The organism is Spongiactinospora sp. TRM90649, from assembly GCF_029382225.1.
Taxonomy (GTDB): domain Bacteria; phylum Actinomycetota; class Actinomycetes; order Streptosporangiales; family Streptosporangiaceae; genus Spongiactinospora.
This window is the reverse complement of record NZ_JARLTC010000007.1, coordinates 279,298-363,775: the sequence shown is the minus strand read 5'-3', so window position 1 is coordinate 363,775 and position 84,478 is coordinate 279,298. Positions and strand designations below refer to the sequence as shown.

The following is an 84,478-nucleotide window of genomic DNA, read 5'->3' as shown; positions in this document are numbered from 1 at the left end:
AACTACTCCGGGACAAGGCTGGCGTGCTCACCCACCAACGATCAATGACCTAGCAAGGTTCGGTGACGCGGCACTAGTCATCCGCTGCACACCGATCGGCACCTGGCTGAACGGACGCAAACACCCCTGGAAAAGGCCAAACGAGGGGCATGAACACCGCTTGGCCGCCGGAGTCATCTGCTCGTGCCAGTTGAACGGGCAGGGTGGGCGTGATGAGCCTGGGAGAGCTCAGTCAGTGCCGCCTTCCAACGATTCGTCGCCGCCGTGAGCCCTTTCTGCCATGCCTCGGCGTCCCTGCTCCGCTGCGCCAGCGCGTCGGCGGCGCGCGTCAGGTGCGTGCCGAGTTCCGGGTCGGCATCGGCCAGTCTGCGCATGTGCCTCCCGATCAGGGCCTTGCGGAGGTCGGCGCGTGTCGCGGTGGCCAGCCGGGTGCGGCGCGCCGATTCGGTGACCAGCCGGGGCAGGGCCCGGGTCAGATCGTCAATCCTGGACATGGTCTCTCCTTGGGCGTGCTAAGCGATCGGGTTGAGGAGGGCCCAGGGCTTCCCGGTGTTCTCCACCGTGACTCCCTGGATCCGGATACCACCGGTGGTGATGTTCCCCTGCACCGAGGCGGCGGTCGGCGCGACGTCCAGTGTCATCGACGGGCTGCCCCCGACCAGACGGTTTCCTTGCACGATGGCCAGGTCCGCGTTGAGGTGGGCCACCGGCACCTGGCTCCCGTCCGGCTGCGTGCACCGGTTGGCGCTCATCACCACCTCGCCGGGGACCAGCACCGAAACCGCGTTCACCACACCGCCGCCGTGCAGCGTGTTCCCGGTGAGCTCCACATTTCCGAGCAGCCCGCCCATTCGGTACACGTGGTCACCGGCGAGCAGCCACGCTTCGGCCGACGATCCGGTAAGGCGCATTTCGGCGAAGGTCGACTTGTCGCTGATGATCGCGGCGAGCGCGGTCCAGCCGGGCTGCGTGCCGGGTCGCGAACCGGACCCGCAGCGAACGATGTTGTCCACCACGGATATCGTGTCCCGCCATCCGACCGTGGCGATGCCGTAGCTGCTGACCATCAGGTCCGCCGTCCCGACCTGCGAGATCGTGTTGGCCGAGATCCGCCCCTCCTGACAGGCCAGCACGCCGATGCCCAGGCAGGTGAGTTGCCGGGCGACATCCTGCGACTCGGCGCCCACCCCATCGATCGTGTTGTCCGCGACCGAGGCCAGATCCGCCCCCATGACGAGGACGCCGACCGTGAACTCAAGCCGTCGCGGGCGTGCCAGTGCCGCGAACGCCACCCGCGGGCCCGCGTCACGGCCGCCGTTCGAGGAGGACCGCAGGTCGGTTATCTGGTTGTCGTGGACGGAAACCACCCCGCCGCCGTCCGCGGGCTGCACCACGACGCCCGCGCCGGTGCGCCGGATCGTGTTGTGCTGTATGAGCAGGCTCCGCGCCGACGCGGTGACGGCGATGCCGCTCTCCATGAAGCCCGTGATGGTGTTGCCGGTCACCGTCACCACCCCGTCGGCGGTGTCCGGCGGCAGTGCCAGGACCGCGATGCCGTTCGCACCCTCCTGGCGGTCGCGGCTGATGACCGTGTTGTCGCGGATGTTCGCGTGCCGACCGGTCATGATGCCCGTGCCTTCCACTTGCACGTTGTTGGCACTGATGTCGAGATCACCGTCAAGGCCGACGACGTCCTGGGGTGAAAGCCCGGTCATGACGATGCCCGCCTCCTCGCACCCGAGCACGGTGTTGCCGCGGATCGAGGTACGGCCGCTGTGCTCGGCTGTCACCCGCCGCATGACATCGATGTCTATCCCCCGCGCCTGGCAGGGGAACAGCGTGTTCGCGACAGACAGTCCATCGGTGAGCAGTGCGGCCGCCCCCCCTTCGTCCAGGTTCCAGGCGGTGATCCCGAGAAGACCGGACAGGACGCATGCGTCGATGCTGAGGTCTGTCTGCACGCCTCCGAGTCCGAGCGCCGGGCCCTCGGACTGCTCGACCGACAGTCGCTTCAGCACGATCACCTCGTTGCCGTCGGTGAGCACGATGCCCGGGTTCTCGTGGCCCTTGCACACGATGCGGAAATCCGCCAGTTCGATGTCCAAGCAGTTGCGCATGATGACGGCCGTTTCCGAGGCTTCCAGCAGGCTGCTGGTTCCGCTGCCGCGCAGCCGGATCGAACTCACCCCGTTGAGATCGAGACGATCGTCCAGAAAATACGTTCCCGGGCAGAGGGTGATGGTGCCGCCGCCCGCCTTCTGCAGCATGTTCACCGCGTCCTGGATCGTGAACCCGAGGTCGTTGTGCTGCTCCGGCGTGACGCAGATCTCGCAGGGGCAGCCGTCGCCGGAGCCGACCGGCCACTCGGGACGGCAGTCGAGGGCCGAGTCCGGAGTGGTGATCAACGCGAGCCGGGCGTAGTGGTGGTGGATGCCTCGCGGGGGCGCGTCGACCAGCTTCTCCAGCGACTGCCCTGAAGTGGGGGCGGTCGCCCGGGCCGCGAAGACCCAATGATCGCCGGGGCGCGGCGCGCCGGGGCCCGTGGAGCTGAACGCGATCGTGATGCCGTGCTCCAGCGAGACCGGCGAGCCGTCGGCGGGAACGGTGATCAACGGCGAGTCCCACTTGCGTACGCGCAGGTGGTGGTCCAGGCTGGTCAGCCCGGCTGGCAGCGCTGGGGAGAAGGTGATCGTCGAGGTGGCCACGTCCACGGTCACCTGGCGCATCTCGCCCGCAGCCTGGGCGAGTTCACGTGCGTCGTCGGTGATCTCGACCCAGTCGCCGTCCTTGATGGACACGTCGTCGCGGCCTAGCGAGTGCAGGCGCAGCGAGGTGGCCGAGACCACCTCGGCCACGGCGCTGCCGACGGTGGCGTTCTCACGCGACCAGGTGAACTGCGTCGGGGAGTGCATCTCGACCCGGTACAACTGGTTCTCCGGCCCGCGGTAGCCGGTGCCGGGCGGGATCTCGCACGGATCGGTGACAGGATCGACCGCTTCGGTCGCAGTGGTGAGCCGGAGCGGCGAGGGTGCGACCAACTCGTCCCAGTCCTCGATGGCCTGGCCACAGGTGGCGCCGGAGCCGATATCGGGAAGGACCCGGACCTGCCAGACGATCTGGGTGCGCGTCGTGGTGTCCACGCCGATGGCGCTGTCCACCAGGTCCGGGGTGTTGAGGTGGGTGCGTTCCCGCTCCCACACGTCGAGGTAGACCAGGTGCGGGCCGCCGTCCGGCAGGTCGGCCGGTACGGGCCAGTACGGCTGCTTGCCGTACTCCACCTCGTCCGTGCCGTTGGGCTCGGCCAGCACGGGGTCGAAGGCCACCGTGTCGCCGTGGTTCTCGGCCACGAGGCCGTCCACGTACATCCGCCCGGCGCCGATCGACATCTTCCCGCCGGACAAGCTGATCCGGAACCCGTCGGGAGTCCGGCGGGACACCGCAACCCGGCCCGGGGTGAGGTCGACCGCCTGCGCCCGCAACCGGCGATCGGTGATGGCCACCTGCTCGTTGAAGTCGGCGTCGAGCCACACCCGGCCCTGCTGACTGCCGACGCTGCTGAAGTCGCGCAGCGCGTCGAACCGGACTCTACTCAGATCAGCACTCATGTGGCACCTCAGGTCGCGTGAAAGATGCCGGCCTCAAGGCCGAAGCGGAGATATTCGTCGAGGCGCAGGCGGAGATTCGCCTCGCGCTGTGGGGCGAACAGATGGTTGCCGGCACCCATCTCGCTCTCGTTGTCAGCCCCGCGTCGCACCTCGTCCGGCGTAAACGAGCGGAGTTGCGCGTAGCCGGGATCACCGAAACGGACGGAGGTGAAAGCCGGCGGGACGGTGGTGCAACGGTGACGTGACGGCGTGAGCGAGCTTTCGGCCACGCGGCTGAACCGCAGGCAGCCCTCCTGGCGCCGCCGCGCCGTCACCGCGCCGAGCACGATCGAGTTGGAGATGTCGATTCGCGTCGCCGTGACCGTGCCCAGCACCGTGCTCTCCGCGAGCGTCAGCGAGCCGCCCCGGTAGGAGTCAAGCACGCTGTCGCGGATGGACACCTCCACCCCGTCGGCCACCTCGACCGGTCCGAGCACACAGCGGTCGATGATCACCTGTGCCGGCTGCTGCGAGACGACGAGGCTCGGGGCGACCGGATGGGTCGGCTCGTTGCCGGCGGTGCGGGTGAGCCCGGGCACGAGCGTGCAGTGACGTAGGACCAGGGTGCGCGTCTCAAGGTCGCCGCCGTCCTCGAACGTCAGCCGGTCGCCGCTGATCAGCAGGCCGTCGAGTACGACCGTGCCGCCGGGACCGGGCCGGATCGCCACCGGCCCGGCCGCGGCCAGGTGCGGCCGCCGCCGGTGCGCACCCCGCAGCAGCACGGTACGGCCGGCAGCCGTGGCGAAGGCAGGCGTCTCCCCGTACAGCCAGCTGTCCGCGATGTGGACCGTGCCGCCGGAGGTCACACTGTCAAGGTGGGGCTGGATCGCGGCCCCGCCGGACACCTGCCGGACCTGGCCGGGGGTCGTCGACGCCTCCCGGTCATAGCCACCGCCGCCGACGCGCATCGCGTACCCTTGATGGAACGTTCCGACGGGGATCACGCCTGCGGGCACCGCCTCGGGGAAGTACACCCGGCCCAGCACCGGGTCGACGGCGAGCACGTCCGAACCGGGCTGCGGCGCGTGCGCCCAGTCGTCGGCCACGTCGGACAGGTCGCAGACACGGACCTTTGACGGCGTCGCCGCGCCTACCAGCTCCACCAGCAGGCTGCGGCCGTGCCCGTAGTAGACGTCGCGATGGTCCGCAAGGAACCGCCTGGTCAGCGGCAGCGGGACGTCAAAGGGCTCGGCCAGGTGGGTGATCCCCTCCTCGGTCCGCGGCTTGCCGAACAGCCGCTGGTCGATGCCCAGCGGGTGGAAGCGGAAGCGGCGCCGCGAGCCCGCGTCGGGGACCAGCGGCGAGCGGAACACCTCGACGGCGTCCAGGCGCCACAGGAAGAGGCCGATGTTGTGGATGTTGTAGCGGCCCGCGCCTGTCGAGACGCGCCGGACCTCGGCCAGGTGAGCACGTTCGTCGAAGGCGCCGGGCAGCGTGCGCCGCCGCACGTCGGGGGTGCCGCCCCGGTCTGGGCGGGGATGGTTCATGTGCTGCGTGGTCGCGAGCCGCTCGAAGAACTCGACCGCCCGCGCCCGCCAGCCCGTGACGTCGAAGGCCAGTTGCTCCAGCATGGCCGCGGTACCCTTGCGGCGGCGGTAGGCGATGGTGTTGGCCACCTCGGCGCGCGGCGAGCCCACGGTGGGCGGCCCGCCGTACAGCGGGCGGTGACCGACAAGGTCGCCGATGTACGGCACGGCCCAGTCAGCGGCGGTCTCCACGAACAGGTCGTCGTAGAACTGGTCGAGGCTCTCCTCCAGCACGCCGAGCTGCTCGCCGATGACCTCCAGCAGCAGGCGTAGCCGTCCGTCGCCCAGTTCGTCCCGGAGCCGATGCACCCGGGGCAGCAGCTCGTACAGGTCCGTCATGGCATCTCCGTGAGCCACCGCCGGGGATCGGCGGTCAGCAGCAGCGTCTCCGCCCCCCGCACCTGTGATCCCCCCGTCGCCGAAGGCCCGGCGGCGAGCAGGCGCTGCCTGCCGGCGGAGGGCAAACCCCGGAAGAGCGCGTCGAGGTCGACCGCGACGACTCCCGGGGCGTGGTGGGCCGCGGCGATCACCTCGGAGGCGTGCACCGGCTCGGCGAACTCCCGTACCCGGAAACCGAAGGCCCCGGCCAGCGCGGCCGCAGCCGCCGTGAGCACCGTCCCGGCCTCGTGATCGGGATGCCGGTGCACCTTCATACGGAACTGGAACGGCACAGGCCGGTACGGCACGACGACGACCGGCACAAGCGGATCCCCGTGCCCGCGCAGCGCGGTGACCAGCCGCGCGCACGCCTCCGGCGGTACGGCGGCGCCGCCCTCGCCCGCCACGGTCACCACGATCGTGCGCACGTTGCGCAGCGGGAGCACGGCCACGTGCGCCTTGGCGATCCCGGCGTACGTACGGGCGAAGTCCGCGTAGTCCGGAAGCGACACGGCGCGTCCCAGCGTGCGCGTCGACTGCGGGATCCCCTCGCGGGCGTGCTCGACCGAGTCGGGGTCCGCGCCACCCGCCGCCGGTGCCGGGTTGGTAACCCCGGTGACGCCCAGCGGCGGGGATGCGAGCTGGGTCAGCGCGCCGGCGGGCAGGTTGCCCGCAGTGCCGATCCCCTTGCGGTAGACGGCGCGTATGTTGTGCTGCCCGGTCGCCGGCCGTGCACCGCGCAACCCGTCGCCGGTGCGCACCTCGACGGCACCCGACGGGCCGTCCCGGATGACGAACACGTGATCGTCCGGGGGGGCGCGGTGAAGCGAGGGGACCTCGTGCCAGGTCATGTCGTTGACGCGCACCTCCAGCGTGGAGGCCGAGCCTGTGGGGGTGGGCGACGGCACGTGGGTCAGCGGGGCGTGTTTCAGCTCGAAGCGCTGGAACGGCCGGGCGGCGTCGCCGTCGCCCAGTATCTGGTGAACGGTCTGGCCGTGGGTGGCGGCCACGACGTTCCCGAAGATCTGGACGGCCTCCGGCTCGTACTCCGCGGTCAGGTTTCCGGTCAGGGTGAGCAACGTGGCCACCCCGTCGGACTCCGCCGACTTCAGCGTCACCGTCTCGGCCGTGTCGCCGGCCACGATCAGCAGCGTGCGTCCCTCGGGCAGATTCCGCACGTCGCCCGCGACGACGATGCTGTCCCCTCCGACCGGGAAGGGGTCGGGCTCTGGTGCGAGCGGCAGCGCCTCGCTGACGGCGTGAACCGTGGTGCCGCGCACGTCTCGGTCGAACCTGGTGTATTCGGCCGGGGAGCCGCCCAGCCTGACCCGGGTCGCCTTACCGGATACGGCGAACTCCGACCGCGACAGCTCCGTGACCGCTTCTGCGGTGAACAGCGCCATGTCGGCGCCGGAGGCGAAGACGAGCATGCCGCCTGTCGCGATGTCCGGGTGGGAACCGTCCATGTCGGAGGTCATGGCCAGCGGTGAGCTCAGGTACGCGGGCCAGTCGGAGCAGCCGGTCGGGCAACCGTAGTCGGTCTTGAACTCCTTGGACATCGTCTGCCAACGGGGCGCGTTGTGGCCGAAGAAGCTCAGCCGCTTGCGCATGACATAGGGAGTCAACGGGCCTGGCTTGGTCAGGGCGTCACGCCAGGTGACCAGCGTGCGTTCAAGATGGGCCTGCGGGGTGACGGTCCGCGCCGGGCGCACCTCCCACGACTGCTGGTTCGCGTGGAACAGCAGCAGATCGCCCGGCTTGAGGTTGGCGGTGGTCCCGCTGACATACATGCTCTGCCTGCCCGTGTCGAGCACGGCGGGCTTCGTCGTCACGGGTCGCATGAGGTTCCACGCCGGGCGCGCCCGCAGGGCTTCGGCGGTCTCAAAAACCTCCGACTGCTCGCCCTGCCCCGGCACGCTGCGGACCTGCACCCCGGCCGGAATCGTCACGACGACCGGCATGCGCGCCCGCTGGAACGGCGTGGTCGCCGTCTCCACCGCGGCCGCCGGGGGCGGCTGGACGTGGAAGGCCAGGTGCGTTCCGGCGGACACGCCCGGACGAAGCCGGTAACCGACCAGCTTGCCCAGCTCCGCCAGGGACGGACGGTGCAGCGCCGTGCGCAGGTACGACTCGTTGACCAGCCGCTCGGTGTAGAACGTCAGCACCTCGGCCACGCAGGCGGTCGCGTCCAGCAACGCCACGCTGAAGTCCTCGTCGTCACGGGTGGACAGCCCGGCCAGGACCGGTCGGCGCGCGGAGGTCAGCGCCGCGTGCATGCTCTCGCGGAACTCGGCGTACCCGCCGGGCCGGTAGCGCACCTGTGGCAGCGCGGGCCGGTTGTCGATCGGCCGCGGCGTGCTACCGGTGATACCCGCGCAGCAGCCGCATTCGCATTCTCGGTTCACCGTCCGCCCCCGATGGTCAAGGTGAGCTTCCCGCGTTCGGGGAAGTTCGGGTTGTTGTCCAGCCGTGCGATCTCCAGCCGGCCCATCCGCAGCACGCCGGCGGCGAGGCCACCGCCCCCCGGGGAGTGCAGGCGCCGGAACAGGTACGCGTGGACCGAGGAGACCCCGGGGACCGCCTGTGCCGTGGCGTAGACCGGGCTCAGGTAGACCGGCTGGGCGAAGGTCAGCCGGTCAGGGTGGAACAGGCCGGTCAGCGCGTTCAGCACTTCACGGCGCACCGCCGTACGCAGGTGTCCCTCCGCGACGCACACGTGCAACCCGATCTCCAGCGGCACGTACCGGGGCCCGTTGATCTCCAGGTCGTAACCGGCCAGCCGGTAGCGTTCCAGCCCGGCGCGCAACTCCCGCTCGAACACGTCGTCCACGTCGGCCCCGCCCACGCGATCGACGGTGAGGAAGACCGTGTGCCAGCTCCCGGTCCAGCGCCACGTGGCGGTCGCCCGCTGCACGTCCGGGTGGCGGGTGGCCACCTCCTCCCAGTCCGCCGGGGTGACGGCGCGCTCCTGCACCAGGTACGCGGCGGGTGCGTCGCGGCGGATCTCGTCGCCGGTCTCCGGCTCGTGCCCGCCTGCGGCCGGCATGGGGTTGGTGACCGTCACCACACCGGCGGTGGAGGCCATGTGGACCAGGGTGTTCGCGCCCACGTTGCCGGACACCCCGTTGCCGGTGCGGTAGCGGGCGGTGAAGGCCGTGCCCGGGACGGGCCGGTTGAGCCGGAGGCAGGTCGAGCCGTCGTGTTCGGACTCCACGGCGAACTCGGCCGCCGCCGCGTCACTGGCCAGCAGGTCCCATCGAGGGTGCCAGGTGTTGGTTCCGTCCGTCAGTTCGATGCGGGGAGAGGCCCGCCGGGGCGTCGCTGCGGTGACATGGGCCGCCGGGATCGGCCGCGCCAGCACGGTCACCTCGTCGGCGGATCCCGCCCGGATCCGTACCACGGTCTCGCCGTCACTGACCGACCATTCGTCATGGGCTCCCCGTACGACCAGCGGCGCATGCCGGAACTCCACGCCGTGCCCGGCCAGCCAGTCGCGCACCCGGCTACTGGGATTGCGGGCGGCCAGGTCGGCCATGACGCCGGCGTCCCGCTCGGTCGTGGCCAGCACCGGGGGATTCACCTCCACCGCACGGGTCAGCGGCCCGAACCGCAGCCTCGGCCGGTATCGTGCGGGCACCGCGCGTGGTGGCGTCACACCCGCGTACGACAGGTGCGGCTGTGGCACCGTGCCGAGCGGTTCGTCGGGCATGGTGCGCCCGTGGTCGGCCACGATGACGTTGCCCCAGGCCACGCTGACCGGCCGGCCACCGGCGGCGGGAGCGCTGACGCACACGGGGAACGGGGGCCGGTCGGCGGCGTCCCAGGCGATCCGCGTGACCGCGACGGCACCGGCGGTCGGCGGGTTGAGGAAGCGGCCTCCCGAGGGATCCTGCGCGGGCACCACGTGCGTGAGCCGTACCGGCCACAGGTGGCGCGGGTCGGCGTCGGCGGGGTCGCCGGTGGCCGGCCCGAGCACCTCGGCGAAGATCAGGATGTCGCCCGCCCTGAGGTTGGGATGGTTGCCGCGCAGGGTCGCCTCCGTCGCACCGGCGGGCAGGCAGCACTCGTCGTCGCCCCAGGTGTAGAAGCAGAGGACGGCGTGGCTCTGGTACAGCACCGCACGGTCGGTGGTCTCGAAGACGGTGGCTCCCGCGGCCAACGCGACGTTCTGCCGCTCCGGCGTCAGCAGCCCCGGCAGGCCCTCCACGCGGCTGTAGACCCTGGTGCCGGCCGGGACCTCGACCCCGTTGCCGGTCACCTCGCAGCGCAACAGCACGCGGGAGGCGGAGCCGTCGTGAATCCGGTAGTCGACCAGCCGGGCGTGGCGTCGCAGCGAGATCCGGCTGCGCGCCGTGTCGAGATAGGACTCGGTCGCGATGGCGTCCTGACGGTATGAGAGCCGGTCGCCCGCGTAGGCCAGCATTTCGAGCAGGGTCACGCCGAGGTCGGCCGGGGTCCGCTCGCGCCAGCGGGGAGAGATCAGGCTCACCCGGTCCAGCAGCATCCGCCGCAGGCTGGCGTAATCCTTGGCCAGGTAGTCGAGGTCCGGGACCGCCGCCGTCCGCGGGACGCACGCGTGTTCGTCCCTGCAGTCGAATCCGGTGTCGCAGGCCACCTTGAACGAGAAGTCCACCTCGCGCAGCAGCGGGTCGAACGCCGATGAGTCGATGCGCAGCGTGTAGTAGGAGAAATCGCCCGCCTGATCCGTGCGCACGACCAGGACGTGATCGAGATCCGCGAGCCCGGCCACCAGCGCCGGGTCCTCGCCCGCAGGCAGCGCGTCGGCCGGCGCCACCCACTGCACTCCGACGACGGGGATGCGTTCCCCGCCGTCGATGCTCACTTGGTCGACCGCGACGCCCGCGGCCGGTTTGAGCAGCCGCGCCAGCAGCGTGCGCTGCACGGGCCCGGCCGTGGCCACTTCGAGGTACTCGATGCCGTTGAGCACCCCCGCTTCCTTCACGGCGGGCAGACGGCGCTGGTTGCGGCACACGTATCTCATGCGAACACTCCCGGCGTCGCGAACTCGTCCACCACGCGCTGCTGGGTGCGCAGCACCACATATCGCACCAGCACCCGCAACACGCCGTCCGATCCGGTCACCTCCACCGCCTCGACCGCGATGAGGTGGCCCAGCCATCGCTGGAGCGCGCCCTGCACCAGGAACTGCGTCGTCGCGGCGAGCTCCGGGCTGTTCGGCTCGAAGGTGAGCGCGAGCAGGCCGGAGCCGAAGTCGGGGCGCATCACCCGTTCGCCAGGCACGGTGAAGAGCACCTGCGTGATCAGGTCGCGCAGGTGCGTCTCGTCGTCCGCGGTCGCGGTACGGCCGGTGGCGTCGAAGCCGTACGGGAACCCCACGTTCACGTCGCCACCACCCTGGGCTGCACGGTGATCGGCAGGAACGGCGATCCCGTCGCCACGCAGACGGAGGAGCCGGTCTGCACCGCCACGGGCATGCCCGTGACGAGCACCCGCGCCGCTCCGGTGACCCACTGCCCGCTCCCGCAGAACACGCCGCTGGGCGTCAGCGAGCAGCCCGTGACCGCGTACGGCGTGGCGACGGTCACCACGGGCTGCCCGCTGACCAGTGCCCGGGGGTTGGGTGCGAGCGGCGTGGCGGGGCCGCCGTGTGAACAGGTGACGACGGCTCCCAGGTGGATGATCGGATCGGGCATCTCACACCACCGTCAGTCCGCCGGCGTTGACGTCGACCGGCTGCCCCACGATGCTCACCGCGGTGCCGACCATGCTGATCATCGCGCCCTTGCCGTTCGTGATACTGATCCCGGTGTCGGTCACCGAGATCATGGGGATGCCACGGCAGTAGACGGTCACCCCGCCCACGCCTGGAGTGTCGTTGACGACCACCGCGTTGAGCGCTGTCGTCTGCATCGTCATGCCCGGCACGCCTGGCGGGATGGTGTGCGACAGCGCAGGGCGTTCGGCCGGCGACCCCCAGTAGCCGCCCACCCAGATGGGATGGTCGGGGTCGCCCTGTTCGAACTCGACCCACACCCCGGCGCCCATGGTCGGCACGGTGAAGACGCCGGTGTTGGCGCCCGAGACCGGCAGGCACGGCATCGCCCAGCTCGTCGGCACCACCGACGACACGTCCGGCACGATCACCTGGATCCGACCGATTTGCAGTGGATCGACGTTATTGACGACTGTCGCCCGATACTTTCCGTAGTACCTCTTTATGTCCTCGATTGGACGGCTCATACCGGCACCTCCGACAGCGTGGACAGGAGGCCGTTGCGGGCCAGGGTGAAGGACTGTTTGTACTCTCCGCGCCTGATGGAGTGGGTCACCGAGGAGACGTAGTACAGCCCGTCGAACGCCTCACCGGCCCCGCGCACGCCGACCAGGCCGCGTGAGCGCAGCACCCGCCCGTACCTGACGACGTCCAGCGTGCCCTGGCCGAAGACCACGTCGGAGTGGGCGACCGCGTAGGAGATGCCGCGAGCCAGCGCCACCCGCGGTTTGTGCTTCGCGGAGTCGTTGAGAAACGTGAGCTTGGGCGGCAGCGGCGGCACCGCGCCCAGCGGCGGATTGAGGGGAGTGACGTCGGGGATGGGAATCGGGATCGGCGCCTTGGAGTACTGCTCCTGGATCCACACCACCGGCATCTCCTTACGCTCCTTGTCGAAGGAGAACGACAGGGAATCGACGTTGCGGCGCGGAGGGTCGAGATCGAGGTTGAGCGAGGGCTGGGCGGGGCCGACCCGGATCTCCGGGCCCCAGTAGCCGCAGCTGGTTCCCGGCACCGGCCCGGGGTCGAGATAGAACACGTAACCGGCGTCGCGGGCGAGCATCTTCAGATAGCCGTAGTCGGTCCCCTGATGCCGGGGGATCGACTCCACCGGGATGGGCAGGTCCTCGATGATGCCCGGGATGGTGACCGGGATGACCCCGAAGGCCGCGTACTTCGCCAGTACAGCCAGCGCCCGCGCCACCGGAGGCATCGCCGGGTACGGGAAACCGTCGAAGGCGAACCAGTCCATGACCGCCGACAGGTCCTTGCCCTTGACGACGAGGGTGGGCTCGCCCGCGCCGTCACGCACCTCGTGGTGGAGCATCACCCCGTCCATGAGCACTTCCGCCCTGCCACGGATGGTCACGGCGATGACGACCCGCATGACGGGGATGGCCACGCCACCAGTGAGCAGGAACAGCGTGTGCAGCGGGGAGCGTCGGGACAGCCGGAAAACGATCTCGAATCCGCTCTGCGTGTCGCCCGCCGCCGCCACGACGCTGATCGACTCGACGGCCTCGATCACCTGCCTGCCGACGGGAATCGGCACGGCCGGCCCGATCAGCAGCGACAGCCTGACGTCACCGTTAAGCATCCGGCACCCCCGGCAATCCCTCGGGCGCGGTCAGCCGAAGCCTCCGGCCCGGGCTCGCGGTCAGCTCGTCGGGATGTGCCGCCACGTTGGCGTCGGCGATGCGCCACCACAGCTCGGGATCTCCCAGGTGGTGGCCGGCCAGCAGATCCAGCCGGTCTCCCTCGACCACCGTGTGCTCGCCCATCGTGGACAGCCGCTCGGGGTGTGGCACCACCCGCCGGGCGAGGTAGGCGACCAGCCGCCGGCCATCCCCCGGGTCGTAGGTCAGGACCGGCGTGGCCGCGTACCGGCTGGTGGCCGGGAATCCGCCGGGGGGCACGGCGCCGGCCGCGATGAGTGTCTGCAACGGATCCGTCATGACGGCAAACCCTCCAGCCCGAGCTCCGACAGCACGCCGGGAGCCGCCCTGCCGGCCAGCGACTCCTTGGCCCGCAGGTAGTTCATGAACAGCACCCCGCCGCGGTGTTCGAAGCCCACGTCGTCCACAGACAGGACACGCAGGCCGAGGCTCACCTTGGCCCGGATCGGGTTGAGCGCCGGGTCGAACGCCTCCTCCGTGACGGAGAGCTCGGTCAGCCGTACCGGGACGATGCGGCTGCGCGACCAGACGAACAGCGCCAGCGGCGCCTCGACGGGCAGCACCTCCAGCGCGCCGGAGGCGGCCAGGCGGTCGTTGGCCAGCAGCGCGGCCGAGGACGGATGCGCCATCGCCTCCAGCGTCGCGAGCTGTGGATGAATACCGAACCGCACGGCGTGCTGATTGCGGTCGGGATACTCCAGCCGGTCGGTGGCGTCCAGGACGGCCTCAAGCCTGATCGTCTCAACCGGGCTGCCCTTGAGCCGCAGCGCCTGTGACCGGTCGCCGCCGTCGCCGACCGCCTTCACCTGGACCGTACGGCTCAGGCTCTCCGGGTTGTACTGCAACGAGATCACCCGGCGCAGCGCGCCGCCGACCGGATCCACCAGCACGATCCCACCCTTGACCAGCCTCGGCGAACCCGGAAACGCACTCATGGAACCCCACCTCCCGCCGCCTCACCCAGCGCCTCGAAGTACAACTTCACGCACTCACGGATGTAGGTGACGAAGAAGTCTCTGTCCGCCGTCGCCGCCTGCCGTGCGCTGGTCAGAGCGATATGGGCCGAGCCCAGTGCGTTGTCGATCTCTCCCAGGTCCTGGTAGGCGCCGAAGGCGGTCGCGCCGAGAGCGCCGAGGCCGAGCGCACCCTTTTCGAGCAGGCCCTCCGCCGCCTGCTTCCGCGCCTGGGCCCCCTGCCGGGTCCTCTCCACACGGGTCATCCGGGTGTCGAGATCCGCGATGAACGACTCCAGTTCGCCCAGCGTCCGCAACGCGTCGGATGCCGCGGCTCTCATCCGCTCGGCGTTGCGGCCGAGCAGCTTGAGCAGTTGCCACTTCCAGACGCCGAGGTTCCGGTGGTATTCGCTGTACTCCTTCAGCATGGTGTCCGTCTCATCCCGCAGCCTCTTGGCCCGCCTGACCTCGTCGTGCAGGATGAACGCGCCTCCCGCGAGCTTGCTCTGCGCCATGTTCACCATGGACAGCGCGTCGTCCAGTTCCCCGATGATCTGCAGCACCAGCAGTCCGGCTTTGACGACCTTGGTGATGACCACCATCCGTTTGATCGCCCGTTGTTCCCCGCTCAGGTGCGCGGCCAGCGATGATGTCCCGGCGCCGGGGACGGGGACGGGGGCGATCGTCTGGAGGTCGCGGAAGACGACGCCGCGCCGCGCCAAGCCCTCTGTCACCCCGGTTGACGCGCCTCCGGCGTTGGTGACGATCAAACGTACCGTGGCGGGCATCGGCGCGCCCGGGGCCAGCAGCGAGGCGCGTGCCGCGCCTAGCGCGTCGCGCACCAGTTTGAGCTGGTTGGGGGGCAACGCGTTGTAGCCGGGGGCGGAGACCTTGGTGATCAACGTGTCGAGGTTGGTGATCAGGTTCTTGGTCAGCGCCGTGGCGCTCGAAACGTTGCCGCCACGTGCCAGCGACTTGTTGTCCATCAGGTGGATCTCGACCGTGTTCTTCGGGAATCGGACCGCGACACCGTCGAAACCTCTGTGACTGGGCCCATGTCCAGCCACACCGCTCGGGCCCTCCAGGAACGCCCAGCCCTCTTCTGCCGGGTATCCCGCGAAGCCCATCTGCTGCTCGCCCGCGTAGCCCCGGTCCAGCCTGGGCGTCTGGCGCATCAGCGTCCCCGCGGGCACGCCGGCCGGGCGCACCCGCGCCGCCTGTCCGCGTACGACGGCGTCGGCCGCCGCGTCGGCGGCCCTCTCGCTCGCGTCGCCCGGTGCTGTCAGCAGCGGTGGACCGGGTTCCGCCCCGGCCTGCTGAACCACGTGGGCCAGCTCATGGGCGAGCACATGCCGATCGGCCCGGACACCCAGCGCGATGTGATGCCCACAAGTGAACGCGGCGGCGTCGATCCGGCGAGCCGCCCGTACCGCCGCCTCGCCGGAGTGCACGCGGACCCGGCTGAAGTCGAAGCCGAACCGGGTCTCCATCTCCACCCGGGTGCCGCCGTCCAGCGCCTCGCCCGGTGACTCCACGACGGCCGTCACGGCCCGCAATGCCTCCCTGTCCGGCGGGCGAACCTGGTGTTCCCTGTGAACGTTCATGACGCGGCTCCCGGTACGGCCGGGCGGACGATGCCGTGCCACACGGATCGCGCGACGGCGGCGCCGTCGGCCGGGAGCGTGACCGGCTGTCCTTCGAGGCGGGCGGCGTGCCCGTTCGGGTAAGGCCCGTCGTGGCCGTGGGCGAGTGCGCGCAGCTCGTCCTCCAGCGCCGCCCGAAGGGCTTCGGGATCGGATTGGGCCATGCCGTACAGCACGACCTCGCCGATGTGGATGTGGATCTCCCGCATCAGACCCACCCCCCGGTTTCCGCGTCGGTGAGCGGGCGCTCCAGCTTCGCGTACTCGCGCCGGGCGGCGGCGAGCACGTGCGCCATGGTCACCGGCGTGTCCTCCGACGCGGCGAGGAACGCCGCCCCGAGGGCGATGGTGCGGATATGACCGCCGGGCAGTTGCAACCGGGACAGCCGTGCCCAGTCCAGATCCGCGCACGGCACCTTCGGCGGGAACATGAGCCGCCAGATCCGTTCCCGGGTGGCCGCGTCGGGGAACGGGAAGTTCAGCACGAATTGCAGCCGCCGCAGGAATGCCCGGTCCAGCGCGGCCTTCAGGTTGGTGGTCAGGATGGCCAGGCCCCGGTAGGCGTCCATCCGCTGCAGCAGGTAGGAGATCTCCAGATTGGCGTACCGGTCGTGGCTGTCGCGCACTTCGCCGCGCCGCCCGAAGAGCGCGTCGGCCTCGTCGAACAGCAGCACTGCGCCGCCGGCATCGGCGATGTCGAAGATCCGCTTGAGATTCTTCTCGGTCTCGCCGATGTACTTGCTCACCACGGCGGCCAGGTCGATGCGGTACAGGTCGAGGTCCAGGTCCACCGCGAGGGCTTCGGCGGCCAGGGTCTTGCCGGTGCCGGACTCTCCGGTGAAAAGCGCAGTCACCCCGAGTCCGCGTGGTGAGGATCCGGCCATGCCCCAGTCCTCGTGGACCCGCGCCCGGTTGCGTATCCGACGGGCGATGTCACGCAACGTCTCCACCGCGGGGGCGGGCAGCACAAGATCGTCCCAGCTTGCGCAAGGCTCCACCCGCTCGGCCAGGCCGCCCAGCGCGCTTCGCGCGTGGAGTCGGCAGGCGTGGTGCAGTCCATGCCCCGCCACGTCCCGGGCGACGGTTTCGATATCGCCCACCTCGAACCGGAACGACACGGCGGCCCGCGCCGCCTCTTCCTCCTCTCCCAGCAGTCGCCGCCACAGTTCACGCTGGTCGGCGACGCCGGGGCTGGGCACCGTACACCGGATGGCGCCGCGGAACGCCTGCGGCGCAGATGGGGTCACGCCGACCAGCACCGGGCACCCGAGCTCCCCAACGAACGATTCGGCCCCCTGGCTCGCTTCGCAGACCGCCACGAAGGGAAGCGCCCCAACCAGCGCAACCTCACGCTCGGCCAGTCGGGCCAGTGCCACGCTCCCCGTGCCGGAAAGCGGAAGACGGTCAGCCGAAATCACCGCCGGTATCCGCCCCAACGCCGACGCGACGTGCGCGGCCACGCGTTCCCGGGTCTCGCCGTCCGCTCCGTCCAGCAGCACGATCGGCCCCCGCCCGGTGCGGGCCAGCACGCCGGCGACGTGGGCGGCCACCCCGGCCTGCGCCGGGGTCACCGTACCGGCCGCGTCGGCCCCGATTCGCAGCACACCGTCGAGCCGGGGGTCGACGCTGGTCACACCGATGAGGTGGTGGAGGATACGTTCGTCGATCCGCAGCGGGCGGTCGATGAGCCCCGGCCCCGGTGCGAGCTCGATCAGCCGCCAGTGGCGCAGCGGAGCGTCGGGGGCGAGCGCGTCCCAGTGGCCTCCGTCCAGCGCCGACAGCGCATGGCCGAAGGTGGGCGGTGAGAACCGGCTGTCCAGCTCGCTGCCGGCACACCAGATCAGCAGCTCGCGCTCGAATGTCGAGAGCCGGAAAACCGCCTGGAACCGCGCCAGCCGGGTGTCCCCCGGCTCGTCATCGTCGCGGTCCGGGGCGGGGCCGGCACCCGCGGTGACGCGAGCGTGCAGGCGCTCCAGCTCCGCTTTGAGCAGCCGCTGGTCGCGGTCCGCCCGCATCTCCCGCTCCGACGCGATCATGGAACGGTCACCTTCCGGTCGGTGCGGAAGACCGGAACGGGTCCGCTGTCGTCGATCAGCCGGCTCCGCACACCGTCCACCCTCAGGCGCAGCCAGGCGTCACCGGCCGGGATGGTGGCGAATTCCGCTTCCACCTGCCCGGCCGGCGTGTCACGCGGGCTGACCGTCGCCTCGACTGAGTTCAAGGCCACGGTGACCGGCTGCTCGGGACGGATCCGCGGCGTGACACCGAAGGTGATCTTCAGCCGGCCACTCGCCGGGTCGCGCGTGACCGTCGCGGCCCCGGTGTCGGGGTCGGGCGCGAGCATGAGCGCGGCGGTGTTGGTCGTGCGGGGTGAAGCACCGCCGACGGGTGTCAACGTGACCGTGAGACGCCAGACACCGGCCGGCCAGACCTGCCCCGAGGGTTCTCCCGCCGGCAACGTGAACGACAGGCGGCCGGGGTCTGAGCTGGACCCGATGGCGATCTCGTGCGGGACCGGGAGCAGGCGGTGAGCGAGCCTGACGGTCACGCCGGTGCCAGCCAGCCGGTGGCCGTGCACGGTCACGGTCTCCCCGAGCTCGGCGGTGCTGGTGCCGTCGGGTGCGACGACGGATTCGATCGCCGGGTACGGCAGGCCCGGTGACGGTGTGACGGTGAGGCCGCGGGTCAGCACGGGCAGCGGATCGGCGGCCGGCTGGACCGCCTCGATGAGCACCACGCTCACCTCGTACGCGGCGCTGGGCCGGTAGTGGGTCTGTACCGCGGACCACAGCTTGGACATCCCGTCCACATCCAGCGGCTCCGGAGTGATCTTGAGAGTCTCGAACTGCTCGGCGAGGCCGGCGTTCGGCGGATCCCGGAACGCCTCCGGCAGCATGTTCGGGTTCAGCGGTACCAACGAGAGCGCTTTGCGGATGGCGGCCCGGTCCAGGAAGGGCCGCTCGTGCAGGAGTTGCATGCCGTACCCGAGCAGGATCTCCGCGTGCAGGTCCTCGCGCCCGTACGCGGTCAGCAGGTAGTGCAGGTTCAGCGCCAGCGGCGGGTTGGTGATCCGGTCCCCACGCGTGTCACGCGACGGCAGGTCCATGTTCCGCCAGGCGGGGTTGGGGCTCACCCGATGCAGGAAGAGGTTGAGCTGCGGCGCGGCCTGGGGGTCGTCGAGCTTGATCAGGTCAGGTGCCTTGACCGACACCCTGACCGAGCCCTGGAGCGCCGAACCCGCATCGATGAGGCCGTTGTCCAGCACGTTGCGCAGCACCGCGCTGACCGCGCCGAGCGCCAGTCCCGTACTCATGCGACCGCCTCCCTGCCGCCGCTCATCGTGGCCCGCCGTCGTCGCCGCGCAGGTAGTCGGCGAGGCTCACACCGGATGCCGCCGGTGCCTGCGGCTCCGGGGCGGGCGCGGGCACGGCCGGGGCCGGCACCGCGCGCACTTCGATGCGCCCGATGCCGATGTGGACCGCGGGCTCCGCCGGTACGGTCGGCGCGCCCGGGGCCGGGATCCCCCGGGGCGGGAGGGCGATGTACGGCGCAGGCGGAATCGGGCGTACCCGATGTGGATCGTCGGGACGGTCGCTTCGCGGCTCCACCCGAGCCGGGGGACGCACGCCTTGCGGTGGCGCGGGCGCGCGCACGCGCTCGTCCGCGGCACGGAGACGCCTCGCTGGAATCGTCGGCACGCCACCGGCCTCCGGTCGGCGGGTCGACGCCGGAGAAGACGGGCGCGGGGTGGGCGTCAGCGATGAGTGCGCCGCCGATGGCGACGGCGGAGCCTGTGGGCCCGCCACACCGTGCGTCCTGCCTCCGCCGGAGTTCCCGGAGACGTCGTCGGGCGCACCCGCGGCGACCGCGTAGCCGGCACCAAGGTGGCCGGCGGGGTCGGCGGCGGCGTCCATGAAGGTCGCGGTGGGTTCGAATCGGGCGGGCGGCTTCGCATGGCACCCTGCCGCCTCGCCGAGCGCCCGGCGTACGAGCCGGGTGAACACGTCAGCCATGGCGCACCAGTTCCAGGTAGGAGTCGCGCCGTGCCTGCGGCAGCGCGAGAATCTGCCGCTCGGACCAGCCGTACGCGCGCGCCAGTTCGTCCACCTCGCCCAGCAGGCGGCGCGCTCGCGCCACGAGCCGCGCCCAGGCGAACTCGGCCGGGTCGAGCGCCGCCTCCCAGACCTGCGCGCAGCAGGGGCAGGTGAGCGCGAACGTGATGTCGGCGAACGGGTCGGCGGCGGCCACGAGCGCCGCGAGCGCGGCCCGCTCGGTCGCGTCGAGAGTCCGCGCGTCGCCGGAGACGCACCGCGACAGCAGCACGAGCGCGCCCCGTTCGGCGGAGCCGGTCCGCGCCGCGGCGGCCAGGTCGTCGTCGTCGGGGAGCCGCCAGCGCAGGGTGCGACCGCCGACGTCCACGGGTTCGACGGCCCGCGCCGGCGGCATGCCCGCGGTCAGTTCCGCGACCGGCACGCTCAGCTCGACCTCCGTGCCGCAGCCCGGACAGCGGGCGAGGCCCTCCAGCAGCGGCCCGAAGTTCTCGGCGAAACCTTCGAGCAGCGCCGCGTCCCGCCGTCCCACCGAGTCCTGCCGCGGCATGCCGAAGGCACGCAGCAACTCGGCCGGCCGCTGTACCGGCGGCAGATCCCGCATACGTTCCCAGGCCGCGAGCAGTGCGGTGGGGGCGAGGACGACCATGGCGGATCAGACGGAGGGCTCGGTGAAACTAGGCTCGGACGGCTCGACCACCTCGTAGTCGCGCTCCCAGCCCTCGTGTTCGAGGGTGAGGGTCTGGATCGCGACCGCGTTGGCGTTGGCGTCGAGCTCGGGGAGCGCCTGGTACGCGGAGACCCACGCCCGGTAGATTTTGTAGGCCAACGCCAGCTGCCCGGCCTCGTTGTACACCTCGATCGTGATGTCCTTGCGGAAGTTCTTCAGGGACGTCTCCATGCCGAGGCCGGAGCCGTAGTTCCACACCCGGCCCGCCCACTTCTCGAACTCGGTGTCGTGGGTGACGCCACGTTCCAAAGTGATCGGCTCGTACTTGGTACGGCCGGGCGACTTCCGAGCCGCCGACGGGTCGCCACCCTCGCGATGCTCGACCACCTCGGTGGTGCGCTTGAGGGCACCGACCTTGCTGACCCCGGCCACGTAACGGCCGTCCCAGCGGACCCGGAACTTGAAGTTCTTGTACGGATCGAAGCGCTGCGGGTTCACCATGAACTGCGCCATCTTCCTGTCACCCCTCTATACGGCGATCTGGCCGGCGAGCTGCTGCACTTTGATCACGACGAACTCGGCCGGCTTGAGGGGCGCGAACCCGACGACGATGTTGACCACGCCGTTGTTGACGTCGCTCTGGGTCGTGGTCTCCTTGTCGCACTTGACGAAGTACGCCTCCCGGGGGGTTACCCCCTGGAACGCGCCCTGCCGGAACAGGTCGTGCAGGAACGCGCCGACGTTGAGCCTGATCTGCGCCCACAGCGGCTCGTCATTGGGCTCGAAGACCACCCAGTGGAGACCCCGGTAGAGGCTCTCTTCGAGGAACAGCGCCGTTCGCCGTACCGGGAGATACTTCCACTCGGAGGCCAGCCGATCGGCGCCCTCCATGGTGCGGGCCCCCCACACCACCGGGCCGGCGGCGGGCAGGATGCGCAGGCAGTTGACGCCCAGCGGGTTGAGCTCGCCGTTCTCGGCGTCGGTGAGCGGTACCTCCAGGCCGGAAATGCCGGCGAGCCCGGCCTCCAGGCCAGCCGGCGCCTTCCATACGCCGCGCTGCGCGTCGGTGCGCGCGATCACCCCGGCGACCGCTCCGCAGGGCGCGAACGGCTCGATCTGGTTGTCCCGCAACGGGTTGACCTGCCTGATCCGCGGGAAGAACAGCACGGCGTTCTTGCTCCGGGTGCCGGCGCTGGTCGCGAAGTCGCCTGCAGCGGTGAGGACGTCGGCCTTGGCCTTCCACCTCGGATCGACGATGAGGACGGCCCGTCGTTGCTCGCAGTACGCGGCGGCGGCGGTGATGACGCTCGTGTCCACCGCCCCGGTCACACCGCCGTCCGGGTCCAGCTTGTACGGCGGAAGGCACAACAGGTTGAACAGGTCGGCTCGCTCCAGCGTCCGGATGCCCCGCTTGTCCGCGGCCGTGTACTCGGCGGCCGTGAGCACCTCGCCGTCGTGCGGGACCTCGCCGGCCGTTTCCACCTTGGTGTTGGTCGAGTTGTCCCCCCACAGCGGTTTCGCCGCGTCGGGCGCGTCATGCGCCTTGGGCCGCTTCGCCCCGCCGGCCAGAGACGTCCCTTCGACGAGACTGGACTCGTTCTCCAGCACCCGGTCCACGCGGCGGGAGTTGTCGAGGTCCACCGAGACGTTACGGAACTCCTCGACGACTCCCGTCCCGCCGTCACGGACCAAGAGGTTGAACGAATTGGGCCCGCTGTCCCTGGTGTCGTAGCCCACTCGTGCCCGCAGCCGATTGCCCCACGTGCCCGGGTATCGCGCGGTCAGCAGGTAGTTGCCCTTCCCCGTCTCCAGGGGGAGCCCCAGCTGGGCAGCCGTGCGGTCGGAGCCCTTGGGCCTGAACAACCGGACCACGATCGCCTGTGCGCCCCCGTTGAGGAAGAAGTCACGCACCGCATACGACATCGGGCTGTGCTCCCAGAGCCCGCCGAAGATCCGCTCAAAATCGGCCCACCCGTTGACCGTCACCGGACCATCCTCATCGGTCGGTCCGCGCCGGGCCCGGCCAACGAACGCAGTGATCGAGGTGGCGACGCCGGTGATGGACCGGACACCGCTCGGAATCTCCTCAACATAAACGCCGGGATAGGACAGTGGGACCGGCATCACGACCTCCGCTTGATCCGATTCGCCGGCATACCCCCGGTCGGCCATATGTCATCCGAGGCGGGATGAGTGCTTCCGTGCGAGTGAATGCCATCGTGGTGGTGCCCGACGTGAGCACCTCGACAATGACGTTACCGACATGGCCGCCCCGAACTCGGTCGGAAACTCCTCCCACGGCGACAAAACCCGAACAAAGATCTTCAGGATTACGGAACCGGGACATGCCTCATCTACCTTTTCAATGGGAGGTATGTTCGTAATGTCAATATTCGTCGCCAATGTCGCGCCAAGGTGTTTGAGGGAGCGTTCTGTGCGTCTCTGGATGAGGTCGTCAAAGCTGTTCTCGACAAGCAGTTGACGATTGGGCAGGCGGCGAAGGATTTTGAAGTTTCCCGCGAGACCATACGGAACTGGGTAGGCAAAGAGAAGCGCCGCCGGTCCGGGAACACCGAACAGGCCCGAGACGCCGCGGAGCGGGCACGGGTCCGCGAAATGGAACGGCGGATCGCCGAACTCGAGCAAGAGAACGCCTTCCTGAAAAAATGCGCAGCCGTGCGCCACGTGCGCGTCGGCTGGCTGAGCGTGCGCAGATCATCTTGGCCTGCGCGGATGGTGCCTCCAGTTCGGCCGCGCCCTGCGCCGCCACCGTGAACGCGCCGGAATCGGCGTGCGCGACCTCGCCGTCTCGGCGCATGTCCAGCGCGCTGATCCTTGACCTGACGGCCGACATCGCAACGATCGGCCGCCTGCTCAAACAGGGAAACCCGCCACTCGTCCAAGCCGGCCTCCTCCGGGTCGGGTCGCGACTGTCCGGCCTTCTCGCCACCGACCTGCACGACTCCGGCGACCCGCGAACGGCGCGCGAGGTCTGGCGGGCCGCACGCCGCGCCGCCGACGCCTCCGGCGACCGGCTTCTCGCGGTCTACTCCCGCGCGAAGGAGGCCGACGACCTCTGGTGGGCCGGGTCGGCGCCCGCCCTGGTCAAGGAGCTGGCCGACGAGGCCATCGAACTCGCCGGGAACACCCCGAGCTACGGGCTCATGCGCGCCCACGCGACCCGGGCCCGCCTGGCGGCCGACGGCCACGAAGGCGGCGGTCCCGCCGACGCGCGCGCCGCGCTGCGCGAGTTCCGCCACACCTTCGAGCGCCTTCCACCGGCCGCCGACCACGGCCAGCCGGAGTCGGGCCTCGGCGAAGCCTGGGTGCGCTGGCACGAGGCCCATCTGCTCACCATGATCGGCGACAGCGGCACCGAGGACGCGTTCAGCGACGCGCTCGGCCTCTACCCCCGACGACACCCCCGGCACCGTCTCACTGCTGCGCCTCATCCAATGCCTCGACCGGGTCCGGCGCCGCGATGTCGGCGAAGGACTCGGCGACGCGGTCACCCTCCTGCGGACGGGTGAGATGAGCACGGCCCGCCGTCTCGTCGGCACGAGGATCATCTCGGCGTTGCCGGAGGAGGCACGCCTGCTTCCGGCGGCCCGTGACCTACGTGAGCTGGTCGGCCGGGCGTGAGGCCGGGTGGTGGTCGGCGGCGGGTGGGCGGCGCATGGCGGGGATCCGCACGGCGGGCGCGGGGGTGGGCTCGTTGTGGACGTCGGGGTCGTGCGGGATGCCCTCGATGCACTCCGCGCAGGTGATGGCCGCGATATCCATGGCGTCCTCTCCTAACGGTTACGAGCGATCACCATTGACCCTGCCCCGAATCCGGCCGGGAACGCCTCACCCGTTTCGGGTCGGCTTCGCCGTCAGGCGACTCCGAGCAGCAAGTCGGGGCCGAAGACCTCGTAGTGGACGTCCTTGGGACGCACTCCCGCGCGGATGAGCTGGGCGCGGGCCGAGCGCATGAACTCAAGGGGGCCGCACAGGTAGACGACCGCGCCCTTGGGCACGTCCACTCCTTCCAGGTCCATCCTGCCGTCGCGGCCCTGGCCCTCGCCGTCCTTCTCGTACCAGAAGATGCGCTTTCCGGCGGGGAGGGCATCGGCCAGTCGTTCCATGTCGCCGCGCAGCGCGTGGGCGGCCCTGGAGCGGTCGGCGTGCAGCAGGAGCACCCGGCGGGTGTCCTTGGTGCGCGCCAGGTGGTGCAGCATCGCGGTGATGGGGGTGCAGCCGATGCCCGCCGAGGCGAGCACGATGGGAGCGTCCCCCTCGCCGAGCGCCACATCGCCGAACGGGGCGGACAGCGTCAGCTCGTCGCCCTCGGCGACGGTGGCGTGCAGCAGGCCGGACACCTCGCCCTCGTCGGCCCGCTTGACGGTGATCCGGCGCAGGCCGTCGGCGCCGTCCCAGGACAGGGTGTACTGGCGCAACTGGTGCACGCCGTCCGGCATCCGCACCCGCACGCTGACGTACTGGCCGGGGCGCGCGGGGGGCACGGGCTCGTCGCCGCGGGGCCGCAGCACGAGCGACACGACCTCCTCGGTCTCCTCGCGCCGCTCGACCACCTGCCACCGCCGCCAGGTCGCGCCGTCACGCGCCCCGGCCTCGGCGTACAGGCGGGCCTCCATCGCGATCAGCGTGCCGGCCATCAGCCAGTAGACCTCGTCCCAGGCCGCGGCGATCTCGGGGGTGATCGCGTCGCCGAGCACCTCGGCGATGGCGCCGAACAGGTACTTGTGCACGATCACGTACTGGTCGTCGGTCACCCCCACGGCGACATGCTTGTGCGCGATGCGGCTCAGCAGCGCGTCCGGGCGCACATCGGGGCGGGCGACCAGCGCGCCCGCGAACGCGGCGACCGCTCCGGCCAGTGCCCGGCGCTGGTCGCCGTTGCGCTGGTTGCCCCGGTTGAACAGGCCGTCGAGCAGTTCGGGACGGTCGGCGAACATCGAGGCGTAGAACGTCTCTGTGATGGTGTCGAGGTTCGCGCCGACGACGGGCAGCGTGGCGCGGACGATCACCGCGCTCTGAGCGGACAGCATTGGTACCTCCCAGATCGACCAGCTTTAATTTGCATCTGAGATGCATATTAAAGGCCGCGAAAGCCGCCCCATGATCCGGGGGTGCCCCTCAGGAAGAGTGCGCCGGTGGCGCCAGCGACAGCAGGACCGGCCCGGTCGGCGCGTCCACCAGCGACGCCACGCTGACCTCGTCGAGCGAGGCGTAGAACGACTCCTGTGCCCGGCGCAGCGCCGTCCGCAACCGGCAGGCCGCGCGCAGCGGGCACGGCGGGGCGTCGTCGCACCCCACCACGTCGGCGGTCTGCTCCAGGGCGCGGACGATCGCGCCGACCGTGGAACCCCGCCCCTTCGCGCTGAGCTGCAGCCCGCCGCCCCGGCCCCGCCTGGCCTCCACCACGCCCAGCTCGCTCAGCTTGGCCACCGCCTTGGCGGTGTGCGTGTACGGCGTCGCCAGCATGCCCGCCACGGCGCGGGTGGTCAGCAGTTCGTCCGACCGCGCCACGGCCAGCCGCATCACGATGCGCAGCGAGATGTCGGTGAAGGCGGTCAGCCGCATGTCACCACGTTAGGCGCTGCCGCGACCTCTGGGAACGCGGGGTGTCAGCGCCGCTCCCACTCCCGGATCTCCGGGTTCCAGCGGACCGCGCCGCCGGGGCCTTCGAGATCGGCCGTGCGCAACGCGGACAGGGCCTCGTCGGTGGCGTCGGTCCGCATGTGCAGGCGCAGGTGCGAGTGCGGGTCGTGGACCACGATGAGCGTGCTCTCGGCGGTCTCGTGGCCCCTGGCGAGCTTGCGGGCCAGTTCGCGCAGCCGGTGGCGCACGCCGTCGTAGGCGCCCTCGGCCAGGCGGCCCACCAGGCCCTCCACGAAGGGGATCAGCGCGACGGTCGTCACGACCGTGGCGACCGTCGTGACCCAGTCCGCCTCGGCGGCGGGCACCTCACGCTCCCGCCGCAACCGCTCCCTGATCGCGGCGGCCTCGGCCGGATCGCCGTTGCGCTCCAGGAAATCGGCCAGCCGGTCGCTGTCGCCGCCGGCCTCGTGCAGCTCGCGGGCCTCGGCGACGCGGCCCCGCCGTTCCAGGAACCCGGCCAGCGCGTGATCGGCCCCGGCCTCGCGGAAGAGGCGCTCGGCGGCGACCAGGTCGCCCGCGCGCTCGCGCTCCTCGCCGAAGCGCACGATGGCGCCGCCCAGCCCGAAGTCGTAGGCCTCCTTCATCCAGCGGGCAGCGTCCCGCTCGTTCCCCTCCTCGGCCAGCGCCTCCGACAGGCTGTAGAAGCCCACGGCCGCCGCCAGGCCGTGGAAATCGCCGCCGGGATCGTCGTCGGCGCGCAGGCACAGCTCCCACACCTCGTCGTCGGCCCCGCGCCGGGCCAGCAGGAGGGCCAGCCGCTCGCCGACCGGCCACCCGGCCCCCAGGTCGGCCGCGCGGCGCAGCCACTCCTCGGCCTCCGGCCACCGCTCCGCCTCGTAGTACAGGTCGGCGAGGGTCGCCGCCGAGGTGCGGTCACCGGCGCCCGCCGCCAGCAGGAGCAGCCGCTCCCGCTCGGCCGGATCGGTACGGCCCAGCCACGCGGCGAGCATCCGCGCGCCACGGATCGAACCAGCCTCGACGGCCCGCCGTACGAAGACCTCCCCTTCGCCGGCCGTCGCCCCGTGCCGCAGCGCCAGCCAGAGATCGACCATCGCCTCGGCGTCACCGGCCTGGGCACGCGCCCGCAACGTCTCCTCATCGTCCCGATCCATGGCGTCCATCTTGCTCCGCCGGCCCGCCCCGGGTGACCGAAACCGGATTCAGTGCCGGATGGACGAGGCGGGGACGAACCCGGCCTCTCCGCTGTCGGCGTTCGCAGTGCCGCACACCAGGTACCACCGGCCGCCGGGGAGCACCCCGGCGACTTGGAGAGAGACCGCCCGCAGGTCTTCGATCGGCCGGGCCCCGGCCTGCGGCCGTTGCACGGGCGACGCGTCCGGGGCGACGGCGAAGCCGTCCTGGTACCGGAGATCCTGGATGAACGTCGGCTCGCATCTCTCGAAGAAGAGGCCGTCGCAGAACTCGTAGCCCCGCAGCTCGTACTTCTCGCCGTGCAGCGTGTAGACGGAGTACAGCGGCTCCCGGTCGACGGTCATCTGGGTGACGACGATCTCCTTGCGGCCGTCGCGCCCGGTGCGGACCCTCGGGGTGGTGTCGCCGAGCAGGGACAGCACACTGACGTATCTTCCGGGGCTCTTGGTGAGGTAGACGTCCATCCCGCATCCGCCGGACCCGCAGAAGCCCAGGGCCCCGTTGTCCATGATGTAGTCGAGCAGGCCGTCGTCGTTGAGGTCGTCGATGCGGGAGATCCGCACCTGCGGGTCGGTCGGGCTGACGCCGTGGTCCCGGGCGTACCAGTCGCGGAAGATCGCGGTCTGCCGGTCCGGGGAGCGTTCCTGGGCCAGGTCGCGCTGCCAGAGTGCGACGCCGACCACGCCGGCGACGGTGAGGGCCAGCGCCGTCCAGCCCGCGAGGAGCTTCCGGCGGCGGCGCCGGTGACGGCCCCAGAGGAGGTCGAAGTCCACGCCGAGCACGGCGGCGGCGATCCGGACCAAAGCCCGCCGTCCCACCCCGCGGTCGTCGCGGCAGTCGATCCACAGCGGCTCCCCGGTGAGGCCGCGCACCGACTCGGGCAGCGGCGGGCGCGACCGCCCGCCTTCGCCGATCGCCACGATGACCAGCCGGTCGGTGCCTCTGGTCGCGACGAACCGCCGGACCTCCTGATCGACGTAGCGCGACCGCGCGGAGTCGGGTGAGGCCAGCAGCACCAGGGCCGCCGAGTCGTCCACGGCGGCGCACAGCCGCTCATCGAGCACGCCCGAGGCCGCCATCTCCTCTTCGTCCCGGAAGACCGGGCGCAGGCGGCGGCTGAGCGGGCCGCCCGGCCGCAGCGGGCGGCGGACCCGGCGCGGGACGGCGAACCGCTCCAGCCGCCGGTGCAGCGCCCGTGCCCGCCGTTTGTCGGCCCAGCTATAGGAGAGAAACGCCCAGTAACGAAATCCGTCGTGCGATGGGTCCTGCGATGAACCGGGAGGGATGACTCTCACCACCTCGCGCTCGGCCTGGTTCAGCGGGTGCGGTCCGTGTGATGGCCGCCCTGCTCGACGAGGGACCTCAGCGTGGTGATGGCGGTCATCGCGTTCGGCCACCCAGCGTAGAACGCCAGGTGGATGATCGCCTCGATCAGTTCGTCTTTGGTCAGGCCGTTTCCGAGCGCGATCCGCAGGTGGGCTTCGAGCTGGCCGGTGCGGTAGAGCGCGACCAGCGCGGCGACCGTGACGAGGCTGCGGTCGCGGGGTGAGAGGCCGGGGCGTTCCCAGATGTCGCCGAACAGCACCCCGTCGGTGAGTTCCACCAGTTTGGGGGCGAAGCCGCCGATCACTTGCTGGGCGGCGGTGGGTTCGCCGGGCATGGCCGTCCTCCTTGCACGCCTTATGGCGGGATATGTCGTGAGACATACCCACGCCCGGTCGGCGTCTCCTGACGGCCTCGCCCGCTCCGGGTCCGGACTTGGCAAACCGACCCGCTGATCAGCGCAGGTCGAGCACCCTCCGGAACCAGGAAAGGCGCGACGCCAGCGCGGCCTTCGTCACCTCGTGCTCCGGCGCGAAGATGTCGAACCCGTGGAACGCGCCGCCCCAGATGTGCAGCTCCGCCTGGCCGCCCGTCGCCCAGATGCGGGAGGCGTACGCCACGTTCTCGTCGCGGAACAGCTCGGCGCTGCCCGCCTCGATGAACGCGGGCGGCAGCCCGGACAGATCCTTCGCCCGCGCGGGCGCGGCGTACGACGACACGTCGGCCGACGGGTCTCCCGCCGAATCGCCCAGCAGCGCCCGCCAGCCCAGCAGGTTCATCGCGCGCGGCCACGTGCCGAGCCCGTCGTACTGGTGGCTGGAGACGGTCTCGTTGCCGTCGTCGAGCATCGGGCACAGCAGCAGTTGCCCGGCCAGGTACGGCCCGCCCCGGTCGCGGGCGAGCAGCGCGACCCCGGCGGACAGGCCGCCACCCGCGCTGCCGCCCATGACGACCACCCGGCGGGGGTCCACGCCGAGTTCCTCGGCGTGGTCCGCCATCCATCGCAGGCCCGCGTAGCAGTCCTCGACGGGAGCCGGGTCGGGGTGCTCGGGGGCCAGCCGGTACTCCACGTTGACCGCGACGACGCCCAGTTCGGCGACGAGGTCGGCCAGCCGGGGCGTGTCCATGGAGCGGTGGCCACTGATCATGCCGCCGCCGTGGATGTTGTAGAGCCCGGGGACGGCGGCGGTCAGGCCGCGCGGGCGCAGCACGGTGATCTCCAGGTCGGGGGCGCCGTCCGGTCCCGGGACCATCAGCTCCTCGGCGTCGATCGCGCGGTCGCCGATCACCTCGGCCACGGACGGCATCGCCATGAACGCACCGGCCGCGCGCCACTGCGGGATGGTCTCGACCGTCGGCGCGGGGCCGTCCGGCCGGGGCATCGCCGCGAGCACGGGCTCAAGGCTGGGGTCGAACGGGACCGGCGCGCTCGCCGTCCCGGCCGTCATCGGGGCTCCTCGAAGGCCAGCGCCCGAGCCGGGTTCTCCACCATGATCACTTGCAGAGCCTCCTCGCTCACCCCGAGTCGGCGCAGGCCGGGTAGGAAGTACCGGGGGATGTAGTCGTAGCCCTTGCCGCCGTACCGCTTGAGCTGGATCTTCTGGCAGACGTCGTGCCCGAGCACGATCTGCCCGGCGTATCCGCGCTCGATCAGGTCGGCCACGCCCCGGGCGACCTTATGGTCGCCGGTCAGGAACAGGTGGCCCCACGGGCTGCCCGGCGAGGCCAGGAAGTCGAACTCGACGAACACGCCGCGCGCCAGCAGGCGATCGGCGAACGCCGGATTGGTCAGGATCTCCCCGGCGTGCCCGAAGACGATGTTGCCGGGGGCGACGCCCTCCTCCTCCAGGGTGTCGAGCACCCGGAACTTGTCCTCGCCGACGCCGCCGACGTGGAGACTGACCGGCGCGCCGGTGATCCGGCTCGCGCGCCCGCTGGCCCGCACGCTCTTGAACTCGTCGTCGGTCAGCGGCGCGGTCTCCGCGCCGACCTCGCCGATGACCCCCGAGCGGACGGCGGTGCCGTCGGCCCCGGTCACGATGTCGCGCACGATGGTGTCGGTGAGGTCGTCCACATCGCGCTCGCCGATGTCGGCCGGGTGGAAGGTCGGGGTGTAGAACCCACCGCCCATGACCACGTTGAGCCCGGTCGCGCGGGACAGCCGCAGCAGCGCCTCCGGGTCCCGGCCCAGGCCGATGGAGGTGACCTCGACGATCGTCCGGCCACCGGCCTGCGCGAAGGCGAGCACCTCGGGGACCATCTCGTCGAAGTCGGCCATCAGGTCGTTGTCGGCGTTCGGGGTACCGTGCCGCACCCGCGCCAGGTTGGCCAGGGTGAGCGGCTCGGCGGCCTCCGGGGCGTCCTCGCCGGGACGGCGGAAGCGCGTCGGCCGCCGCAGGTCCACGAAGATGTGCTCGTGCATGACCGTCATGCCGAGCGCGGACGGCTCTACCGGGCCCGTGACGGTGAGGACCTTGCCGGCGAGGTTCGGGATCTCGAAGGGATAGCGGCTCACGAATCCGCCTTCGGGGTCGGGACGGTGAGGAACCGCCGGGGGTTCGCCACGGTGACGGTCTCGACGAGGGCGTCGTCGGCGCCGACCATCCGCAGGTACGGCACGAACTGCCGCAGCACGAAGCCGTAGCCGGCACCGCCGTAGGCGAGGAGCTGCGACTTGGCCCGGACGCCCTGCGACAGCAGGATCCGCCCGCTGTGACCCCGGCGGGCGAGTTCGACCACGGCCGCCGCCACATCCTGGTCGTCGGCCACGCTCAGCACCGAGGGCAACCGGCCCAGCCCGTCGAAGCGGACGAACACCCCGCGAGCCAGCAACGGCTCCAGGTCGTCGGGGCGCGGGGAGAGCGGGTCGCAGTCGCCGACCGCGACGCGCGTGAGGTCCGCGCCCTCGGCGGCGAGCAGGTCGAGCACCCGTTCCTGGACGGCGGGGTCGGCGGAGCGCGCGACGGAGATCGGGGCGCCGGTGGCCGCCGAGGCGCGGGCGGCGGCGACGAGCAGGACGCTCTGGGCGGGGTCGCCGGGGTCGAGTGCGGCGAGTTCGCCGATGACGCCCGCGCGCACGCCGTCCACGCCCTCGGTGAGGTCGCGGACGATCTCGGCGGCGAGGCTCGCGGCGTCGCGCCCGGCCAGGCCCTCGGTCCGCGCCGGGTGGTACCAGCCCGCGCCCATGACGATGTTGAGGCCGGTGGCCTCGGCGATCCGGCGCAGCGCGGCCGGGTCGCGCCCGAGGCCGATCGAGGTGCCGTCCACCAGGGTGCCGCCGCCCGCGTCCCGGAGGTCGGCGGCCTCGCGGACGGCCAGCGCCTCGTCGTCGAGCGACTGGTCGTCCCGGTTGGCGACGCCCATCGCGACCTCGCCGAGCAGGCCGGCGGTGAGCGGGAGTTGGTAGGCGCGCAGCCGGGTCGCCGTGGTCGGCCGGACGTGCCCGACGGCCCCCCAGGACTCCGGGGTGTCGGCGGGGGGAGCGAAATCGCTCAGGAGATGCTCGTGCGGGAGCACCACGCCGAGCGTGCTTGGGGCGACCTCGCCGGTCACGGTGACGACCGTTTCCCGAGTGGTCGAGTCGGTGGGGGACACGCGCGTCAACTTAACATAGAATATCGTATATGATCTAGTGGGAAATCTGATTTTCAGTGGTTTTGTCGCAGCTCCACGGTTGAATGCCCTCATGTTCACCGCACAGGAGACCTTCCGGGCGATGCTCCGCGACGGGATCGCCCCGGCCCTGCGTGACCTCGGTCTCACCGGGTCCGGCCAGGTTTACCGCCTGCCCGACGAGCGGCACTGGGCACAGCTCGGCTTCCAGCGGTCGTCGCACAACACGAGCACGCAGGTCCGCTTCACGATCAACCTCAGCGTGATGTCCGTGGAGCAGTGGGAGCTGTACCGGGCCAAGTGGTCACGGCCGCTGCCCGACCGGCCATCCGCTTCGTCCTACTACGGGTCGTGGGCGTGGTTCACCCGGATCGGTAGCCTGATGCCCGGCCGTCGCGACCTCTGGTGGGAGGTCGGCACGGTGCCCGACCCGGCGCTGCCCGCCGAGGTGGTCCGCAGCGTGCGCGACTACGCGCTCCCCGAACTGCGGGCACGGCTCGGCCACGACGACTGATCGGAGACCTCGATGTCGGAACCGACCTCACTCGAAGATGTGCGGCGGCGCATCGACGAACTGGACACCCGGCTAACCGGCCTGCTGGCCGAACGGCAGGGGCTGGTCCGCGCGGCGGCCGGGTTCAAGCGGGACGAGCAGGCCGTGCGCGCGCCCGACCGGGTCGAACGCGTGGTCACCGCCGCCCGCGACCGCGCCGTCCGCGAGGGCCTGTCCCCCGACGTCGCCGAGGCCGTCTGGCGTGCCATGATCGGCGCCTTCATCGAGTACGAGCTGACCGAGCACCGTAGCTCCTGAGAGCTCCTGAGAGCTCCTGACTCGTCTCACTGCGGCAGCAGTGCCCGCTCCCGGCTCCTGTGATGATCACCGCTTTGCCATTAAGGCGATCCATATTCACTCCCCCGAGAAGACCGGAATCGGGCTCTCTGCCATCCTGCGGCCTCATCCGATTTCAGGCAAGAAAACGATCGCGCATCATCGGCGGCGCAGACCCCCCATCGTCCCCGCCGGTCGGCCGATAATCGCTGCGTGCTGGACCCGCGCAATCATCAGGGAAAGTTCGCCGAGGACTACGTCCGGGCGCTCGCCTCCGCCGCGGGTCTTCTCGTGTACCAGGACGACCTCGACCACGACGGCATCGACCTCGGCTTCCGTTATCCGGGAAGGACCGGGTACATCTCCTCCCCCGCCATCGAAGTGCAGGTCAAGTCCTGGTCGGCGCCGATATGCAAAGGGCCCGAGCTGGTTTTCCCCAGGTTGACCGAAACGCAGTACAACAAACTCGCCGCGGGTCCGTTCCTCGTTCCGCGTTACCTGTTCGTGGTGGTGGTCCCACCGGAAATTGACCGTTATGCCCGGGTTGAAACCGACGGGCTGATACTCAGCCGGCTCTGCTACTACCGGGGATTCGACGGCGAGCCGCCCATTCCCGCGCCCAGCAAGACGCGAACCCGCCCGGTCCAGTTGCCATTGGGCAACGTGCTGACCGTGCGCGCGCTGCGCGAACTCGTGGGAGCGCCCACGGGACAGCCCGCGTGACCGCGAGACTCACGGTCGCCGACATCCGCGACTACCTCGCCTCGACCGGCTGGGCCCTGCAGCCGGACGGCTGGCGGGGCGGCACCATCTGGGTCCACGCGGGCGACCACGAGATCCTGGTGCCGGGCTCCGACGACCTCGGCGACGGCCCCCGCCGCGTCCGGGACATCCTGGTGCTGCTGGCGAGGCTGGAAGGCCGGGCGCGCGAGCACATCGCCGCCGACATCGGCGCGCCCATGGCCGACGTGCAGTGGTACCGCGCGCCCATCGTCCCCAGCGGCGAAGGGCTCGGGCTGATCGACGCGGTCACCGCGTTCACCAGCGCCAGGGACGCGCTGAGCGCCGTGGCGCGCGCCGCGCTGCACGGCCCCCGTCCGGCCTTCGGCGGAGCCGCGCCCAGGGAGGTGCGCGACCTGCTCGACCGCACGGTGATCGGGCCGATCGTGCCGTCCGACGACGTCCTGACGGTTCGCGTTCCATTGGATCGTGACAAAACGGGGGGCGACCCGCTGGCCCGCCGTACCCTGCTGCTCTTCCAGCGCACGGCGGCGCTGCTGTGGGAGACCGCCGCCGAGGCGGAGCGCACCGGCGACATCGGCGTCTTCGACGGCGTCGTGCGCGAGGGCGTGTCGGCCGAGCTGTGCGCGGCGCTCGCGCAGTTCGCCGGGCCCGGCGACGGGGGCCGTTTCGAGATCGGCTTCCGCTGGGCGCGGGGCCTGCCCGCCGAGATCCCCGCGAGCAACGTGGTCTTCGACGGCTCCGCCGGACGCCTCTTACGCCGGGTGGCCCACCGGCTGCGACGCCTGCACCGCGACACCGCCTCCGTCACCGGCCTGATCACCTCGCTCTTCGACAACGGCGACGTGGACCGGTTCCGGGTCCATGTCAAGGGCGAGGTGCTGGCCGAGAACGGCGAGCCGCGCGGCTCGATCTGGGTCCGGCTCCCCGACGAGCCGGCCTACGACCTCGCCGTGGACGCGCACCGGAACCGGTCCGTCGTCCGCGCCCACGGCACGCTCATGGAAGTCCACGGCCGCCTCGAACTGCGGGCGACCGGCTTCGAAAGATCATCCGAGGAGACCTGAACATGGAGAACACAGACTTCGGCACCCGGGAGCGCGCCCTGCTCCTCGGCCTGATGGCGCTCGGCGGATCGGCGTCCAACCTGGAGCTGCGAGATCGTTTCGGGGACACGCTGAACGGCAAGATCCGGGTCCGGCTGAACGCGCAGGCCCTCGTCGAGAGCGAGAAGGCCGGCCGGACCTTCCACCACACGCTCACCGACGACGGCTGGGCCTGGTGCGCGGCAGAACTCGCGAACACCGCCCCGGCGCGCGGCGGCGCGGTCTGGCGCACCCTCTACGGCGTCCTCGGCCTGCTGCGGGGATACCTCGACGCCAAGGACCTGAGCCTCGCCGAGTTCGTCGTCACCGCCCGCCGCGAGAAGGCTCCCAGGACCGACCTGAGCGAGGTCATCCGGGACGCCTACTGGCGGCTGGCCCGCGAACCGCAGGACTGGGTGCTCCTGACCCGGTTACGCCCGCTGCTCGGCGACGCCTCCCGCGACGACGTGGACGACGCGCTGCGCCGCATGGAACGCCTCCCCGACGTCCACCTCGCGCCCGAGGCCGACCAGAAAACCTTGACCGACGACGACCGGAAGGCCGCCGTGCCGGTGAGCGGAGTCCACAAGCACCTGCTGGCGATCGAGGCGTGATGAACGACGCCGAAGAGCGGGCGCTGCGGGCCGTCGGCCGCGTGCTCGACTGGGCGGCCACCGCCGAGCACGCCTGGAACCCGCCGCCCTTCCACGTGGACGGCATGCACCTCAGGGCCGAGCGGCTGATCCTGGACGGCATCCACGAGGCCGCCACCGCCCAGAAGACCAGCCCGCTCGGTGTGACGCTCCAGGGCGAAGGCGGCGTGGGCAAGACCCACCTGCTCGGCTGGGTCAGGGAGCGGATCGCCGAGGCGGGCGGCTACTTCTTCCTCGTGGACTTCAGCGCGGGCGACGACTTCTGGCGGCAGACCACCGGGGCCATGGTCGGCGACCTGGGCCGCCCCGCCACCGGCCCGGACGACCCGATCCAGGCCATGGTGGCGCTCCGGGCGCTGGCCGACCTCGCCGGAGCCGGTGAGCGGTTCGAGGCCGCCGGGCGCGGCGTCACCCGCGACGACCTCGACGCCCTGGTGGACGGCCTGCTGGCCAAGGACCGCGGCCTGCTGGCCTGCCGCGACACCATCCGCGCGCTCGCGCTCTACGCCACCGCGTCCGGCCACGCCCTCGACGTCGCCCACGATCACCTGATGTCGGCGCAGGAGGCCGAGGACGGCGACCGCCGGGCCTGGGGCATGAGCAGGGGTGTCCGGCAGCCGCATGACATCGCGATCGAACTGTCCATGATCCTCGCGATGACCGGTCCCAGTGTCATCGCGGTGGACCAGATCGACGCGATGCTCGAACACGCCCCGCCGGTCCTCCCGGCGGAGGCCGGGGTCGAACCACGCAAGGACCTGGTCGGTGAGATCGCGAGCGGCATCATGGGCCTGCGGCACGCCACCCGGCGGACGCTCTGCCTGGTGGCCTGCCTTCCGACGTCGTGGGCGCGGATCCAGGACCGGGGCGTCCAGACGGCACGGGACCGGTTCCGGCCCTCGCTGATCCTCAACACGATCACCAGTGCGGAGGTCGCCCGGAGCCTGGTGGAACGACGGCTCGCCGTCGCCCACGCCAACGCGGGGTTCACCCCGCCCGGCCCGGCCTGGCCGATCTCCCCGGCAGCCTTCGAGACGGCGCCGGGGCTGACCCCACGGGTGCTACTCCGGCGCATCAGCGAGCATGTCGAGGCGTGCCGAGCCAATGGCGCGGTGAGCATTCTGGAACGTTTCGATACCGCCGGGCCGGCTCGTGTCGGCAGGCCGGACCACGTCGAGGAGCCACCGCCCGCCGTCCCGGAGACGGATCTCGCCAGGCTCGACGCGCGCTTCGCCGGCCTGTGCGAGCGGGCGGACACCACCGGCGTGTTCGAACCCGACAACGAGGACGAGCTCATTCCCCCGCTGCTCGCCGCCGGTCTCCACGCCTGGATCACCGAACAGGGCGAGGCGGGCCGGGGCTTCTCCGTAGATCCGCCGCCGGGCCGCCGCCCGCGCCTGCACGCCCGGCTGCGGGAGCCGCTCGACCCCGAGTCGGAGCGGCAGCGGCACTGGACGTTCCGGATGATCGGCGCACCGCACCACCTGGCGGCGCTCAAACGGCTCTCCGAGGGCATGGAGGCGTCGGGCGTCGGCCCGGACGTGCCCGACCGGTGCTTCGTCGTGCTGCGCAACCAGGCGTGGGCCGCCGGGCCGAAGACCCAGGAGAGCCTGGCCCGTCTCAAGGAGTACGGCGGGCGGTCGGTCCCCCTGCACGCCGACGACGTGCGCGTCTTCGAGGCGCTGCGCCTGATGGCCGAAGACCGCGACCCCGAGTTCGACACCTGGTTGCGGGCCCGCCGTCCGGCGAGCGGCACCGACCTGTTCGGCGACCTGTTCGGGGCACCGCCCCGGCCCGCTCCCGCGCCGCCGCCGCCACCGGCCCCCGTCCTCGCCGGGCCCGCCGGCACGATCCCGGTCGGGCGACGGCTGGACAACGGCACCGACCTGGAGCTGAGAATCCCGGTGCTGGCCCGGCACACCGCCGTCTTCGCCGGCTCCGGATCGGGCAAGACCGTGTTCCTGCGCCGCCTCGTGGAGGAGTGCGCGCTGCACGGGGTGTCCTCGATCGTGCTCGACCCGAACAACGACCTCGCCCGGCTGGGCGACCCATGGCCCGCCCCGCCGCCGCACTGGAACCCCGGCGACGAGGACAAGGCCGCCCGCTACCTCGCCGGGACCGAGGTCGTGGTCTGGACCCCTGGGCGCTCGCGCGGGCGTCCGCTGAGCTTCCAGCCGCTGCCGGACTTCGCCGCCGTCCTTTCCGACCGCGACGAGCTGAACGCCGCGCTCGACCTGGCCGCCGAGGCGCTCGCGCCCCGGGCGAAGGTCAACGGGCCGAGCGCCAAGGCGAGCAAGGGCAAGGCCGTGCTCCGCCAGGCGCTGGAGCACTTCGCCCGCTCGGGCGGCGGCGACTTCACCGCGTTCCTCGGCATGCTCGCCACCCTGCCGCTGGAGGCCAGCCAGATCGACCGGGCCGACCTGATCGCGGCCGAGATGGGGCAGCTCCTGACGGCGGCCACGATCAACGATCCGCTCTTCGCGGGCAACGGCGAACCGGTGGACCCGGCCCGGCTGCTCACGCCGTCGGACGGCAAGCGGGCCCGCGTCTCGGTGATCAGCTTCATCGGCCTCGCCGACACCGCCAGGCCGGGCTTCGTCAACCGGCTCCAGATGGCGCTGTTCTCCTGGATCAAACGCAACCCGGCCCGTGACAAGCCGCTCAACGGCCTGTACGTGATGGACGAGGCGCAGTCGCTCGTGCCAGCCACCCCCAGGACCGAGGCGCTGGCCAGCACGCTGACCCTGGCGTCGCAGGCCCGCAAGTACGGCCTCGGGCTCGTCTTCGCCACCCAGGCCCCGCGCGGCCTGCACAACCAGATCGCGGGCAACGCGACCACCCAGTTCATCGGCCGCCTGAACAGCCCCACGCAGATCTCCGTCGCCCAGGAACTGGCCCGCTCCCGGGGCGGCCGGGCCGACCGCGTCGGCCGCCTGGACACCGGCCACTTCTACACGGCGAGCGAGGGCGTCGGCGAGGTGCTGATCCGCACACCGCAGTGCCTGACCCACCACCCCGCCGACCCGCTCACCGAGGAGGAGATCATGGACCGCGCATCCGCGGGGCGCTGACGGCGGGCTAGGTCGACGCCGCCGCCTCCGGCCGCCCGCTCGGCGTCCTGGGCGTGGTAGAACGCGTGACCAGGTCCGCTTCACCAAGATGCTCCACGCCGGCACCACCCTCCACATCCGCCTCACCTCCGGCGACTCCCACACCACCTCCACCGGCAAGACCATCCGGCACTACCTCTGGTCCGCCCACGACGCCACCGGCGACCAGATCCTCCAAGCCACCGCCGTGATGCTGCGCGCATGACCTCACAGCCATTTATGTGATTTATGTGATTTCGCCTACCTTCTGACCGATCGGACAGTGCCTGTCCGATCGGTCAGTTACGTTGGCGCCATGACCTCGATGCGGGCGGAGATCCTGGAGTCGGCGGGCCGCCTGTTCGCCGCCCACGGCTTCCGGGGCACCTCTCTTCAGGACATCGCGTCGGACGTCGGCTGTTCCAAGGCGTCGCTGCTCTACCATTTCACCAGCAAAGACGTGATCTTGAGCGAGCTGTTCGTGCCGGTCGGACAGGACCTCACGGCCCTTCAGGAGAGGCTCACCCCGCTCGACGGGGAGCGGGCCGCGCGGGAGGCCGTCGCCGGGGTGGTGGAACTCGCGCTGCGTTTCCGCCGTCAGGTGAAGATCCTGCTCATGGACGTCGAGGCCCTGCTCGGCCGTCCGGAACTGCCCGACATCGACGGCGCCACGGAAAGCCTGGTGGACGCCCTGGTGGGCCGTGCCCCCGAGCCGGAACGCCGGGTGGTGGGCTGGATGGCGCTGGTCGGCGTCTGCCTGACCTGCACCCGCGAAGTCGATGTCCCCGACGAGGTCATGCGTGTGGAACTGACCCGAGGCGCGCTGCGCGCCCTCGGCCGCGATTGATCACTGGGAGATACCCCTACTCATGGCGACCCTGCTATACCGGCTCGGCCGGTCCTCCTTTCGCAACCGGGGGCGAGTCGCCGCCGTCTGGTTGACGCTGCTCGTCCTCCTGGGCGTGGCCGCCGCCCTGTTCCTCGGCCCGTCCGGTGACCGGTTCTCCATGCCGGGCACCGAGTCGCAGCGTGCCCTCGACTCGCTCGCGCGGGAGTTCCCGCAGGCCAGCGGTGCCGTCGGTACCATCGTCGTCGCCGCCCCCGAAGGCGGGAAACTGGACCCGGCGGTCGTCGCACCGGTGGTGAGGGAGGCAGCCGCCGTGCCCGGCGTGCTGGCCGCGATCGACCCCTTCCAGGCCCGCGCGCTCTCACCCGACGGCCGGTACGCGCTGGTCCAGGTCCAATTCAAGGACGGCATCGACGACATCACCGACGCCCAGCGCGAGGCTTACCTGAAGGCCGGGGCCTCGGCCACCGGCGTCCAGGTGGAGCACGGCGGTGAGGTGCTGCGGGCCGCGCCGGAGGTCGGCGGGTCCGAGGCGATCGGTGTGCTGATCGCCGCGGTCGTGCTGATCATCACCTTCGGATCGCTGGTCGCGGCCGGGATGACGCTGCTCAACGCGCTGGTCGGCGTCGGGGTCGGCATGGCAGGCCTGTACGCGCTGAGCGGCGCCGTCGAGCTGACCTCGGTGACCCCGGTGCTCGCGCTGATGCTCGGCCTGGCCGTGGGCATCGACTACTCGCTGTTCATCACCTCGCGCTACCGCCAGTTCCTGGCCGACGGGCTGGAGCGGGAGGAGGCCGCCGGCCGTGCCACCGGCACCGCCGGGTCCGCCGTCGTGTTCGCCGGGGCGACCGTGGTGATCGCGCTGGCCGGGCTGTTCGTCGCCGGCATCCCCTTCCTGACCGTCATGGGCCTGGCCGCCGCCGGAACCGTCGCCGTCGCGGTGCTCGTGGCGCTGACGCTGCTGCCCGCGATCCTCGCCTACGCCGGGCCGCGCGTCCTTCCGCGCAAGCGGCGCGAGGGGCGGGCCGTCGCCGAGGGAGGCTTCGGTTACACCTGGGGACGGCTGGTCAGCCGGCTGCGGGTGCCGATCCTGCTGGTCGGCGTCGTCGGCCTCGGGGTGCTCACGCTGCCCGCGCAAGAACTGCGGCTGGCGCTGCCCGACGCCGGCACCGCCGCGCCCGGCACCCCGGAACGCGCCGCCTACGACCTCACCAGCAAGGGTTTCGGCGAGGGCTTCAACGCCCGGCTGATCGCCGTCGTCTCGGCCGAGAACGCCGCCGACGTGACCGCCGCCGCCGGGCAGGCGGCCGGGCTGATCCAGCAGGTGCCGGGCGTGCTGGCGGTCACGCCGCCGCAGCCCAACGCCACCGGCACGACCGCGCTGCTGGCGATCATCCCCAAGGAGGGGCCGACCGCCGCCTCGACCGAGGCCGCGGTGCACGCCATCCGGGACAAGGTCGCCACCATCGACGGCGCGGAGATCTCCGTCACCGGCGCGACCGCCGTCGGCATCGACGTGTCGAACAAGCTGGCCGAGGCGATGCCCGTCTACCTGCTGCTCGTCGTCGGGCTGTCGGTGCTGCTGCTGATGCTGGTCTTCCGGTCGATCCTGGTGCCGCTGAAGGCGGCTCTCGGCTTCCTGCTGACCATCGGATCGACCTTCGGCATCACCGTGGCGATCTTCCAGCAGGGACACCTGGCCGGACTGTTCGGCGTCGAAGTGCCGGGACCGCTGGTCAGCTTCCTGCCGATCCTGCTCATCGGCATCCTGTTCGGCCTGGCCATGGACTACGAGGTGTTCCTCGTCTCGCGCATGCGCGAGGACTTCGTGCACGGCGACACCGCCCGCCAGGCCACGATCAACGGCATGGGCCACAACGCCCGCGTGGTCACCGCCGCCGCGCTCATCATGACCTCGGTGTTCGGCGGCTTCGTCTTCATGGACGACCCGATCATCAAGTCCATGGGCTTCGCCCTGGCGCTCGGCGTGCTGATCGACGCGTTCGTGGTGCGCATGACCCTGGTCCCGGCCGTCATGGCGATGCTCGGCAAAGCAGCCTGGTGGCTACCAAAGGCCCTGAACCGGGCACTACCCGACCTCGACATCGAGGGCGAACGGCTCAACACCCACCTCGCCACCTCGGCCACCCCCACCCCGGAACGCGTCGGCTAGGAGAGACGGCGGCGGCAGTCGGCGAGGCGGGTGCGGAGGTCGCGGCGGGTGGCGCGGTCGAGGGTGGGGTGGGCGAGGGCGGCCGGGACGTCGTCGCGGTCGAAGCGAACGGCGGCGCGGTTGGTCCAGGCCTCGACCAGTTCGGGGTCTCCGGCGAGGGCGCGGGTGAGCAGTTCGTCGGCTTCGGCCAGGGCGCCGCGCTCGGAGCGGATCAGGCCGAGGGTGCACAGCAGCGCGGGGTCGTGCGGGGCCAGTGCCAGTCCGGCGCGGGCCTGGGACTCGGCCGCGTCGAGGTCGCCGCGTTCCATCTGGAGGTTGACCAGGGCGATCCGGGCGTCGAGGTGCCCCGGTTCGACGGCGAGCGCCCGCGTGAGGTCGTCCCGTGCCCGCTCGGCGCGCCCTCGTTCCTGCTGGAGGACGGCCCGGTTGTAGTACGCCTCGGGCAGGTGGGGTCCCAGGCGGACGGCGATGCCGTAGTCCTTGATCGCCGCCTGGGTGCGGCCCGCCGCGCGGTGCAGGGCGGCGCGGTCCACATAGTACTCGCAGTTGCCGGGGTCGTGGGCGATGACGGTGTCGAGGTCGGCCAGGGCCCGCGCCGGGTCGCCCAGGGCGAGGTGGACCTGGGCCCGGTTGTGGCGGAGGCGGGCGAGGTCCTGCGGGCGCTCGCCAGGGGCGAGCACCGCCTCCAGCCGGGCCAGGCCGTCGTCGATCAGCCGTAGCGCGCGGGCGGGTTCGCCCGCCTTGGCGTCCAGCAGGGCGATGCCCTGTTCGTAGAAGACGCTGGACACCACACGCCGCCGTGGGTCGTCCAGGCCGGCGGCGAGGCGGAGCGCCTGGTCCAGCCAGTGCCGGGCCGTCGCCGGGTCCTGTTCGGCGGCCGGGAGGTGCCTGGCGTAGAGCATGGCGGTCGAATACGCGGCCGAGGTGGTGATCTTCGGGTCGTCGGTGACGGCGCGGGCCTCGTCGTAGAGGGCGAGCGCCTCGGCCGCCTGCTCCAGCGCGGCCAGGGCGGTGGCCAGGCCGGTGGTGAACGCCCACCAGTGCCGCAGGTCGCCGTCCGGGGTGACGGCGGCGCGTCCGCGCCGGGCGGTCCGGGCGGCGTGGTGGTAGAAGCCCCGGGCCAGGCTCTCGCCGAGGGTCGTGCGCAGCGCGGCGGGCAGGGGGCTCGCCTCCGGCTCGCGGGCGGGTCCGCCGGCGTGGACGTCGAGGGTCAGCCGGGAGGACGGCGGGAGCCGGCGGCCCAGCACGTCGAGCAGTTCACGGGTGGTCTCGTCGGCGGCGCCGGCGTGGTCGAACCGTACGGTGACCGGCCGCCGGAGGGTGCCCGCCCAGGTCGCGGTGAACTCCGCCGCGCCGTAGGCCAGGCACGCGGTGCGCCGGGCCGGGTGGAAGCGGATCGGCTCCTCCTCGGCGGCGGGGCGGGCCCGGCGGTCGAGCCGGGGCGCGATGGCGTGCAGTTCCACCTGGTGGCCGGAGGCGAGGCGGGGGTGGCCGGTGGCGATTCTGGCGAGGAAGTCCGCGACCCCGGCATAGGGGCCGTCATCACGGTGACAGTCGTACGCCTCGGTGGTCACGGCCGTGCCGTCCGGGGCAGGGGCGGGCGCCCAGGGGCGCCCGCCGTACCGGCTGTTACCAGCACCACTCGAACCAGAGCCGGCGAGCGCCGGACAGCAGGCGCACCGCGCCCTTACGGCGGATGGTCATCTTCTTCATGAGCACCTCCGTGTGATCCACTTCTGGATTTCCCAGAGCATAATCCCGGACGGGGGAAATATGTAGGTTGCTCATGATTTGACCGGTGCGACCGGGTTCAGCGTGCCGTCAGGCGATCACCGGCGCCGCCGTACGGGCGCGCAGGTCTTCCACGCTCACCCCCGGCGCAGTCTCCACCAGCACCAGCCCCTTGTCGGTGATGTCGAGGACGCCGAGGTCGGTGATCACCTGGTGCACGCAGCCCCGCCCGGTGAGCGGCAGGGAGCACTCCTCGACGATCTTCGGCGAGCCGTCCTTGGCCACGTGGTCCGTGATCACGATGACCCGGCGGGCGCCGTGGACCAGGTCCATCGCGCCGCCCATGCCCTTGACCAGCTTGCCGGGGACCATCCAGTTGGCCAGGTCGCCTCCGGCCGAGACCTGCATCGCGCCGAGCACCGCGACGTCGATGTGACCGCCCCGGATCATGCCGAACGACAGCGAGGAGTCGAAGAAGGACGCCCCCGGCCGGACCGTCACCGTCTCCTTGCCCGCGTTGATCAGGTCGGGATCGACCTCGGCCTCGGTCGGGTAGGGGCCGACGCCGAGGATGCCGTTCTCCGAGTGGAGCACCACGTTCACCTCGGGCGGCAGGAACGACGGGATGCGCGTGGGCAGCCCGATGCCGAGGTTGACGTGGTCACCGTCACGCAGCTCGGCCGCGGCCCTGGCGACCATCTCGTCCCGCGACCAAGTCATGACCGGACCGTCCTCTTCTCGATGCCCTTGTCGGCCGCCTGCTCGGGGGTGAGCACGACCACGCGCTGCACGAAGACGCCGGGCAGGTGCACCTCGTCCGGGTCCAGCTCGGTGAGCTCCTCCACCTCGGCGACCGTGACGCGCCCCGCCATCGCCGCCAGCGGGTTGAAGTTCCGGCTCGCCCTGTTGAACACCAGGTTCCCGTGCCGGTCGCCGCGCGCGGCCCTGACCAGCGCGAAGTCCGTGGTGATGCCGCGCTCCAGGACGTACTCGACGCCGTCGAACTCGCGCACCTCCTTGGGCCGCGAGGCCACCGCGATCGAGCCGTCTTTGGCGTGGCGCAGCGGCAGGCCGCCGTCGGCGACCGGGGTGCCGACGCCCGCCGGGGTGTAGAAGGCGGGGATGCCGCAGCCGCCCGCGCGCAGCCGTTCGGCCAGACTGCCCTGCGGGGTCAGCTCGACCTCCAGCTCGCCGGTGAGGAACTGGCGGGCGAACTCCTTGTTCTCGCCGATGTAGGAGGCCGTCACGCGGGAGATGCGCCCGGCCGCCAGCAGGACGCCGAGGCCGCCGCCGTCCACGCCGCAGTTGTTGGACACCACGCCGAGGCCGGTCACGCCCTTGTCATAGAGGGCCCGGATCAGCACGTTCGGGATGCCGCTGAGCCCGAAGCCGCCGACCGCGAAGGACGCGCCGTCGTGGACGTCGGCCAGTGCCTCGGCGGCGGTGGCGACCACCTTGTTCATCCCCACAGCACTCCAAGTGTTCGCATAGTGAACTTTAGTTCACTAATGTAGTAACGAGTATGCGCAGCCGGATTTGTCCCTGTCAAAGTACGTGTGCGAAGGAGATCGAATGGCCCTGGCCGGAACCCTCGAACGCGGCCTGGCCGTGCTGCGCGCCGTCTCCGCCGCCCCGGAGCGGCCGGTGCGGGCCACCGACCTGACCCGCGTGACCGGCCTGGCCAGGTCGACCGTGGACCGCGTGGTGGCGACCCTCGCCCACCTCGGACACCTGCGGGTCGAGGGACGCGAGGTGCGCCTCGCCCCTCCCCTGATGGCGCTGGGCGAGGCGTATCTGGCCTGCGACGGCCTGGCCGGGCTGCTCGGCCCGCGCGCGGACCGGCTCGCGCGGGAGCTGGACGAATCGGTGTCACTGGCCGTCCTGGACGGCGACGGCCTGCGCCTGGTCGGCCGGTTCACCCGCCGCCGCACGATGTCCATCGCCTTCCGCGCCGGGGAACTGCTACCCGCCGACCGATGCGCCGCCGGTCTGGCGCTGCTCGACCCCGCCGCCCCCTGGGCCGAGGACGACCAGCTCCTGGAACCGGGACTGGTCGCGGTGGCCATGCCGGTGCGCGACGCCACCGGCCGCGCGGTCTGCGCGCTGAGCGTGGCCAGCCACACCAGCAGGCACACCGTCGCCGGGCTGCGCGACCACGCCCTGCCGTACCTGCGCGAGGCCGTCGCCGAGATGGAGGCGGCACTGGCCGCGCCGGTTCCGCCCCCGGCGCCGCCGGCCGCCACGGACACCTCGCGCGCCGCCAAGGAGGAGATGGGCGCGGAGTACCTGCAGTCGCTGGCGCGCGGGCTGGCCGTACTGGTCGCCCTCGGTTCGGCGCGCGGCGGCCTGACGCTCAGCGCCGCCGCCAGGGCCACCGGCCTGCCCAGGGTCACCGTACGGCGGGCGCTCCTCGGCCTTACCCGCCTCGGCTACGCGGCCCAGGAGGACGCCCGCTTCGTGCTCCTGCCCAGGGTCCTCGAACTCGGCTACGCCCACCTGTCCGCACGGACGCTCGAAGAGATCATCCGCCCGCACCTGCTGGACCTGGTGGCCCGGGTCCGCGAGTCGGCGTCCGTCGCGATGCTGTCCGGCGACGAGGTCGTCTACGTGGCGCGCGTGCCCGTGATGAGCATCATGAGCGTGGACATCACCGTCGGCACCCGCTTCCCCGCCTACGCGACCTCGATGGGCCGGGTGCTGCTGGCGGACCTGCCGGACGACCGGCTGCCCGCCATCGCCCCCCGGCCGCTGACCAGCCGTACCGTCACCTCGCCCGGCGAACTGACGGCCGCGCTACGGCAGGTCAGGACCGACGGATACGCCCTCGTCGATCAGGAACTGGAGGACGGCGTGCGCTCCATCGCCGTCCCCCTGCACGACCGCGACGGCCGTGTCGTGGCCGCGATGAACGTCGCCACCCACGTCAGCCGCGCCACCGCCACCGACCTCCTGCGCGACGTCCTCCCCACCCTCAGAGAGACCGCCGCCCGAATCACGACCGACCTGACCCACGTCCGCCGGGACCTGCTCCACCCCTGACGACGGCCTGCGGGACGGCCCTGACCAGCGCGTGGTTGTCGCCGATCTCCCCGGCGGCCAGCAGGACCAGCGGCGGGAAGTCCTTCGTCATCTGCTCATGGGTGACCTCGGCGGAGATGGCGCTCAGGTTGACGGCGGCGACGACGACGGCGTCGCCGTCGCGGACGGGCGCGGCGATCGACCGGACGCCGGGCGTCATCTCCTCGTTCGTGGCGGCCCACCCACGGGCGCGGATCTCCCGCAGCTCGGCGTGCAGGTTCTCCAGCGGCTGCTCCCGGAAGGGGCGCGTCACCGAGGCCGACGGGATGGCCAGCACCTCGGCGAGCCGGTCGGCGTCGAGCGCGGACAGGAGCACCTTGCCCAGCGCGGTGCTGCGCGCGGGCAGCCGCATGCCCACGGTGATGTTGGCCGACACCACCTTCGGCACGGCGGCGCGGGCGACGTAGATGATGTCCGAGCCGTCGAGCACGGCGACCGAGGCCGCCTGGTTCGTCGCGCGCACCAGATCGTGCAGGTACGGCAGCGCGATGTCCCACATGCCCGCCGACAGCGTGTAGGCCACGCCGAGCTCCAGGACCCGGGGGGTCAGCGTGAAGCCGGCGTCGCCGGACCGCACGTAGCCGAGTTGCTCCAGCGTGAGCAGGATTCGCCGGGCGGTCGGGCGAGCCAGCGCCGCCCCGCTCGCGATCTCGCTGAGCGACATCGGCCGGTGGTGGTCGCCGAAGGACCTGATCACGTCGAGGCCGCGCGCGAGCGCCTCGATGAAGTCGGGGCCGGTGTTCTCCCGGGCCATGGTCACCGTCCTAGTTGCCCCTTTGATGGGGCGATCATCCGTACAACGGACAAGTGTACGCGCAGCCTCGACCCGCTGTTGTACAGGTATTTAACCCAGACTTCAGAGCATTGACGGAGGGTGGGGGCTCACTTATGCTCAGCCGCACCGCCGAAAAGCGGACAACTGTCCGCAGGACGGACAGGCAGCAAGAAGCGAGGCAGGAAATGCGAAGAGCTGACGCGGACGTCATCGTCATCGGTGGAGGACCCTCCGGGGCGACCGTCGCGGCCGAGGCCGCCCGGGTCGGGGCGCGTGTGATCGTTCTGGAGAAACGGCAGGGCGACAGCCCGTCGAGGGCCGGCGTCATCCAGCCGCGCGTACTCGAACTCCTCGACGCACGGGGGCTGATGGGCCGGTTCCGCGAGGCCGCGCAGCACTGGCGGCCCGACTTCGAGATCCCCCGCTACATCTACGCGGGGCTCACGGGCCTGCGCTACGACCTGCTGGACAGCGCGCACCCGTACGCGCTGATCCTCCCGCAGACCACCACCGAGCACCTGCTGCGCGCCTGGGCCGCCGAGTCCGGCGCCGAGGTGCGGCGCGGGGTGACCTACGTCGAGCACACCGAGGACGCCGATGGCGTCACCGTGACCGCGCTCGACGCGGACGGCGCGACCGTCCGGCTCGACGCCCGGTTCCTGGTCGGCGCCGACGGCGCCCGCAGCGAGGTACGCCGCCGCGCCGGCTTCCCGTTCGAGGGCCGGGAGGCGGCGATGACCGCCGTGTCGGTCGACGCCGACCTGACCTTCCCCTGGGCGGCGTCCATGCAGATGCGGCGCAACGAGAACGGCTGGGTGCTGGCCTATCCGTTCGGCCACAAGACGACCCGCTTCATCATCGTCGCGGAGGCCCGCCGTACCACGCCGCGCGACGAGCCGGTGACGATCGACGAGGTCCGCGAGAGCCTGCGCGCCATCTTCGGCGAGGACTTCGACATCACCTCCGCCAAGTGGATGTCCCGGTACGGAGACACCCACAAGATGACGCCCTACCTGCGGCGGGGCCGGATCTCGCTGGTCGGCGAGGCCACCCGGGTGCACTACCCGGCCAGCGGCATCGGGATGAACTACTGCATCCAGGACGCCTTCAACCTGGGCTGGAAACTCGGCCTGGTCGCCGCCGGAGACGCCCCCGAGTCGCTGCTCCAGACCTACGACGACGAACGCCACCCGGTGCTCCGCGACCTCATGGACGACGTCGCCACCCAGTGCGCCCTGCACTTCGACTTCAGCCCGGGCGGGCTGGCGCTCAAGCGGTTCGTGGAGACCGAGCTGATCCCCGTCCCCGAGGTGAACGCCATCCTGCGCGACCGGCTGAGCGGGTTCAAGACCACCTACCACCGCGGGGGCGACCCGCACCCGGCGGACGGCACCCGCGTCGGCGACTTCCGGCTCGGCGACCGCCGCTACACCGAGGTCGCGGCGGGCAGCGCGTTCGTGTTCGCCGAACGCGCCGCCGGGGCCCCCGCCGCCCGCGCCCTGCCGCCCCGGGTCACCTGGGTCCTGGATGACGATCCCGGCTTCACCCGCGAACTGGCGGGCGCGTCGGCGGCCCTCATCCGCCCCGACGCCTACGTGGCGCGGGCCTGGACGGCCACGCCGTCCGGCTCCGAACTGGACACGGCCTACGCCGAGGCGGTGGGCCGCGGCGCCCGCACCGGGCTGACGTCAGCCGGTCACTGAGCGGAAGGACGCGACCGATGAACCACCCCATCAACCACACCGCCGCCACCCTGCTGATCACGGGCGGAACCGTCGTCAGCGGCGACCCCACGACCGGCACCGTCACCGTCACCGATGTCCTGGTGCGCGACGGCGCGATCGCCGAGATCGGCCCCGGACTCGCCGCGCCCGGCGCCGACGTGATCGACGCGTCCGGCATGCTCGTGCTGCCCGGCCTCGTCGACTCCCACAAGCACACCTGGCAGTCCGCCGTGCGCCACCGGTGCACCGGCATGGACCTGATGACCTACTTCGGGGAGATGTTCGGCAGGCTGGGCCCGCGCTACCGGCCCGAGGACGTCTACATCGGCAACCTGCTCGGCGCGCTCGCCGCCCTCGACGCGGGCACCACGACGATCATGGACTGGTCGCACGTGCAGAACTCGCCCGACCACGCCGACGCGGCGATCCGCGGGCTGCGCGAGGCGGGCGTGCGCGCGGTGTTCGGCCACGGCTGGCCGCTGGTGGACCTGCCCGAGTGGATCATGAACAGTGGCCGCGACCACACCGGCGACCTGCGCCGGATCCGCCACGAGCTGCTGTCCGACGACGACGCCCTGGTCACCCTGGCGCTGGCCGGGCGCGGACCGGAGCTGTCCACCATGGACGTGACCCGCAACGACCTGGCGATGGCCCGCGACCTGGGCATCCGCACGTCCATCCACATGGGCTGCGGCGAGGCGTTCGGCGCGATGGCGGCGATCTCCCGGCTCAACGACGCGGGCCTGCTCGGCCCCGACCTGACGTTCGTGCACTGCAGCGAGAACAGCGACGACGAACTGCGGATGATGGCCGACCACGGCGTCTCCGCCTCGGTCGCCCCGCAGCACGAGCAGGGCTTCCCCGGCATCGGGCACACCCCGATCGACCGGCTGCGCGGCCTGGGCGTCACGACCGGGCTCAGCAGCGACACCGAGGCGTTCGGCGCGGCGGACCTGTTCACCCAGATGAAGGTGGCGCTGGCCGCCACCCGCAGCCGGGTGAACACCGGCGGCTCGCGGTTCGAGGACCCGCCGAGCGCGTTCTCCGCCGCCGACGCCTTCCACCTGGCCACCCAGGGCGCCGCCGACACGCTCGGCCTGGGCGACCGGGTGGGCGGCCTGACGCCCGGCAAGGCAGCCGACATCGTGCTGATCAGGGCGACCGACCTCAACCTCTACCCGGTGACCGACCCGGTGGCGGCCGTGGTCAACGCGGCGCACCCCGGCAACGTGGACACGGTCGTCGTCGGCGGGGTGGTCCGCAAGCGCGGCGGCGTGCTCCTCGGCGTCGACCAGGACCGGCTGCGCGACCTCGCCGAGCGCTCCCGCCGCCACGTCCTCGCCCCCTGACCCCACTCAGAGAAGAGAAGGAACCATGACCCTCGACAGCGGATTCGCCGGCTTCCTCGGCATGCTCCGCTCCATCGGAGCGCCGGGATCGTTCGACGGTGCGCCGGACGAGATGCGAGCCCGGATGACCCACGCCATCGAGAGCGGCTGGGACCCCGCCGCCTTCGCGCCGGTCGCCTCGGCGGAGGACGTCACCGCCGGAAGCCTGCCCCTGAAGGTGTTCCGGCCGAAGGCCGACGGGCCCGTCCCGACGGTGCTGTACTTCCACCCGGGCGGCTTCACCATGGGCAGCGCCCACCTCACCCAGGACGTCGCCCGGCGGCTGTGCCACGAGCTGTCCGCCGTCGTGGTGTCGGTGGACCACCGGCTCGCCCCCGAGCACCCGTTCCCGGCCGCCGTCGAGGACGGCACGGCAGCCCTCGACTGGGTGCGGAGCGAGATCGGCCGCCTCGGCGACGACCCGGGCCGGATCGGCCTGGCCGGGGAGAGCTCCGGCGCCAACCTGGCCGCCGTCACGGCACTGCTCGCCGCCCGCGGCGGCGACCCGGTGCGGGCCCTGCTGCTCGCCTCGCCCGTCACGGACTTCACCGTGTCGTACCCCTCGATGGCCGAGAACGCCACGGGCTACTTCTTCCAGGCCGCCGACCGCGACGTGGTCGGCGACCTGTACTTCGGCGGCGACCCCGAGACGGCGCGGGACCCTCGGGTGTCTCCCGCGCTCGCCGGCGACCTCGGCGCGCTGCCCCCCACCGTGGTGGCCGTCGCCGGTTTCGACCCGCTCCGCGATGACGGCGTCGTCTTCGCGGCCCGGCTGCTCCAGGCCGGCGTGCCCACCACGCTGCGGGTCTACGCCGATCTCATCCACCCCTTCTTCGGAATGCCCGCCGTCTCGCCCGGCGCCGACCGGGCCGTCACCGAGCTGACCGCGCTGTTCGCGGCGGCACTTGGCTGACAGGAGGTACCACGTTGTCCAGCAAGACCTGGCGGCGCAGCCCGCTCGCCCTGCTCTGCGCGGGGATCCTCACCCTCGGCGCCTGCTCGCCCGGCACGACCGCCACCACGAACACCGGCACGAACACCGGCACGACGGACGGCGGGAGCAAGGCCCTCGACGAACTCATCAAGGGAACCTCCTACGGAACTCCGCCGACCTCCGCTCCCGCCGCCCCCAAGGGCAAGAAGGTGTGGATCGTCTCCTGCGGCCAGAGCGCGATCGGCTGCCAGACCGGCGCCGAGGCGGCCAAGGAGGCGGCCGAGGCCGTCGGCTGGCAGGCCCAGATCTGCGACGGCAAGCTGAACGCCGGAGGCGCCTTCGCCCAGTGCGTACGCCAGGGCGTCGCCGCCCGCCAGGACGCGATCATCACAGAGGCCATCGGCTGCTCCGACGTCCAGCAGCCGCTCAGCGAGGCCAAGGCCGCCGGCGTGCTCACCGTCGACTTCTGGGGCTTCGACTGCGACACCGGCGCGGGCGGGGAGAAGCTGTTCACCGCCTCGGTCGTTCCATCGGAGGATCACCCCACCAACACCGCCTACCAGGAGGCCATCGGCCGGGCGCGGGCCGAGTGGATCGCGGCGCGGTCGGGCGGCAAGGCGTCGATCGTGGAGCTGGTCTTCCGTGGCACGACCATCGGCGAGACGCTGCACCGGGGGTTCACCGACGGCATCGCCGGGTGCTCCGGCTGCCGCGTCCACACCGTGGACGTGACGCACAACACGTTCGGCGACGTGCGCCAGATCATCGAGTCGGCGCTGCTCAAACACCCCGACGCCACCTGGGTGTCGGTCCCGCTGGACTCGCTGGTACTGGCCGGGGCCGCGCAGGCCGTCGCCGGATCGCCCCGCGAGGACGAGCTGCGCCTGATCGGCGGCGAGGGCCTGCCGCCCAACCTCGACCTCGTGCGCGGCGACCGGGGCCAGCACGCCGCGGTCGGCCAGCCCATCGACTGGTACGGCTGGGCCGCCGTGGACACCCTGATCAGGGCCTTCGCCGGGGAGAAGCCCGCCCCCGCCGGGCTCGGCTTCCAGATCATCGACGCCAAGGCCAACCTGCCCGGGTCGGGCGCCTACGCCACACCCGTGGACTTCCGCTCCGCGTACCGCAAGGCGTGGGGGCGATGACCGCCTCTGACCCGCACGACGTCGTCCTCCGGGTCGAGGACGTGCGGAAGTCCTACGGCGATGTCCCGGTGCTCAAGGGCGTCTCGATGACCCTGCGCTCCGGCCGGATCCACGCCCTCGCCGGGGGCAACGGGTCGGGCAAGTCCACCTTCATCAAGGTGCTGGCCGGTATCGAGCCCGCGAACTCGGGCGTCCTGCGCGGGCCGGGCCGTCCCGACACCGGCCTCGCGGGTTTCACGGCGGCGGCGGCCGAGCGCGCCGGGCTGCGATTCGTGCATCAGGACCTCGGCCTGCTCCTCGACATGACCGTGGCGGAGAACTTCGCCCTGTCCCTCGGATACCCGGCCAGGTTCGGGGCCGTGTCGTGGTCGCGGCTGCGCCGGGACACGGCCGCCAGGCTGGAGCGGTTCGGCCTCCCGATCGCCCCGGAGGCGAAGGTGGGCGGCCTGCGCCCGGCGGACCGCACCATGGTGGCCATCGCCCGCGCGCTCGCCGACGACGAACCGGACCAGGTCCTGGTGCTCGACGAGCCGACCGCAAGCCTGCCCCACCACGAGGTGGACGTCCTGCTTGAGGCGCTGGCCCGGCGGGCCGACGCCGGGCAGGCCATCCTCTACGTCAGCCACCGGTCGGCCGAGGTGCTGTCGCTGGCCCACGAGGTGACGGCGTTGCGGGACGGCGTGGTCGCCGCCTGCCGTCCCACGGCGGACCTCGACGGGCTCGGCCTGGCCGAGCTGATCGCGGGCCGGCCCGTGGAGGCCCTCTATCCGGAGCGCGCCACGGCCGGGCCCGCCACGCCGCAGGAACCACCGGTGGTCCAGGTCCGGGGCCTTTGTGCCGGACCGCTGCGCGAGGTCGGCCTGGAGGCGCACGCCGGGGAGATCCTGGGCGTGGCCGGGCTGCTCGGCTCGGGGCGCTCGACCCTGCTGCGCAGCCTGTTCGGCGCGGTCAGGCCGCGATCCGGCTCGATCTCGATCGGCGGACGGCCGCTGCCGCCGTCCGTGCCCGCCGCCATGCGGGCCGGGGTCGCGCTGGTCCCCGAGGACCGCCACGGCGACGCGTTGTTCGGCGACTTCTCGATCGCGCGCAACACCACGATCGCCACCCTGGAGCGGCATGTGCGCTGGTCGTGGCTGCGGCCCTCCAGCGAGCGGGCCGCGACCCGGACCGCGATCGACGACTTCAGGATCAAGGCGTCGGCCCCCGGCCAGACGATCACCCGGCTGTCGGGCGGCAACCAGCAGAAGGTCGTGGTCGCCCGCTGGCTGCAACGCGCGCCCCGCGTCCTGCTGCTCGACGAGCCCACCCAGGGGGTGGACGTGCTGGCCAGGGCCGACATCTACCGGCGGCTGCGGACGGTCGCCGCGCGGGGCGCCGCCGTCGTGGTCGCCTCCTCCGACGTCGAGGAACTGGCCCACCTCTGCGACCGGGTCGTGGTGCTGCGCGCCGGTCGCGTGACCGCGCGGCTGTCCGGCCCCGAGGTCACCGTCACCTCCATCGTCCGGCACTCCTACACCGACCGGGAGGCGTCATGAGCGCCACCGCCGTGCCGGGCACGGCGCCCGGGCCTGCGCGGTCCGCCGCGCTGCGGCGGCTCGGCGAGCGCTACGGCCTGGTCCTGCTGCTCGGCGCGGTGTTCGTCTTCTTCAGCGTGCTGCCCGCCAGCTCGGCGGCCTTCCCCACGCCGGCGAACCTGCAGGCGGTGCTGGGCAACATCGCCGTGGTGTCGGTGCTCGGCATCGCGGCGATCTTCCCGCTGGTCGCCGGGCACTTCGACTTCTCCGTAGCGGCGACCTCGCTGGTGTCGTCGATCACCTGCGCGGCGCTGCTGTCCGACTTCCGGGCCCCGCTCGCGGTGGGCGTGGCCGGCGGCCTGCTGGCCGGGCTCGCCGTCGGGCTGGTCAACGCGACCCTGGTGGCGGTGCTCCGGCTCAACGCGTTCATCGTCACGATCGGCACCGCCACGCTTCTGCCCGGCGTCGTGCAGTGGTACACAGGCGGGGTGGGCATCACCCGCGACATCGCACAGCCGCTGCGCGATCTCGGATCGGGGGTCTGGCTCGGGCTGCCCCAGGTGATCTGGCCGGTGGCGGCCGTCATCGCGGCCTGCTGGTTCGTGCTCGGCCGCACCGCCGCCGGACGCCGGTTGCAGGCCGTCGGCGGCAACCCGGCCGCCGCCCGCCTGGTCGGCATCTCGGTCACCCGGATGTCGTTCCTGGCCTTCGTGATCTCCGGCGGGCTCGCCGGGATCGCCGGCGTGCTGCTCACCGCGCGCAACGGCGGTGGCCTGGTGAACAGCGGGGTGGACCTGCTGTTCCCGGCGCTGGCCGCGGTCTTCCTCGGCGGCACCGCGATCGACCCCGGCCGCTACAACGTGCTCGGCACCGTGGTCGGCGCGCTGTTCGTCGCGGTGTCGGTGAGCGGGCTCACCCTGGCGGGCGCCGCCGACTGGGTGCCCGACGTGTTCAACGGCGCGGCCCTCGTCGTCGCGGTGGCGATCTCCACCTTGCTGGCCAGGCGACGCGGGCGAACCGGAAAGGCAAGGGACTAATGACGGACGGCTCTGTTCACGAAGGCGGCTCTGTTCACGAAGGCGGCTTCGTCTACGAGGCCCTGCCGATGCGGGTCGTGTTCGGCCGGGGAAGCCTGGCGCGGCTCCCCGAGGAGGCCGAACGGACCGGGGCGCGGCGAATACTGGTGCTGTCCACCCCGCAGCAGCGGGACCTCGCCGCGCGGGTGGCCGGCCTGCTCGGCCCGCGCGCCGTGGGCGTGTTCGACCAGGCGAGGATGCACGTGCCGGTCGAGACCGTGGCCGCCGCCGAGGCCGTCGCGGACGGCCTGGCCGCCGACGGCTGCGTCGCCGCGGGCGGCGGCTCCACGATCGGCCTGAGCAAGGCGCTCGCGCTGCGGCGGGGCCTGCCCGTGGTGGCGGTGCCCACGACCTACGCGGGTTCGGAGATGACCCCCATCTGGGGCCTCACCGAGAACGGCCGCAAGACGACCGGACGCGACCCGGTCGTGCTGCCGCGCGGCGTCGTCTACGACCCCGACCTGACCATGACGCTCCCCGCCGCCGTCTCGGTGACCAGCGGGGTCAACGCGATCGCGCACGCCGTCGAGGCCCTGTACGCGCCGGACGGCTCGCCGGTGGTGGCGGCGATGGCCGAACAGGGGGTCCGCGACCTCGCCGCCGCGCTGCCGTCGCTCGCCGCCGACACGGGCGACACGAGCGACACGGGCGACACGGCAGGACGGGAGGCGGCGCTGCGCGGGGCCTGGCTGTGCGGCGCCTGCCTGGGCGCCACCACGATGAGCCTGCACCACAAGCTGTGTCACGTGCTGGGCGGCATGCTGAACCTGCCGCACGCCGAGACGCACGCCGTCATGCTGCCGCACGTCGCCGCCTACAACCTGCCCGCCGCCCCGGGCGCCGATGCCGCGCTGCGCAGGGCGCTCGGCGCGTACGACGCCGCCGCCGCGCTCGCGGCCCTGGCGACCGGGCCGGGCGTTCCCGGCGGTCTCAGGGAACTGGGGGTCGCCGAGGCCGACCTCGACCGGGTGGCCGACGAGGTGCTGGCCGCCCCCTACGCCAACCCACGACCCGTGAACCGGCCGGAGCTGGCCGCGCTCCTGCGCGCCGCCTGGACCGGATCCACCCCGGGAGGAACATCGTGACCACCCCATCAGACGAACGGGAACGCCGCGAGGCCGTCCTGCTGGACCGGGTGCTGCGGTCGTTCGACGACTGCGCCGACCCCCGGCTCCGGGAGGTGATGCTCTCGCTGGTCCGTCACCTGCACGGCTTCCTGCGCGAGGTGCGGCTCACCGAGAAGGAATGGGCCGCCGGGATCGCCTTCCTCACCGCGGCCGGTGACATCACCGGCCCCAAGCGGCAGGAGTTCATCCTGCTCTCCGACGTGCTCGGCGCCTCGATGCAGACCATCACCATCAACGACGAGGCCCACGGCGACGCGACCGAGGCCACCGTCTTCGGGCCGTTCTTCGTCGAGGACAGCCCGCGGGTGCCGATCGGCGGCGACATCGCCTTCGGCGCCCCCGGTGAGCCCTGCCTGGTCGAGGGGACGGTCACCGACACGGCGGGCCGTCCGGTGCCGGGGGCCAGGATCGAGGTCTGGGAGGCCGACGAGGACGGCCGGTACGACGTGCAGTACGACGACGACCGCACCGCCGGACGCGCCCACCTGATCAGCGGCGACGACGGCCGCTACGCGTTCTGGGGGATCACCCCGACGCCTTACCCGATCCCGCACGACGGCCCGGTCGGCGAACTGCTCGCCGCCACCGGACGCTCCCCGATGCGCGCCTCCCACCTGCACTTCATGGTCACCGCCGCCGGGTGCCGCCGGCTGGTGACGCACATCTTCGTCCGGGGCGACGAACTGCTCGACCGCGACAGCGTCTTCGGCGTCAAGGACTCCCTGGTCAAGGACTTCGAGCGCCACCCGGCCGGTACGCCCGCACCGGACGGCCGGGCCGTCGGCGGCACCTGGTCCCAGGCGCGGTTCGACATCGTGCTCACCCCGGAGGGGAAATGAGCGGGCTTACGCGCCACGGGAGATGCCGCGGCCGGCCATCAGGACGGCGGGCACCAGCCGGTGGATCGCCGGATCCGGCCCGACCACGGAAAGCCCGGCGATCACCCGCCCCTTGGCGTCGGTGATCGGCGCCGCCACCGAGTAGGCGCCCGCGCTCATCTCCTCACGCACCACGGCGACGCCCGTCCGGCGGCATTCGGCCAGTGCCACCCGCAGCGCCGCCGGGTCGGTGACGGTCGCCGTGGTGAAGCGGGCCAGGCCGTCCCCGGTCACCTCGGCGAACAGGCCGTCGTCGGCGTGCGCGAGCAGCACCTTGCCCACGGCCGATGCGTGCAGCGGCAGGCGCCCGCCCACCTGGGAGACGACGGGCACCGCCCCGGCCGCCGAGATGCGCTCGACGACGAGGGCCGCGCCGCCGTCCAGGACGGCGAGCTGCACGTGCTGCCGAGTGGCGGCGTGCAGGTCCTCCATGAACGGCATCGCCCGGACCCGCAGCGGCAGCCCGCGCGGGTTGAGCGTGCCCAGCTCCCACAGCCGGAGCCCGACCACGTACGCGCCGCTCGGGACGCGTTCCAGCGCGCCCCAGCCGACCAGTTCGCGGACCAGCCGATGCGCGGTGGCGTGGCGAAGGCCCGTGATCCGGCAGATCTGGGCCAGCGTCAGCTCCGGCCGTGCCGGGGTGAAGGCTCCCAGGACGGCGAGGACCCGAGAGGTGACCGTACGGCCACGATCGGTGCTGTTGGCCATGTCGATCACCTGCTTCGTCCCGGCGGCGCCGGTGTCATTCTGCGGTTCGCCCGGCGGCCCGGACCAGGAAGGAGTCCGTTCAGCGGACAACGTGCTGCGGTGCGGCGCACCCGCCACGGATCGTAGGGGCAAGCCCGCCGGCCGAGTCTACGGCCAGGTGGCCGGCACTTCCGCCGCCTCCCTCACGGGATCTTCGCGCTCGCACACCGGAACGCCCGCGCCACTCGCGCCGTCCGCATCCCGCTTCCCCCCTCAGAAGGAGTTCACGAATGGGCATCAGCGACCGGCCGTCCCCCCGGATCGCCGTCGTCGGCGGGGGGATCGGCGGCCTGGCGACAGCGGCGTTCCTGCACCGTGCCGGACTCGACGTGACCGTGTACGAGCAGGCCAGGGAACTGACCGAGGTCGGAGCGGGGCTCGTGGTGTCCCCCAACGCGGTACGGCTGCTGCGCCGGCTCGGCCAGTTCGAACGGCTGAGCGCACGCGCGGTCGCGCTGGAAATCGGCTGGGAGTTCCGGCGCTGGGCCGACGGCCGGGTGCTGTTCTCCCAGCGGCTCGGCGACGAATGTGAGCGCCGCTACGGCGAGCAGTGCTATGTCGCCCACCGCGCCGACCTTCTCGACGTGGTCCGGGCCGCGTTCCCCGCGTCGGCGCTCCGGCTGAACAGCCGCGTCGCCCAGGTGAAGCGGCGTGCCGACGACGTCGAGATCACCTTCGCCGACGGGGCGCGGGTGAACGCGGACGTCGTCATCGGTGCCGATGGCGTGCACACCACCGTCGGGCGGTTCGTGGCCCGCACCGGCGCGCCGAGGTTCTCCGGGATGTGCGCCTACCGCTGTCTGGTGCCCGCGCACCGCGCGCCGTCGTTCGCGCTGCGCCCGGTGCAGACGCTCTGGCTGGGCCCCGGCCGGCACCTGGTGCACTACCCGATCTCCGGGGGCGCGCAGGTCAACATCGTCGCCTTCGGACCGGCGCACGACTGGACGACCGAGTCCTGGTCGGCCGAAGGCCGGGCCGAGGACCTTCGGGCGGAGTTCGCCGGCTGGGCGCCGGAGCTGACCGCGCTGCTCGCGGCGGCCGACCGTACCGGCCAGTGGGCGCTCCTGGATCGCGACCCGCTGCCCCGCTGGACCAACGGCCCGATCGCGCTGGTCGGCGACGCGGCGCACCCGATGTTCCCGTTCTACGCCCAAGGGGCCGCGCAGGCCATCGAGGACGCGGCGGTGCTCGCCCGCTGCCTCGCCGACCAGCCCACCGACCCGTCGGCCGCGCTCGAACGCTACGAGCGAATCCGCCGCCCTCGTGCCACCCGGGTCCAGCAGGCGAGCCGGGACCGGGCCGAGACCAACCACCTGCCCGACGGCCCTGCACAACAGGTCCGGGACGAGTCGTTCGCAAAAGAGGACCCGTTGACGCACAACGGATGGATCTACGGCCACGACCCGGAGCTCGGGCTCACCACGAACGACCTCGAACTGAAGGGCTCGAAGAAATGACCGATCACATCTCTGGCCGTGCACGGCGGGCGACGGCGGCAGCGGCGGGGGCCGTGCTGCTCCTGGGGCTCACCGGCTGCTCCGGCCAGGCGTCCGAGCAGGGCGCGAAGGTGAGCGAAAGCCCGGCGCCGACGGCCGGCGGCACGTCCGGGCTGCCGGACCTGGGCGTTGCGCAGAGCACCTTGAGCACCTACGTCGGCGGCACCGCGAAGGCCGCCGACACCAGCAAGCCTCCGGTGCACCTCGGCTTCATCACCCAGCAGGGCGGCATCCCCAGCTTCCCCGAGGCGCTGGTCGCGGCGGAGGCGGGCGTCAAGTTCGTCAACGAGAAGCTGGGCGGCATCGACGGCCGTCCGCTCGAACTGGTGCCCTGCGTGGTCGTCTCCGCGCAGGAGGAGGCGCTGAACTGCGCGCAGAAGATGGCGGGCGACGACCGTGTGAAGGTCGTCCAGCTCAGCCTGCTGACGGTCGGCACCGCGTCCGTCTACGACACCCTGCGCGGACGCAAGGCGGTCGTCGGGCAGACCCCGGCCTCCCCCACCGACGTCGCCGCGAAGGACGTCTACCAGCCGTGGCCCGGCTCCTACGGGATCCAGGGCGGCATCGCCAAGTACGTCGCCGACGTGCTGAAGGCCGAGCGCGTCGCCGTGGTCTACGACGGCGACGACCCCGGCTCGTCGTTCGGCGCCAAGTCGGTCGCCACCGCGTTCAAGCACCTCGGCGTCACGTTCAAGCAGGTCGCCACCCAGACCGGTTCCGCCGACGTCGCCTCCGCGCTGGTCTCGGCGGGCGCGCTGGACGCCGACGCGGTGGTGCGCATCGCGAGCACGCCGAGCTGCGTGCCTACCGCGCGTGCCGTCCAGCAGCTCGGCGTCAAGGCGCCGGTCATCGCGCTCGACTTCTGCACCGACGACTCGGTGCGCAAGGCCAACGGCGGCGACCTGCCGAAGTGGACGTACGTCGGCCAGTCCCGCAACGTGCTGTCCCCCGGGACGGACCAGCAGGCCGCGATCTACCGCAGCGTCATGCAGACCTATGCCCCGAACGCCAAGGCCGGCGGGCTCGCCCCCTACGCCTGGAATTCGATCATCCTGAATGCCAAGATGCTGAACCGGCTGGGCGCCGAGCCCGAGCCCACCAAGGTCGCCGAGTGGTGGCGGGGCTTCACCGGCCCGCTGTTCCTCGGGCCGGAGCGCATCGACTGCGGCTTCCTCGCGGACAAGGGCCTGCCGTCGCTCTGCTCGACCACCGTCTTCCTGGCCGAATACCAGGGCGGCGACCGCTGGAAGCCGTCCGTCGAGGTGAACGCCGAGAGCATCGGTATCGCGCAGTGAACCATCCGCACACGTATCGGCTCGGGGCGCGATGATGGGCCTCGAGCAGATCCTCGCCTTCATGCTGCTGGGGCTCGGGTACGGCGCGCTGATCGCCGGGCTCGCCACCGGCATGGTGGTGACCTTCCGTTCCTCGGGCGTCATCAACATCGCCGCCGGAGCCACCGCCGCCTACTCCGCCTACACCTACTCCGAGCTGCGCACGACCGGCGTCCTGGCGCTGCCGATCCCGATTCCCCTGACGGCCGACCGGCAGCCGCTCGACACCCTGCCCGCGCTGCTGGTCGGCCTGGTCCTGGCGGCGGTCCTCGGCCTGGCCCAGTACCTGCTGGTCTACCGGCCGCTGGCCTCGGCGGGCCCGCTCGCCAAGATCGTCGCCTCATCGGGGGTGCTGCTGACGGTGCAGGCGGTGATCGTCCTGCGCTGGGGGGCCGACCCGGTCGCCGCCCCCGCCGTCCTGCCGCAGGAATCGGTCGCGCTGCTCGGTGTGACGATCCCGGCGGACCGGCTGCTCCTGGCCGGTCTGGTGATCGCGGTGACGGCCCTGTTGTGGGCCCTCTACCGGCACACCCGGTTCGGAATCGCCACCCGCGCGGCGGCCGACAACATGAAGGGGTCGGTGCTCCTCGGCCTGTCCACCACGCGCCTGGAGGCCGCCAACTGGGTGATCGCCGGGGTGCTCGGCGGACTGTTCGGCATGCTCGCCGCGCCCACCACGCAACTCCAGCCGGTGGCCTTCACCCTGCTGGTCGTGCCGGTGCTGACGGCCGCCCTGCTCGGCGGCTTCTCCTCGCTCGGCGTCACCGTCGCCACGGCGTTCGGGCTCGGCATGGTGAACTCGCTGATCGCCCTCTTCCAGGGGCAGCCGTGGTTTCCCCAGGCCGAGGGCGGACCGCTGCCCGGCTTGACCGAGCTGGTGCCGTTCCTGGTGCTGGCCGTGGTCCTCTACCTGCGCGGGCGCACGCTGCCCGACCGGCTGACCGCACTCGCGCCGTCGATGCCGCGCGCGCCACGGCCCCGGCATGCCGGGCCCGCCGCCGTCATCGGGACCGTGGTCGTGGTCGCGGCGCTGGCCGGGCTGCCCTTCGACTGGCGACAGGCGCTGATCAATTCCATGCTCGGCGCGCTGCTGTGCCTGTCGGTCGTCGTCACGACCGGTTTCGTGGGCCAGATCTCCTTCGCCCAGATGGCCGTGGCCGGGGCCGCCGGGTACATCACCGCCGCCGCCGGCACCGACGCGGGGCTGCCGTTCCCGTTGCCGCCGATCGCCGGGATCGCGGCGGCCGTGATCACCAGCCTGGTGTTCTCGGTGCCCGCCCGCCGGGTACGCGGCCTCCAACTCGCGGTGCTCACCCTGGCCGGAGGCGTGGCCGCCCAGCGCTTCTGGTTCGGCAACCCGCAGTGGGGCAGCGGGCTGCGGCCCGCGAACGTCGAGCCGATCGCGGTGTTCGGCATGGAGATCTCGCCGTCCCGCTCGTTCTGGGGGATGGAGCCGCCCACCAGCGGGTTCGGCCTCGTCGTCTTCGCCGTCCTGCTGCTGTGCGCGCTGCTCGTGGTGTGGATCCGGCGCTCTGCGCTCGGCGCGCGGATGCTCGCCGTACGCTCCAGCGAGGCCGCCGCCGCGGCGGCGGGCGTCAACGTCGGGGGTGTCAAGACCGCCGCGTTCGCGATCGGCGGCCTCCTCGCGGGCGCCGCCGGCGTCCTGTACGGCTACAACTTCGCCGGGGTGAGCGCGGACCGCTTCGGGCCGCTGACCTCCATCGCGTTCTTCGGTGTCGCCGTGCTCGGCGGGGTCGGGACGGTCAGCGGCGCGCTCGTCGGCGGCCTGCTGGTCGCCCAGGGACTGCTGTTCCACGCCGTGACCACCTGGTTCGGGATCGCCCCCGACTACCAGCCGTTGTTCGCCGGGCTCGCGGTGATCCTGACCGTGATCGGATCGCCGAACGGCGTCGCCGTCAGCCTCGCCGACGCCGCACGCACGCTGCGCGGCGCGACCCGGCGACGAAGAACGCCGCGCCGCGCGGCGGCGATGGGAGAGTCGTGATGTCCGCGATACCGCTGCTGCGCGCCGAGGCGGTGTGCGTCCACTACGGCGGCGTCCGCGCCCTGGACCAGGTCGGCGCCGAGATCCGGCCGGGCGAACTGGTCGGCGTGATCGGGCCGAATGGTGCGGGCAAGAGCACACTGCTCGACGCGATCACCGGTTTCGCCCGGATCACCGGTGGCGTGCTCACGTTGGACGGATACGACCTCCGGCACCGGCGGCCGTCGGAGCGGGCGCGCATGGGCGTCGCCAGGACGTGGCAGACACTCCAGCTCTTCGAGGACCTGACCGTCGCCGAGAACGTGCTGCTCGCCGTCCGGGGCCGGGACGGTGAGCCCGCGGACGTCCTGGCACGGCTGGGCATCGAAGGGCTGGCCGGCCGGATGCCGGGCGAACTGTCCCACGGCCAGCGGGTCCTGGTCGGCGTCGCCCGCGCGCTGGCCGGTGCGCCCAAGCTGCTGCTGATGGACGAACCCGCCGCCGGGCTCGACGCCCGCGAACGCGCCCTGCTGGGCGCGATCCTGCGGGACGTCGTCGCCTCTGGCACGTCGGTCGTCCTCGTCGATCACGACATGCCGCTCGTGCTGGGCGTCTGCGACCGGGTGTACGTGCTCGACCTGGGCACGGTCATCGCCTGTGGCACCCCCCGCGAAGTGCGCAACGACCCCCGGGTCATCGCGGCCTACCTGGGCACCGAGGAGGAGTCACCGTGAGCCTGCTCGAAGTCTCCGGTCTCAGCGCCGGATACACGGCCGTCCCCGTCGTCCGCGATGTCGGACTGAGGGTGGATCGAGGGGAACTGGTCGCCCTGCTCGGCGCCAACGGCGCCGGGAAGACCACGACCCTGCTGGCGATCTCCGGCCTGGTCGGCACGTACGCGGGCGAGATCCGGCTGGACGGCCGGTCGATCACCGGGCTGCCGCCCACACGCCGCGCACGGGCCGGCATCCAGCACGTCCCCGAGGACCGGTCGCTGTTCCCGTCCCTGACCGTGGACGAGACCCTCCGGCTCGCCTGCCGTACCCGCGATTCGGCGGAGACGGTGCTGGAGTACTTCCCGGCGCTGCGGGAACTGGGCGGCCGTAAGGTCGCCGCACTGTCCGGCGGGGAAGCGCAGATGCTCGCGCTCGCCCGGGCCCTGTGCCGCGATCCCGCCCTGCTGATCGTGGACGAGATGAGCCTCGGGCTCGCGCCCCTCATCGTCAACGCGTTCTTCCCGGTGCTCCGCCGCATCGCGACCGAGCGGGAATGCGGAGTCCTCATCGTCGAACAACACGTGCACGTGGCGTTGCGGTGGGTCGACCGTGTCCACGTCATGGCAGGTGGGACGGTGGTCGCGGCGGGCACCACGACGGAGATGCGCTCAAGGATCGACGACTTGGCCGGGGCCTACCTCGGCGACCAAGAACATTCGCAAGGGAGACAACGATGAAGGTGTTCGACGTACGGGACATCACCGAAGGTGTCGATGCCGCGCTCGCGGTCGTCGAGAACCCCGCGCACCGGCACATGCTGAAGAACTACCGCAGGCACGCGCTGCTGGAGGTGTCCGGCCACTGGGAGGACATCCTCATTCCCGCCATGACGGCGGACCACCCGGTCTACCGCATCACCGAACGGGGCCGGACCCTGGTGCTGGACGGCATGGCCGAGGTCCGCGCCTTCTACTCGGGCATCGTCTCCGAGGGCGCCAACGTGTTCGGCGCGCTGGAGGAGAACGTGGCCGTCTCCGACCACGGCATCTTCATCGAGGCCGTGTTCGCCCAGGTGGTACGCGGCACCGACCCGGCACTCGCCGGAGAGGACGTCGAGCCCGGGGGTGTCTACCAGGTCTCGCACAACTTCGCGGCGTGCTGGCCGTACCGCGAGGGGCGGCTCGCGGGCGAGTACATCTACGACGACAGCGGGAGCTGGCGGGTGGACGAGGTGGATCCGGCGGCCCTGATCTCCCCGGCGGAGGCGCGAGCACTGCTGGCGCCGAGCCTCGCCCGGAGCCCGCTCTCGGAGATCGAGAAAGGTCTGGCGCTGTTCACCCGATGAACGACGACCTACGACATGGGGATATATGGATGTTCACGCCCATTTCTCCCTGCCGAGCACGAAAGACGAACGCACCCGCGCGTGGCAGGCCATGCTCGGCAGAGGGATCTACTTCCCCGAACCCTACGAATGGTCCCTGGAACGGACGCTCGCCTACATGGACTCGTCCGGAACGGCCATGCAGTTGCTGAGCAACGTCCCCGGCACGGTGCCCGCCGTCCGCGCCTCCAACGACTACGGGGCACGCCTCGTGGCCGGCCACCCGTCGAGGTTCGGCCTCCTCGCCGCGCTTCCCACCGACGACCCGCCGGCCGCGCTGGAGGAGGCGAAGCGGGCACGCGCACACCTGGACCCCGACGGGTTCGCGGTCACCGCCCATCGAGGCGGCGTGCACCTGGGAGACGAATCGCTCGACCCGCTGTGGGCGCTGCTCGACGACTGGGGGGCCGTGGTCTTCGTTCACCCGGACGCCCGCCGTCCGGCCGTCCTGGGCCACCCGGCGCCGCTGTACGAAGTGGCCTTCGAAACCGCCAGGACCGTCTTCGACATGCTGTTCCGCAGGACGTTCACCCGGTACCCGGACATCACCTTCATCATCGCGCACTGTGGAGGCGCCTTCCCGGCCCTGACCGGACGCCTCCGCCTGCTCGGCGGCGAAGCATGGGTACCACACGGCATCTCACCGATCGAGATCGACGAGCAGGTCGCCCGGCTGTACGTGGACACGGCCGCGACCGCCACAGCGGAATCCCTGCTCCCGGCCCTCGCCACCGTCGGCCCCGACCACATCGTCTACGGCAGCGACTGGGGCGCCCCCTGCACCACCGAGGCCTCCGCCACCGCCAACCTCCACGCGCTGACCCACTCCACCGCCCTCTCCCCCGCCCAATCCACCTCCATCCTCCACCGCGCCGCCGCCCTCTTCCCCAAAGCCACCCAACGCCTCACCCCCACCCCATAACCCTCATCCCCCGCGATCGGGCGCGCCCCCACCCATCTCCCCGTCCCTGACGGAGGGTGCGCACGAACGCCCTCCCACCCACTCGCCCCGTCGCCCTGCACGTACACACCACCGCACCCCCCGCCCGCGGGACGGCCGGAAGGAAGGACGACGGCGTGCGGCTCATCCTGCTCGGAGAGGCGCTGGCCGACGGCCTCTCCCAGCCGCACGGCAGTGGCCCTGACCAGCGCCGACTCCAACTCGCCGTAGAGATCGGCGGCCCTCTGGCCGATGTCGTCGAGGAGGTCTCGGCCGACGATGACAGGTACGCTCACAGGCGTCCTGTCGTACGATTTCCGGCATGCCGATCATGAGGGTCATCGCCGTTTTCGTCGCCGCCCAGATGGTCGTCGTCGGCATGGTGGTCGCGCTGCTCGCGCTGGCGAAGCATTACGGAGAGAGTCCGTATGTAGTCGGGCCGTATAAGACCGCGGGCTATGTCGCGCTGGCTCTGAGTTTCGTTCTCGATGGTGTCCTGGCGGTCTGGATGATCCACCGGCAGCGCAGGCGCTCGCAAGCGTCCGCCAACGGGTGAACTCCGCGCGCGACAGGGCGCGTCAGGCTGTGGGGTCGTGCTGTCCTGCCTGTTCGAGGCACTGGGCGGGTCACGCTCAGGGATGTCGCAGTCTGGTCGGGGAATCCAGGCGGCCGAGGCGGCGCGAGCGCCGGGCGGAGCCCGGCCCGAGAAAGGGTCCGAGTGAAGCGAGGGCGATTGGGTGCGCGTCAGCGCGCTCCCTGGGAGTACAAGAGCGGGGCGGCAGGGGCTGGCGGATCCTCCGAATGGGGGATGGGGGGATCGTTCGTCTGCTGGTGAAGGGCGCACTGTCGCACGATTCGGGGGCCTTGCCCGGTCTCGCACACTCGGGGGAGACGTCGAGCCGAGGAGGGAACGTGGTAGTCGCCCTGGGGTTGCGGCCGGTTGGGGAGGGGGAGCGGCAGCTTGCGCCCGACCTGGCCAGAGGGGTCATGCTGGCGCTGATCGCCGTGGCCAACTCCGCCATCTACCTGTACGGCCGGCCGTACGGCGTCCGGCAGCACATCATCGAGCACGGTCTCCTCGACCGGGTCACGGCCGCGCTGAACATGACGTTCGTCGACGGCCGGGCCTACCCGATGTTCGCCGCGCTGCTCGGCTACGGCGTGGCGCGGATCTGGGCGCGGCGGCGTGACGACGACGAGGGGCGGCGGGTGCTGCGGCGGCGGAGCGCGTGGCTGATCGCGTTCGGGGCGGTGCACGCCACGCTGCTGTTCTCCGGGGACGTGCTCGGCGTCTACGGGCTGCTCGGCCTCGTGCTGTGCCGGTTGCTACGGGTGCGCGACCGGACCCTGCTGATCATCGCCGGGGCCTGGCTGGTGCCCGTCGCCCTGGCGTCCACGCTGGCCTACAGCACGCCGTACGGCACGAACGAGCGGACGTACTTCTGGTCGTTCGCCGTCGAGGACCCGGTGACCGCGTTGCTGCTGCGGCCGATGGAGTGGCTGATGACGCCGGTCGGGATGCTGGGCGTGGGCAGTGCCGCGCTGGTCGGCATGTGGGCGGGACGGCGGGACCTGCCGGCCGTCCCGGATCGGCTGCTGCGGCGGGCCGCCCTGTGGGGTCCGCTCGTCGCCGTGCTCGGCGGGCTCCCGGTGGGGCTGAACGCGGGCGGGTTCGTCCACACGGACGCCGCCGCCGCGATGGCTGCGTTCAACGCCCTCCACATCGTGTCCGGCATCGCCGGTGGCCTCGGCTACGCGGCCCTGATCGCGCTGATCGCCCAGCGGATCGAAACACGGGCCGGGACGGCGCGGCGCGGCCCGCTGGTGACCGCGCTGGCGGCCTGCGGGCAGCGTTCGATGACGTGCTACCTCATGCAATCCGTGATCTTCGTGGCCCTGCTGGCCCCCTATACGCTGGGGCTCGGCGGCCGGCTGGGGTCCGCCGCCACGGTCGCGTTGGCGATCGGCACGTGGGGTGCGACAGTGGTCGCGGCGGAGTTCATGCGCAGGGGCGGTGTGCGTGGGCCTGCGGAGACGTTGCTGCGGCGCCTGACGTACCCCCGCCGTCGATAGCAAGGGGGAACGGCGTGGCGCGATACCAAGACGGCGAGCGGGCCTGGCGTCTCGTGCCGCTGTACCTGCTCGCGCCGGCGACGGTGATCGCGCTGGCCGACCCGTCCGTGCCGCTGCCCGATCGGGCCGTCACGCTCGGGGTGTCCGTGCTCGTCGCGCTGTGGCACTGGTGGATGATGCTGGCGCACCCCGACTGGCCGGAGCGGGCGCTGCTGCCGATGGCGGGCTACTTCGCCGGGCTGCTCGCGCTGACGTGGGTGCTGTCCTCGCGGCACCTGGCGTACGCGCTGCTGGTGTTCGCCTGCTTCCCGGCGGCGTTCGTGGCACTGCCGGGCCGTTACGCCTACGTGGGGGTGGCGGCCACGGCGCTCGTCGCGGTGGGCGGTCCGTACGCACTGCTCAACGCGGAGAGCCCGTGGCAGGGGGTTCAGGTGTTCGTCGGCGCGGTGGTGGCCGCGTTCGTCGGCTGGAGCATCAGGGTTCTGGAGGCCGAGGTCAAGCGACGGCAGGCGGCCAACCGGGCGCTGGAGGGCGCCAACGCCCGGCTGGCCCGGCTCGGGGAGGAGAACGCCGAGTTGCAGGGAAGGCTGCTGGCGGCGGCCCGCCGTACCGGGGTGGCCGGTGAGCGGGGCAGGCTGGCGCGGGAGATCCACGACACCATGGCCCAGGGGCTGGCGGGCATCGTCACGCAGTTGGAGGCGGCCGAGGAGGTCGCGAACGACGCCGACGCGGTACGGCGGCGCCTGGCCGTCGCCCGTGGCCTCGCCAGGGAGAGCCTGACGGAGGTCCGCAGGTCCCTGGACGGCCTGCGCCCGGGGCCGCTGGCGGAGACCCGCCTGCCGGAGGCGCTGTCGGAGTTGGTCTCCCGCTGGAGCGCCACGCACGAACTGCCCGCCACGCTAACCGTGACCGGCACCGCGCGGCTGCTGCATCCCGAGGTGGAGGTGACCTTGTACCGGGCTGTACAGGAGGCGCTGGCCAATGTGGCCAGGCACGCCGAAGCGGACAAGACCGGTGTCACCCTGTCTTACATGGAGGACGTGGTGGTGGCCGATATCCGGGACGACGGGAAGGGCTTCGACCCGGCCGAACTGGAAGGCGGGGGCTTCGGGCTCACGGCCATGCGGCAGCGGGTGGTGCGGCTCGCCGGGAACGCCGAGGTGGAGTCCGCGCCCGGTCAGGGCACGGCGGTCAGCGTGACGATCCCCGCGATCCCCGCGATCCCCGCCGACGCGGAACGGGAGGCGCCGTGAGCGCGCGGCCGGTACGGCTGGTCATCGTGGACGACCACCCCGTGGTCCGGGACGGCCTGCGCGGCATGTTCGTCGAACAGGCCGACCTGGAGGTCGTCGGCGAGGCCGAGGACGGCGAGCGCGGGCTGGCCATCGCCGTCCGGGAACGCCCCGACGTCGTGCTGACCGACCTGCGCATGCCGGGCCTGGGCGGCGCGCGGTTCATCGAGCTGCTGGCCGAACGGGTGCCCTCGGCCCGCGTCCTCGTGCTGACCACCTACGACGGCGACGACGACGTGCTCCCGGCGCTGACGGCGGGCGCGATCGGCTACCTGCTGAAGGACTCCCCGCGCGAGGAGGTCTTCCGCGCGATCCGCGCGGCGGCGGCGGGCGAGACGGTGCTGTCCCCGGCGGTGGCGGCCCGCGTCCTCGACCGCGTCCGCACCCCGGCCCCGGCCGGCCTGAGCGAACGCGAACGGACCGTCCTCGCCCTGGTCGCCCGTGGCTCCACCAACAAGGAGGCCGCCGCCGCCCTCTTCATCAGCGAGACCACGGTGAAGACCCACCTGGCCCACATCTACACGAAACTCGGCGTCTCCGACCGAGCCTCCGCCGTGGCCACCGCTTACGACCGCGGCCTGCTCCCCTGACGCTGACACCGTGCCACTAGCCGGGCCCTTCACTGGGCCCTTCACTGGGCCCTTCACCGGGCGCTGAGGCGGATCACCGGGTATTGGCGAGTGGATTTGGCCTGGTATTTGGCGATGCGGGGCTGGGCGGCCGCGATGACCTGCCAGGCCTGCTCGCGTTCGGAGCCGTCGAGGCGGTGCGGGGTGACCGGGAGGGTGCCCCGGCCGGCGACCTCGATCGTGACCTGGCCGGGGTTGGCCATCAGGTTGGCGTGCCAGTCGGGGTGCAGGCTTCCGCCGCCCGAGGCCACGATCAGCCAGGAGTCCTCGCCACCGGAGGCGGCGACGTCGGGGAAGAAGGCCACCGGGGTCTCGCGCGGCTGCCCGCTGAGGCGGCCCACCGTGTTGAGGATCAGGACGTCCATGCCCATGAACGTGGCCTTGCCCCGCCGGATCTTGCGGTTCATTCGGGCGTTCGCCCGATGCTGCGTCCACCGGGAGAACGCCCCGGGTGTGCCCTGCTTACGCTGCGGTTTCGTGTCCATGCCGGTCACACTAGGTGCGCTCCGGGCGCGGACGCTTCTCGAATCCTGACCGGTCTTCCGGAGCGCCGGCCGACGGCTGGGCGGCCCACTCGGCGTCGGTCATCCGGATCATGTGCAGCCCGATCACGCCCGCTCCCGCCAGGTAGAGCAGTCCTCCGGCCACCGTGCCGATCCAGAAGATCGGCACGGTGAAGATCCCGGCGATGACGGCGAACGGGGCCCACCACGGCGCGTGGCCGCCGTAGGCGAGGACCAGTCCGAGCACGAACAGCCCGGCGAGTCCGATGAAGCCGGGGAGCTGGAAGCCGAACATCGCCCCCGGATCGGCGAGGGCCTGATCAGCCAGCGCGTCGCCGGTGGCCGGGGGCAGCTCGCGCTCCAGCCGGGCGTAGAAGAAGTCGCCGAGCATGAGGGCGGAGAAGTTCACCACGCCGAGCAGCGCGACGGCGCCCGCGACGTTGCCGAGCAGCACGGCGCGCCGACGTACCAGATGGATCATGCCGAGCAGCCCCGGCACGAGCAGCACCCAGCTCCAGTGCAGGACGGTCGCGCTCACCGACACCTGCTCCAGGTACCGGCCGTAGAGGCCGACCGTGTCGGTGGGGCCGCCCAGTCGCAGCGCGGGATCGGCGGCGATCCCGGCGACGTACAGGACCGGCGCGGCGATGAGACACACCCCGGCTGCCAAGCGGCGGAAACGAACCGGATCTGACAACACCAGCATCCTGGCACCCTCCTTACGACGAACCATCGGAGAGGACGCTAAGGCGGGGCATACCCCCTGGTCGTCCGCCTGCCGGGCGACCGGGGCTCCGCCGTCCTGCGGGCCTGCGGACCCCGGCTGATTCGCTCGGGTTCGCTCGGGTTCGCTCAGGCGAGCGGGAACCTGGCGTGCACGCGGTACCCGCGACCGCCCGGCGACGGCCCCGCCGACAGCTCGCCGCCGTACAACGCCACCCGCTCGCGCATCCCGATCAGCCCGTGCCCACCCGTTCCGGCGGTCCCGCCGAGGCCGTCATCGATCACCTCCAGGATCAGCGCGCCTGGCGCGTGGGTGACGGTGACATCGATACGGCCCGCGCGGGCGTGTTTGAGCGCGTTGGTCAGCGCCTCCTGGACCACCCGGTACGCCGACAGGTCGAGCCCCGGCGGCAGCGGCCGGGGCCGTCCGCGCACCTCCGCGCCGACCGTCACGCCCGTGTCCTTGACCTGCGCGATCAGCGCGTCCAGGCCGTCGAGCCCCGCGGCCACCCGGATCGCCTCGACCAGATGCTCGGGCGGCGAGGTCTTCAGCAGGAATCCGTTGACGCCCGCGCGCAGGGCCTGGTCCAGGTTCTCGTCGCCGCCGAACGTGGTCAGCATCACGATCTTGGGCGGCTCGGGGTCGGCGAGCAGCGTGCGGGCGGCCTGCAGGCCGTCCATGACGGGCATCATGAGATCCAGCAGCAGCACGTCGGGGCGTTCGGCCCGGGTGACGGCGAGTGCCTGCCGTCCGTCGGCCGCCTCGCCGACCACCTCGATGCCGCCCGCGTTCTCCGCGACCAGCCGCAGGCCCGCCCGGATCATGACATGGTCGTCGGCGATGACCAGCCTGATCCTCATGGGTCTCATGGATTGTTCCGGGCTGGTGATCATAGGGCGTTTCGGGCTGGTTGCCATGGGGCGTTTCGGGCGTCCGCGAGCACGCCCCGACCATATCCGCCCTGCGTACACGCCCACCACGGCCGGGCAGCCGAGCCGTACGCGCCCGGTCTCCGCCATCGCGCGGAGCCGCCCTCCGCCGTACGGCGGAGCCTCGACGGCCTCGGCCGGCGGCATGGCGAATTCGCTCTCCTCCTGACCGGAGGGCGGCGCCGGCTGCACAAGAACCAGCCGGCGAAGCGGGCCCCGGCGCATCTGAACGGCCGAGGCCCGCCCCGGTGTTCATCAGTCGCCGTTCTCCCAGATGAAGCTCACGTGGACGGTCGGCGTGTAGGCCATGATCCCCCGGCTGTCGGTGACCAGGCACCGCCACTCGGAGCTCCATTCGCCGCTACGGCTGCGCGGCGGAATCGGCCGCGACCAGCCGGTACTGCTCCCGGTGGGGTTGGCCGCGCTGGTGATGTAGTCCCCGCTGATCTTCTGCCAGGCGTAGGAGTACGGCGGCACGCCACCGGTGACGCTCACCGCCACCGGCTGGCTCACGTACGGCGGATTCGAGAAGGCTCGAATGTAGTACCAGCTCGTGGAGCTCACGGTCGGCGGGTCCAGCGACACCGCCGTGCTTGCCGTACCGGCCTGTGCGCTGGGCGCGACGACGGCGCCCGCCGTCACCAGCAGCAGAGCGGCACCGACCAGGGCGCCGAGCGTTCGATGGATGCGCATGGGTTTCCTTTCGAGTCCAGTCGTGCACGTACGGTCGGAATTTCCTCCATAGGCGGACGGGTCGATCAGTCAGCGCATTGTCCATTCGTCGCCGGCGACCTCCCGGGACACGGCCAAAGATTGCCTCAGGTTCGGGATATGACCACGGAGACATCATCGAGTCATGTCAGACGCTCGGGGGGCGTTGCGACGCCGCACCGCCCCCCCAAGTGGTGCTCGCTACCTGTTGACGTGCTTGTACCGGCAGTCGGTCCGCTCCTTGAGCTGGACGGACTGCTCTTGGCGAGGCGAGACCGCTCAGCGGTGGGCGATGGCCTGCTTCAGCGTGGTGCCGCCGTGGACCTTGGCGGAGCCGTTGTGGACGCCGTGGGCGCAGTTGAACCAGGCGGCCAGCAGTTCACGGTCGAGCAGCGCCTTGGCCGCCTTGCTCGTGGCGGCGAGGATCTTGTACGCCTTGCCGAGCGAACGGGCGTCGTTGACCTCGGGGAAGACCTTGCTGCCGTTCTGCGCGATCGTCAGGTAGCACAGGAGGGTCCGATCGGACAGCTTGTCCACCATGCACTGCGCGGTCTTCACGTCCGCCGCACCGTCGCCGGACTGGCTGGTCGTGCCGGTGGGGCACAACGAGACGGCCTGGAGTTCCGGGTCGGAGTCGGTGGTGGAGAAGCACGCCTCGCCCACGATCCGCCCGGCGAAGAACGGGTGATCCCGGTCGACGCCGTTGTCGATGATCGCGATGGTGGAGCCCTGGCCGGTCCAGCCCGCCTGGTTGGCCTTGTCCGAACCGATCAGCTTGGTGCTGACGTCGAGCGCCGGCTTGCCGAGTTCGTCCTTGTAGACGGCCTTCACACGCTCGTCGGTCTTGAGCGCGGCCAGCGTGGCCTTGTCGACGGTGGCGACGATGCGAGCACAACGACGCTCGCCGATAGAGACCGTGGTCTCACTGATACTCCGAGGGGTGGCGACTACCTGAGTCCTGAAAAATCCTCATGTATGGAAATTCGAAGATCAGCGTAGCCAGTGGCCACTGAGGCTGACGAGAAAAGAGGTAGTGCCGTTGTCGGATCTTTCGGCCATCCCTTGGATCGCTCCACGACGCCACGGCCTGGGGCGGCCCCCACGAACCGCCGCCACGCCCCCGAGGATCGCCCGGCCGTCTGCCCATGGCCCTTCGCCCGCTCTTACCGTCGCCCGCCGAACTCCCAGTCGTGCACCTCGATGTCGGCGTACCGATCCACCGTCAGGACGGTCCGTGCGGCTTCCGGATCCGTCGCGCGGATCAGCAGCGCCGTCCCCAGCCAGCGTGTGCCGTCGTCCGAGAGCAGCGGGCCGTACGCGATCAGCCCGTCACGACCTTCATGACCTTCACGACCTTCATGACCTTCATGACCTTCATGACCGGGTGGCGGGACAAGGTCCACGGCCGGTCCGGACCCGAGCCCGAGCACCAGATACCGGTTCCCGCCTTCCCGCCCGCCGGGAAAGTCCCACATGGTGCGGCCGAGCACGTTGCGCCAGCGCCGCAACAGCACATCCCGGTAGATCCCGGCCTGGTAGTTGGGCTCGTCGAAGACGAACGCCCGAGCCGTGGCGAGATCAGGCAGGTCGACGATGTGCACACTGCCGCTCGCCGTCTCGGTCCCCCGGACGAAGGTCGGCCCCCGCGCGATCAGCTCCGCCGCGTATCTGTCCATATAGGACCAGTGCTCCTCAATCAGCTCATCACGCAACGCCGCCGAATCCACCCGATCGCGGTGATAACAGAAGAACTCCATGCCGAGAATTTCTATCATTCCGGATGCTAGGCATGCATCTGCTCAAAACTTCCCATCACCTGACATTTAGCAGCGAAGGCCATCTGACACGCTCATGAAGTAATCCAGAGGTCCACGCCACGCGTCTCCCACGCGCCGCTCAAATTCCTGGAGAACTCGTGACGTATCCCCCACAGGGCCCACAGCACCCCCCTTACGGCCAGCACCCGCAGCCCTATGGCCACTTACCGCCAGGACACGGCCCCCAGCCGGGCTTCGGCTACCCCGCGCCTCCGCCGCCGCCGCGACGCAGCAACACCGGCCTGATCGTCATGCTCGCCATCGGCATCCCGATCCTGATACTCGGCGGATGCGTCGCGACCATCGCCGCCATCGGCAGTTCCTCCACCGGCACCACCGACGAGCGCGTCCGCCTGATCCCCGACAAGGCGAACCCGGCGACATTGGCACCACCGCCATCGGCGGAACCGCCCGCGACACAGCCACCTGCGACACAGCCACCTGCGGAAGAAGACGAAGAGAACCGGGTCGCCAAGGTCGGCGAGACCCTCATCGTCAAGGGATTTCGCCGCGATGCCGTGGTGGCCGTCACCGTCAATCGCATCATCGACGCCGCGACCCCGAACAACCGGTTTCTCCAGCCCAAGGACGGAGCCCGGTACGTCGCCGTCGAACTCACGCTCAAGAACGTCGGCCAGGAGGTATACACCGGCTCCCCGTTCATCAGCACCGAACTGATCGACACCGAAGGTCAGCAGCACACCCCGACGTTCGCCGACGTCGAAGAGGGCGTCTCCTTCGGGGGATCGGTCACGATCTCCAAAGGCGACTTCCGTAAGGGCATCGTCGTGTTCGATGTCCCCCGCGAATCAAAGCCCGGGAAACTCCAGTTCGGCATGACGTTCGGAGACCAGAAAGGCGAATGGCGGCTCGACTAGCGACAGCACGGACATTCCGAAGCGCGGCCCCGCGATGACGGCGATGAACTCGTAGCCCGGCGTCGCCCTCCTCGTCAGGAGCGGCTCCGGGCCGGGCGCGGGCGCCGCGTGTCGCGGGCGACCCGCCAGCGGATGAACCATCCGCCGGTCAGCCCGGCGAAGACGAGCGCGATCAGCCCGTAGATGTAGACCCCAGACGGGCCGGTTTCCGCAGCCGACCCTTCGATGTCATTCCGCTCCGAAGGCAGCTCGTCCGATCGCTCCAGCCGGTTGAGATACTCCGACAGTTCCCTCCGCTCCTCCCGGTCCAGCCGGTTCAACCTGTCCCGCAGCTCCGGGAGCAACCTCGGCGTCGCGGCTGGGCTCGCGTACACCGTCCGCGTCACCGTGACGGTAGCGACCGCCCGGCCGCTCGCCACCCCCTGAGCCTGCTCATCAGAGCCGCCGCGGTCCAGTCGTTCACCGTTCTCCTGGATCACGATGGTGGGCCCCGCCAATGGATCCGCTCCATTGGCCGCGTGGACGGCCAGCAGCGCGAAAACCCCCGTGATCAATGCGCTGACGACGGTCGCCACGGCGGGAATCACGATGTGCGAATTGGACACCGCCGCCGAAGTGCTCTCCGCCACCTCGCCGGCCGAGGGAACAGACTGGGACACCGGTCGGAGCATCCGTTTCCGCCTGGCCATGCCTGCAATGTAGGTGCCGTCCCACGGCGTAATCACCAGCGCGGTGGAACGTAACAAATCTGGTATCAGCCCCCGCACCGAGCAGGCCGAACCCGAACCCGTTCCGCCGTCTCAGTGCACGTAGTCCTCGAACTCCCATTCCCCGATCCGGCCGATCTTCCCTGCCAGCTCATCCCACGTCGGAGCCTCCAGTACGGCGATGCGATCGCTCAACCACGCGGTCACCTTGTCGGGATGAAGCTCGGCGACGAATAGCCAGTGCCGGCCGATGAGAAAGGAGTGCGGGCTGAGCTGTTCCGCGAGCGCCGACGGGGTGCAGACGGAGAGCTGAAAACGCTCGACACCCGCCTCGCCCTGGAGGCCGATGTACATCTCCAGGAGTTCATTGGCATGGGCCGGATCGTGGGCCTTCCGCCCGTCCTCAAGATCGACCCAGCGGAAGGAGTCTATGCGCGCTCTCACCGCCCCATGATCGCGTGAACGGCCGGGGGCCGCGTCAGGGGACAAGATCCCCACCATTGGGATAGTTGTACGCCGTCCCCCGCCACGTATCGTCCCCACCAGTGATCCCGGCCGTACAAGAAGGGGAGAGTATGACCGACGATGCGGTGCGTCACGTCTTCCGGTCGGTGGACTCGTTCGACGCTGACGAGTTCGCGCGGTTACTGGCCGAGGACGCCAGGCTGGTGTTCGGCAACGCCGAGCCGCTGGCAGGACGTGCGGCCATCGCCGCCGGGATACGGGCGTTCTTCTCCACCATCGGCGGCCTGCGGCACCGAGTCGTCAGGAACTGGCAGGTGGGCGCCGACACCATCGCCGAGACCGAGGTGACCTACCGGCGGCTCGACGGCAAGGACGTCAGCGTCGTGGCCGTGTCGATCTGGCGCACCCGCGACGACGGCCTGATCTCCGACTACCGGATATTCGTCGACCTCGCCCCCGTCTACGCGGTATAGGACTGGCGGCGCCTATCCGAGATCTGGCATGTCCCTCGCCGTCCCCAACGTCATCCCGCGGCCTGTCCGAACTCGCCCCACCCGACCGGCGTGGCCGCGTCCTCAGCGGACTCACCGCCGGCATCTTCCTCGGCCAGTTCCTCTCGCCCCTGGCCGTCCAATCACTGAGCCCTTTTCATCCTCGGCTGGAAGCTTGCAGGTCACAGCATGATCGCGAGGCGGTCGTTCGCCTGACCGCATAGAGAAACCCCTGGTAGACGGGTTGATCACCACAATCCATCCGCCGACACCAGGGGCCTCGAATGCTGTTCTACCGTGCTGCGGTCGATTTGTCGCGCTCAACGCTGACCTACCTGGCCGGGATCATCCGGCGACACCGCAAGACGATCGGCTCGATCTGGCGGCGCCTCAACCCCGGCCGCCAAGCCCTGCTCGTCCTGGCCCACCTACGCAAAGGCGAGACGTTCGCCGAGCTGAGCGCCGGGTTCGGGATATCGGTGGCCACAGCCTGGCGATACGTACAAGAGACCGTCACCCTGCTGAAGGCTCGCGCACCCAGGCTCGGCCATGCATTACGCAAGGCAGGGCAGGCGGGACTGCACTACCTGGTGCTGGACGGCATGCTCATCCACACCGACCGGGTCAGGGCAGACCGGCCGTTCTTCTCCGGCAAGCACCGGGTGCACGGCATGAACATCCAGGTCATCGCCTCCCCGGACGGCACGATCATCTGGACTTCCGGGAGTTTGCCCGGCAGGAGCCACGACCTGACCGCCGCCCGCATCTGGGGGATCCAGCGAGCGCTGGAGCGAGCCGGCATCCTCACCCTGGCCGACAAGGGCTACCAGGGCGCCGAGGAGCCGATCGTCACGCCGTACAAGGGCAAGAACAAGCCCGAGTCGCAAAAGCAGGCCAATCGTGCTCACGCCCGTCTACGCGGCCCCGGCGAACGCGCGAACGCGCAGCTCAAGACCTGGCGCATCCTTCGCAAGCTGCGCTGCTGCCCGCACAAGGCCGGACGGATATGCAAGGCGATCGCCGTCCTCCAGAACTACGAGCTCGCCAGAGGATGAAAAGGGTTCACTGATCGAGACCGTGAGCGTCCACGACGCCTTCATCGTGGTCGGTATCACCCTGCTCACCGGCGCGGCCCCCCGAATGATCTCCGCTGTCGTTCAGATCCGTTCGCTGCGACGGAATTTGGAAGCCCGTCCCCCCGTCATTCGCCGAAAATAACCGATATTCGCCCCTGGTTCTCCTGGATGTCGCAGTCGTGATCTCCTGTGTTGGTTGATTACAGGCACTCTCGCCGTCGATGTACGCATTGCCGATGAGGAGCACGTTTTATGCGCATCAGTTCTCCGTACCGCCTGGCCTCGACGCTCGGGACGGCCATCGCCGTCATCCTCGGTACCAGTGCCGCCCTGGCGCCGACCGCGCTCGCCGCCGCACCCGGTGCGCCGGGCACCCGGCCGCCCTTCTGCCAGCACGACAACCGCAGCACGCCGTTCGCGCGGTACCTGTGCGCCAAGCCCGGTGACCTGCTCGACGTCCGCATCGGCGACGTGCACCCGACCCAGCCGTCGCTCGGGCACGACGAGGTGTACTACAAGCTCGGCCGCTACACCCTCGGCAAGGACACGATCAACAAGAAGTTCGACGACTGGTGCGAAACGGACGGCCGGGGCGCGGCCGCGTCCGTGTCGCCCGGCGCGCGCCTGGACGCCCCCTCCTCATTCACGTGCGAACTCCCGGTCGGCGCGGAGACGCCGGACAGCATCGCCGCCATGAAGGCCGTCGTCATCGGCCCCGGCGGCGAACCGTTCCTCACCGACGGCCACCACACCCTCACCTCCTTCTTCGAAACCCCAGACGGCGGCGCGCGCATGCACGTGCGCCTCAGGGTGCAGGCCAACCTGAGCACCCTCACCCGCAAGAAGTTCTGGAATGAGATGCGGGCCAACAAGTGGGTATGGCTGCGCGCCCCCAACGGCAAGCCGGTCACCGTGAACAAACTGCCAACCAGCGTGGGCCTGGCCAATTTCACCGATGACAAATACCGCAGCCTGCTCTACTTCAGCCGCGACATCGGCTACGCACAGAACGGCCTGCCCTTCCAGGAGTTCTACTGGGGCAGTTGGGTCCGCGACGCCAAGCCCATCGACCTGACCACCTGGAACCAGAACGACCACGCCAACTACCTGGCCACCGTCAGAGCACTGACCGAAGCGATGACCGCCCTGCCCAAGCCCACCATCATCGACAACGGCTTCACCGCCGCCCAGTTGGGCGCCCTGAACCAGTGGAACGACGGCAAGGCCCCCGACAAAGGCGAGTTCGACAAACTGAGCAAGCCATACTCCGACGCCAAGCCCGGCAAACTCGCATACACACTGGAGTACAAGCGCCTGCACAACCTGAACTGACGCCTCCCCAACGGTACGTACGGGCTGTCGCGCGACCACACGCGACAGCCCGATCAGCAAGCGCCAGAAGACCATGAACGTCCACACAGGTCTCGTCGCCCGAGACGCCACCCCTGCGCGGGAGCAAGTCCAAGTTATGATCACCTGCCTGACGCCCAGATAGGTGCAGTAGGTGAAGGCCAGGAATGGATATCGGTTCCACCTGGGCCGCGACGGGCTCGGCGGTCCGCCGGCTGCGAAGCAACCGGTCAGATACAGATCATGGGTTCGAGGAGGGCGTTGGGGGATCGGAGAGGTTCTCAAGGGCATGCTGAGCGTGGGCCGCAGCGACCTCGTGATCGGAGTCGATGACCTGCTGATAGGCGGCGCGCGCGCCGTCCACATCCCCCTGCTCGTCGAGCAACACCCCCAGGTTGTACGCCGCCATCGGCGCCTGCTCGGGATGACCAGAGTCGATGGCCCGCTGATAGGCGGCGCGCGCGCCGTCCACATCCCCCTGCTCGTCGAGCAACGCCCCCAGCTCGACCGCCGCCATCGGCGCCTGCTCGGAATGACCAGAGTCGATGACCTGCTGATAGGCGGCGCACGCGCCGTCCACATCCCCCTGCTCAGCGAGCAAGTTCCCCAGGTTGTACGCCGCCATCGGCGCCTGCTCGGGATGACCAGAGTCGATGCTCCGCTGATAGGCGGCGCACGCGCCGTCCACATCCCCCTGCTCAGCGAGCAAGTTCCCCAGATTGAACGCCGCCATCAGCGCCTGCTCGGGATGACCAGAGTCGATGCCCCGCTGATAAGCGGCGCGCGCCCCGTCCACATCCCCCTGATTCCTGAGCAACACCCCCAGGTTGACCATTGCCATCGGCGCGTGATCGGGGTGACCGGAGTCAATGGCCTGCTGATAGGCGGCGCGCGCGCCGTCCGCATCCCCCTGATGCCTGAGCAACACTCCCAGGTTGTACGCCGCCTTCGATGCCTCGTCGGGATGACCGGAGTCAATGGCCTGCTGATAGGCGGCGCGCGCCCCGTCCACATCCCCCATATACTGCAGCAACGCCCCCAGTTCGCCCGCCGCCATCGGCGCATGATCGGGATGACCGGAGTCAATGGCCTGCTGATAGGCGGCGCGCGCCCCGTCCATATCCCCCTGCTCAGCGAGCAGGTTCCCCAGTTCGACCGCCGTCTTCTGATGGCGCTCTCGTAAATTCCCCAAAGCTGCTCTCCGAAATTCCCTAGATCGTTGGGCGTCATAGTACGTAGTTGATCCATCAGAGTCGCCGCGTTGGAGAAACAGCGCGAAACCAGGTCCGTCAGCAAGCCCGGCTGTGCGCCCACGGTCACCGAATGGATGTCCGATTATCTCGACATGATCTGTGAACGGCTGACGGCGTCGGACAAGATAGCACCCCGCACGCTCGACGACTACCGCTCGAAAAACCCCAACTGGATCGTCCCACTTCTCGGCGCACCGCCTCGACAAGCTCGCGCCCGAGCACTTGGACCATGTCTACACGACCATGCTGGAAACTGGTCTTTCGTCGAGACGGTTCTCAAGTCCATCGGATCATCGCCCGAGCGGTCGGCTTCTCGGCCCTCAAGCTGAAGGGCCGGGCTCGCGGTTCCTCGCCGTCGATGGGAGCGACGGTTCGGGCCGCGTCGCCGGCAGCGTGACTCACTGCCCAGCCCCCAGCATCATGCAGGCAATCCTCGACCACGCCCAGGTGACCACTACCGAGAGGTACACCCACGTGCCGGAGCCGCTGACGCACTGGGGAGGAGCACGGCGTATGGGGCGGGCTGAGCGTCGAAGTGGGCGACACGCCCTGGCACGATCGCCCCCACCCGGATGGGGTGCTCCTGAGCCGGTGAGCGTGCGGTGAGGTCGCGGTAAGCGCGCGGTGAGAACGGTGTGACCTGGCAAGCGATCGGAGAGCTCATGTCTACCTGGAAACGAGGTCTCGCCCTCGCCGCCGGCCCCGCCCTGCTGGGCTCGGCACCCGCCGCCGCGGCGCCGATCACCACCCCCTCCAACATCGCCGCAGGGTGGAGTTACCAGGGGGCCTATCCCGGCACCCTGTCAGGTCTGAACGCATGCCACCGGGACGGACGCCAATCCATCCACCCTCACGAGTGCAGGTATGTGCCTGAAAACTGGCCCGTAGCCGCCAGATATCAGCTTTGGGTCAACTGATAACCATCACCGTCGTCGGCAGCATCCCTGTGCTCATCGAGGTGCTCTGCACATAGGCGGCAGCGGCAACCAAAGACTGACCGTATGCGACTAGTGACGGAGTGTAACGCACTGTCAAAGTCCTTCCTGTCCCACCTCCCCCTCTGACCACGCCACACGGCGCGGCCGAGGCCCGGGACAGGGAGGACGCCCCTCATCGGCGACTTGTCCAGGTCGATGTCCTCCTCGGAGACCAGCCAGTCGTAGAACCGCCGCAACGAACGGAACCGATTACCCGCGGTCGTGACGGAATGGGTCTCCTTGACATGCAATGGAAGTCCCGCCACAACAGCAGGTTCGCGTCATTGGTCAGCCGCGGGTCCAGGCGGATCGGGGAGGGCGCCATCACGCTGCCTCCCGATGGTGCTCCGTGGGCACGCCACATGATTGGGGCAGGTCTCGTCGTCCATGGAGATCGGAATCGCTTCGCGGGGGGTCGGGCAGTGCGCACGGCATCCGTTGAATGATCTTGCTTAGCGCGCGAATCAGATGCTTGGGAAGCGCCATGCCAGGCACATGAAGAAGCCCCCGCCAGAGTTTCCGCTGACAGGGGCTGTGATGCGCGGCCGGAGGTACTCGAAACCCCAACCTTCTGATCCGTAGTCAGATGCTCTATCCATTGAGCTACGGCCGCTTGCCGCCTGCTGGCGACGTGACGACTCTACCATCTGTGCGCTGGTGGTGTAGCCGGGCGAGGTTTGGGGTGGGTGGGAGGTACATCGTTGGATGTAGGTGAGGGTTCGGTCGGCTTGGGGAGGGGGCTTGGGTGGGGAGGTGGTGGGATGGAGGGATGAGGCGGGATCTAGCGGTCGCCGTGGTGGTGTTCGCCGGTGGGCTGGTGTTGGTGGCCGCTGGGGCGTTCGTGGGGTGGGGTGGGAAGCCTGGGACGCCGACGTGGGCGTTGGTCGGGCCGTTGGTGTTGGTGTGTGCCGGGGTCGCGTTGCGGCGGCGGGCGCCGTTGGTCTGCCTTGGGCTCGGTGTGGTGGGGGTCTGTGCGGATCTGCTGATCGGGCCCACGCTGGCGACCGTGCTCGTGTTCACTGACAACCTGTACGCGGCCACGCTCTACGGGCCGCGGTGGTTGACGAAGTGGATGGTCGGGATCACGTGTGTGCTGGCGGTGGTGGCCGGGGCGATCGCCGGGGTGATGCTCAGTGACTGGCGGTGGCTGGCGGTCGGGGTGGTGCAGGCCGGGCTGGTGCTGACCACGCCGGTGTTCACGGCGGTCATCCTGCGGCAGCACCGGGATCAGGCGGTGGCGGAGCGGGCGCGGGCGGAGCAGATGGCGCGGCTGGCGGAGCTGGATCGGCACGCGGCGGTGAACGGCGAGCGGACCCGGATGGCCAGGGAACTGCACGACATGATCGCGAACCATTTCAGCGCGATCGCGATCCAGTCCACGGCCGTGCTGTCCCGCCGTGACCTGGACCGGCAGGCCGTCCTGAAGGTCATGGAGACGATCAGGGAGAACAGCGTCCAGGGCATGGCCGAGATGCGCTCCATGATCGAGCTGTTGCGGCAGGAGGGCGGGCGGGCCCCCGGTGAGCAGGTGGAGGCGACCAAGCGGCGGCTCGCGGACGCGGCGCATCTGGTGGAGCGCGCGCGGCAGGCGGGTGTGGACGTGCGGCTACGGGTGGCCGGTACGGCACGCGAACTGCCCGCCTCCGTCGATCTCGCCGGGTACCGGATCGTGCAGGAGTCGCTCACGAACGCGCTCAAGTACGGCGACGGCAGCGCGACCGTCGCGATCGAGTACGCGGCCCACGGGGACGGTGTGACCGTCCTGGTGGAGAATCCGGTCGCCAGGGACGAAGGCGGCAGACGGTTGCCGGGGGCAGGGGCCGGGCTGATCGGGATGCGGGAGCGCGCGGCGCTCGTGGGCGGGGAGTTCGAGGCCGGGCCGTACACCTGCGAAGGCCGCGGCGATGGTGAGTGGACGGCGAAAGGGTGGAGGGTGCGGGCGGAACTGCCGGTCGGGGCCGGCAGTGGACGCGCGGCGCTGCTCTTCGGTGCGGAAGGTTGAGGGTGGAGAAGATCCGGGTGCTGGTGGCCGACGATCATGCCGCCGTGCGGGCCGGGCTGGTGCTCATCCTGGGCGGAGCGCCGGAGATCGAGGTCGTCGGCGAGGCCGCGGACGGCGAGCGGGCCGTCGCCATGGCCAGGGAGCTACGCCCCGACGTGGTCCTGATGGACATCAGGATGCCCAGGCTCGACGGGATCTCGGCGACCCGCGAGCTGAGCGGGACCGCCGACGTGCTGATCCTGACCACGTTCGACGTGGACGAGTACGTGTTCGGCGCGCTCCGCGCCGGGGCGGCGGGGTTCCTGCTCAAGAACACCGACGCGGAGTCGCTGGTCTCGGCGGTGCGCCTGGTGGCCAGGGGCGACGGCATCCTCTCGCCCTCGGTGACGCGGCGGTTGATCTCGTCGTTCTCCGACCCGCGCGCGGCGCCGGCGCACGAACCCGAACCCCCCAAGCAGACCGGGCTGGAGTCGCTGACGCCGCGCGAACGGGAGGTGCTGGCGTGCGTCGGGCGCGGCCTGTCCAACGCGGAGATAGCACGCGAGCTGGACATGGCGGAGGCGACGACCAAGACGCACGTCAGCCGGGTGCTGAACAAACTCGGGCTGCGCAGCCGGGTGCAGGCCGCGATCTACTACGGAGACCTTGACTCCTCCTGAAGAAGGACATCATCTGATGGCCTTCAGGTTGAGGACGTCGATGAGCTTGGCGCTGTCCCACTTCCCGCTCTGGCAGCGGGCCGTGGCCATGGTGTCACAGGGGGCGGGTGCGGGCGGCTCGACCGTCCAGTAGTAGATCGCGGTGACCGCGGACGAGACGCCGCGTGCCGCGCCCATCCTGCCCATCTTCCCCGCAGGGCCCAGGTACGCGAGTTTCCCGGTGGCCATGTCGTAGATCGCGCTGCCGCCGTACCCGACCTGGGCGAACCTGCCGTAGATGTCCCCGGCGTAGCCGACTTGGCTCGCCAGCGTGCCGGGCCGCAGGACGCCGCCGAGGTCCTGACGGCCGGTGCCGTCCGGACGGAGCGAGGTGAAGTTCCCGGCGGTGTCCTCGCCCGCGCACCACTCCAGGCCGCAGCGCAGCGAGGTCAGCCCGGTCGTGAGGCGCGGCACGCGGACCTCGCCGGTCTCCAGGTTGACGAGGGTCTCGCCGTCGCGGTGCGCCCACGGCCA

General features: G+C 71.1%; 80 protein-coding genes and 1 tRNA gene (1 of these 81 cut by a window edge). 37 read left to right on the top strand and 44 right to left on the bottom strand.

From position 1 onward, the window contains the following. Positions 1-173: 173 nt before the first annotated feature. The 19 genes from P3X83_RS11015 to P3X83_RS10925 all read right to left on the bottom strand — a co-directional run bounded on the left by P3X83_RS11015 (position 174) and on the right by P3X83_RS10925 (position 22,276). A complete protein-coding gene (locus P3X83_RS11015; RefSeq protein WP_277304840.1) occupies positions 174-494 on the bottom strand; it encodes a hypothetical protein in 321 nt (106 codons plus the stop codon). Positions 495-512: 18 nt separating this feature from the next. Then, the gene (locus P3X83_RS11010; RefSeq protein WP_277304839.1) at positions 513-3,605 is read right to left on the bottom strand and encodes a DUF6519 domain-containing protein; all 3,093 of its coding nucleotides are present in this window, start codon (positions 3,603-3,605) and stop codon (positions 513-515) included. An 8-nt stretch (positions 3,606-3,613) separates the two neighbouring features. Continuing rightward, positions 3,614-5,509, bottom strand: a complete 1,896-nt coding sequence (locus tag P3X83_RS11005; RefSeq protein ID WP_277304838.1) for a hypothetical protein — start codon at positions 5,507-5,509, stop codon at positions 3,614-3,616. Beyond that, positions 5,506-7,866 (bottom strand): putative baseplate assembly protein, encoded by a 2,361-nt coding sequence (locus P3X83_RS11000; RefSeq protein WP_277304837.1) that lies wholly within the window; start codon positions 7,864-7,866, stop codon positions 5,506-5,508. Before P3X83_RS11000 ends, P3X83_RS11005 begins: the two co-directional genes overlap by 4 nt. A gap of 83 nt (positions 7,867-7,949) precedes the next feature. Then, positions 7,950-10,550, bottom strand: coding sequence for a baseplate J/gp47 family protein (locus P3X83_RS10995; protein WP_277304836.1), 2,601 nt, complete (start codon positions 10,548-10,550; stop codon positions 7,950-7,952). After that, positions 10,547-10,912, bottom strand: coding sequence for a GPW/gp25 family protein (locus P3X83_RS10990; RefSeq protein ID WP_277304835.1), 366 nt, complete (start codon positions 10,910-10,912; stop codon positions 10,547-10,549). The genes P3X83_RS10995 and P3X83_RS10990 overlap by 4 nt, the downstream gene beginning before the upstream one ends. Beyond that, positions 10,909-11,223, bottom strand: coding sequence for a hypothetical protein (locus tag P3X83_RS10985; protein WP_277304834.1), 315 nt, complete (start codon positions 11,221-11,223; stop codon positions 10,909-10,911). The genes P3X83_RS10990 and P3X83_RS10985 overlap by 4 nt, the downstream gene beginning before the upstream one ends. A gap of 1 nt (position 11,224) precedes the next feature. Next, complete coding sequence (locus tag P3X83_RS10980; RefSeq protein ID WP_277304833.1) at positions 11,225-11,770, bottom strand: phage baseplate assembly protein V; 546 nt, start codon at positions 11,768-11,770, stop codon at positions 11,225-11,227. Beyond that, positions 11,767-12,897, bottom strand: coding sequence for a hypothetical protein (locus tag P3X83_RS10975; protein ID WP_277304832.1), 1,131 nt, complete (start codon positions 12,895-12,897; stop codon positions 11,767-11,769). The genes P3X83_RS10980 and P3X83_RS10975 overlap by 4 nt, the downstream gene beginning before the upstream one ends. Further along, positions 12,890-13,255: a hypothetical protein gene (locus P3X83_RS10970; RefSeq protein WP_277304831.1), complete on the bottom strand. Its 366-nt coding sequence runs from the start codon at positions 13,253-13,255 to the stop codon at positions 12,890-12,892. The genes P3X83_RS10975 and P3X83_RS10970 overlap by 8 nt, the downstream gene beginning before the upstream one ends. Then, a complete protein-coding gene (locus tag P3X83_RS10965) occupies positions 13,252-13,911 on the bottom strand; it encodes a hypothetical protein (protein WP_277304830.1) in 660 nt (219 codons plus the stop codon). Before P3X83_RS10965 ends, P3X83_RS10970 begins: the two co-directional genes overlap by 4 nt. After that, entirely contained in the window at positions 13,908-15,533 is a 1,626-nt protein-coding gene (locus P3X83_RS10960) for a DUF4157 domain-containing protein (RefSeq protein ID WP_277304829.1), read from the bottom strand. The genes P3X83_RS10965 and P3X83_RS10960 overlap by 4 nt, the downstream gene beginning before the upstream one ends. Further along, the gene (locus tag P3X83_RS10955; RefSeq protein ID WP_277304828.1) at positions 15,530-15,781 is read right to left on the bottom strand and encodes a hypothetical protein; all 252 of its coding nucleotides are present in this window, start codon (positions 15,779-15,781) and stop codon (positions 15,530-15,532) included. The genes P3X83_RS10960 and P3X83_RS10955 overlap by 4 nt, the downstream gene beginning before the upstream one ends. Then, positions 15,781-17,607 (bottom strand): ATP-binding protein, encoded by a 1,827-nt coding sequence (locus P3X83_RS10950; RefSeq protein WP_277304827.1) that lies wholly within the window; start codon positions 17,605-17,607, stop codon positions 15,781-15,783. The genes P3X83_RS10955 and P3X83_RS10950 overlap by 1 nt, the downstream gene beginning before the upstream one ends. Beyond that, complete coding sequence (locus P3X83_RS10945) at positions 17,604-18,884, bottom strand: DUF4255 domain-containing protein (protein ID WP_277304826.1); 1,281 nt, start codon at positions 18,882-18,884, stop codon at positions 17,604-17,606. Before P3X83_RS10945 ends, P3X83_RS10950 begins: the two co-directional genes overlap by 4 nt. A 22-nt stretch (positions 18,885-18,906) precedes the next feature. Continuing rightward, positions 18,907-19,179, bottom strand: a complete 273-nt coding sequence (locus tag P3X83_RS10940; protein WP_277304825.1) for a hypothetical protein — start codon at positions 19,177-19,179, stop codon at positions 18,907-18,909. A 397-nt stretch (positions 19,180-19,576) separates the two neighbouring features. After that, positions 19,577-20,269 carry a hypothetical protein gene (locus P3X83_RS10935; protein ID WP_277304824.1) on the bottom strand — a complete coding sequence of 231 codons (693 nt, stop codon included), beginning with the start codon at positions 20,267-20,269 and terminating at the stop codon, positions 19,577-19,579. A gap of 6 nt (positions 20,270-20,275) precedes the next feature. Then, the gene (locus P3X83_RS10930) at positions 20,276-20,803 is read right to left on the bottom strand and encodes a phage tail protein (RefSeq protein ID WP_277304823.1); all 528 of its coding nucleotides are present in this window, start codon (positions 20,801-20,803) and stop codon (positions 20,276-20,278) included. A 15-nt stretch (positions 20,804-20,818) separates the two neighbouring features. Continuing rightward, positions 20,819-22,276, bottom strand: a complete 1,458-nt coding sequence (locus tag P3X83_RS10925; protein ID WP_277304822.1) for a phage tail sheath subtilisin-like domain-containing protein — start codon at positions 22,274-22,276, stop codon at positions 20,819-20,821. Positions 22,277-22,705: 429 nt separating this feature from the next. Between P3X83_RS10925 and P3X83_RS10920 the strand changes: the two genes are divergently transcribed. Continuing rightward, positions 22,706-23,065, top strand: a complete 360-nt coding sequence (locus P3X83_RS10920) for a transposase (protein WP_277304821.1) — start codon at positions 22,706-22,708, stop codon at positions 23,063-23,065. A 41-nt stretch (positions 23,066-23,106) separates the two neighbouring features. After that, positions 23,107-23,820, top strand: coding sequence for a hypothetical protein (locus P3X83_RS10915; protein WP_277304820.1), 714 nt, complete (start codon positions 23,107-23,109; stop codon positions 23,818-23,820). 85 nt (positions 23,821-23,905) lie between these two features. Here the strand turns inward: P3X83_RS10915 and P3X83_RS10910 are convergent, their stop codons facing one another. The 9 genes from P3X83_RS10910 to P3X83_RS10870 form a co-directional block, all read right to left on the bottom strand. Further along, positions 23,906-24,073, bottom strand: a complete 168-nt coding sequence (locus P3X83_RS10910) for a hypothetical protein (protein WP_277304819.1) — start codon at positions 24,071-24,073, stop codon at positions 23,906-23,908. 92 nt (positions 24,074-24,165) lie between these two features. Next, the gene (locus tag P3X83_RS10905; protein WP_277304818.1) at positions 24,166-25,341 is read right to left on the bottom strand and encodes a globin domain-containing protein; all 1,176 of its coding nucleotides are present in this window, start codon (positions 25,339-25,341) and stop codon (positions 24,166-24,168) included. A gap of 88 nt (positions 25,342-25,429) precedes the next feature. Next, positions 25,430-25,876, bottom strand: a complete 447-nt coding sequence (locus P3X83_RS10900; protein WP_277304817.1) for an Rrf2 family transcriptional regulator — start codon at positions 25,874-25,876, stop codon at positions 25,430-25,432. Positions 25,877-25,920: 44 nt separating this feature from the next. Next, on the bottom strand, positions 25,921-27,066 hold the full coding sequence (locus P3X83_RS10895; RefSeq protein WP_277304816.1) for a hypothetical protein: 1,146 nt from the start codon (positions 27,064-27,066) through the stop codon (positions 25,921-25,923). A 48-nt stretch (positions 27,067-27,114) separates the two neighbouring features. Next, positions 27,115-28,401, bottom strand: a complete 1,287-nt coding sequence (locus P3X83_RS10890) for a toll/interleukin-1 receptor domain-containing protein (protein ID WP_277304815.1) — start codon at positions 28,399-28,401, stop codon at positions 27,115-27,117. A gap of 20 nt (positions 28,402-28,421) precedes the next feature. Beyond that, positions 28,422-28,766 carry a carboxymuconolactone decarboxylase family protein gene (locus P3X83_RS10885; protein WP_277304814.1) on the bottom strand — a complete coding sequence of 115 codons (345 nt, stop codon included), beginning with the start codon at positions 28,764-28,766 and terminating at the stop codon, positions 28,422-28,424. Positions 28,767-28,884: 118 nt separating this feature from the next. After that, a complete protein-coding gene (locus tag P3X83_RS10880) occupies positions 28,885-29,877 on the bottom strand; it encodes an alpha/beta hydrolase (RefSeq protein WP_277304813.1) in 993 nt (330 codons plus the stop codon). Next, positions 29,874-30,944 carry an aryldialkylphosphatase gene (locus tag P3X83_RS10875; RefSeq protein ID WP_277304812.1) on the bottom strand — a complete coding sequence of 357 codons (1,071 nt, stop codon included), beginning with the start codon at positions 30,942-30,944 and terminating at the stop codon, positions 29,874-29,876. The genes P3X83_RS10880 and P3X83_RS10875 overlap by 4 nt, the downstream gene beginning before the upstream one ends. Continuing rightward, positions 30,941-32,023, bottom strand: a complete 1,083-nt coding sequence (locus tag P3X83_RS10870; protein ID WP_277304811.1) for a phosphotriesterase — start codon at positions 32,021-32,023, stop codon at positions 30,941-30,943. The genes P3X83_RS10875 and P3X83_RS10870 overlap by 4 nt, the downstream gene beginning before the upstream one ends. A 91-nt stretch (positions 32,024-32,114) precedes the next feature. Here P3X83_RS10870 and P3X83_RS10865 point away from each other — a divergent pair, with 91 nt between their 5' ends. From P3X83_RS10865 to P3X83_RS10825, 9 genes are all read left to right on the top strand, one after another. Beyond that, positions 32,115-32,555: a DUF4304 domain-containing protein gene (locus P3X83_RS10865; RefSeq protein ID WP_277304810.1), complete on the top strand. Its 441-nt coding sequence runs from the start codon at positions 32,115-32,117 to the stop codon at positions 32,553-32,555. A 12-nt stretch (positions 32,556-32,567) separates the two neighbouring features. Continuing rightward, a complete protein-coding gene (locus P3X83_RS10860) occupies positions 32,568-32,852 on the top strand; it encodes a chorismate mutase (RefSeq protein ID WP_277304809.1) in 285 nt (94 codons plus the stop codon). Between the two features lie 231 nt (positions 32,853-33,083). After that, positions 33,084-33,593 carry a DUF4365 domain-containing protein gene (locus tag P3X83_RS10855; RefSeq protein WP_277304808.1) on the top strand — a complete coding sequence of 170 codons (510 nt, stop codon included), beginning with the start codon at positions 33,084-33,086 and terminating at the stop codon, positions 33,591-33,593. Further along, the gene (locus tag P3X83_RS10850) at positions 33,590-34,678 is read left to right on the top strand and encodes a hypothetical protein (protein WP_277304807.1); all 1,089 of its coding nucleotides are present in this window, start codon (positions 33,590-33,592) and stop codon (positions 34,676-34,678) included. Before P3X83_RS10855 ends, P3X83_RS10850 begins: the two co-directional genes overlap by 4 nt. A gap of 2 nt (positions 34,679-34,680) precedes the next feature. Beyond that, complete coding sequence (locus P3X83_RS10845) at positions 34,681-35,310, top strand: hypothetical protein (protein WP_277304806.1); 630 nt, start codon at positions 34,681-34,683, stop codon at positions 35,308-35,310. Continuing rightward, on the top strand, positions 35,310-38,420 hold the full coding sequence (locus P3X83_RS10840; RefSeq protein WP_277304805.1) for a DUF87 domain-containing protein: 3,111 nt from the start codon (positions 35,310-35,312) through the stop codon (positions 38,418-38,420). Before P3X83_RS10845 ends, P3X83_RS10840 begins: the two co-directional genes overlap by 1 nt. A gap of 88 nt (positions 38,421-38,508) precedes the next feature. After that, positions 38,509-38,664, top strand: coding sequence for a hypothetical protein (locus P3X83_RS10835; protein WP_277304804.1), 156 nt, complete (start codon positions 38,509-38,511; stop codon positions 38,662-38,664). A gap of 90 nt (positions 38,665-38,754) precedes the next feature. Then, positions 38,755-39,285 carry a TetR/AcrR family transcriptional regulator gene (locus P3X83_RS10830; protein WP_277304803.1) on the top strand — a complete coding sequence of 177 codons (531 nt, stop codon included), beginning with the start codon at positions 38,755-38,757 and terminating at the stop codon, positions 39,283-39,285. 22 nt (positions 39,286-39,307) lie between these two features. Then, a complete protein-coding gene (locus tag P3X83_RS10825; protein WP_277304802.1) occupies positions 39,308-41,458 on the top strand; it encodes an MMPL family transporter in 2,151 nt (716 codons plus the stop codon). Here the strand turns inward: P3X83_RS10825 and P3X83_RS10820 are convergent. The 3 genes from P3X83_RS10820 to P3X83_RS10810 form a co-directional block, all read right to left on the bottom strand. Next, positions 41,455-43,032 (bottom strand): tetratricopeptide repeat protein, encoded by a 1,578-nt coding sequence (locus tag P3X83_RS10820; protein WP_277304801.1) that lies wholly within the window; start codon positions 43,030-43,032, stop codon positions 41,455-41,457. The genes P3X83_RS10825 and P3X83_RS10820 overlap by 4 nt on opposite strands. A 247-nt stretch (positions 43,033-43,279) precedes the next feature. Beyond that, a complete protein-coding gene (locus P3X83_RS10815) occupies positions 43,280-43,909 on the bottom strand; it encodes a CoA transferase subunit B (RefSeq protein WP_277304800.1) in 630 nt (209 codons plus the stop codon). After that, positions 43,906-44,652 (bottom strand): CoA transferase subunit A, encoded by a 747-nt coding sequence (locus P3X83_RS10810; RefSeq protein ID WP_277304799.1) that lies wholly within the window; start codon positions 44,650-44,652, stop codon positions 43,906-43,908. The genes P3X83_RS10815 and P3X83_RS10810 overlap by 4 nt, the downstream gene beginning before the upstream one ends. Positions 44,653-44,761: 109 nt before the next feature. Here P3X83_RS10810 and P3X83_RS43310 point away from each other — a divergent pair, with 109 nt between their 5' ends. Next, positions 44,762-46,228: an IclR family transcriptional regulator C-terminal domain-containing protein gene (locus tag P3X83_RS43310; RefSeq protein ID WP_346742698.1), complete on the top strand. Its 1,467-nt coding sequence runs from the start codon at positions 44,762-44,764 to the stop codon at positions 46,226-46,228. Here the strand turns inward: P3X83_RS43310 and P3X83_RS10795 are convergent. Beyond that, positions 46,182-47,021: an IclR family transcriptional regulator C-terminal domain-containing protein gene (locus P3X83_RS10795; RefSeq protein WP_277304848.1), complete on the bottom strand. Its 840-nt coding sequence runs from the start codon at positions 47,019-47,021 to the stop codon at positions 46,182-46,184. The two genes, P3X83_RS43310 and P3X83_RS10795, sit on opposite strands and share 47 nt — an antisense overlap. Before the next feature lie 206 nt (positions 47,022-47,227). On the opposite strand from P3X83_RS10795, the gene P3X83_RS10790 reads away from it, so the two are divergent. The 8 genes from P3X83_RS10790 to P3X83_RS10755 are packed head-to-tail and all read left to right on the top strand — an operon-like array spanning position 47,228 to position 56,789. Continuing rightward, positions 47,228-48,745, top strand: a complete 1,518-nt coding sequence (locus tag P3X83_RS10790; protein WP_277304798.1) for an FAD-dependent oxidoreductase — start codon at positions 47,228-47,230, stop codon at positions 48,743-48,745. 17 nt (positions 48,746-48,762) lie between these two features. Next, the gene (locus P3X83_RS10785; RefSeq protein ID WP_277304797.1) at positions 48,763-50,115 is read left to right on the top strand and encodes an amidohydrolase family protein; all 1,353 of its coding nucleotides are present in this window, start codon (positions 48,763-48,765) and stop codon (positions 50,113-50,115) included. A 25-nt stretch (positions 50,116-50,140) separates the two neighbouring features. Next, a complete protein-coding gene (locus P3X83_RS10780) occupies positions 50,141-51,067 on the top strand; it encodes an alpha/beta hydrolase (RefSeq protein ID WP_277304796.1) in 927 nt (308 codons plus the stop codon). A gap of 14 nt (positions 51,068-51,081) precedes the next feature. Then, positions 51,082-52,233, top strand: a complete 1,152-nt coding sequence (locus tag P3X83_RS10775) for a substrate-binding domain-containing protein (RefSeq protein WP_277304795.1) — start codon at positions 51,082-51,084, stop codon at positions 52,231-52,233. After that, on the top strand, positions 52,230-53,768 hold the full coding sequence (locus P3X83_RS10770; protein WP_277304794.1) for a sugar ABC transporter ATP-binding protein: 1,539 nt from the start codon (positions 52,230-52,232) through the stop codon (positions 53,766-53,768). The genes P3X83_RS10775 and P3X83_RS10770 overlap by 4 nt, the downstream gene beginning before the upstream one ends. After that, positions 53,765-54,784: an ABC transporter permease gene (locus tag P3X83_RS10765; RefSeq protein ID WP_277304793.1), complete on the top strand. Its 1,020-nt coding sequence runs from the start codon at positions 53,765-53,767 to the stop codon at positions 54,782-54,784. The genes P3X83_RS10770 and P3X83_RS10765 overlap by 4 nt, the downstream gene beginning before the upstream one ends. After that, positions 54,784-55,908, top strand: a complete 1,125-nt coding sequence (locus P3X83_RS10760; RefSeq protein WP_277304792.1) for a maleylacetate reductase — start codon at positions 54,784-54,786, stop codon at positions 55,906-55,908. Before P3X83_RS10765 ends, P3X83_RS10760 begins: the two co-directional genes overlap by 1 nt. Beyond that, complete coding sequence (locus P3X83_RS10755) at positions 55,905-56,789, top strand: dioxygenase (RefSeq protein ID WP_277304791.1); 885 nt, start codon at positions 55,905-55,907, stop codon at positions 56,787-56,789. The genes P3X83_RS10760 and P3X83_RS10755 overlap by 4 nt, the downstream gene beginning before the upstream one ends. A 6-nt stretch (positions 56,790-56,795) precedes the next feature. Here P3X83_RS10755 and P3X83_RS10750 read toward each other — a convergent pair whose 3' ends face one another. Further along, positions 56,796-57,536 carry an IclR family transcriptional regulator gene (locus P3X83_RS10750; RefSeq protein ID WP_277304790.1) on the bottom strand — a complete coding sequence of 247 codons (741 nt, stop codon included), beginning with the start codon at positions 57,534-57,536 and terminating at the stop codon, positions 56,796-56,798. A 269-nt stretch (positions 57,537-57,805) separates the two neighbouring features. Between P3X83_RS10750 and P3X83_RS10745 the strand changes: the two genes are divergently transcribed. The 11 genes from P3X83_RS10745 (at position 57,806) to P3X83_RS10695 (ending at position 69,384) form a co-directional block, all read left to right on the top strand. Further along, positions 57,806-59,032, top strand: a complete 1,227-nt coding sequence (locus P3X83_RS10745; RefSeq protein WP_277304789.1) for an FAD-dependent monooxygenase — start codon at positions 57,806-57,808, stop codon at positions 59,030-59,032. Next, the gene (locus P3X83_RS10740) at positions 59,029-60,366 is read left to right on the top strand and encodes an ABC transporter substrate-binding protein (RefSeq protein ID WP_277304788.1); all 1,338 of its coding nucleotides are present in this window, start codon (positions 59,029-59,031) and stop codon (positions 60,364-60,366) included. Before P3X83_RS10745 ends, P3X83_RS10740 begins: the two co-directional genes overlap by 4 nt. Positions 60,367-60,400: 34 nt before the next feature. Then, complete coding sequence (locus tag P3X83_RS10735) at positions 60,401-62,410, top strand: ABC transporter permease (protein ID WP_277304787.1); 2,010 nt, start codon at positions 60,401-60,403, stop codon at positions 62,408-62,410. After that, positions 62,410-63,123 (top strand): ABC transporter ATP-binding protein, encoded by a 714-nt coding sequence (locus tag P3X83_RS10730; RefSeq protein WP_277304786.1) that lies wholly within the window; start codon positions 62,410-62,412, stop codon positions 63,121-63,123. Before P3X83_RS10735 ends, P3X83_RS10730 begins: the two co-directional genes overlap by 1 nt. After that, entirely contained in the window at positions 63,120-63,842 is a 723-nt protein-coding gene (locus tag P3X83_RS10725; protein ID WP_277304785.1) for an ABC transporter ATP-binding protein, read from the top strand. Before P3X83_RS10730 ends, P3X83_RS10725 begins: the two co-directional genes overlap by 4 nt. After that, positions 63,839-64,450 (top strand): hypothetical protein, encoded by a 612-nt coding sequence (locus P3X83_RS10720; protein ID WP_277304784.1) that lies wholly within the window; start codon positions 63,839-63,841, stop codon positions 64,448-64,450. The genes P3X83_RS10725 and P3X83_RS10720 overlap by 4 nt, the downstream gene beginning before the upstream one ends. A 25-nt stretch (positions 64,451-64,475) precedes the next feature. Further along, positions 64,476-65,411 carry an amidohydrolase family protein gene (locus P3X83_RS10715; protein WP_277304783.1) on the top strand — a complete coding sequence of 312 codons (936 nt, stop codon included), beginning with the start codon at positions 64,476-64,478 and terminating at the stop codon, positions 65,409-65,411. A gap of 340 nt (positions 65,412-65,751) precedes the next feature. Then, the gene (locus tag P3X83_RS10710; protein WP_277304782.1) at positions 65,752-65,985 is read left to right on the top strand and encodes a hypothetical protein; all 234 of its coding nucleotides are present in this window, start codon (positions 65,752-65,754) and stop codon (positions 65,983-65,985) included. Positions 65,986-66,341: 356 nt separating this feature from the next. Further along, the gene (locus P3X83_RS10705; protein ID WP_277304781.1) at positions 66,342-67,502 is read left to right on the top strand and encodes a DUF418 domain-containing protein; all 1,161 of its coding nucleotides are present in this window, start codon (positions 66,342-66,344) and stop codon (positions 67,500-67,502) included. 14 nt (positions 67,503-67,516) lie between these two features. Then, positions 67,517-68,755 (top strand): sensor histidine kinase, encoded by a 1,239-nt coding sequence (locus P3X83_RS10700; RefSeq protein WP_277304780.1) that lies wholly within the window; start codon positions 67,517-67,519, stop codon positions 68,753-68,755. Beyond that, positions 68,752-69,384, top strand: coding sequence for a response regulator transcription factor (locus P3X83_RS10695; RefSeq protein WP_277304779.1), 633 nt, complete (start codon positions 68,752-68,754; stop codon positions 69,382-69,384). The genes P3X83_RS10700 and P3X83_RS10695 overlap by 4 nt, the downstream gene beginning before the upstream one ends. Before the next feature lie 53 nt (positions 69,385-69,437). On the opposite strand, the gene P3X83_RS10690 is transcribed toward P3X83_RS10695, so the two are convergent. From P3X83_RS10690 to P3X83_RS10665, 6 genes are all read right to left on the bottom strand, one after another. After that, a complete protein-coding gene (locus P3X83_RS10690; protein ID WP_277304778.1) occupies positions 69,438-69,908 on the bottom strand; it encodes a nitroreductase family deazaflavin-dependent oxidoreductase in 471 nt (156 codons plus the stop codon). 10 nt (positions 69,909-69,918) lie between these two features. Further along, positions 69,919-70,632: a hypothetical protein gene (locus tag P3X83_RS10685; protein WP_277304777.1), complete on the bottom strand. Its 714-nt coding sequence runs from the start codon at positions 70,630-70,632 to the stop codon at positions 69,919-69,921. 146 nt (positions 70,633-70,778) lie between these two features. Further along, on the bottom strand, positions 70,779-71,510 hold the full coding sequence (locus tag P3X83_RS10680; RefSeq protein WP_277304776.1) for a response regulator: 732 nt from the start codon (positions 71,508-71,510) through the stop codon (positions 70,779-70,781). Positions 71,511-71,834: 324 nt separating this feature from the next. Beyond that, positions 71,835-72,272 (bottom strand): hypothetical protein, encoded by a 438-nt coding sequence (locus P3X83_RS10675; RefSeq protein WP_277304775.1) that lies wholly within the window; start codon positions 72,270-72,272, stop codon positions 71,835-71,837. Between the two features lie 297 nt (positions 72,273-72,569). Further along, positions 72,570-73,121 carry a hypothetical protein gene (locus P3X83_RS10670; RefSeq protein ID WP_277304774.1) on the bottom strand — a complete coding sequence of 184 codons (552 nt, stop codon included), beginning with the start codon at positions 73,119-73,121 and terminating at the stop codon, positions 72,570-72,572. 332 nt (positions 73,122-73,453) lie between these two features. Beyond that, entirely contained in the window at positions 73,454-74,065 is a 612-nt protein-coding gene (locus P3X83_RS10665; RefSeq protein ID WP_277304773.1) for a YciI family protein, read from the bottom strand. Between the two features lie 293 nt (positions 74,066-74,358). Between P3X83_RS10665 and P3X83_RS10660 the strand changes: the two genes are divergently transcribed. Then, positions 74,359-74,985, top strand: coding sequence for a DUF4352 domain-containing protein (locus P3X83_RS10660; protein ID WP_277304772.1), 627 nt, complete (start codon positions 74,359-74,361; stop codon positions 74,983-74,985). A 74-nt stretch (positions 74,986-75,059) separates the two neighbouring features. On the opposite strand, the gene P3X83_RS10655 is transcribed toward P3X83_RS10660, so the two are convergent. Both P3X83_RS10655 and P3X83_RS10650 read right to left on the bottom strand, forming a co-directional pair. Next, positions 75,060-75,752, bottom strand: a complete 693-nt coding sequence (locus P3X83_RS10655; RefSeq protein WP_277304771.1) for a hypothetical protein — start codon at positions 75,750-75,752, stop codon at positions 75,060-75,062. A 33-nt stretch (positions 75,753-75,785) separates the two neighbouring features. Then, positions 75,786-76,136: an Imm8 family immunity protein gene (locus P3X83_RS10650; RefSeq protein WP_277304770.1), complete on the bottom strand. Its 351-nt coding sequence runs from the start codon at positions 76,134-76,136 to the stop codon at positions 75,786-75,788. Positions 76,137-76,267: 131 nt separating this feature from the next. On the opposite strand from P3X83_RS10650, the gene P3X83_RS10645 reads away from it, so the two are divergent. The 3 genes from P3X83_RS10645 to P3X83_RS10635 all read left to right on the top strand — a co-directional run bounded on the left by P3X83_RS10645 (position 76,268) and on the right by P3X83_RS10635 (position 79,056). Next, positions 76,268-76,630 (top strand): nuclear transport factor 2 family protein, encoded by a 363-nt coding sequence (locus tag P3X83_RS10645; RefSeq protein WP_277304769.1) that lies wholly within the window; start codon positions 76,268-76,270, stop codon positions 76,628-76,630. A gap of 302 nt (positions 76,631-76,932) precedes the next feature. Next, the gene (locus P3X83_RS10640) at positions 76,933-77,703 is read left to right on the top strand and encodes a transposase family protein (RefSeq protein ID WP_277304768.1); all 771 of its coding nucleotides are present in this window, start codon (positions 76,933-76,935) and stop codon (positions 77,701-77,703) included. A gap of 273 nt (positions 77,704-77,976) precedes the next feature. Beyond that, positions 77,977-79,056 (top strand): ParB/Srx family N-terminal domain-containing protein, encoded by a 1,080-nt coding sequence (locus P3X83_RS10635; protein WP_277304767.1) that lies wholly within the window; start codon positions 77,977-77,979, stop codon positions 79,054-79,056. Positions 79,057-79,315: 259 nt separating this feature from the next. Here P3X83_RS10635 and P3X83_RS10630 read toward each other — a convergent pair whose 3' ends face one another. After that, positions 79,316-80,266: a tetratricopeptide repeat protein gene (locus P3X83_RS10630; RefSeq protein ID WP_277304766.1), complete on the bottom strand. Its 951-nt coding sequence runs from the start codon at positions 80,264-80,266 to the stop codon at positions 79,316-79,318. A 1,578-nt stretch (positions 80,267-81,844) separates the two neighbouring features. Then, a tRNA-Arg gene (locus P3X83_RS10625) sits at positions 81,845-81,917 on the bottom strand. Between the two features lie 393 nt (positions 81,918-82,310). On the opposite strand from P3X83_RS10625, the gene P3X83_RS10620 reads away from it, so the two are divergent. After that, entirely contained in the window at positions 82,311-83,306 is a 996-nt protein-coding gene (locus P3X83_RS10620) for a histidine kinase (RefSeq protein WP_277304765.1), read from the top strand. A 2-nt stretch (positions 83,307-83,308) separates the two neighbouring features. Then, complete coding sequence (locus P3X83_RS10615) at positions 83,309-83,965, top strand: response regulator transcription factor (RefSeq protein ID WP_277304764.1); 657 nt, start codon at positions 83,309-83,311, stop codon at positions 83,963-83,965. Positions 83,966-83,974: 9 nt separating this feature from the next. Here P3X83_RS10615 and P3X83_RS10610 read toward each other — a convergent pair whose 3' ends face one another. Beyond that, positions 83,975-84,478, bottom strand: the final stretch of a protein-coding gene (locus P3X83_RS10610; protein ID WP_277304763.1) for a hypothetical protein. It continues 864 nt past the right edge of the window; 504 of the gene's 1,368 nt are visible here — the last part of the coding sequence; the start codon falls outside the window, past its right edge; its stop codon occupies positions 83,975-83,977.

Excerpts from the sequence above, each read along its gene's own strand:
- P3X83_RS11015 (WP_277304840.1), bottom strand. The coding sequence starts at position 494 with ATGTCCAGGATTGACGATCTGACCCGGGCCCTGCCCCGGCTGGTCACC.
- P3X83_RS11010 (WP_277304839.1), bottom strand. The coding sequence starts at position 3,605 with ATGAGTGCTGATCTGAGTAGAGTCCGGTTCGACGCGCTGCGCGACTTC.
- P3X83_RS11005 (WP_277304838.1), bottom strand. The coding sequence starts at position 5,509 with ATGACGGACCTGTACGAGCTGCTGCCCCGGGTGCATCGGCTCCGGGAC.
- P3X83_RS10995 (WP_277304836.1), bottom strand. The coding sequence starts at position 10,550 with ATGAGATACGTGTGCCGCAACCAGCGCCGTCTGCCCGCCGTGAAGGAA.
- P3X83_RS10985 (WP_277304834.1), bottom strand. The coding sequence starts at position 11,223 with ATGCCCGATCCGATCATCCACCTGGGAGCCGTCGTCACCTGTTCACAC.
- P3X83_RS10980 (WP_277304833.1), bottom strand. The coding sequence starts at position 11,770 with ATGAGCCGTCCAATCGAGGACATAAAGAGGTACTACGGAAAGTATCGG.
- P3X83_RS10975 (WP_277304832.1), bottom strand. The coding sequence starts at position 12,897 with ATGCTTAACGGTGACGTCAGGCTGTCGCTGCTGATCGGGCCGGCCGTG.
- P3X83_RS10970 (WP_277304831.1), bottom strand. The coding sequence starts at position 13,255 with ATGACGGATCCGTTGCAGACACTCATCGCGGCCGGCGCCGTGCCCCCC.
- P3X83_RS10965 (WP_277304830.1), bottom strand. The coding sequence starts at position 13,911 with ATGAGTGCGTTTCCGGGTTCGCCGAGGCTGGTCAAGGGTGGGATCGTG.
- P3X83_RS10960 (WP_277304829.1), bottom strand. The coding sequence starts at position 15,533 with ATGAACGTTCACAGGGAACACCAGGTTCGCCCGCCGGACAGGGAGGCA.
- P3X83_RS10955 (WP_277304828.1), bottom strand. The coding sequence starts at position 15,781 with ATGCGGGAGATCCACATCCACATCGGCGAGGTCGTGCTGTACGGCATG.
- P3X83_RS10950 (WP_277304827.1), bottom strand. The coding sequence starts at position 17,607 with ATGATCGCGTCGGAGCGGGAGATGCGGGCGGACCGCGACCAGCGGCTG.
- P3X83_RS10945 (WP_277304826.1), bottom strand. The coding sequence starts at position 18,884 with ATGAGTACGGGACTGGCGCTCGGCGCGGTCAGCGCGGTGCTGCGCAAC.
- P3X83_RS10935 (WP_277304824.1), bottom strand. The coding sequence starts at position 20,269 with ATGGTCGTCCTCGCCCCCACCGCACTGCTCGCGGCCTGGGAACGTATG.
- P3X83_RS10930 (WP_277304823.1), bottom strand. The coding sequence starts at position 20,803 with ATGGCGCAGTTCATGGTGAACCCGCAGCGCTTCGATCCGTACAAGAAC.
- P3X83_RS10915 (WP_277304820.1), top strand. The coding sequence starts at position 23,107 with ATGTCCAGCGCGCTGATCCTTGACCTGACGGCCGACATCGCAACGATC.
- P3X83_RS10910 (WP_277304819.1), bottom strand. The coding sequence starts at position 24,073 with ATGGATATCGCGGCCATCACCTGCGCGGAGTGCATCGAGGGCATCCCG.
- P3X83_RS10905 (WP_277304818.1), bottom strand. The coding sequence starts at position 25,341 with ATGCTGTCCGCTCAGAGCGCGGTGATCGTCCGCGCCACGCTGCCCGTC.
- P3X83_RS10900 (WP_277304817.1), bottom strand. The coding sequence starts at position 25,876 with ATGCGGCTGACCGCCTTCACCGACATCTCGCTGCGCATCGTGATGCGG.
- P3X83_RS10895 (WP_277304816.1), bottom strand. The coding sequence starts at position 27,066 with ATGGATCGGGACGATGAGGAGACGTTGCGGGCGCGTGCCCAGGCCGGT.
- P3X83_RS10885 (WP_277304814.1), bottom strand. The coding sequence starts at position 28,766 with ATGCCCGGCGAACCCACCGCCGCCCAGCAAGTGATCGGCGGCTTCGCC.
- P3X83_RS10880 (WP_277304813.1), bottom strand. The coding sequence starts at position 29,877 with ATGACGGCCGGGACGGCGAGCGCGCCGGTCCCGTTCGACCCCAGCCTT.
- P3X83_RS10865 (WP_277304810.1), top strand. The coding sequence starts at position 32,115 with ATGTTCACCGCACAGGAGACCTTCCGGGCGATGCTCCGCGACGGGATC.
- P3X83_RS10860 (WP_277304809.1), top strand. The coding sequence starts at position 32,568 with ATGTCGGAACCGACCTCACTCGAAGATGTGCGGCGGCGCATCGACGAA.
- P3X83_RS10845 (WP_277304806.1), top strand. The coding sequence starts at position 34,681 with ATGGAGAACACAGACTTCGGCACCCGGGAGCGCGCCCTGCTCCTCGGC.
- P3X83_RS10840 (WP_277304805.1), top strand. The coding sequence starts at position 35,310 with ATGAACGACGCCGAAGAGCGGGCGCTGCGGGCCGTCGGCCGCGTGCTC.
- P3X83_RS10835 (WP_277304804.1), top strand. The coding sequence starts at position 38,509 with ATGCTCCACGCCGGCACCACCCTCCACATCCGCCTCACCTCCGGCGAC.
- P3X83_RS10830 (WP_277304803.1), top strand. The coding sequence starts at position 38,755 with ATGACCTCGATGCGGGCGGAGATCCTGGAGTCGGCGGGCCGCCTGTTC.
- P3X83_RS10825 (WP_277304802.1), top strand. The coding sequence starts at position 39,308 with ATGGCGACCCTGCTATACCGGCTCGGCCGGTCCTCCTTTCGCAACCGG.
- P3X83_RS10815 (WP_277304800.1), bottom strand. The coding sequence starts at position 43,909 with ATGACTTGGTCGCGGGACGAGATGGTCGCCAGGGCCGCGGCCGAGCTG.
- P3X83_RS10810 (WP_277304799.1), bottom strand. The coding sequence starts at position 44,652 with ATGAACAAGGTGGTCGCCACCGCCGCCGAGGCACTGGCCGACGTCCAC.
- P3X83_RS43310 (WP_346742698.1), top strand. The coding sequence starts at position 44,762 with ATGGCCCTGGCCGGAACCCTCGAACGCGGCCTGGCCGTGCTGCGCGCC.
- P3X83_RS10795 (WP_277304848.1), bottom strand. The coding sequence starts at position 47,021 with ATGGCCCGGGAGAACACCGGCCCCGACTTCATCGAGGCGCTCGCGCGC.
- P3X83_RS10790 (WP_277304798.1), top strand. The coding sequence starts at position 47,228 with ATGCGAAGAGCTGACGCGGACGTCATCGTCATCGGTGGAGGACCCTCC.
- P3X83_RS10785 (WP_277304797.1), top strand. The coding sequence starts at position 48,763 with ATGAACCACCCCATCAACCACACCGCCGCCACCCTGCTGATCACGGGC.
- P3X83_RS10780 (WP_277304796.1), top strand. The coding sequence starts at position 50,141 with ATGACCCTCGACAGCGGATTCGCCGGCTTCCTCGGCATGCTCCGCTCC.
- P3X83_RS10770 (WP_277304794.1), top strand. The coding sequence starts at position 52,230 with ATGACCGCCTCTGACCCGCACGACGTCGTCCTCCGGGTCGAGGACGTG.
- P3X83_RS10765 (WP_277304793.1), top strand. The coding sequence starts at position 53,765 with ATGAGCGCCACCGCCGTGCCGGGCACGGCGCCCGGGCCTGCGCGGTCC.
- P3X83_RS10760 (WP_277304792.1), top strand. The coding sequence starts at position 54,784 with ATGACGGACGGCTCTGTTCACGAAGGCGGCTCTGTTCACGAAGGCGGC.
- P3X83_RS10750 (WP_277304790.1), bottom strand. The coding sequence starts at position 57,536 with ATGGCCAACAGCACCGATCGTGGCCGTACGGTCACCTCTCGGGTCCTC.
- P3X83_RS10745 (WP_277304789.1), top strand. The coding sequence starts at position 57,806 with ATGGGCATCAGCGACCGGCCGTCCCCCCGGATCGCCGTCGTCGGCGGG.
- P3X83_RS10740 (WP_277304788.1), top strand. The coding sequence starts at position 59,029 with ATGACCGATCACATCTCTGGCCGTGCACGGCGGGCGACGGCGGCAGCG.
- P3X83_RS10735 (WP_277304787.1), top strand. The coding sequence starts at position 60,401 with ATGGGCCTCGAGCAGATCCTCGCCTTCATGCTGCTGGGGCTCGGGTAC.
- P3X83_RS10730 (WP_277304786.1), top strand. The coding sequence starts at position 62,410 with ATGTCCGCGATACCGCTGCTGCGCGCCGAGGCGGTGTGCGTCCACTAC.
- P3X83_RS10720 (WP_277304784.1), top strand. The coding sequence starts at position 63,839 with ATGAAGGTGTTCGACGTACGGGACATCACCGAAGGTGTCGATGCCGCG.
- P3X83_RS10715 (WP_277304783.1), top strand. The coding sequence starts at position 64,476 with ATGGATGTTCACGCCCATTTCTCCCTGCCGAGCACGAAAGACGAACGC.
- P3X83_RS10710 (WP_277304782.1), top strand. The coding sequence starts at position 65,752 with ATGCCGATCATGAGGGTCATCGCCGTTTTCGTCGCCGCCCAGATGGTC.
- P3X83_RS10690 (WP_277304778.1), bottom strand. The coding sequence starts at position 69,908 with ATGGACACGAAACCGCAGCGTAAGCAGGGCACACCCGGGGCGTTCTCC.
- P3X83_RS10685 (WP_277304777.1), bottom strand. The coding sequence starts at position 70,632 with ATGCTGGTGTTGTCAGATCCGGTTCGTTTCCGCCGCTTGGCAGCCGGG.
- P3X83_RS10680 (WP_277304776.1), bottom strand. The coding sequence starts at position 71,510 with ATGAGGATCAGGCTGGTCATCGCCGACGACCATGTCATGATCCGGGCG.
- P3X83_RS10675 (WP_277304775.1), bottom strand. The coding sequence starts at position 72,272 with ATGCGCATCCATCGAACGCTCGGCGCCCTGGTCGGTGCCGCTCTGCTG.
- P3X83_RS10665 (WP_277304773.1), bottom strand. The coding sequence starts at position 74,065 with ATGATAGAAATTCTCGGCATGGAGTTCTTCTGTTATCACCGCGATCGG.
- P3X83_RS10660 (WP_277304772.1), top strand. The coding sequence starts at position 74,359 with ATGCTCGCCATCGGCATCCCGATCCTGATACTCGGCGGATGCGTCGCG.
- P3X83_RS10645 (WP_277304769.1), top strand. The coding sequence starts at position 76,268 with ATGACCGACGATGCGGTGCGTCACGTCTTCCGGTCGGTGGACTCGTTC.
- P3X83_RS10640 (WP_277304768.1), top strand. The coding sequence starts at position 76,933 with ATGCTGTTCTACCGTGCTGCGGTCGATTTGTCGCGCTCAACGCTGACC.
- P3X83_RS10635 (WP_277304767.1), top strand. The coding sequence starts at position 77,977 with ATGCGCATCAGTTCTCCGTACCGCCTGGCCTCGACGCTCGGGACGGCC.